This is a genomic window from Meiothermus ruber DSM 1279, from assembly GCF_000024425.1.
Taxonomy (GTDB): Bacteria; Deinococcota; Deinococci; order Deinococcales; family Thermaceae; genus Meiothermus; species Meiothermus ruber.
On sequence record NC_013946.1, the window covers coordinates 52,623 to 160,611 of the forward strand.

123 protein-coding genes, 1 tRNA gene and 1 pseudogene (2 of these 125 only partly in view) are annotated in these 107,989 nt (G+C 62.8%); 54 read left to right on the plus strand and 71 right to left on the minus strand.

Annotation, left to right across the window (positions count from 1 at the left end; genetic code table 11):
- From MRUB_RS00305 to MRUB_RS00330, 6 genes are all read left to right on the plus strand, one after another.
- Nucleotides 1-829, plus strand: the 3' portion of a protein-coding gene (locus MRUB_RS00305; RefSeq protein ID WP_013012361.1) for an HD domain-containing phosphohydrolase. 569 nt of this gene lie to the left of the window's left edge; only the last 829 of its 1,398 coding nucleotides appear in the window; its start codon lies beyond the left edge, outside the window; its stop codon occupies nt 827-829.
- Nucleotides 830-884: 55 nt separating this feature from the next.
- Entirely contained in the window at nt 885-1,604 is a 720-nt protein-coding gene (locus MRUB_RS00310; RefSeq protein WP_013012362.1) for an SDR family NAD(P)-dependent oxidoreductase, read from the plus strand.
- 37 nt (nt 1,605-1,641) lie between these two features.
- Complete coding sequence (nrdR, locus tag MRUB_RS00315) at nt 1,642-2,163, plus strand: transcriptional regulator NrdR (protein ID WP_013012363.1); 522 nt, start codon at nt 1,642-1,644, stop codon at nt 2,161-2,163.
- A 35-nt stretch (nt 2,164-2,198) separates the two neighbouring features.
- Nucleotides 2,199-2,936 (plus strand): zinc ribbon domain-containing protein, encoded by a 738-nt coding sequence (locus tag MRUB_RS00320; protein ID WP_013012364.1) that lies wholly within the window; start codon nt 2,199-2,201, stop codon nt 2,934-2,936.
- 16 nt (nt 2,937-2,952) lie between these two features.
- Nucleotides 2,953-3,444, plus strand: coding sequence for an NUDIX hydrolase (locus MRUB_RS00325; protein WP_013012365.1), 492 nt, complete (start codon nt 2,953-2,955; stop codon nt 3,442-3,444).
- Nucleotides 3,445-3,621: 177 nt separating this feature from the next.
- Nucleotides 3,622-3,900 (plus strand): DUF4160 domain-containing protein, encoded by a 279-nt coding sequence (locus MRUB_RS00330; protein ID WP_013012366.1) that lies wholly within the window; start codon nt 3,622-3,624, stop codon nt 3,898-3,900.
- 4 nt (nt 3,901-3,904) lie between these two features.
- On the opposite strand, the gene MRUB_RS00335 is transcribed toward MRUB_RS00330, so the two are convergent.
- On the minus strand, nt 3,905-4,675 hold the full coding sequence (locus tag MRUB_RS00335; protein ID WP_036198083.1) for an SDR family NAD(P)-dependent oxidoreductase: 771 nt from the start codon (nt 4,673-4,675) through the stop codon (nt 3,905-3,907).
- 85 nt (nt 4,676-4,760) lie between these two features.
- On the opposite strand from MRUB_RS00335, the gene MRUB_RS00340 reads away from it, so the two are divergent.
- From MRUB_RS00340 to MRUB_RS15690, 3 genes are read left to right on the plus strand one after another with little or no spacing between them, the layout of a single operon-like run.
- Nucleotides 4,761-5,015 carry an AbrB/MazE/SpoVT family DNA-binding domain-containing protein gene (locus MRUB_RS00340; protein ID WP_013012368.1) on the plus strand — a complete coding sequence of 85 codons (255 nt, stop codon included), beginning with the start codon at nt 4,761-4,763 and terminating at the stop codon, nt 5,013-5,015.
- Nucleotides 5,008-5,253: a PIN domain-containing protein gene (locus tag MRUB_RS00345; protein WP_013012369.1), complete on the plus strand. Its 246-nt coding sequence runs from the start codon at nt 5,008-5,010 to the stop codon at nt 5,251-5,253. The genes MRUB_RS00340 and MRUB_RS00345 overlap by 8 nt, the downstream gene beginning before the upstream one ends.
- Complete coding sequence (locus MRUB_RS15690) at nt 5,243-5,392, plus strand: PilT protein domain-containing protein (protein ID WP_015586584.1); 150 nt, start codon at nt 5,243-5,245, stop codon at nt 5,390-5,392. Before MRUB_RS00345 ends, MRUB_RS15690 begins: the two co-directional genes overlap by 11 nt.
- A 10-nt stretch (nt 5,393-5,402) precedes the next feature.
- On the opposite strand, the gene aguB is transcribed toward MRUB_RS15690, so the two are convergent.
- Genes aguB through MRUB_RS00360 form a run of 3 tightly spaced genes read right to left on the minus strand, consistent with a single transcriptional unit; the run spans nt 5,403 to nt 8,477 of the window.
- The gene (gene aguB, locus MRUB_RS00350; RefSeq protein ID WP_013012370.1) at nt 5,403-6,284 is read right to left on the minus strand and encodes an N-carbamoylputrescine amidase; all 882 of its coding nucleotides are present in this window, start codon (nt 6,282-6,284) and stop codon (nt 5,403-5,405) included.
- A gap of 10 nt (nt 6,285-6,294) precedes the next feature.
- Nucleotides 6,295-7,341 (minus strand): agmatine deiminase family protein, encoded by a 1,047-nt coding sequence (locus MRUB_RS00355; protein ID WP_013012371.1) that lies wholly within the window; start codon nt 7,339-7,341, stop codon nt 6,295-6,297.
- 29 nt (nt 7,342-7,370) lie between these two features.
- Nucleotides 7,371-8,477, minus strand: a complete 1,107-nt coding sequence (locus MRUB_RS00360) for a trans-sulfuration enzyme family protein (protein ID WP_013012372.1) — start codon at nt 8,475-8,477, stop codon at nt 7,371-7,373.
- Between the two features lie 34 nt (nt 8,478-8,511).
- On the opposite strand from MRUB_RS00360, the gene MRUB_RS00365 reads away from it, so the two are divergent.
- Nucleotides 8,512-8,745, plus strand: a complete 234-nt coding sequence (locus MRUB_RS00365; RefSeq protein ID WP_013012373.1) for a hypothetical protein — start codon at nt 8,512-8,514, stop codon at nt 8,743-8,745.
- Here the strand turns inward: MRUB_RS00365 and MRUB_RS00370 are convergent, their stop codons facing one another.
- From MRUB_RS00370 to gatB, 3 genes are read right to left on the minus strand one after another with little or no spacing between them, the layout of a single operon-like run.
- Entirely contained in the window at nt 8,746-9,378 is a 633-nt protein-coding gene (locus MRUB_RS00370; RefSeq protein ID WP_013012374.1) for a histidine phosphatase family protein, read from the minus strand.
- 15 nt (nt 9,379-9,393) lie between these two features.
- Complete coding sequence (gene purM / locus MRUB_RS00375) at nt 9,394-10,401, minus strand: phosphoribosylformylglycinamidine cyclo-ligase (protein WP_013012375.1); 1,008 nt, start codon at nt 10,399-10,401, stop codon at nt 9,394-9,396.
- Nucleotides 10,398-11,822, minus strand: a complete 1,425-nt coding sequence (gatB, locus tag MRUB_RS00380; RefSeq protein ID WP_013012376.1) for an Asp-tRNA(Asn)/Glu-tRNA(Gln) amidotransferase subunit GatB — start codon at nt 11,820-11,822, stop codon at nt 10,398-10,400. Before gatB ends, purM begins: the two co-directional genes overlap by 4 nt.
- A gap of 208 nt (nt 11,823-12,030) precedes the next feature.
- Between gatB and MRUB_RS00385 the strand changes: the two genes are divergently transcribed.
- Nucleotides 12,031-12,108, plus strand: a tRNA-Arg gene (locus MRUB_RS00385).
- 64 nt (nt 12,109-12,172) lie between these two features.
- Here the strand turns inward: MRUB_RS00385 and MRUB_RS00390 are convergent.
- The 22 genes from MRUB_RS00390 to MRUB_RS00490 form a co-directional block, all read right to left on the minus strand.
- Nucleotides 12,173-12,682, minus strand: coding sequence for a transglycosylase SLT domain-containing protein (locus MRUB_RS00390; protein WP_013012377.1), 510 nt, complete (start codon nt 12,680-12,682; stop codon nt 12,173-12,175).
- Nucleotides 12,683-12,990: 308 nt separating this feature from the next.
- Entirely contained in the window at nt 12,991-13,443 is a 453-nt protein-coding gene (locus MRUB_RS00395; protein ID WP_244403983.1) for a hypothetical protein, read from the minus strand.
- A complete protein-coding gene (locus tag MRUB_RS15445) occupies nt 13,440-13,637 on the minus strand; it encodes a hypothetical protein (protein WP_013012379.1) in 198 nt (65 codons plus the stop codon). Before MRUB_RS15445 ends, MRUB_RS00395 begins: the two co-directional genes overlap by 4 nt.
- Nucleotides 13,618-13,749, minus strand: coding sequence for a hypothetical protein (locus MRUB_RS16155; protein WP_280109456.1), 132 nt, complete (start codon nt 13,747-13,749; stop codon nt 13,618-13,620). The genes MRUB_RS15445 and MRUB_RS16155 overlap by 20 nt, the downstream gene beginning before the upstream one ends.
- A complete protein-coding gene (locus tag MRUB_RS00405) occupies nt 13,746-14,069 on the minus strand; it encodes a hypothetical protein (RefSeq protein ID WP_223299578.1) in 324 nt (107 codons plus the stop codon). The genes MRUB_RS16155 and MRUB_RS00405 overlap by 4 nt, the downstream gene beginning before the upstream one ends.
- 611 nt (nt 14,070-14,680) lie before the next feature.
- The gene (locus MRUB_RS00410; protein WP_013012381.1) at nt 14,681-14,959 is read right to left on the minus strand and encodes a hypothetical protein; all 279 of its coding nucleotides are present in this window, start codon (nt 14,957-14,959) and stop codon (nt 14,681-14,683) included.
- Nucleotides 14,949-15,140, minus strand: a complete 192-nt coding sequence (locus MRUB_RS00415) for a hypothetical protein (RefSeq protein ID WP_013012382.1) — start codon at nt 15,138-15,140, stop codon at nt 14,949-14,951. The genes MRUB_RS00410 and MRUB_RS00415 overlap by 11 nt, the downstream gene beginning before the upstream one ends.
- A complete protein-coding gene (locus tag MRUB_RS00420) occupies nt 15,140-15,781 on the minus strand; it encodes a coiled-coil domain-containing protein (protein ID WP_013012383.1) in 642 nt (213 codons plus the stop codon). Before MRUB_RS00420 ends, MRUB_RS00415 begins: the two co-directional genes overlap by 1 nt.
- On the minus strand, nt 15,768-16,109 hold the full coding sequence (locus MRUB_RS00425) for a hypothetical protein (RefSeq protein ID WP_013012384.1): 342 nt from the start codon (nt 16,107-16,109) through the stop codon (nt 15,768-15,770). The genes MRUB_RS00420 and MRUB_RS00425 overlap by 14 nt, the downstream gene beginning before the upstream one ends.
- A gap of 1 nt (nt 16,110) precedes the next feature.
- A complete protein-coding gene (locus MRUB_RS00430) occupies nt 16,111-16,449 on the minus strand; it encodes a hypothetical protein (RefSeq protein ID WP_013012385.1) in 339 nt (112 codons plus the stop codon).
- Nucleotides 16,450-16,463: 14 nt separating this feature from the next.
- Nucleotides 16,464-17,339 carry a hypothetical protein gene (locus MRUB_RS00435; RefSeq protein ID WP_013012386.1) on the minus strand — a complete coding sequence of 292 codons (876 nt, stop codon included), beginning with the start codon at nt 17,337-17,339 and terminating at the stop codon, nt 16,464-16,466.
- 12 nt (nt 17,340-17,351) lie between these two features.
- Entirely contained in the window at nt 17,352-17,861 is a 510-nt protein-coding gene (locus tag MRUB_RS00440; RefSeq protein ID WP_013012387.1) for a hypothetical protein, read from the minus strand.
- Nucleotides 17,862-17,876: 15 nt separating this feature from the next.
- Nucleotides 17,877-18,293, minus strand: coding sequence for a hypothetical protein (locus MRUB_RS00445; RefSeq protein ID WP_013012388.1), 417 nt, complete (start codon nt 18,291-18,293; stop codon nt 17,877-17,879).
- Between the two features lie 148 nt (nt 18,294-18,441).
- Entirely contained in the window at nt 18,442-19,116 is a 675-nt protein-coding gene (locus MRUB_RS00450; RefSeq protein ID WP_013012389.1) for an AAA family ATPase, read from the minus strand.
- Nucleotides 19,106-19,570 (minus strand): type II toxin-antitoxin system VapC family toxin, encoded by a 465-nt coding sequence (locus MRUB_RS15450; protein WP_081439931.1) that lies wholly within the window; start codon nt 19,568-19,570, stop codon nt 19,106-19,108. The genes MRUB_RS00450 and MRUB_RS15450 overlap by 11 nt, the downstream gene beginning before the upstream one ends.
- Nucleotides 19,548-19,727, minus strand: a complete 180-nt coding sequence (locus MRUB_RS15695) for a hypothetical protein (protein ID WP_157413552.1) — start codon at nt 19,725-19,727, stop codon at nt 19,548-19,550. Before MRUB_RS15695 ends, MRUB_RS15450 begins: the two co-directional genes overlap by 23 nt.
- A 12-nt stretch (nt 19,728-19,739) precedes the next feature.
- The gene (locus tag MRUB_RS00460; protein WP_013012390.1) at nt 19,740-19,934 is read right to left on the minus strand and encodes a hypothetical protein; all 195 of its coding nucleotides are present in this window, start codon (nt 19,932-19,934) and stop codon (nt 19,740-19,742) included.
- Nucleotides 19,931-20,467: an N-acetylmuramoyl-L-alanine amidase gene (locus MRUB_RS00465; protein WP_015586242.1), complete on the minus strand. Its 537-nt coding sequence runs from the start codon at nt 20,465-20,467 to the stop codon at nt 19,931-19,933. Before MRUB_RS00465 ends, MRUB_RS00460 begins: the two co-directional genes overlap by 4 nt.
- Nucleotides 20,448-20,981, minus strand: a complete 534-nt coding sequence (locus MRUB_RS00470; RefSeq protein ID WP_015586243.1) for a hypothetical protein — start codon at nt 20,979-20,981, stop codon at nt 20,448-20,450. Before MRUB_RS00470 ends, MRUB_RS00465 begins: the two co-directional genes overlap by 20 nt.
- A gap of 334 nt (nt 20,982-21,315) precedes the next feature.
- The gene (locus MRUB_RS00480) at nt 21,316-21,675 is read right to left on the minus strand and encodes a hypothetical protein (RefSeq protein ID WP_015586244.1); all 360 of its coding nucleotides are present in this window, start codon (nt 21,673-21,675) and stop codon (nt 21,316-21,318) included.
- A 258-nt stretch (nt 21,676-21,933) separates the two neighbouring features.
- On the minus strand, nt 21,934-22,227 hold the full coding sequence (locus tag MRUB_RS00485) for a hypothetical protein (RefSeq protein ID WP_013012395.1): 294 nt from the start codon (nt 22,225-22,227) through the stop codon (nt 21,934-21,936).
- A gap of 4 nt (nt 22,228-22,231) precedes the next feature.
- Nucleotides 22,232-22,603: a hypothetical protein gene (locus MRUB_RS00490; RefSeq protein ID WP_013012396.1), complete on the minus strand. Its 372-nt coding sequence runs from the start codon at nt 22,601-22,603 to the stop codon at nt 22,232-22,234.
- 81 nt (nt 22,604-22,684) lie between these two features.
- Here MRUB_RS00490 and MRUB_RS00495 point away from each other — a divergent pair, with 81 nt between their 5' ends.
- A complete protein-coding gene (locus MRUB_RS00495; protein ID WP_013012397.1) occupies nt 22,685-23,191 on the plus strand; it encodes a hypothetical protein in 507 nt (168 codons plus the stop codon).
- Nucleotides 23,192-23,197: 6 nt separating this feature from the next.
- On the opposite strand, the gene hrpB is transcribed toward MRUB_RS00495, so the two are convergent.
- Nucleotides 23,198-25,678 (minus strand): ATP-dependent helicase HrpB, encoded by a 2,481-nt coding sequence (gene hrpB, locus MRUB_RS00500; protein ID WP_013012398.1) that lies wholly within the window; start codon nt 25,676-25,678, stop codon nt 23,198-23,200.
- 66 nt (nt 25,679-25,744) lie between these two features.
- Here hrpB and MRUB_RS00505 point away from each other — a divergent pair, with 66 nt between their 5' ends.
- From MRUB_RS00505 to MRUB_RS00520, 4 genes are all read left to right on the plus strand, one after another.
- Nucleotides 25,745-25,966, plus strand: coding sequence for a hypothetical protein (locus MRUB_RS00505; protein WP_013012399.1), 222 nt, complete (start codon nt 25,745-25,747; stop codon nt 25,964-25,966).
- A 132-nt stretch (nt 25,967-26,098) separates the two neighbouring features.
- Entirely contained in the window at nt 26,099-26,302 is a 204-nt protein-coding gene (locus MRUB_RS00510; RefSeq protein WP_013012400.1) for a hypothetical protein, read from the plus strand.
- Nucleotides 26,303-26,549: 247 nt separating this feature from the next.
- The gene (locus MRUB_RS00515) at nt 26,550-27,740 is read left to right on the plus strand and encodes an anion transporter (protein ID WP_013012401.1); all 1,191 of its coding nucleotides are present in this window, start codon (nt 26,550-26,552) and stop codon (nt 27,738-27,740) included.
- Nucleotides 27,721-28,386 carry a tRNA (adenine(22)-N(1))-methyltransferase gene (locus MRUB_RS00520; RefSeq protein ID WP_013012402.1) on the plus strand — a complete coding sequence of 222 codons (666 nt, stop codon included), beginning with the start codon at nt 27,721-27,723 and terminating at the stop codon, nt 28,384-28,386. Before MRUB_RS00515 ends, MRUB_RS00520 begins: the two co-directional genes overlap by 20 nt.
- Here MRUB_RS00520 and MRUB_RS00525 read toward each other — a convergent pair.
- The 6 genes from MRUB_RS00525 to MRUB_RS00550 all read right to left on the minus strand — a co-directional run bounded on the left by MRUB_RS00525 (nt 28,383) and on the right by MRUB_RS00550 (nt 33,131).
- Complete coding sequence (locus tag MRUB_RS00525) at nt 28,383-28,865, minus strand: DUF6691 family protein (protein WP_013012403.1); 483 nt, start codon at nt 28,863-28,865, stop codon at nt 28,383-28,385. The genes MRUB_RS00520 and MRUB_RS00525 overlap by 4 nt on opposite strands.
- Nucleotides 28,866-28,868: 3 nt before the next feature.
- Entirely contained in the window at nt 28,869-29,432 is a 564-nt protein-coding gene (locus MRUB_RS00530; protein ID WP_013012404.1) for a YeeE/YedE family protein, read from the minus strand.
- 95 nt (nt 29,433-29,527) lie between these two features.
- The gene (locus tag MRUB_RS00535; RefSeq protein WP_013012405.1) at nt 29,528-30,808 is read right to left on the minus strand and encodes a PEGA domain-containing protein; all 1,281 of its coding nucleotides are present in this window, start codon (nt 30,806-30,808) and stop codon (nt 29,528-29,530) included.
- A gap of 11 nt (nt 30,809-30,819) precedes the next feature.
- A complete protein-coding gene (locus tag MRUB_RS00540) occupies nt 30,820-31,185 on the minus strand; it encodes a hypothetical protein (RefSeq protein ID WP_013012406.1) in 366 nt (121 codons plus the stop codon).
- Between the two features lie 15 nt (nt 31,186-31,200).
- Nucleotides 31,201-31,698: a hypothetical protein gene (locus MRUB_RS00545; protein ID WP_013012407.1), complete on the minus strand. Its 498-nt coding sequence runs from the start codon at nt 31,696-31,698 to the stop codon at nt 31,201-31,203.
- A 128-nt stretch (nt 31,699-31,826) separates the two neighbouring features.
- Nucleotides 31,827-33,131, minus strand: coding sequence for an E3 binding domain-containing protein (locus tag MRUB_RS00550; protein ID WP_013012408.1), 1,305 nt, complete (start codon nt 33,129-33,131; stop codon nt 31,827-31,829).
- 124 nt (nt 33,132-33,255) lie between these two features.
- Here MRUB_RS00550 and MRUB_RS00555 point away from each other — a divergent pair, with 124 nt between their 5' ends.
- The gene (locus tag MRUB_RS00555) at nt 33,256-34,329 is read left to right on the plus strand and encodes an aminopeptidase (RefSeq protein WP_013012409.1); all 1,074 of its coding nucleotides are present in this window, start codon (nt 33,256-33,258) and stop codon (nt 34,327-34,329) included.
- Between the two features lie 71 nt (nt 34,330-34,400).
- Here MRUB_RS00555 and MRUB_RS00560 read toward each other — a convergent pair whose 3' ends face one another.
- The 3 genes from MRUB_RS00560 to MRUB_RS00570 form a co-directional block, all read right to left on the minus strand.
- Entirely contained in the window at nt 34,401-36,077 is a 1,677-nt protein-coding gene (locus MRUB_RS00560; RefSeq protein WP_013012410.1) for a 30S ribosomal protein S1, read from the minus strand.
- Between the two features lie 265 nt (nt 36,078-36,342).
- Complete coding sequence (moaD, locus tag MRUB_RS00565) at nt 36,343-37,050, minus strand: molybdopterin converting factor subunit 1 (RefSeq protein WP_013012411.1); 708 nt, start codon at nt 37,048-37,050, stop codon at nt 36,343-36,345.
- Between the two features lie 63 nt (nt 37,051-37,113).
- Nucleotides 37,114-38,019: a DeoR family transcriptional regulator gene (locus MRUB_RS00570; protein WP_013012412.1), complete on the minus strand. Its 906-nt coding sequence runs from the start codon at nt 38,017-38,019 to the stop codon at nt 37,114-37,116.
- Nucleotides 38,020-38,275: 256 nt separating this feature from the next.
- Between MRUB_RS00570 and MRUB_RS00575 the strand changes: the two genes are divergently transcribed.
- Nucleotides 38,276-39,637 (plus strand): ammonium transporter, encoded by a 1,362-nt coding sequence (locus MRUB_RS00575; RefSeq protein WP_013012414.1) that lies wholly within the window; start codon nt 38,276-38,278, stop codon nt 39,635-39,637.
- An 11-nt stretch (nt 39,638-39,648) separates the two neighbouring features.
- Entirely contained in the window at nt 39,649-39,999 is a 351-nt protein-coding gene (locus tag MRUB_RS00580) for a P-II family nitrogen regulator (protein WP_013012415.1), read from the plus strand.
- An 82-nt stretch (nt 40,000-40,081) separates the two neighbouring features.
- On the opposite strand, the gene rlmB is transcribed toward MRUB_RS00580, so the two are convergent.
- Together rlmB and MRUB_RS00590 are read right to left on the minus strand one after the other, a co-directional pair.
- Nucleotides 40,082-40,798, minus strand: a complete 717-nt coding sequence (gene rlmB, locus MRUB_RS00585; protein ID WP_013012416.1) for a 23S rRNA (guanosine(2251)-2'-O)-methyltransferase RlmB — start codon at nt 40,796-40,798, stop codon at nt 40,082-40,084.
- A gap of 122 nt (nt 40,799-40,920) precedes the next feature.
- The gene (locus MRUB_RS00590; RefSeq protein WP_013012417.1) at nt 40,921-42,033 is read right to left on the minus strand and encodes a type IV pilus twitching motility protein PilT; all 1,113 of its coding nucleotides are present in this window, start codon (nt 42,031-42,033) and stop codon (nt 40,921-40,923) included.
- A 246-nt stretch (nt 42,034-42,279) separates the two neighbouring features.
- On the opposite strand from MRUB_RS00590, the gene MRUB_RS00595 reads away from it, so the two are divergent.
- Nucleotides 42,280-42,714 (plus strand): universal stress protein, encoded by a 435-nt coding sequence (locus MRUB_RS00595; protein ID WP_013012418.1) that lies wholly within the window; start codon nt 42,280-42,282, stop codon nt 42,712-42,714.
- A 52-nt stretch (nt 42,715-42,766) separates the two neighbouring features.
- Entirely contained in the window at nt 42,767-43,552 is a 786-nt protein-coding gene (locus MRUB_RS00600) for an ABC transporter permease (protein ID WP_013012419.1), read from the plus strand.
- 141 nt (nt 43,553-43,693) lie between these two features.
- Here the strand turns inward: MRUB_RS00600 and MRUB_RS00605 are convergent, their stop codons facing one another.
- Together MRUB_RS00605 and MRUB_RS00610 are read right to left on the minus strand one after the other, a co-directional pair.
- The gene (locus MRUB_RS00605; RefSeq protein WP_157413554.1) at nt 43,694-44,647 is read right to left on the minus strand and encodes a tetratricopeptide repeat protein; all 954 of its coding nucleotides are present in this window, start codon (nt 44,645-44,647) and stop codon (nt 43,694-43,696) included.
- Between the two features lie 12 nt (nt 44,648-44,659).
- Nucleotides 44,660-45,907 carry an ATP-binding protein gene (locus MRUB_RS00610; RefSeq protein WP_041654025.1) on the minus strand — a complete coding sequence of 416 codons (1,248 nt, stop codon included), beginning with the start codon at nt 45,905-45,907 and terminating at the stop codon, nt 44,660-44,662.
- Nucleotides 45,908-46,016: 109 nt separating this feature from the next.
- Here MRUB_RS00610 and MRUB_RS00615 point away from each other — a divergent pair, with 109 nt between their 5' ends.
- From MRUB_RS00615 to purD, 7 genes and pseudogenes are all read left to right on the plus strand, one after another.
- Complete coding sequence (locus MRUB_RS00615; RefSeq protein ID WP_013012420.1) at nt 46,017-46,916, plus strand: nuclear transport factor 2 family protein; 900 nt, start codon at nt 46,017-46,019, stop codon at nt 46,914-46,916.
- Nucleotides 46,917-46,931: 15 nt separating this feature from the next.
- Nucleotides 46,932-47,186 (plus strand): hypothetical protein, encoded by a 255-nt coding sequence (locus MRUB_RS00620; RefSeq protein ID WP_013012421.1) that lies wholly within the window; start codon nt 46,932-46,934, stop codon nt 47,184-47,186.
- Nucleotides 47,187-47,195: 9 nt separating this feature from the next.
- Entirely contained in the window at nt 47,196-47,861 is a 666-nt protein-coding gene (locus MRUB_RS00625; RefSeq protein ID WP_013012422.1) for a DUF4352 domain-containing protein, read from the plus strand.
- 977 nt (nt 47,862-48,838) lie between these two features.
- A complete protein-coding gene (locus MRUB_RS00635; protein ID WP_015586248.1) occupies nt 48,839-50,728 on the plus strand; it encodes a hypothetical protein in 1,890 nt (629 codons plus the stop codon).
- 132 nt (nt 50,729-50,860) lie between these two features.
- The gene (locus MRUB_RS00640) at nt 50,861-51,514 is read left to right on the plus strand and encodes an HAD family hydrolase (protein ID WP_013012424.1); all 654 of its coding nucleotides are present in this window, start codon (nt 50,861-50,863) and stop codon (nt 51,512-51,514) included.
- Nucleotides 51,511-52,098 (plus strand): annotated as a pseudogene (gene purN, locus MRUB_RS00645) (phosphoribosylglycinamide formyltransferase); the annotation flags it as partial. The gene MRUB_RS00640 and the pseudogene purN, both read left to right, overlap by 4 nt.
- Before the next feature lie 79 nt (nt 52,099-52,177).
- Nucleotides 52,178-53,419, plus strand: coding sequence for a phosphoribosylamine--glycine ligase (gene purD, locus MRUB_RS00650; RefSeq protein ID WP_013012426.1), 1,242 nt, complete (start codon nt 52,178-52,180; stop codon nt 53,417-53,419).
- A gap of 234 nt (nt 53,420-53,653) precedes the next feature.
- On the opposite strand, the gene MRUB_RS00655 is transcribed toward purD, so the two are convergent.
- From MRUB_RS00655 to rpmH, 7 genes are all read right to left on the minus strand, one after another.
- Nucleotides 53,654-54,430: an inositol monophosphatase family protein gene (locus tag MRUB_RS00655; protein WP_013012427.1), complete on the minus strand. Its 777-nt coding sequence runs from the start codon at nt 54,428-54,430 to the stop codon at nt 53,654-53,656.
- 3 nt (nt 54,431-54,433) lie between these two features.
- Entirely contained in the window at nt 54,434-55,357 is a 924-nt protein-coding gene (prmC, locus tag MRUB_RS00660; RefSeq protein ID WP_013012428.1) for a peptide chain release factor N(5)-glutamine methyltransferase, read from the minus strand.
- A complete protein-coding gene (locus tag MRUB_RS00665; RefSeq protein WP_013012429.1) occupies nt 55,344-55,958 on the minus strand; it encodes a Jag family protein in 615 nt (204 codons plus the stop codon). Before MRUB_RS00665 ends, prmC begins: the two co-directional genes overlap by 14 nt.
- Before the next feature lie 385 nt (nt 55,959-56,343).
- Entirely contained in the window at nt 56,344-57,723 is a 1,380-nt protein-coding gene (locus MRUB_RS00670; RefSeq protein WP_013012430.1) for a YidC/Oxa1 family membrane protein insertase, read from the minus strand.
- 13 nt (nt 57,724-57,736) lie between these two features.
- Complete coding sequence (yidD, locus tag MRUB_RS00675) at nt 57,737-57,994, minus strand: membrane protein insertion efficiency factor YidD (protein ID WP_013012431.1); 258 nt, start codon at nt 57,992-57,994, stop codon at nt 57,737-57,739.
- Between the two features lie 44 nt (nt 57,995-58,038).
- A complete protein-coding gene (gene rnpA, locus MRUB_RS00680) occupies nt 58,039-58,371 on the minus strand; it encodes a ribonuclease P protein component (protein ID WP_013012432.1) in 333 nt (110 codons plus the stop codon).
- Nucleotides 58,372-58,431: 60 nt separating this feature from the next.
- Nucleotides 58,432-58,590, minus strand: coding sequence for a 50S ribosomal protein L34 (gene rpmH / locus MRUB_RS00685; protein WP_013012433.1), 159 nt, complete (start codon nt 58,588-58,590; stop codon nt 58,432-58,434).
- Nucleotides 58,591-58,899: 309 nt separating this feature from the next.
- On the opposite strand from rpmH, the gene MRUB_RS00690 reads away from it, so the two are divergent.
- The 7 genes from MRUB_RS00690 to MRUB_RS00720 all read left to right on the plus strand — a co-directional run bounded on the left by MRUB_RS00690 (nt 58,900) and on the right by MRUB_RS00720 (nt 66,277).
- On the plus strand, nt 58,900-59,670 hold the full coding sequence (locus MRUB_RS00690) for an ABC transporter ATP-binding protein (RefSeq protein WP_015586250.1): 771 nt from the start codon (nt 58,900-58,902) through the stop codon (nt 59,668-59,670).
- 63 nt (nt 59,671-59,733) lie between these two features.
- Entirely contained in the window at nt 59,734-61,674 is a 1,941-nt protein-coding gene (locus MRUB_RS00695) for a long-chain fatty acid--CoA ligase (protein ID WP_013012435.1), read from the plus strand.
- 1 nt (nt 61,675) lies between these two features.
- Nucleotides 61,676-62,584, plus strand: coding sequence for a branched-chain amino acid ABC transporter permease (locus MRUB_RS00700; RefSeq protein ID WP_013012436.1), 909 nt, complete (start codon nt 61,676-61,678; stop codon nt 62,582-62,584).
- 39 nt (nt 62,585-62,623) lie between these two features.
- The gene (locus MRUB_RS00705; RefSeq protein WP_013012437.1) at nt 62,624-63,700 is read left to right on the plus strand and encodes a branched-chain amino acid ABC transporter permease; all 1,077 of its coding nucleotides are present in this window, start codon (nt 62,624-62,626) and stop codon (nt 63,698-63,700) included.
- Between the two features lie 65 nt (nt 63,701-63,765).
- Nucleotides 63,766-64,974: an ABC transporter substrate-binding protein gene (locus MRUB_RS00710; RefSeq protein ID WP_013012438.1), complete on the plus strand. Its 1,209-nt coding sequence runs from the start codon at nt 63,766-63,768 to the stop codon at nt 64,972-64,974.
- Nucleotides 64,975-65,045: 71 nt separating this feature from the next.
- Nucleotides 65,046-65,864 carry an ABC transporter ATP-binding protein gene (locus MRUB_RS00715; RefSeq protein ID WP_013012439.1) on the plus strand — a complete coding sequence of 273 codons (819 nt, stop codon included), beginning with the start codon at nt 65,046-65,048 and terminating at the stop codon, nt 65,862-65,864.
- An 83-nt stretch (nt 65,865-65,947) separates the two neighbouring features.
- The gene (locus MRUB_RS00720; protein WP_015586252.1) at nt 65,948-66,277 is read left to right on the plus strand and encodes a metal-sulfur cluster assembly factor; all 330 of its coding nucleotides are present in this window, start codon (nt 65,948-65,950) and stop codon (nt 66,275-66,277) included.
- A gap of 105 nt (nt 66,278-66,382) precedes the next feature.
- On the opposite strand, the gene MRUB_RS00725 is transcribed toward MRUB_RS00720, so the two are convergent.
- Nucleotides 66,383-66,793, minus strand: coding sequence for a DUF3197 domain-containing protein (locus MRUB_RS00725; protein ID WP_015586253.1), 411 nt, complete (start codon nt 66,791-66,793; stop codon nt 66,383-66,385).
- A gap of 110 nt (nt 66,794-66,903) precedes the next feature.
- Between MRUB_RS00725 and MRUB_RS00730 the strand changes: the two genes are divergently transcribed.
- Together MRUB_RS00730 and MRUB_RS16260 are read left to right on the plus strand one after the other, a co-directional pair.
- Nucleotides 66,904-67,326: a MarR family winged helix-turn-helix transcriptional regulator gene (locus MRUB_RS00730; RefSeq protein WP_013012442.1), complete on the plus strand. Its 423-nt coding sequence runs from the start codon at nt 66,904-66,906 to the stop codon at nt 67,324-67,326.
- A 6-nt stretch (nt 67,327-67,332) separates the two neighbouring features.
- Entirely contained in the window at nt 67,333-70,005 is a 2,673-nt protein-coding gene (locus MRUB_RS16260; RefSeq protein WP_013012443.1) for an MDR family MFS transporter, read from the plus strand.
- A gap of 61 nt (nt 70,006-70,066) precedes the next feature.
- Here the strand turns inward: MRUB_RS16260 and MRUB_RS00740 are convergent, their stop codons facing one another.
- Together MRUB_RS00740 and MRUB_RS00745 are read right to left on the minus strand one after the other, a co-directional pair.
- The gene (locus tag MRUB_RS00740) at nt 70,067-71,509 is read right to left on the minus strand and encodes an NAD-dependent succinate-semialdehyde dehydrogenase (protein WP_013012444.1); all 1,443 of its coding nucleotides are present in this window, start codon (nt 71,507-71,509) and stop codon (nt 70,067-70,069) included.
- 107 nt (nt 71,510-71,616) lie between these two features.
- Entirely contained in the window at nt 71,617-72,309 is a 693-nt protein-coding gene (locus MRUB_RS00745; RefSeq protein WP_013012445.1) for a M23 family metallopeptidase, read from the minus strand.
- A gap of 102 nt (nt 72,310-72,411) precedes the next feature.
- Here MRUB_RS00745 and MRUB_RS00750 point away from each other — a divergent pair, with 102 nt between their 5' ends.
- The 7 genes from MRUB_RS00750 (at nt 72,412) to MRUB_RS00780 (ending at nt 79,783) form a co-directional block, all read left to right on the plus strand.
- On the plus strand, nt 72,412-73,350 hold the full coding sequence (locus tag MRUB_RS00750) for a LysR family transcriptional regulator (protein ID WP_013012446.1): 939 nt from the start codon (nt 72,412-72,414) through the stop codon (nt 73,348-73,350).
- Between the two features lie 158 nt (nt 73,351-73,508).
- Nucleotides 73,509-74,678, plus strand: coding sequence for an ABC transporter substrate-binding protein (locus tag MRUB_RS00755; RefSeq protein ID WP_013012447.1), 1,170 nt, complete (start codon nt 73,509-73,511; stop codon nt 74,676-74,678).
- Nucleotides 74,679-74,841: 163 nt separating this feature from the next.
- A complete protein-coding gene (locus MRUB_RS00760; protein ID WP_015586254.1) occupies nt 74,842-75,864 on the plus strand; it encodes an ABC transporter ATP-binding protein in 1,023 nt (340 codons plus the stop codon).
- Complete coding sequence (locus MRUB_RS00765; RefSeq protein WP_013012449.1) at nt 75,861-76,784, plus strand: ABC transporter permease; 924 nt, start codon at nt 75,861-75,863, stop codon at nt 76,782-76,784. The genes MRUB_RS00760 and MRUB_RS00765 overlap by 4 nt, the downstream gene beginning before the upstream one ends.
- A gap of 32 nt (nt 76,785-76,816) precedes the next feature.
- Nucleotides 76,817-77,626: an ABC transporter permease gene (locus MRUB_RS00770; RefSeq protein WP_013012450.1), complete on the plus strand. Its 810-nt coding sequence runs from the start codon at nt 76,817-76,819 to the stop codon at nt 77,624-77,626.
- 49 nt (nt 77,627-77,675) lie between these two features.
- Nucleotides 77,676-79,118 (plus strand): gamma-aminobutyraldehyde dehydrogenase, encoded by a 1,443-nt coding sequence (locus tag MRUB_RS00775; protein WP_013012451.1) that lies wholly within the window; start codon nt 77,676-77,678, stop codon nt 79,116-79,118.
- A 59-nt stretch (nt 79,119-79,177) separates the two neighbouring features.
- Nucleotides 79,178-79,783 (plus strand): HD domain-containing protein, encoded by a 606-nt coding sequence (locus tag MRUB_RS00780; protein WP_013012452.1) that lies wholly within the window; start codon nt 79,178-79,180, stop codon nt 79,781-79,783.
- Between the two features lie 11 nt (nt 79,784-79,794).
- On the opposite strand, the gene MRUB_RS00785 is transcribed toward MRUB_RS00780, so the two are convergent.
- Nucleotides 79,795-81,153, minus strand: coding sequence for an NAD(P)/FAD-dependent oxidoreductase (locus tag MRUB_RS00785; protein WP_013012453.1), 1,359 nt, complete (start codon nt 81,151-81,153; stop codon nt 79,795-79,797).
- 248 nt (nt 81,154-81,401) lie between these two features.
- Here MRUB_RS00785 and MRUB_RS00790 point away from each other — a divergent pair, with 248 nt between their 5' ends.
- Nucleotides 81,402-83,105 (plus strand): hypothetical protein, encoded by a 1,704-nt coding sequence (locus MRUB_RS00790; RefSeq protein ID WP_152024859.1) that lies wholly within the window; start codon nt 81,402-81,404, stop codon nt 83,103-83,105.
- Between the two features lie 9 nt (nt 83,106-83,114).
- Nucleotides 83,115-83,561, plus strand: a complete 447-nt coding sequence (locus MRUB_RS15700; protein ID WP_013012455.1) for a hypothetical protein — start codon at nt 83,115-83,117, stop codon at nt 83,559-83,561.
- Nucleotides 83,562-83,631: 70 nt separating this feature from the next.
- Here MRUB_RS15700 and MRUB_RS00795 read toward each other — a convergent pair whose 3' ends face one another.
- The 7 genes from MRUB_RS00795 to nikB all read right to left on the minus strand — a co-directional run bounded on the left by MRUB_RS00795 (nt 83,632) and on the right by nikB (nt 91,381).
- Nucleotides 83,632-84,993 (minus strand): aspartate aminotransferase family protein, encoded by a 1,362-nt coding sequence (locus MRUB_RS00795; protein WP_013012456.1) that lies wholly within the window; start codon nt 84,991-84,993, stop codon nt 83,632-83,634.
- 12 nt (nt 84,994-85,005) lie between these two features.
- Nucleotides 85,006-85,437, minus strand: coding sequence for an aminoglycoside 6'-N-acetyltransferase (aac(6'), locus tag MRUB_RS00800; protein ID WP_013012457.1), 432 nt, complete (start codon nt 85,435-85,437; stop codon nt 85,006-85,008).
- A 6-nt stretch (nt 85,438-85,443) separates the two neighbouring features.
- Nucleotides 85,444-86,280, minus strand: coding sequence for a tetratricopeptide repeat protein (locus MRUB_RS00805; protein WP_013012458.1), 837 nt, complete (start codon nt 86,278-86,280; stop codon nt 85,444-85,446).
- Nucleotides 86,281-86,282: 2 nt separating this feature from the next.
- Nucleotides 86,283-87,821: an amidohydrolase gene (locus MRUB_RS00810; protein ID WP_013012459.1), complete on the minus strand. Its 1,539-nt coding sequence runs from the start codon at nt 87,819-87,821 to the stop codon at nt 86,283-86,285.
- 123 nt (nt 87,822-87,944) lie between these two features.
- Nucleotides 87,945-89,462 (minus strand): ABC transporter substrate-binding protein, encoded by a 1,518-nt coding sequence (locus MRUB_RS00815; protein WP_013012460.1) that lies wholly within the window; start codon nt 89,460-89,462, stop codon nt 87,945-87,947.
- A gap of 41 nt (nt 89,463-89,503) precedes the next feature.
- Nucleotides 89,504-90,364: an ABC transporter permease gene (locus tag MRUB_RS00820; protein ID WP_013012461.1), complete on the minus strand. Its 861-nt coding sequence runs from the start codon at nt 90,362-90,364 to the stop codon at nt 89,504-89,506.
- Nucleotides 90,365-90,430: 66 nt separating this feature from the next.
- Nucleotides 90,431-91,381 (minus strand): nickel ABC transporter permease, encoded by a 951-nt coding sequence (gene nikB, locus MRUB_RS00825; protein WP_013012462.1) that lies wholly within the window; start codon nt 91,379-91,381, stop codon nt 90,431-90,433.
- Nucleotides 91,382-91,518: 137 nt separating this feature from the next.
- Here nikB and MRUB_RS00830 point away from each other — a divergent pair, with 137 nt between their 5' ends.
- Together MRUB_RS00830 and MRUB_RS00835 are read left to right on the plus strand one after the other, a co-directional pair.
- Nucleotides 91,519-91,935, plus strand: a complete 417-nt coding sequence (locus tag MRUB_RS00830; RefSeq protein ID WP_013012463.1) for a PaaI family thioesterase — start codon at nt 91,519-91,521, stop codon at nt 91,933-91,935.
- Between the two features lie 10 nt (nt 91,936-91,945).
- Nucleotides 91,946-92,866, plus strand: coding sequence for an ADP-ribosylglycohydrolase family protein (locus tag MRUB_RS00835; RefSeq protein WP_013012464.1), 921 nt, complete (start codon nt 91,946-91,948; stop codon nt 92,864-92,866).
- A gap of 125 nt (nt 92,867-92,991) precedes the next feature.
- Here the strand turns inward: MRUB_RS00835 and MRUB_RS00840 are convergent, their stop codons facing one another.
- From MRUB_RS00840 to MRUB_RS00870, 7 genes are all read right to left on the minus strand, one after another.
- Nucleotides 92,992-93,804, minus strand: coding sequence for a carbohydrate ABC transporter permease (locus MRUB_RS00840; protein WP_013012465.1), 813 nt, complete (start codon nt 93,802-93,804; stop codon nt 92,992-92,994).
- Nucleotides 93,801-94,925, minus strand: coding sequence for a carbohydrate ABC transporter permease (locus tag MRUB_RS00845; protein ID WP_013012466.1), 1,125 nt, complete (start codon nt 94,923-94,925; stop codon nt 93,801-93,803). The genes MRUB_RS00840 and MRUB_RS00845 overlap by 4 nt, the downstream gene beginning before the upstream one ends.
- Before the next feature lie 152 nt (nt 94,926-95,077).
- Nucleotides 95,078-96,316, minus strand: a complete 1,239-nt coding sequence (locus tag MRUB_RS00850; protein ID WP_013012467.1) for an ABC transporter substrate-binding protein — start codon at nt 96,314-96,316, stop codon at nt 95,078-95,080.
- 20 nt (nt 96,317-96,336) lie between these two features.
- Nucleotides 96,337-97,530, minus strand: coding sequence for an ROK family transcriptional regulator (locus MRUB_RS00855; protein ID WP_013012468.1), 1,194 nt, complete (start codon nt 97,528-97,530; stop codon nt 96,337-96,339).
- Nucleotides 97,531-97,613: 83 nt separating this feature from the next.
- Nucleotides 97,614-98,078, minus strand: a complete 465-nt coding sequence (gene dtd, locus MRUB_RS00860; protein ID WP_013012469.1) for a D-aminoacyl-tRNA deacylase — start codon at nt 98,076-98,078, stop codon at nt 97,614-97,616.
- 71 nt (nt 98,079-98,149) lie between these two features.
- Nucleotides 98,150-98,980: a DegV family protein gene (locus MRUB_RS00865; RefSeq protein ID WP_013012470.1), complete on the minus strand. Its 831-nt coding sequence runs from the start codon at nt 98,978-98,980 to the stop codon at nt 98,150-98,152.
- 80 nt (nt 98,981-99,060) lie between these two features.
- Nucleotides 99,061-99,900 (minus strand): DegV family protein, encoded by an 840-nt coding sequence (locus MRUB_RS00870; RefSeq protein ID WP_013012471.1) that lies wholly within the window; start codon nt 99,898-99,900, stop codon nt 99,061-99,063.
- A gap of 259 nt (nt 99,901-100,159) precedes the next feature.
- On the opposite strand from MRUB_RS00870, the gene serA reads away from it, so the two are divergent.
- The 3 genes from serA to MRUB_RS00885 are packed head-to-tail and all read left to right on the plus strand — an operon-like array spanning nt 100,160 to nt 103,666.
- Nucleotides 100,160-101,725 (plus strand): phosphoglycerate dehydrogenase, encoded by a 1,566-nt coding sequence (gene serA, locus MRUB_RS00875; RefSeq protein ID WP_013012472.1) that lies wholly within the window; start codon nt 100,160-100,162, stop codon nt 101,723-101,725.
- Between the two features lie 27 nt (nt 101,726-101,752).
- Complete coding sequence (locus tag MRUB_RS00880) at nt 101,753-102,811, plus strand: pyridoxal-phosphate-dependent aminotransferase family protein (protein WP_015586260.1); 1,059 nt, start codon at nt 101,753-101,755, stop codon at nt 102,809-102,811.
- A 51-nt stretch (nt 102,812-102,862) separates the two neighbouring features.
- On the plus strand, nt 102,863-103,666 hold the full coding sequence (locus MRUB_RS00885) for an SDR family NAD(P)-dependent oxidoreductase (protein ID WP_013012474.1): 804 nt from the start codon (nt 102,863-102,865) through the stop codon (nt 103,664-103,666).
- A gap of 149 nt (nt 103,667-103,815) precedes the next feature.
- On the opposite strand, the gene mqnP is transcribed toward MRUB_RS00885, so the two are convergent.
- Nucleotides 103,816-104,676: a menaquinone biosynthesis prenyltransferase MqnP gene (gene mqnP / locus MRUB_RS00890; protein ID WP_013012475.1), complete on the minus strand. Its 861-nt coding sequence runs from the start codon at nt 104,674-104,676 to the stop codon at nt 103,816-103,818.
- A gap of 33 nt (nt 104,677-104,709) precedes the next feature.
- Nucleotides 104,710-105,546 (minus strand): sulfurtransferase, encoded by an 837-nt coding sequence (locus tag MRUB_RS00895; protein ID WP_013012476.1) that lies wholly within the window; start codon nt 105,544-105,546, stop codon nt 104,710-104,712.
- Between the two features lie 69 nt (nt 105,547-105,615).
- On the opposite strand from MRUB_RS00895, the gene acuI reads away from it, so the two are divergent.
- From acuI to MRUB_RS00910, 3 genes are all read left to right on the plus strand, one after another.
- On the plus strand, nt 105,616-106,596 hold the full coding sequence (gene acuI, locus MRUB_RS00900) for an acrylyl-CoA reductase (NADPH) (RefSeq protein WP_013012477.1): 981 nt from the start codon (nt 105,616-105,618) through the stop codon (nt 106,594-106,596).
- A 62-nt stretch (nt 106,597-106,658) separates the two neighbouring features.
- Nucleotides 106,659-107,300: a lysophospholipid acyltransferase family protein gene (locus tag MRUB_RS00905; RefSeq protein WP_013012478.1), complete on the plus strand. Its 642-nt coding sequence runs from the start codon at nt 106,659-106,661 to the stop codon at nt 107,298-107,300.
- 107 nt (nt 107,301-107,407) lie between these two features.
- The gene (locus MRUB_RS00910) at nt 107,408-107,710 is read left to right on the plus strand and encodes an HU family DNA-binding protein (RefSeq protein WP_013012479.1); all 303 of its coding nucleotides are present in this window, start codon (nt 107,408-107,410) and stop codon (nt 107,708-107,710) included.
- Nucleotides 107,711-107,949: 239 nt separating this feature from the next.
- On the opposite strand, the gene MRUB_RS00915 is transcribed toward MRUB_RS00910, so the two are convergent.
- A protein-coding gene (locus MRUB_RS00915) for a hypothetical protein (protein WP_013012480.1) crosses the window boundary here: on the minus strand, nt 107,950-107,989 show its final stretch. The gene runs 404 nt beyond the window's last position; the window shows 40 of its 444 coding nt (coding positions 405-444); the start codon falls outside the window, past its right edge; the stop codon is at nt 107,950-107,952.

A 107,989-nucleotide genomic window follows, 5' to 3' on the forward strand; every position in this document is an offset into this window, starting at 1 on the left:
AAAGGCATTTCGGGTTGGCGATACCGCCGCACACCCTTTGCTGAAGCCGTATGCCAGGGTGGGTATACGCGGCCTGTACCTGCGCACGGTGGTTCATGAACCCGAGCTGAAGGTGGTCCTGGCCCTGATGCGGCTGGAGCCCAGCCCGGGCTGGGGCCCGGCGGAGGATCGGCTGCTGGAGGGGGCTGCCCAGATTTTGGGGGCCTTGCTCCTGCGCCTGGAGCGCACCCGGCAGCTCGAGACCGCCTACGAAGGGGCTTTGCGAGCCATCGGCCTGGCCCTGGAGGCGCGGGATCGCGAGACCGCCGGGCACACCGACCGGGTTGCGGCCCTGGTCGAGCAGCTAGGCCGGGCGCTGGGCCTGAGTGAGGCCGAGCTGCGCGACCTGCGCTGGGGGGCCTACCTGCACGATGTGGGCAAGCTTGCTCTCTCCGATGCCATCCTGCTCAAGCCCGATAAGCTAACCCCTGAGGAGTTTTGCACCATGCGAACCCATACCCATCTGGGGGACGACCTGGTGCGCAACCTGCCCTTTGTACCCCTGGCGGCGCGCCAGATTGTGCGGCACCACCACGAGCGCTGGGACGGGCGGGGCTACCCCGATGGCCTGGCCGGGGAAGATATCCCCTTGGCAGCCCGCATTTTTGCTGTCTGCGATGTTTTCGACGCCCTTTGCTCCCACCGGCCTTACAAAACCGCCCTATCGCCGGAGCAAGCCGCCCAGGAGCTTTGGCGCAGCGCCCAGAGCGGGCACCTCGACCAAAATTTGGTGAAGGTATTCCTCGAAACACAGGGCCTCGAGGCTGCCACCTCGCAGGCTGCCGACTGAGACATGGGTAGGTTCGTTACGCGCCACACGGCTTTTTGCGCTATGATGAAAACCAATGGTCGAATTTTCACGAGATTTACTAGGCTTGGAGCAGCGCATCGTCATGGTCACCGGAGCGGGGCGGGGCTTTGGGCGTTCAATTGCCCGTTCTTACGCCCGCAATGGGGCCACGGTTATCACGGTAGACCCCGACGTGGAGATGGCGACCGCCATCGCCTCCGAGGTTGAGCAGCTTGGCGCCCCGGCCATTCCCATCCGGGGGGATATGTCGGTGGTGCTGGATGTGATCAACACCTTCGAGAAAATCGAGGAGCTCTTTGGGATGCTGGATGGGATAGTCCACGTGACCAGCGCTGAGAGCAAAACCCCCTTTGTAGAGCTGCTGGAGGCCGAGTGGTACGATCTGCTCAACGCCGATGTAAAGTCGAGCCTGTACGTGTTGCAGCAGGGCCTGCGCTACTTGAGCGGGGGGGGGTTCGTCACCCTGGTACTCCCCCCCCTGCAGCGCGAACAGCCCCACGTGGCCGCCATTCGCGGTGCGGTGACCGGCCTGATTGAAGGGGCCACCCGGGTCTTCCCCACCAACGTGCGGGTCAACGGGGTCATCCCCAGCCGCGACCCGGTGGGTGAGGAGCACGACCGATCCCTGGTGCGGGTGGCTGTTGCGCTGGGCTCGATGGTTTCAGAAGGGGTGCGGGGCCAGCTCCTGGAGGTTCTGCTGCCCGATCCCCCCCACCAACCAGAGATCTACGATCTGCTGAGGGAGCTGCCATGAGGCCACCGACGACCTCACTGGCTGGATTGCAAGGCCTATGAACTGTCCTTTTTGTGGGAACCCCGATAGCCGCGTGCTGGACTCGCGTCCTTCCGACGAGGGCTCGGTGATTCGCCGCCGCCGGGAGTGCCCGGTCTGCAAGCGCCGCTTCACCACCTATGAGCGGGCCCAGGTGGAGCCGCTGCTGGTCATCAAGCGCTCGGGGCGTAAAGAGACCTTCGACCCCAACAAACTTTTGCGCGGCCTGAGCCTGGCCGCCCGTAAACGGCCCATCGATCCGGAGGTGTTGCAGGAGTTTGCCTTCGGCTTCGAAGATACCGTCAAGGAGATGGAAATTACCTCCGAGGAGATCGGGCTGCGTTCGCTGGCCTTCCTGAAGGAGCTCGATCCGGTGGCCTACATTCGTTTCGCCTCGGTTTACCGCGAGTTTGACAGCCTGGAGAACTTTATTGAAGAGGTGCGCAAGCTGGATCGCAAGCCAGGCAAGGGTAAAAAAGCCCAGAAGGCAGAAGAAGAAACACCTGACCTGGCCGATGAGGCCAAGCTGGGAACAGTCTGACCCCATGGCCCGCTGGGCGGTGTTAGACTATAGGTGTGAGTGACCCGCTGGCCGAGTTGAACCGTTTACAGGAACGCGACCTCGAGCTTGACCAGATTCGCGAAGATCAGTCCCGCGTTCCCGATGAGCTGGCCCAGGCCCGTGAGCACTTCAGGAAACTGGAAATTTCTCTGGGCGATTTGCAAGAGCAGCTGCGCGAGGTGCGCCTGGCCTATAACAAGCTCGACCTCGAGCTGCAAGACCTCAAAAGCAAGCGCGAAAAAGCCAAGGCAGCCCAGGCCCAGGCCACCGGGGCTAAAGAGCAGACCCAGTACGGCGAGCAGATTCGCCAGTTGTCGGGCCTGATTGAAGACCTCGAGGGCAACAACAAGGATATCGTCGGTCAGATTATGCCGCTGCTCGAGCAGATCGAGAAGCTGGAGGCGGAACTGGCCCAGGTCAAGGCCCAGATGGAAGAGGCCCGGCCTAAGCTCGAGGCTTTGGAGACAGCCAACCAGGCGCGGGTGGATGCCCTCGAGGCCGAATACCAGTCCAAAAAGGTCAGCCGCGACCAGTTAGCGGCCACCATCCCCACTGCCATTGTTAAGGAGTACGAGTCCATCCGCCGGGCTCGCAAAGGCACCGGCCTGACCAAAATGGCCAAGGCCGGCAACGGCTACCGCTGCACCGCCTGCAATGTGCAGCTTCCCATGCACGTGGCCCAGCAGGTTCACCAGGCCAGCAAGGTGGTGCGCTGCCCCTCCTGCGGGCGCATTCTTTGGAAAGGCGCGTAGTCGCGGTCGCCTCCCCATGCCCTATACCCCCATCCTGGCTACCCTGGGCTTCGTGCTGTCGCCGGACAGGCAGGAGGTGCTGCTGGTGTACCGCAACGCCCGGTCTCAGGATCCGGCCTATGGCCTATACAACGGCCTGGGCGGCAAGCTCGAGCCCCACGAAGACGTGGTGGCGGGCATGCGGCGGGAAATCCTGGAAGAATCCGGCCTCACTGCACTGCAACTCCACCTGCGCGGCACCATCTCCTGGCCGGGGTTTGGCCGGCAGGGCGAGGACTGGTTCGGCTTCATTTTTCTGATTACAGAATGGACAGGCAGCCCCCATGCAGCCAATGGCGAAGGCGAGCTGCACTGGGTACCCATCCAAAAAATTCTGCGCCAGGAGCTGCCCATGTGGCCGGGCGACCGGTACTTCTTGCCGCTGGTCTTCGATGCCGATCCACGGCCTTTTCATGGAGTGATGCCCTACCGCGGGGGCCAGGTGCTCTCCTGGTCGTTTAGCCGCTAGTCGGCCTGTCCTCCGCACTGAGGCCGTCCGAAACCGTTCCGTTTACCTCGGAAGCAACAGGCCCCGACGGAGATTAACACCATCTCATGCCAGCGGGGTTTCTTTCTGTTACCATGACGTTACGTCGTCCCTGCTATTTACGGTTATTTATCACATTAAGGGAGGAGCCAGGCCTGTATGATAACCATTCACCGTTCGGGACAGTATCGCTTTTACGTCAACTCGGGCTATAACCTCGAGCCCCCCTACATCTGCGTCAAGCATGAGGGGCACGTCGCCAAGTTTTCGCTCCAGCCGCTGGCCTTGCAGTCCAACAACGGTTTTTCCCGCACCGAGCTGAGCCGCATCCAGCAGGCCGTTCTGGATGCCCGCGACCAATTGCTCAAACACTGGGCCAACGTCCGGGGCACCGAGGGCGAGAAGCCCAGCGGGGAGCTGCTCCTGCACCAGGAGTGAGGCTTTAGACGGGCCGGCCCGCCATCATAAAGCTGGCGGTCATGCCGCCGTCCACCGGCAGGATCGCCCCGGTGATAAAGCTGGCTTTTTCGGAGGCCAAAAACACCACAGCCTGGGCCACCTCCTCGGGCCGGCCTAAGCGGCGCAGGGCGTGCAGGTCTTCCCAGTCCTGCCGGGTGAGTTCGGGGTGCGGGGACATCTGGATGGCCTCCAGCACGTTTTCGGTAGCGATGGCTCCAGGGGCCACCGCATTGACCCGGATCTTCATGGGGGCCAGGTCGAGCGCCAAGGAGCGGGTCAGGTTGACCAGACCCCCTTTGGAGGCATTGTAGGCCGCGTTGTTCTGTTCGGCGAACAGGCCCTGCACGCTGGCTACGTTTACAATCGCACCCCCGCCCTCTTTGACCATCTCCCGCGCGGCCAGCGCCGAGAGGTGCATGGGGGCGGTCAGGTTGACCTCCAGGGCCTGCCGCCAGTCGGCCAGCCCCACCTTGAGCGCCGAACCGGGGGGTGCGATGGCCGCATTGTTGACCAGGACGTGCACCCCACCCCACTGCTTGACCGCCTGCTCGACCAAACGCTCGCGGTGCTCGGGCTGGGCCAGGTCGGCGTAGACGAACAGGCCCCCCAGGCGCTTGGCTACCTCGAGGCCCTCGGGCCGCACGTCGCACAGAACCAGAAGAGCCTGCTCCTCCGCAAAAGCCTCGGCGATGGCCCGTCCAATGCCCCGGGCTGCGCCGGTGACCAGTACCACTTTGCCGTGAAACATGCCCAAAGTTTATCCAAAGCCAGCTTGTTGTGGGGCCGCTGGAAGCCTGAGAGGAGCCCACCCCTCGATTGCTTTCTGTTACGGTAAGTTTATGGCGCAAGGATTGGTAAGTGGAAAATATCAACTTACTTTACCGGTAGAAGTCCGCAAGGCGCTGGGCATCAAGCCGGGCGACCGCGTGGAGTATGTGGTCAAGGAGGGGCGTCTGGAGATCTGGGTGATCCGCCCTGACCTGTCCAAGGTGCTCGACGAGGTGCTTGCCGAGCACGACTTCGCCGCGCTACGCGCCGAGACCCACGATGATGCCGTGCGGTACGTGCGGGAGATGCGGAGCCTGGATGATTAGCCTGGACACCAACGTGATATTTTCGGCGCTCAACAAGGCGGGTGTCCACCACGACCGCGCCCGGCAGCTCCTGAAAAAGTATGGGGCGCTGGTTCTCTCGCCGGTGGTACACGCCGAGCTGATGGCCTCGAGCGATGCGCCGGGCATCCAACTTTTCCTGCAGAAAGCCCAGATATCTACCCTCTGGGAGGTGCCGCCCGCGGTGTGGGAAGCGGCGGGTAGGGGCTTTGGACAGTAGGCGCAAGGGCGGGCTCCCGCGAAGAACCCTGGCCGACTTCCTGATTGCCGCCCATGCCGAGTATCACGGGCTCGGGGTGATGAGCTTCGACGACACGGTTTTCACCGCGGTCTTCCCCAGCCTGCGGTTAATCCGCTAGGTGCCAAGCGTTAAGACCGGGGGGCGCGGGTTTTGCCGTCCAGGGTCAGGAGGGGGCCGTACAGCTCGGGCCGACGGTCGCGGAAGAAACCAAAACCGGCCCGGAAAGCGCGGGCTTCCTCCAGGTTGAGTTCGGCCAGCAGGATGGTCTCTTCGCTGCGGCCGGCCTCGGCCAGCTTGTTGCCCATGTAGTCGGCGATGAAGGAGGAGCCGTAGTAGGTCTGGGTGTGGCCCTCCACCACCTCGGTGCCCACCCGGTTGGCCGCCGCCAGGTAGCAGAGATTCGCGACCGCATGGCCGATCATGGCCCGCTGCCACATGTCTTTGGTATCCACCCCGCCCGCCTCGGCCGGCTCGGAGCCGATGGCCGTGGGGTAGAGCAGAATCTCGGCCCCCAGCAGGGCCATGCTGCGGGCGCACTCGGGGAACCACTGGTCCCAGCAGATGCCGGCCCCCACGTGGCCGAAGCGGGTAGGGAAGGCCTTGAAGCCGGTATCGCCGGGGTTGAAGTAGTATTTCTCCTCGTAGCCGGGGCCGTCGGGGATGTGCGACTTGCGGTAAACCCCCAGCACCTCCCCCGAGGCGTCAATCAGGGCCAGGCTGTTGAAGTAAGCCTGCCCCGCTTTTTCGAAAAACGAGATGGGGAGCACCACCTGTAGCTCCCGGGCTAGCTGCTGGAAGTGCGGCAGAAAAGGGTGATGCTCGACCGGGTGGGCCAGGGCAAAGAACCTTTCCCGCTCGACCTGGCAGAAGTAGAGGCTCTCGAAAAGCTCGGGCAGCAGCACGATCTGCGCGCCCTGGGCGGCGGCCTCGCGCACCATCTGGGTGGCCTTGGCCACGTTCTGCTCGCGGTCGGCGGTCATGGACATCTGAACAACGGCTAGCTTGGTCATGGCGGCTCCTCTAGCGTGTTTGGCCCGGCCATATGGCGCCGGCGGGCTGCTGCTGGGTGACGCAGTGGAAGCTGCCCCCGCCGGTGATCAGGTAGCGGCTTTGGAGGCCGATCACCTCGCGGCCGGGGAAGAGCGGGCGCAGGATTTCCAGGGCCTGTTCGTCGTGGGGGTCGCCGTAGATGGGCACCAGCACGGCGCCGTTGGCGATGTAGAAGTTGGCGTAGGTGAGGGGGAGGCGGGTCTCGCTATCCAGCCAGAGCGGGTTTTTGGGGAGGGGCAGCTCCACGATGCGAAAACCCCCCAGGCTTCGCAGGATTTCCAGGTTCTCCTGCAGGGGGCGGTGGTTGGGGTCGTCGGGGTCTGGGCAGACCGCCGTCACAATGGTATAGGGCGAGGCAAAGCGGGTCAGGGTGTCGATGTGTCCGTCGGTGTGGTCGCCCTCGAGGCCGTTGCCCAGCCAGATCAGGTGCTCGATGCCCAGAAACTGTTGCAGGTAGCCCTCGAGCGCCTCCTCGTCGAGGCCGGGGTTGCGCGCCGGTGAGAGCAGGCACTGCCGGGTGGTGAGGCCCACCCCCTGACCGTTGACCTCGAGGCTCCCCCCCTCCATCACGATGCCCGCCTCGAACAGCCCCATGCCCAGGATGCGGGCCATCTGCAAGGGCATCTGGTTGTCCTGCTGGGCTGGGTACTTCCCGCCCCAACCGTTGAACTCCCAGTTGACGGCGGCCACCTCAACTGGCCCCGACGGGGGGGTACGGGTTACAAAAATCGCCCCGGAGTCGCGCAGCCACAGGTCGTCGTGGGGGATGCGGTGAAAGGTGATGGGGCCCGCCAGCCTTTGCCGGGCGTCCCGCTCGGATTCTTCGTCGTGCAGCACCAGGTGCACCGGCTCGAAGCGGGCCAGGGTGTTCACGAAGGCCGCGAACTCCTGCCGCACGGGCTCCAGGTAGCCCAGCCATTTTTCCTCGTCGTAGGGCCAGGCCGTCCAGGTGGCGGCGTGCGGGGCCCATTCGGCGGGCATACGAAAGCCCAGGGCGCGGGGGGTGAGGTTCTCCACAAAGCCAAAAGTATAGCAGGTTGACCGGGTTATTGCAGGGCGGCCTCGAGGTCGGCCCAGAGATCCTCGACATCCTCGATGCCCACGCTCAGCCGCAGCAGGGAAGGGGGTAGGTGCTCCTGCCCCGGAATGGCCGCCCGGCGCTCCATGGTAGACTCCACCCCCCCCAGGCTGGTGGCGTGGCGGATCAGCCGGACGCGCCGACAGACCGCGTCGGCCTCGGCGGCCCCGCCGTGCAGCTCGAAGGAGATGATGCTGCCAAAGCCCTTCAGCACGCGCCTGGCGGTGGCGTGGGTGGGGTGGGAGGGGAGGCCTGGGTAGCGCACACGGGCCACCCGGGGGTGCTGCTCGAGGCGAAGGGCCAGCGTCTGGGCGTTCTCCTGGGCTTTTTGCAGGCGGAGGGCCAGGGTGCGCGCCCCCCGCACGGCCAGGAAGGCCTCGAGGGTGCCGGGGGTGGCGCCGCTGAGTTCCCTGGACTTTCGCAGGGCCTGCCACAAAGCCTCGTCGCGGGTGGTGGCCACCCCCCCGAGCAGGTCGGAGTGGCCCCCGATAAACTTGGTGGCCGACTGAATGGAGACCGTGGCCCCAAACGCCAGGGGCTGCTGGTTGAGGGGGGTGGCAAAGGTGTTGTCCACCGCCAGAATGGCGCCGGGCTTGCGCGGGGCCTGTCCGATGGCGGCCAGATCCACCACCGTGAGCAGCGGGTTGGAGGGGGACTCGAGCCAGATCAGGTCGGCCTCGCCACAGGCCCGCACCCAGCCCTCGGTGTCCTCCAGGGCCAGCCGACGCACCGACCAGCGCTTCTTCTCGGCTCCGGCCAGGGCCAGCCCCACCACCCCCTGGTAGCAGTCGTCCGGCAGCACCACCAGCGCCCCCACCGGAAGCTGATCAAAAACCGCCGCCACCGCGGCCATACCCGAGGCAAAGGCCACGGCCTTCCCATCCTCGAGCCCCCCCACCAGGGCCTCGAGGGCCTCCCAGGTGGGCGTGCCGCCGTCGCGGGCGTAGGCCCGTTCCTGCCCCAGGATGAAGTTGGAGGCCGGAACCAGCGGGGTATTGAGGGGTTCGCCGGGCGCGGTTGGGCGGCCAGCGGCCACCAGCCAGGAGGCCGGTCTGAGTCGGGAAGGCTTGTCCATGCCCGCAAGTATACCCACCTGCTACACTATTGTCATGGTGCAACTGTTCAACGCCGATACCGGCGCGCCCATCGGCCAGATTAGCGAGGCCCAGCTTTCGTTCCTGGTCGCCCAGATGGAAGAGGAACACGCCCAGGATCAGGACTACTACCTGAATGCGGATTTACTGGAGACCTGGCGTGAGCAGGGCGCCGACCCGGCCCTCATCGAGCTGCTGGCTAAAGCCATGGGGGATGGGGAAGAACTGAGCATCCGCTGGTCGAGGTAGCTACGAGAGTGTGGCCTCGTCCATCAGCCCCTCGGCCCAGGCCTCGAGGTGGCCCACATCCCCAATCGAGAGGGCGGTGCCTTCGGGGTAGAGCAGACGGGTGATGGAGGTGTTCTGGATTTGAAACTTGCGCCAGGAACCATTCTCCAGCTCGAGCACAATCTTGAGCGCGGCCCGGATCACCCCCCCGTGGGTCACCACGATAAACCGGCCTTCCGGTAGCTCCTCGATAAATTCCTGTACCCGCGCGGCCAGGTCGGCCATGCTCTCGCCGCCGGGGCGCTTGGTGTTCCAGGGGTCGCGCTGGATGGCCTCGTGGAACTCGGGGTAGAGCACCTGCATCTCGCTGCGCAACAGCCCCTGCAACTCGCCGGCGTAAATCTCGCGCAGGCGGGGGTCGAAGGTAGGTGTAAGGCGCAGGGCCTCGGCGATGGGCTTGGCGGTGAGGGCCGCCCTTTGCAGATCGGAGCTGTACAGGCCATCGAAGCCCTGGCGGCAGGCGGCCAGGCGCTCGGCCACCCGGAAGGCCTGGTGCAGGCCCTGCGGGGAGAGATTGATGTCGTAATGCCCCTGAAAACGCCCCTCCGCGTTCCAGGGGGTCTCGCCGTGGCGTACCAGCCAGAGTTCTTTCATAGGAAGGTGCCGGGCTTAGACAACTCTAATCCCTGACCCTTCCATGATATACCCTACGGGGTAACTTTGCGGTAGCCGTTGCCGGGCCTTGGACGCCACGTCTGGACTCAAGACCAAAATGTAACCAAGCCCCATGTTGAAGACCCGGTACATCTCCTGCTCGGGAACCTGTCCGGCCCGCTGAATCAGCTCAAAAATGGGAGGGATGGGGAAACTGCCCCGCCGAATCTCGGCCCCCAGGCCTTCCGGCAGCACCCGGGGCAGGTTCTCGAACACCCCCCCACCGGTGATGTGGGCCATGGCGCGGATCTCGAGGCCCTCGCGCTGCAAGATTTCTACCTCGTTCAGGTAGCAGCGGTGGGGTTCCAGCAGGGCCTCGGCCAGCGACTGCCCGCCCAGCTCGGGCCGGGGTTCCTCGAGGTTCCACCCCGCGAACACCTTGCGGGCCAGGCTGTAGCCGTTGGTGTGCAGCCCCGAGGAGGGCAGGGCCAGCAGCACGTCGCCGGGCTGTACCCTGGAGCCGTCCACCACCTGGGCCTTATCCACCACGCCCACAATGGTGCCCACCAGATCCAGGCCGCCCTCCTGGTAGACCCCCGGCATCTCGGCGGTCTCGCCCCCCAGCAGGGGGATGCCCACCGCCTTGCAGGCCTCGGCCAGCGATGCCAGGATCTGGGCCAGCACCTCGGCTTCCAGCCGGGCGCTGGCGATGTAGTCCATGAAGAAGAGCGGCCGGGCCCCCTGCACCAGCAGGTCGTTGACCGAGTGGTTCACGATGTCGAAGCCCAGCCCCCCATAGCGCCCGGTCTGGGCGGCCAGAAGGGTCTTGGTGCCTACCCCGTCGGTGGAGGCCACCAGCACCGGCTCGGCCATCGCTTTGAGCCAGGCGACCTCGAGCATCCCCCCAAAGGCCCCCAGGCCCCGCAGCACCTCGGGGGTGTAGGTTTCCTTGATTTTGCTGGCGGCGGCCTTCAGAGCGCCCGCCTTGCGCTCAATGTCCACCCCCGCTTCCCGGTAGTTCATAGCTCGACCCCCAGCATCTCGCCCAGCATCTTTTTGACCACGTCGGCCTTGGCGGTGCCCTTGGTCTCCTTCATGATGGGGCCCAGCAGGGCGTTGGCGGCCTTGAGGTTGCCACCCTTGACCTGCTCCACCACCTTGGGGTTGGCAGCCACCACCCGCTCCACCAGGGGCCGCAGCGCGCCCTCGTCCGCGACCGCCCGCAGGCCGCGTTCCTCCACCAGCTTCAAGGGGTCGGCCCCTTCCATCACCTCGGGGAGTAGCTGGCTCAAGACCCGGTTGGTGATCTCGCGTCGCTCGAACAGCCCTGCCAGCGCGGCCAGGTGCTGGGGGGTGAGGGCAGTCTCCTGCACTTCCACCAGCCGCTCGTTCAGATAACCGGCCACCTCGGCGTTGAGCAGGTTGGCGACGGTCTGGGGGTTGCCCTGGTGGTGGGCCAGGGTTTGGTCGAAGAAGCGGGCCAGCGAGGGGTTGTAGGCCAGGATTTCGGCGTCGTAGGGGCGCACCCCGGCCTCCACGTAGCGGGCGTATTTCTGGGCGGGCAGCTCGGGCATGGCCGCGCGGAGCCGCTCAAGCCAGGCCTCGTCCACCACGATGGGGGGCAGGTCGGGGTCGGGGAAGTAGCGGTAGTCGGCCTCACCTTCCTTCAGGCGCATCACGTAGGTTTTGCCGGCGGCCTCGTCGAAGCCTAAAGTGGCCTGCTCGACCCTGCGCCCGCTGCGCAGGATTTCCTGCTGCCGCCGTATCTCGTACTCGAGGGCCCGCGCCACGCTGCGGAAGGAGTTCAGGTTCTTGATCTCGACCTTGGTTCCGAGCGGCTCTCCCACCCGCCGCACCGAGACGTTCACGTCGGCCCGCATCTTGCCCTCCTCGGGGTTGGCGTCGGATACCCCCAGGGTCTGGGCGATCGAGCGAATGTGGGAGAGAAAAACCCGGGCCTGCTCGGGGGTGCGGATGTCCGGTTCGGTGACCATCTCGATCAGGGGGGAGCCGGCCCGGTTGAGGTCAATCAGGGAATAGGAGGCCCCCTCGGGGTGGGTGGACTTGGCCGCGTCCTCCTCGAGGTGCACCCGCTTGATGCGCACCCGCTGCCCCTCCACCTCCAGGTAGCCGTGGGCCGCGATGGGCAGGTCGTACTGGGAGATCTGGTAGTTTTTGGGCATGTCGGGGTAGTAGTAGCTCTTGCGGTGGAACTGCGTCCAGGGGGCAATCTGGCAGTTCAGGGCCAGCCCGAACAGGATGCCGTACTCCACGGCCTGGGCGTTGACCACCGGCAGTACCCCCGGCAGGCCCAGGCAGACCGGGCAGGTGTGGGTGTTGGGCGGGTCGCCAAAATAGCTGGCATCGCAGCCGCAGAACATCTTGCTTTTGGTTTTGAGGTGCAGGTGGACTTCCAGCCCTACCACGGCTTCGAAATCGGGCATACCGGAAACATTATAGGCTGCTTCATTCCGGGGACTACAGGTGGCCTCGAGCCCCTGAACAACACGCCTGCAAACCAATTTTTATTTATGGTGAGGCAGTAGCTGTTGCAACCTGCTTTGATGAGAGCTGGTTGCTATCGTTTTGGGCCTATGGATGCCCTGGAGGGTAGATGTTACAATCTGGATTGCTTGCCTGGGCAAGCCCCGTGCGCTCGTAGCTCAGTATGGATAGAGCAAAGGTTTCCTAAACCTTAGGTCGCAGGTTCGAGTCCTGCCGGGCGCACCAGTCCAGGACGCTAAAACCCCAGCTTGCTAAAGGCTGGGGTTATCGCTTGACACCTTATTGACACCTAAACCCTCAACTCCGAATACTCCCCCACCTTACCCAGAATGGCCTGCACATAGCTTGCATTCCGCTGCCCCGCCAGGAAGGCCCCCGGCCCCACGTTGTAGGCGTGCAGCACCTCACACCAGGATGCACCGGGCAGGCGAATGTTTTTCAGCCAGCGCAGGTACAAAATGCCGGCAGACACCGCGTACTGAATCCGCACCGGCGTGGGCATGTTGAGCAGGAGCGTTGGATCAAGTCGCACAGTCCTGAACGCGCACGGCTTGACCTGCATGGGGCCAATTTCCGTACCCGAAGCGCAGTTGGCCCCGTTGTTGCTTATTCGCAGGGCCTCCGCCACCCGGTCTACATGCGGGTTGAAGGTGCTCTCGTGCCAGGCCACTGCCACCACCAGATCGGGGGGCACCTCCAGCCCCTCGGCCTGGGCCAGGGCCCCGGCCACCACCGCCGCCAGCGAGCGGCCCCCGCACTCACTGCACGAGGTATTTTTCAGGCGCGGGTTAGCTTCCACGACACGGGCATAGATGCGATCTATGAGATCCCAGCGGCTCTTATCCAGGGGCGGAGGGCCTGGGGGCGGGTAGGGGCAGGTAGGGGATGGCGGCGCACCAACGGTTCCCCCACCACGAGGAGCCGAAGCCGCCCGTCCCCCGGCCAGGGCCAGAAGGGCCGCGCCGCCTAAAACGGCCCAGGCTATGTAATGATGATTTCGCTTCGACACTCTATTCTTACCCTTTTGACATGTCCCGTAAATCGCACACTGCGGCTAATGCGTTTGCGTCCACGGTTGAGAGTTACACACACTTTCATTAGTTCCTTTCATTGAAAGAGCACCTGGATCTTGCTATAGCCCCCTTCAAGATCCACCTCAAACTCCACTTTTTCTACAAGGAAAGAGATCTCCAGAGCTGCTGATGGCGGTAGAATATATGGCCCCACTTTGGAGGAACCATAAGAGAACCAGATTTGAACGTTACTGTATCCCATGTTAACTAAGTGGCCTCTTGTGGCGGGCTTTCCTAATACACCCGCTACGTCTAGGTGGGAGCGGTTGTAACCAAAGACTTCGCCAGTAGGAATGCCATATACGTCAATCTGGGAGATCAGGGGCAGCCGGGCCGGGTCGTGCCCGGCCACGTCCCGCCGGGGCCGCCCGTACTCGTACTCCAGGGTGCGCTGGATGGCCGCCAGCCTGTCCTCCAGGCAGGCCAGCCTTTCTTCCAGGGCCTTCACCGCGCCCTGGGCCTGGGTGATGATTTCTTCCGGTTTCATGCCCAAGAGGTTGAACATTTAGTAGGGCCTCCTTCCTGCGGGGGCTGGGTGGGCAAATTGCCTATGCTTTGCCGAACTAGCAGGGCCAGGATGAGCAGGGCCAGGGCGTAGACCGTGAGGAGCCCCAGGCCCACCCCCACCCCCTGCTTGTAGGCCTGCCAGAGGTTTGTTCCGCTATTGGTTGCTGCTGCCATCTCGTCCAATGAGGGCCCCCAGAATCGCCAAGATCAGGATAATCCCCAACCAGACCAGCGCTGCGCCTACCACAAAGCCAGCGCCCACCTGCACGCCGTCCTGAAAGTTCACTTTGCACCTCCTGCTTTCTGCTCCATCCCGGTAGCCCGAATGCGCGATAGCGCGGCCTCTACCTGCCGCTGGGCGATATCGCGGCCCAGGCCTGGGGCCATCTGCTGCAAGGCAGAAATGGCCTCCTCCAGCTTGGTCTGGGCCCGTTCTTCAAAGGAAAGGTTACTTTTGCGATACCGTTCCTCAACGCTGAGCACCACCTGCTCGGCCAGTTTGGGAACGCGCTCCGACAGCCAGCGCTCGTAGTTCCCGGCGATGATGCGCACGATCCCCGCCAGGATTGGCCCCACTATGGGAATCTTCCCAAGGAGCGCTATCAAACCGCCAGCAAACAAGGTTATTACGCCTACGGCTAAGCTGGCCTGGAGCAGCCAGACGATCCATAGGTTTCCAGATGGTATAAAGTCAGTCCAGTTCACCCTATCCCCCTAGATGCGATCCCAAATCGGGGTTTGTTCTGTTTGGTTCCAAGCAAGGTCGCTATCGTAGGCAATGGCTATTCTGCCCGCCGTAGCCGGCCCCCCGTGGTTGGCGCAGGCCGCCTGTGCGCTGCAGCCGGACTGGGTAGAACCATCCGCACAGGGCCAGGCTGCCATGCAGGTGATATAGCCTGTATCACTAATCGGGGTTTGTTCTGTTTGGTTCCAAGCAAGATCGCTTTTTCTTTCAACGATGGCTATTCTGCCCGCCGTAGCCGGCCCCCCGTGGTTGGCGCAGGCTGCCTGTGCGCTGCAGCCGGATTGGGTAGAACCATCCGCACAGGGCCAGGCTGCCATGCAGGTGATATAGCCTGTATCACCAGCAGGGGTTGGGGGCGAAGTAGTTTGAGGCGGTTGTTGAGCTTGAGGTGGTGGTTGCGTCCCAGCCTGGGAAGCGACATATAGCCCCACACCGGCCACGCCCAGACCGCCCACCAGCCACCAGACCCAGTTCATATCTCATACCCTCCAAGCGGCGTCGAAGGGCGGCAGAGGCTTGGGAAGATCGCGCAGGGGTTGCTGAACGAGCCGTAGCCAAAGCCCGGTGCACCCCCGCCGGGGTTCTGATAGTCGGGGTTCCATCCGTCGTTCCAGCCGGAGCCGGGCTGCTCTTGCTGCTGGTTGTCTGGTTCGGCCGGGTCGGTCTGCGCCTGGGGCTGGCCCAGGGCCTTCCAGCCGAAGTACACCAGCACACCTCCCACCGCAAGCAAAACAAGGGTTTTAGCGTCCATTTCGCACCTCTTCTTTTTTCCTGGCCCTGGCCTGGGCCGATAGTTCAACCTGGATCGCCAGGTGTTTTTCTATCTGCCTCATGGCCGCTTTTATCTCCTGCAGATCGCTGAAGACCAGCTTCAGAAAAGCCAGAAAGGCCACCACCCCCAGGCCCTTGTCCACGGCGTCCAGGAATTCCATCAGCAAAACACCCCCTGGGCTTCCAGATCAGCAATCCGGCGGCGCAGGTTGTTGATCTGCTGCCGCGCTTCTTCCGCCTGGCGCTGGGCCTCCTGGTACTGGTTGCGCAGATTCTGCACCTGGTTATAGGCGGCCCCGATCTGGCTGTTGATGCGGTCAATGTCCGCCCAGGTATCGTCCCAGGAGCTGCCTTCTTTTTTGGGGTGTTTGCGCTGCTCGAGGCCACCCCCGGCCTGCAGGAAGGTCATGCAGGCGTTGTAGGCGTCCTGGTTGGTCTGGGTGCCGCTTACTGTCCACCATTCGTTGATACCGCATATTGGAAAGCCGTTGCAGTGGTACTGGAAGGTGGGATCCTGGGCGTAACTGCGGCAGTTGCCCTGGGCCAGGCTTTCCAGGTCGCGCATCTTTTTTTCGGCATCGGCCCGCAGGTCTTCGTACTCTTTCAATTTGGAGCGGTATCCGGTGAGCACCTGGCACAAACTGGTGCGCTCCTGCCCTGAAACACCGGGGTGGGTGGGCACCTGGGGCGGGATGCCGGGCACCGTCTCTTCCGCTTTGGGCCGGCTCCTGGCGTAGGTGTACAGCCCAAAGGCGGCCAGGCCTCCGGCGCCCACAACAGCGAATACCTCAATCGGCTTCACGCCCCAACCTCCACAGAATCACGCCGAGCAGGCCCGCGCCGGTAACCAATAACAGCGCGGCCTGGCCTGAACGAGCGGCCTGGTAGTTGTAGTAGATGCGGGTGCGCTGGGTGTCCTCCTGCCAGTAGCCCAGGTCACGCTGGGCTGCGGCTTTGGCTTCCTCCGCCCGGCGCAGCTCGGCCCACTGGGCAATGGCCCCGTCCACCAGGTTCCGCGAGGTCTGAACCTGGGCTCGAGCGGCCTCTTCAATAGCCCTGGCTTTGCGATCTTCGCCAAGAAACCCAAAGAGACCCCCCAGCGCACTTCCGAGAAACCCAAGCAACTCCATCTCAATCCCGCAGCATCAAGACCAACACCAGTACCAGCGCGGCGGCCCCCACCACCCAGACCCAGGCTGGCACCGCGGGCTGGGGTTGCACCGCGATGCCGGCAGCCCTGGCTTTCTCGGCCTCGGCCAGGGCCCTGGCCTTTTCGGCTTCGGCCTGTGCTTTCAGCAGGTCGTACCGGGCCTTTTCCTGGTCGGTGTAGATGTAGGGGTCTAACAGGGAACTCACATCTCCCAGGCCGCCAAGGATCTGCTTCCACAGCGGCGGCTCTGCCGGGCCGCTGGTTGCCAGGTTGTTGTCGTTGAAGGTGATCTGGTAGGCGTTGCCGGTGCTGAAGCTCATACGCTACGCCCTCCTTACAGCCCCGCCCGGTTCTCCAGCTCGGCCAGGCGGTTGATCTGGCCCTTATCCAGCACCTGCACCCGGCGGGCCAGGGCCGCGATGTGGACGTAGTGGCCCGCCCGGTCGTTCCAGACCATGGGCACCTGGGTGGTGCGTACCTCGAGCACCAGCCGGGTGCCCGGCACCAGCTCCACCTGCTGCGGCCAGGCCAGCATGGTTTCCAGGTTGTTCTGGTCAACCGAGTGCATGGTGCCGAAGGACTGGTTGAACACCGTCGCTACACTATCGTCAATCCCGCCCGCGTCCCGGGCCACCCGGAAGCGGAACTGGCCGTCGGCATGGGTGTAGTAAATCTCGATGTTGCTGGTGGTGGGCACCCCCGCCGGCTCGGTGAATGTTACCTGGCCGCCGGCGTAGTTCACGCTGGTAATAACGAGTTTTTGCCACACCCCACCCACCTGGGCCCATACCGCCACGTCGGGGTGGTAGGCAGAGGGCAGGGTGGGGGCCCCCTGGGCGCTCTGGATCAGGTAGGGCAGGTTGACGGTGCGGGCCTGGGGTGCGCCCAGGTTCTGCCCGGCCACGGTCTGCTGCCCCTTCAGGTAGACGCGCAAGCGTTTCTCCCCCGCCATAACGCGGAAGTGGGCGGTCTCGGGGGTGCGCATCTGGGCCAGCGGAAACCACTCGTTGGCCCGGTAGGGGAAGCCAGTACTTTCGATGTCCTCCCCGTCAATCCAGGCGAAGGCCCAGTCGCTCATCTGCACCGCTGCGGGTGCCGGGCGAACTGGTGCAGCCGCCTGCTGGGAGTTCGAGGTTTCCAGGCGGGGCAAATCACGAAAGGTGTCCAGGCCACGCCGAAGCAGGTTGCCAAGGTTATCCAGGATAGCCATTGTTCCTCCTGCCTAGATAGTGGAGTTGTCCACGCCCACCGGCAGTTCGATCCGGGTACGGGCGTCGGCCAGGGCAGGCGTCGCGCTGGATTCCACGTAAACTTCCAGAATGTCCCCCTCCCGGAAGGCAAAGCCCTGGGGGGTTACCCCGCCCTTGGCCGGGCTCAGGGTGGCGAGGATGTTCTGGTAGTACTTCGCATCGCGCTGTTGCGCCTCGCTCAGGTCGTAGTACCCGGCGTACTGGATTTTGCCCAGGAACTCCGGCGCATCGAAGCCACGGGTCTTGCGGGCCAGGAAAACGTCGGTGTCGTGGGGGAGCTGGTTGCCACCCGTATCGTAGAGCTTCAGCACCACGGGCAGGGGGTTGGCGATAACCCACGAAGCCCCCTGGGGCACCACGAACTCCGCCACCTTCACCCGCTGCCTGCCGGTGTAGTCGCGGTAATCCGGGCCGCCCTTGATCAGGGTGATGGGGCGGGCGCTGGGCCGAATGGTTTTGATGCGGTTAAAAGCCTCCTGCATGTTTCCTCCTAATCACTAGTCAATGGCCAGCAGGGTCATGACCAAATTTGCAAACGACCCTGCCGCGACTCCCAGACCGATGTAGTCCACCATGGGGTCATCGGTCAGCTTGTTGTTGATGAGCAGGGTTCCGAGTAGAACGCCGCCCAGGTTCAGCAGCAGCCGATTGGTGTAGGCGTTGGGCACTTCCGTGGTGGTGGGCTTTCCGTCGCTGCCCACCTTGTAGTAGCGCACCTTGCCGTCCGGGCCCTTAGCGGCCCAGCCAAACAGGTCACGCCGACTGGTGTAGATGGTTTTGCGGGCCATATAGGCCCCCAACACGCCCAGGGAGGTGGCGACCACAATTGGGTTCTGCACCACCTCCAGGGGGTTGGAGGTGCTGGCTAGCTTTTGCATGTCCCGGCCCGCTTGAATCGCCGCCTGTTCCGCCATTACTCCTCCTTACCGATACCAGCGTGGGCAGCCGCTGGCCTGAAAAGCAAGCGCAAGGGGAAGGTGCAAAGCGGCAGGTCAAAGCGGCCCTAAAGTACACCCCGGCAGGCTGCTTTGACCTGCCGGGGTGTACTTGTTGCGTCTGGCTCTACAAACGCACCCACATCCTGCGCCGGGGGTTTTGGGGGTTGCGCAGCACCAGGCCCCCCTCTTCCCGATCCAGGTTCTTTACACCGTACTCCGGGGGCAGGCCGTCGTCCGGGCGGGCCAGGGTGCGCACCCGCTCGCCCAGCTCGGGGAAGTGCTCGGAAACTGCCCGCACGTCGTTGGGCTCGGTGACCCGGAAGGTGACCAGGTGGGAGGCCTGCTTGCGCACGCCGGGGTCTATCCCCCCGGTGAGGCCCTGGAGCATCTGGGTCACGAAGATGGCGTTGTGCCCGGCCTCGCGCCCCCCGGTGAGCACCTCAAACAGTCCCTTGGGCACCGCCCCCCGGGGGAAGAAGTGGTAGGCCTCGTCCACCAGCAACAAAACATCCCGCTGGCGCATGATCTCCGCTCCCAGGGCATCCAGGAAAGCGCGCGGGTCGTAGCCCGTGACGTGGAAGAAGACCCTGCTGTGACGCCGCAGGGCCCGGCTTGGATCGCCTTCTTCCTTTACCCGGAAGCGGGCCTCGCAAAGGTCGGAGAACTCCGTTTTGCGGTTGACGATGACCAGCTTTCGGAAGCGCCCCACCATGCGAAGCAGGATTTGACGGGCCAGGGTGGACTTCCCCGACCCCGACTTGCCCACGATGAGGATGCGGAAGGTCTGTCTACCGGCCACGCTCAAACTCCGGAATGGCTACAACCTGGACTTTTTCTTTTTTTGCGGCTTGATAAAGGGTTTTGTCCAAAGTAAAAAACCGCAGCTTGCGGAAAGTTTGCATAGCTAAGGTGGCGGCCAGGTGTACGGCATCTGCCCCTTTGAGGGGGTGATTTTGGCATAGGTCAAAAGCTTTTTTACAAACCGTTCTCGAGACTGGAAGTACTAGCCAGTTTTCCAGGTTATCTAGCAAGAAAGATTGTATTTTTTTTCTATCAAGCTTACTCAGGCTTTTGTTTCGAACCATGGCTCCTGTTGCACCAGCTATCTCAGGCACAACCAGATTACAAATTCCAATGTATTTGGCTTCTTGGTAAAGCGATAAAGCCAAGTGACTGAAGCGTTCCTGAGTGTGTATTTGGATTAGCGCACCTGTATCGAAGACAACAAGCTCAACGTCGTTGTTCTTTGACATACTCAAGCGAGCCTTTTTTGCCTTTCAGTTTGACTTGAGGGGGCAGAGGCCTTTTTTGTGGGTTAGCAGGTTCAACGACAACAAAATCATTTGCCCAAGAATCTGGGTTAGGGCCAATTGTTTTTGGTTTGGGCGTTTTGAGGGTTGAACGCTTCATACTCCCAGCCTATCACACCTGGTATTGCTGCCACAGTTCCCACCCTGCCCAGGCGGCCAGGGCGAAGGCGACCACGGCCTGGGCGGTCTCGCACTTGGGGCAGCCCTGCCCTTCGCGCAGGTTCTTTAGGCGGCCCAGGCCCAGGTAGAGGCTACCGGCCAGCACGGCGATGGGGAAGGCGTTGTTTTTGATGGCATCAAAATTCACACCACTACCTCCTGCACGTAGGACGCTATAGGAGACGCGACGGCTTGAGCCCGTGCAATCCGCTCTTCCCGCGAAACAGGGCGCGTGGGGCCAAACTCCACCAGCACCGCCGGGCCTGGAAAGTCGTCAATGTAGAGCCGGCCAAACCGACTGGCAGATGAAGGGCGAACCCATGCCCCTCTCAGAACTGCGGCAATCCGTTCAGCCAGGCTCCGGGATAGCGGATGCGCGGAATAGTACACCCCAGGGCCCGGAGCGGTGGGGGTGTCGTGGTGCACACTGACAAAAACCCGGGCTCCCTGCGCCTGGGCCATGCGGGTTCTCTCGGCCAGCGGCACAAACACGTCTGTGGTGCGGGTGAAGCCCACCGTGTAGCCCAGGGCCACCAGGTACTCCTTGAGGGTGAGGGCCTGCGCCAGGTTGAGATCGCTTTCGCGGGTTCCCGAATTGGGATCCACCGCCCCAGGGTCGCGCCCACCGTGCCCAGGGTCTAAAACCAGATATGCACTTTTTCTAGGCCTGGGCTGGTTCATCAGCACTACCCCCAGCAGGAGGATTAGGAGCACTCCGAGCCCGTATTTCCTGAACTGCACGCATACCTCCGTAGACGCTCATGGCCATCACCCCCGCCCCCAGCAGGATGCGCAGCCAGGGGGGCAGATGCTCCACGCCCCCTTGCAGCGGCAGGCGGTTCTTGCCGATGCCGTAGGCGGCCAGGGCCTCCCCCACCTTGAGCGCGTCCAGCACTGGTGCGGGAGGGAGCATGGGGAGTACGCCCCCCTGAAAAGCCCGGGTGAAGGCTTCCACTTCTTCCTGGGTTTGCAGCCTCAGCCCCAGGATTAGCATCCAGGTAGCCCCCTGAACCAGATCGGCCCCGGTAAAGGGTTCGATGGATGGGGGTTCGGGGGGAAGGTCGGAAAAAGAGGCCTCCCCCTGGTTGTCTTCTATGTTCTGGAAGCCTTCGTCAGTAGATGATGGGGCCGGATCCGGAAACCGCAGAACCGCCGGTTCTGTTTCCGCCGCAGTTCCCACAGGGGGTTGTTGCACCGGTGCCTCCTTTCATACCCAGGACTGCCGCAGCCACTACCAGCACCGCACCCAGAACGGCCACGGCGTACCCCTGAACAGATTTGGGAGTAGGTTTGGGGTTGGCAGGCTCGGCTTTTTCTTTGGAAACCTTTTCCGAAGGGTTTTCGTTTTCAACCGCCGCTGTTTTTGGCATGGATACCTCGGGCTGTGATTCCACTGCCTGGGTCACAACGGGATCGAGTTCGTCTGGCCCCAGGGGAACGGCCTCCACCTGGCGGGGCGCTTCGGGTTGCAAAGCTGGCATCTCCACCGGTTCTGCCAACAGTGGTTCTGGCAGCCTTAGGGTCATGGTTTACCTCCTGCCTCTGGGCCAAACCGCCAGGGCCAGAACGCCTATGCCCAGGGCGGCTAGGCCCACGCCGGAGCCAGTGACCGCTACCGAGCGGGCCGGCTCGGGCACGAGCTGCACGGTCTCTTTGATGGTGGCTACGATGCGCCAGGTTAGATACAGAATCGCTATGACCGCTGCTGCGGTGAAAATGGCTGGCAGCGCGGGAAGGAAGGCGGGCTGGATCAGGTCATCCGGGGTATACCAGCTTAAGGCCGGGGTTATGGCCCACGGATCCTGGGCCCCCGAGGTGGAGGCGGTGGGGGTGGCGGTTACCTGGAGCCGGATCACCAGGTCGCTGCCTTTTTTACCCCAGTCCAACACTTTTATACTCGAGCCGTATTTTGCTTGCAGCGCTCGTTCTAGGTCGGATCGGGTTACCCGCGAAATATCGCCACTTTGGTGGGCTAATACGATCTCATAGGTGCCCGGCCCAAGTGGCTTGTCTGAATTTACAGGCACGCGTTGAAAAGCCATGCTTTCAGGCTTGCCCGGTTGCGCTGCAGAATCAAGCGCAGAGCGGAGGTGCAAAACGACGGTGCAGGTGGGCTTGCCCACCTGCCGGTGCAAAGCGGCCCAGGCTTAGGTCGCTTTCTTTTGGTGTAGCCGACGTACTATTTCCACCAGCGCTGCCAGCTTGCCAATAACCCCCCTACCCACGCCGGGTAGGGATTCCAGGTCGCGGATGTCCCAGCCGTGGATGTTGCGGATGTCGCCCCCAAGAGCCTGGCCGATGGAACGGGCGGCCTGGAGATTCCCGAAAAGGGCGTAGAGCAGCATTTCTAGGGGTTGGCTTTCTAGCGGAACGGGCTCGCGCTTGCGAGAGGCCAGGTCGAGCAGGCGGCGTGAAGGGCGTCCTTTGCGTATGTCTTCCATGCGCTTACCTCAGGTTGAGCACCGGGCAGTCGTCGAGCTGCACGGCGGTGGCTGGGCCAGGGGTGCGGATGCGGTACTCACCACCGCTGCCCACCTCCGGGGTGGCGGCGGTGATGTTGCCCTGGTCGGTGTAGACCAGGATGCGTTCTGCCGAGCCGGTGATGGTCAGGCGAATTTCGTTGGCGCCCTGCGCTACCTGGGTGATCTGGCCCAGGCAGTTGGTAGGGGTGGCGGTGGGTGCTGGGGTGGTGGCGGGTGCAGGCGCTTGGGTCACCAGGGGTTCTTCGGGTTGGGGCCGGGTGAAGAGGAAGGCGAAGTACCCGATTAGCACGGTCAGCAGCACCAGGCGCAGCGGGTTGAGTTTCTTATCGTTCATGCTTCTAGTCTAGGGTAGCAAATTTTTGAGGCGGCCCACGTTCGGGACAAAAGTCCAGACAACCCATGGCATCTTAGGGTCATGGAGAGGCTGCAGCGAACACCCCGCCTGTTCGACCGCCTTGACCGCAGAATTACCTTCTTTTTAGCCCGCAACAGCCTGGGTGTGCTGCGGGTGAGCCTGGGGTTGGTTTTCCTTTGGTTTGGCCTGCTGAAATTTTTCCCGGGGCTCAGCCCGGCTCAAGATCTTGCGGGGCGCACCATCGAGGTGCTCTCTTTCGGGTTGGTTCCACCTGCCTGGGGGCTTCTGATACTGGCTGCGTGGGAAAGCCTGATCGGTCTTGGACTGATCTTTGCGCAACCGCACAGTTTTGTGATGCGAGCTACCCTGCTGCTTATGGCTTTGCAGATGCTGGGCACGCTCTTGCCGATTTTCTTCTTTCCGGCGGAAGTGTTTACCCGTTTTCCCTACGCGCCCACTTTAGAGGGGCAGTACATCATCAAAAACCTGGTGCTGGTGGCGGCCGCCATGGTGGTTGGAGCGACGGTGCGTGGGGGGTATTTGAAGCCAGAGCCCGCTGAGTCGTAGGCGTTTTCACCGCGGCTTGGTTTTCCGGGTGGGTTCGGCATTCCAGGGGTCTTCGGGCCAGGGGTGCTTGCTGTAGCGCCCGCGCAACTCCTTGCGCACCTCGGGGTAGGTGTTGTTCCAGAAGCTCTTGAGATCCTGGGTTACCTGGATGGGCCGCCCGGCGGGGGAGAGCAGGTGCAGCAAAACCGGGGTGCGGCCCTCGTTGACGGTGGGGGTATCGGCCAGGCCAAAGAGCTCCTGCAGCTTGACCGCCAGTACCGGCGGGCTGCCATCGGGGCTGTAGGTGAGCTTGATTTTGGAGCCGCTGGGCACCTCGAGCCGCGTGGGAGCCAGGGCCTCCAGGCGGGCTGGGAGCGGCCAGGGTAAAAGCCCGCCCAGCAGGCTTTGGAGCTCGAGCCGGCCAAAGTCCTCGCGGCGCGAGACCCCGTCCAGCCAGGGGGCCAACCAGTCCTCGAGGGTCTCCAGCAGGTGGGCATCGGAGACGTCGGGCCAGCCTTCCTGGGGCCGCCAACTGCGCAGGCTCAGCACGCGGGCCTGCCACTGGCGCAGCGCTTCCGTCCAGGGCAGAAGCCCCAAACCCTCGCTGCGAACTGCCCGGCACAGCACCTCGCGGCGCCTGGCGGGCTCGAGGCGGGCCAGGGGCTCTTTGGATAGCACCACCTCCCCAATCCGCAGCTCTCGCTGGGCCAGCAGAACCCCGTTGCGGGCATCCCAGGCGATATGCTCCACGGGACGGGCCCGGGGGGCCAGGTGCTCGGGTTCGACCGGCGCTGCCAGAAAGATGCGCCCTTCCTCCTGACCGGCGTCCAGATGGGCTACGGCCAGCCAGGGGGTGCCGGCCAGGGGGTCGTCCTCGCCCAGCCGCACCCCGCGCCCCCCCGAGAGCCGGTAGCGCAGGCGGTCGCCTTCGCGCAGGTGGGCCAGGCGGTCGGGGTAGGCCTGGGCCACCAGCAGGCCCACCATGTGCGGCTCGGGGGGGCGGTTGTCGGCCGTCACCCCCAGCCGTTTGCGCCACTCCTGGCTGAGGCGCTCCACCCGGGACAGCACACCGGTCTCGGCGCTGTGCAAAGCCTGCCGGGTCTGGCGCCAGTGCCGCAGGGCTTCGATGCGCAGGCCCAGGTCGGCCCCAGTTTCGCGGGGCAGGGGGTCGCGCTCCTCCAGCAGCGCCGCCAGGTCAGTGGCGAGGGCGCCCTGCCCCAAAGCCAGGCCTTCCAGCAGCAAATGGGCCAGCCGGGGGTGGGTGGGCCACTCGAGCAGGGCCTTGCCCCGCTCGGTCAGGGTGGGGCCTTCCAGCGCCCCCAGGGCCTCGAGCAGATCGCGGGCCTGCCGGAGGGCCCCGGCGGGGGGTGGTGTGACCCAGTCCAGGGCGAAAGGATCCTGCACCCCCCAGCGGGCCAGCTCGAGCACCAGCGAGGCCAGATCGGCTTCCAGAATCTCCGGCCGGCGCTGGGGCAGGAGCTGTGCATCGGTGGCCGGGCTCCACAGGCGGTAGCAGACCCCCGGCCCCAGGCGCCCGGCCCGCCCGGCCCGCTGCTGGGCGGCGTCGCGGGTGACCCGCACGGTGACCAGACGGGTGAGGCCGCTTCGGGCCTCGAAGCGGGGCAGCCTCGAGTACCCCGAGTCCACCACCACCCGGATGCCCTCGATGGTCAGGCTGGTCTCGGCAATGGAGGTCGCCAGCACCACCTTGCGGCGCGCCGGGTCGGGCAGGATGGCGGCCTGCTGGGCGGCCAGCGGCAGGTCGCCGTAGAGCGGGGTGATTTTAATTTCGGGATGCCGTTCCGTCAGCAGCCGCTCCACCCGGGTAATCTCGCCCACCCCCGGCAGAAAGACCAGCACATCGCCCGCCTGCTCGGCCAAAGCCCGCGAGACCGCACCGGCCACCACCCCCGGCAGGGGGCCCTCGGGGTCTTTGGGCAGGTAGCGAATCTCTACCGGGTACTGCCGCCCTTCCGCCGTCAGGACGGGGGCTTGCAAAAACGCGCCCAGCCCCTCTGCGTCCAGGGTGGCCGACATCAGCAAGAGGCGCAGATCCGGGCGCAGGGCCTGCTGCACCTCGCGGCACAGCACCAGCCCCAGATCGGCCTGGAGGCTGCGCTCGTGGAACTCGTCGAAGAGGATCAGCCCCACCCCTTCCAGGCCGGGGTCTTGCTGTAGCCGGCGGGTCAGGATGCCCTCGGTGAGCACCTCGATGCGGGTGGCGGGCCCCACCCGGCGCTCGAAGCGCACCTGGTAGCCCACGGTCTGGCCCACCGGCTCCCCCAGCAGGTCGGCCATGCGCGCCGCCACGTTGCGGGCGGCCAGGCGGCGGGGCTGTAGCATCCAGATCTTCTGGCCCTCGAGCCAGGGCTCCTTCAGCAGTTCCAGCGGCAGCAGCGTGCTCTTGCCCGCGCCGGGCGGGGCTTGCAGGACGACCGTGCGGTGCGTGCCCAGGGCTTTTCGCAAGGCAGGCAGAACGGTATAGATGGGCAGACTAGCGTCCTTCATGGCCCCAACTTCCCCTGGTATTTTTGCACAGGCCCGGGCGGGCCGGGGTGCTAACCTGGGCGTAATATGTTCGGTTTTATTTGGTTCCTATTCACGGTATTTGCAGCTTTTGTGGCTGCTCAACTGGTACGAAAGCCCCGTTTCTGGCGCACCGATTCGCCCGCTTTGGGTGAGGTGATCTCGGTCTGGCTGATTTTGACGCTGGTGATGGCCGGTAGCCTGGTGGGCCTGCGGAAGCTGCTGGCGCAGCTCTGGCCTCAAAGCCCGGTCTGGCTGAGCGCCCGGTAGCGCGCCGCCCCCAAGCCCTGCGCTGACAAACCAATAAGGTCTTAGACTGAGAAGTCTAAGAAACGCTCGAGGCCATTTTTTTGTCGAATTTCGACATGGTCTTCGGTTTTTCTTGGTTATTTTTGGTTGAGTATGAGCAGAGTTGAAGAATACCTTCCCTGGGCCGAGATTTTCATCCAGACCCGGCGGGTGGTGGCGGTGCGGGTGGACGCTGAGCGCGGTGAGTACGAAGCCCTGAGTGAGACCGGCTCGAGCTACTTCATTGAGCGGCTAGAGCAGGCCCAGGCCCTGCTACAGGTGTTGCAGGCGGCTGAGCAGTGTATCGAAAAGGTTTGATACCGTTTCCGCTTGAATCCTTCACCGTCATGCGCAGTCAGAGGTGAAGGATTCAAGCCGACCGAAGGGAGTAGAAAAGCCTTTCGGTAGTATCGTTTAGGCTTGTCAAAGTGACCGATACTACCGAAATGCGCATGACACGGCTTTGGGTGTGGGGGGCCTCTGACCAGGGGCTCCCTGTACCCTTGCAGCCTGCCCCCAGCGCCCAGGCCTATGAGAAAATCGGATGGGGGTTTGAGTGAACGCGGTGGAGTTGCTCGCCTATCTGGTGCTGGGTCTGACCTACCTGGGCCTGGGCCTGGGCTACTGGCCCGGCTACCGCATGAACCGGGCGGCCATCGCCCTTACCGGGGCGGCTTTTCTGATTGTGCTGGGCGTGCTCAACTTCGAGGAGGCCTGGCGGGCCCTCGAGCCCCATACCCTGGGGTTTTTGTTTGGGGTGATGGTGCTCAATGCCCACCTGGCCTATGCGGGTTTTTTCCAGCTTACGCTGAATGGGCTGGTGCACCTGGCCCGCTCGCCGCTGGGCCTTTTGGTCTGGCTCACCTTTGGTACCGGCCTGCTGTCGGCGCTGTTCCTCAACGACACCATCGCCATTCTCTTCACCCCGCTGGTGCTGGCCCTCACCCGCACCCTGGGGCTGCCGCCCGTACCCTACCTGCTGGCCCTGGCCGGGGCCACCAACCTGGGCAGCGTGGCCACCCTCACTGGCAACCCCCAGAACATCGTGGTGGGAAGCCTGTCCAGGATTACCTACCTGGACTTTGCCGCAGCCCTGACCCCGGTGGCCCTGGTGGGGCTGGCGGTGCAGGTGGGGCTTTTGTACGCGCTGTATCCGGCGGTGCGCTCGAGGGCCCCCCTGCCACCCTTGCCGCCCTTGCGCTTCCGCTTCAACCGGGCGCTTTTGTTCAAAGGGGCCTGGATTACCCTGGCCCTGCTGGCCGCCTTTGTGCTGGGCTACCCGCTGGCCCAGGCCGCCCTGATCGCCGCGGGGCTGTTGCTGTGGAGCCGCCGCATCCGCTCCGAGCGCTTTTTTATGCGGGTGGACTGGGAGCTTTTGGTGATGTTCTCCGGGTTGTTCATGGTCACGGCTGCGGTCAAGAAGCTGGGCATCCTTACCCTGCTGGAACCCCTGGCTGCCACCGCCCCTGGCCTGGCGGGGGTGACGGTGCTGCTCTCCAACCTGATCTCCAACGTGCCGGCGGTGCTGCTGCTGTACCCCTTGATTCCGGCGGGGGATACCCAGGGCTGGCTGCTGCTGGCGGCGGCCTCCACCCTGGCGGGCAACCTGACCCTGTTGGGTTCGGTGGCCAACCTGATTGTGGCCGAGGCGGCCCGGCGCGAGGGCTACCGCTTGAGTTTTGGGGAGCACCTGCGCTTTGGCCTGCCGCTCACGCTGATAACGTTGCTGGTGGCCTATGCCTGGATTTACCGCTAAACTCGAGCCCCGCCTGGAGGCTGTCGCCCAGGAAATAAGCGCCCCCACCCACGCCGACATCGGGGCCGACCACGCCCTGCTGCCGCGCCACCTGCTCCTGAGCGGGCGGGTGCAGCGGGTGATAGTGGTGGAGAAGCACAGGGGGCCCTGGGAGAACTCGAGGCGGGCCCTGGAGGGCCTCTGCGCGGAGGTGCGGCTGGGCGATGGACTGGGGCCTCTGGCACCGGGTGAGGCCGACTCACTGAGCCTGTGCGGGATGGGGGCCCGGCTGATGGTCAAAATCCTCTCGGCCCACCCCGAGCGGCTGCCGCCCCGCCTGGTGCTCCAGCCCAACGACAGCGCCCTGCCCCTGCGCCGCTGGGCGCTGGAGGCCGGCTACGCCCTGGTCAACGAACAGATGGTGCAGGGCTTCTGGCGCTACAGCATCCTCACCCTGGTGCGGGGGCCCTGCACGGCCTACCGGGGGCTGCCGCTCGAGGCCGCCCTGCGCTATGGGCCGCTGCTGCTCAAGGCCCGGCATCCCCTGCTATGGGCCGAACTCCAGGAGAAGCAGCAGCATCTAGCCAGCCTGCCCCCGGTAAAGCAGGTGCAGCAGGAACGGGTTTACCTCGAGCAAGCCCTGGCGCTTTGGGAGCAGCGCCTTTAGTGCGGCAGGTGGCGCTGCACCAGGCCATACACATAGGTGCCCAGCAACGCCCCCAGCAGAATTACCAGCGCCCCGGCATAGCCGCTGCCCAACAGCGCGTAGATGGGGCCGGGGCAGGCCCCCACCAGCCCCCAGCCCAGCCCAAACACCACCCCGCCCAGCAGGTAGCGGTAGCGCCCCGGATCGGCGGGCCGCACGCGCAGGGGCTCGCCGTCCGGCGCTTTCACCCCCAGTTTCCGCAGAAGCCAGAGCGAAAGGGCCGCGGTAACCACCGCGCTGCCGATCACCCCGTACATGTGAAACGACTCGAAGCGGAACATCTCGTAGATGCGGTACCACGAGGCGATCTCGCTCCGGATCGCCACAAAACCAAAGAAAGCCCCAGCCAGCAGGTAGGGCAGATACGCCAGCAAGCCCGCCACGCCAGGGGTGCGGGCTTTGTTGTGCAGCTCGAACTCGTCACGAATCGGGAGCGCCATATTTCACCTCAGGAGGCCCAGGGCCCAGGGCAGGATGAAGTGGGCCGCGACCAGGCCACCGGCAAAAAAGCCCAGGGTGGCCAGCAGCGAGGGCAGTTGCAGCGCGGCCAGCCCCGTAATGGAGTGGCCCGAGGTGCACCCCGCCGCCCAGCGGGCCCCAAAGCCAATCAAAAAGCCGCCCAGGAGCAAAAACAAGAATCCCACCGGACTCAGTACCGCCTGCCAGGAGAACAATTCTTTGGGCAGAAAGCCCGAATCCGCCGAGACCCCCATCTGCTGAAGCGCCCCCGCGGTCTGGGGATTAAGCTGCACCGGGTTGGGGTTGGTCAGGAGCACCCCTGCCACAAACCCCCCCAGCACGATGCCCAGCACGAAGGCCAGGTTCCAGCTTTCGGCCCGCCAGTCGTACCGGAAGAAGGGCAGCCGGCTGCCCAGCGCCGCGCACACGTGCCGCAGCGAGGAGGAGATGCCAAAGCGCCGGTTGCCGATGATGAGCAGCAGGGGCACGGTCAGGCCAATTAGGGGGCCGGCCACGTACCAGGGCCAGGGTTGTGTGAGCCAGTCCATAGCTCTTTATCATGAGATAAAAGATGATAAAGATTGTAAACTAACCCGCAAAGAAGAAGGCCTCGAGCCCTTTGGCAGCTCGAGGCGTCGAAAAACTAAATACGGCAGTTGGAGAGCACCACCTGCCCCCGCACGATCAGGCGGCCCACCTGCCCAATCTCCCAGGTGTAGATGTTGTTGGAATAGACCAGCTCCGCACCGCCGCGCACCAGGGGCAGGGTCTGGAAGGCCCCGTCGTAGAACAGACGCACCTGGTTGCTGCTGATGTAGTTGACCACCAGTGTACCGCCCTGGCAGGTGTAGGTGAAGGAGCCCGAGGGCGGGCGCACCGGCTGTACCGGCTGGACGGGTTGCACGGGTTGCACCGGCTGGACGGGCGGAGGGGGCGGCGCAATGCTGACCAGGTTGACGGTTAGGCGCGTGGTGCGGCCCGCCTGAATGGTAACCAGCGTGCGGAAGGGGCTGAACCCGCCGCGGCGCAGCTCCACCGTGTAGCTACCGGGGTTGAGGGTGAGGTTGAGGGGGGTGTTGCCCACCACCCGGCCGTCCACCAGCACCTGGGCCCCCCTGGGGTTGCTGTCCACGGCCAGCACGCCGGTGGGCGGTGGGGTGGCCACAAGCGTCAGGTTGAGCCGGGTGACCTGTCCGGCCTGGATGGTAAAGGCCGTGCGCAGGGGGTTGTAGCCGCCGCGACGGAGCTCGAGGTTGTACGTACCCGGCAGCAGCTCGAGGTTGAGGGGGGTATTGCCCACCAAGCGCCCGTTGATGAGCGCCTGGGCCCCGCTGGGGTTGCTGCTCAGCGATAGGGTGCCGGTGCGGGGTGGGGGCGGGGGCAGTTGCCCGGCGATGTAATAGGCCTCGTCGGTCACCCAGTCGTTAGCGGGAATGGGTGTGACCACAATCGAGAGTGCGCGGGCCAGGTTGCCCTCGCCCTGAATGCGGGCCCGCCCGGTCTGGATGTCCACAATCTCCGAGACATCCAGCGGGCGGCGGCTGGCTACGGCCAGCACCCTGTCCTGCCCCGCCGGGCCTTCGACTGTAAAGGTGTAGGGGGCCCCAATGCCGGGGAAGGTGCGCACCTCGCCGGCCTGCAAGAAGTTCTCCTGCTCGAAGGCGTTGGGCAGAATCCCGCTGATCTCGCCGGTGGCTCGCACGCTGAAAAGGTACACAAAAGCGGGCTGGGTCACCTGCACCGAGATCTGGATGTTCTCGCCAAACTGATAAACCGGGTTGCCGGTTTTGTTGGGGTCTTTGTCTACCCAGACCCGCACCTGCAGGTCGGAGGGCGGGGTGGGGTTCACAATGATGCTCTTGGGTGTAAGGGCCTGGCCCAGCGCCAGCCCCAATAAAGCTAGAATTCCAAGCAGGTATCGCATATTTGACCCCCTTATAGGGCGCAGTTGCTCAGCACCACCTGGCCCCGCACCGTAAGGGTGCCACGACTGCCCGTCCACTCCCAGGTGTAGGCCCCGCCGCTAAACAGCAGGGTCGGGCTGCGCCGCACCAGGCTCAGGCTCTGAAAAGCGCCGTCGTAGAAAAGCCGCAGGTTGTTGCTGTCGAGATAGTTCACCACCAGCGTGCCCCCACTGCAACGGTAGGTAAAGCTGCCGGGGCCGGGCGTCACAATGCTGGGCTGTACCGGGGTGACCGGCGTAACAGGCTGTACCGGTCGCCGGGGCTCGTCCTCTTCCACCAGAAGGATGCACGAGGAGAGGGCAAAAGCCAGCAAAAGAAGCAAAAGCGGGCGAAGCATGGTCAAACTTCCTTTCTAAGGGCAGTTGGAGTAGACATCATAGGTGTAGGAGCCGGAGTACGGCCTGCCGCTGGTGGTCGTGACCGTGACCGTGACCGTGGTTTTACCGGTGATGGAGGGGGGAGGTGTGATGGGGGTAACGGTGATGGATTGCTGGCTGACGCCTGCGGGCAGGCTCTGTGGTACTTGACCTTGGCCAAAATTCACGATGCCAACAAAAACCAGGTCGTTGCCATCACGGGTCAGGTCGGTAATGGGGCGGTTGAGGGTGAGGGTATTGCCTGATGCATAGCCTTGATAAACCTCTTGGATGCTGGAGATTACCGAAGAGTCTGGTGCACGGAACTTATAGCGCATATAGGTGGTTTTGTTGGTACAGAAAACGTACCGAAGATCGGTATTGCGCTGCCAGTTGCTGTCGAAGCGGAAGTTAGATACCGGTAAATCGACCACTAAAATGCAGCTCGAGAGCACCAGCGGCAGCAAAAGCAGAAGCCAGGGTATTTTTCTCATACCTCGAGCCTAGCACAAGCCCCCCCCCGTGCCTAGTTGCGGACGGGTTATCTTAAAGCGAGCTTAATCGAGCTATCTGCCGGGTGTTTTTATTGCAAGTTTTGCCAAGCACTGACTGGCCTGGGGGTTTAGGCCAGCAGGATGGGGCGCTCGAGGTAGTAGGCCACGCGCGCCAAAAGCTGGCCGGCCAGCTCAGAGCTCATATCACCGCTGAGTGTGAGCAAAGCATGGCCGCCGCTGGCCCGGCCCAGGGTGAGGGTGGAGAGGCCAGGAAAGATGACCTGGTCGAAGGCGCTGTTTGCCAGGGAGAGCACCACCAGCCCTTCGGCGGGATCGGAGGCCATGCGCAGCGAGTCCAGGGTGCCCCGCAGCGACTGGGCGGGGGCCACCCGCAGGCTTTTGAGCTCGTTGCCCTCGAGGTGACCCTTGGTGGGGCGCAGGGGGGTCTGGGTGTCGGATAGGGCTTTGTCGGCGGCCCGGTACAGCAGGGCATCCAGCCCCACCTCCATACGCCAGGCCTCGCTTAGGGTTTGGGCGGCCTCTTGCGCGGGGCCAATCGCCACCAGGCGCTGCCAGGCCTGAACCCGCAGCATCTGGGTGCTGGGTGCGGGGCCCACGCCTAGACCGGTGTTAGCGAAAGGGGTGGGTATGGAAGCCGCGGGGGGTGTCAGGGGCGCTGCGGCTGCCTCGACCGGGGCCTGGTGCTCAGGTGCAGGTGGAACCGCTGGCTCAGCCGAAGGAGCTTCGGGGGTGTTGGTGAAGCTCATTCCGGGCGCCAAGGGTTCGGGCGCAGGGGCAGGAACCTCGGGGGCGGTCAGGACTTCCTGGGTTTCCCAGATCAGCTTGTTGGCGCTGCTGGGGGGCTCGAGGTCGGGCTCACTGGGCAGGGGGGGTAGGCTGGCTAGCTCGGGGTTGACCTCGGGGAGCGGGCTCAGGGGCTCGGGCTCCTCCCACTGGAGGGTGGAAAGAGGCCCGGTGCTTGTAAGCGGCTCAGGCTCTTCGAAATTGGGTACGATCTCGGGCTCGGGGGCCAGGGTGGGGGCTTCCTCGAAGGCCGCGCTGGCCGGGGGTACCGGGGGGGGAGGGGCGGGCTCGAGGTCGAGGTCGAACTCGATGTCTTCCAGGGTGGGCAGGGCCGATTCCGGTGGTGGGGGGGCGCTGGGGCTCGAGGGCACCAGGTCGTCGAGCTGAACCCCTTCCTTCTGCAGAACCGCCTGGGCCTGGGCCATATCCGGAATGGCGCCAGTCGGAGGGGCCACCTCCTCGGGGGTGGGTGGCAGGTTGACCTCGCCGGCCATAACCTTGGCCAAAAAGGCCAGAATATCCCGCTCTACCACCGTGCCATCGGGGCCGGTGCCCTTAATTTGACGCCAGTCTATGCTGTTTTCTTCCGCCAGACGACGGGCCAGCGGTGTGATTTTGACTTCGCTCATGCTTTTTACATCATAGCGCAGAAGTGGTGATTTTCACGTGCATATGCGCCCGAGGATTCCGAATGGGCAATTTGCTCGATGCGCTGGGCCAAATTGAAACACGCTCCGGTATAACTTTGAGAATATGGAAAGCCGCTTTGCCTGGTTACTGGCGCGCTACTGCCTGGACTTACAGCCGGGCCAGACCGTGCTGATTGAAGCCGAACCGGCCGCCCTCCCCCTGCTCGAGGCCCTGCATGAGGTGGTTTTACAGTGTGGTGCCTATCCCATTGTGCAGCTATTTCCCGCGGCGGTCTCGAGGCCCTTCTTTATGCTGGGCGAGGCCTGGCTGGATCGGCCCCCAAAACCCCAGATGCAGCTTATGGAGCAGGTGGATGCCAGCCTGCGCATTGAGAGCGCCCAGAATCCGCTCGAGCTTAGCGAGGTGCCCCCAGCCCGCATAGCCCAGTTTGAGGCGGGCTGGCGGCCCTACAAGCGGATGCGGGCCCGCAAGCGCTGGTGCCTGACCCTGTACCCCACCGCCGGCTACGCCCAGCAGGCCGGGATGTCCACAACAGGCTTCCGGGCCTTTGTGGAGCGAGCCCTGTACCTCGACCGACCCGATCCCATCGCGGCCTGGCACGAACTCTCGGCATTCCAGGCAGCCCTTATCGAGCGGTTGCATAAGGTGAAGGAAATTCGCATCCAGGCCGACGAAACCGACCTGCGCTTATCGGTGGAAGGGCGCACCTGGATTAACTCCGATGGCAAGCGCAATATGCCCAGCGGGGAGGTGTTTACCAGCCCGCTCGAGGCCTCGGTTGAGGGCCCGGTGCGCTTCAACCTGCCGGTGGTGGTGGCAGGCCAGCGGGTGGAAGGGGTGCGCCTGGTCTTTCGGGCGGGGCGGGTGGTGGAGGCCAGCGCCCAGACCGGCGAGGAATACCTGCTGAAGATGCTCGAGGCCGACCCAGGGGCCCGCTGCTTGGGCGAGGTGGGCATCGGCACCAACTTCGGTATCACTCACCCCACCGGCCTTATCCTCTACGACGAAAAAATTGGTGGTACAGTGCACCTGGCCTTGGGCCAGAGCTACCCCGAAACCGGCGGAACCAACACCTCCTCGATCCACTGGGATCTGATTCTGGATCTGCGCCGCGGGGGGCGTCTTCTGGCCGACGGAGAGGTTTTGCAGGAAGATGGACGGTTTGTGGGGCTTTAGGCCCTGCTGACCGAACCGGCCCCTCAAAAAAATAGCCGCCCACCTGGGCGGCTACCGGCCGGCAGAGAAGGTTAGGCCTTTTCTTTGTCTTTGTCCTCTTCCAAGGCAATCTGGCTTAGGAGATCGCCGAACACATCGCCAAGCTTAACGTTGGTGTTGGAGGTAGCAACCACGCTGGGGTCGTAGTTGGTATAGGAGGCAGCCCCGCCACCCATGCCGTAGTCGTAGTCGTGGTCGCGGCCGCGCCCTTCGCGGGCCCCACCTTTGCCCTTCGAACGCTTGGGGCGCTCGCCTTCCTTGCCCTCGCGGCGGCCCTTGCGACCCTCGCCTTCCTCCCCGCCAGGGATGCTAACTGCATGGGCCGGGGGAGGTAGCAGGCGTTTGCGCGAGAGGCTGATGCGCTGCTCCACCGGGTCAATCTGGAGGATGGCCGCCTCCACCTCGTCGCCCTTCTTGAAGATCTCGGAAGGCTTCTCGACGCGCTCGTAGGCCAGCTCGGAGACGTGAATCAGGCCCTCGATGCCCGGCTCGATCTCCACAAACACCCCGAAGTCGGTGAGGCCAGTGACCTTGCCCTTGACCGGCGTACCCGGGGGGTAGCGGTCGGGCAGGCTCTTCCAGGGGTCGGGCTGGGTCTGCTTTAGGCCCAGCGAGAGCCGGCGCTCCTCCGGGTCGATGCGCAGAACCTGGGCCTCTACTTCCTGGCCCTCCTTCAGGATCTCGCCAGGGTGCTTGGGGCGCTTGGTCCAGGACAGCTCGGAGATGTGAATGAGACCCTCGAGGCCGGGTTCCACCTCCACGAAGGCCCCGAACTGGGTTAGACCGACCACCTTGCCGGTGAGCCTGGAGCCCACAGGGTATTTTTCGGAGACGGTCAGCCAGGGATCCTGGGTGAGGGCCTTCATCGAGAGGTTGACCCGTTCACGCTCGGTATCCACCGAAAGCACCTTGGCTTTGACGGTCTGGCCCTTCTGCACCACATCCCTGGGATGATTGAAGCGGCCCCAGGTAATTTCGCTGCGGTGCACCAGGCCATCCACGCCGCCCAAAGCCACAAACACGCCAAAATCGGTGACCTCAACCACCTGGCCTTCGACCACCTCGCCTTCTTTCAGGCTGGCCAGCACCTGGCTCCGGGCCGCTTTTTGCTCGGCTTCCAGCACCGTACGGCGCGACAGGATGATCCGGCCTTTTTTGCGGTTAAGCTCGATGATTTTGACCAAAAAGCTCTGGCCTACGTACTCGTCGAGATCGGGGGTGCGCTTCAGATCTACCTGGCTGGCCGGCAGGAAAGCGCGAAGGCCTTCAATGGTCGCTACCAGACCCCCTTTGACCTTTTCCTTAACCTGCACCATTACCGGCTCGCCCTGCTCGTAGAGGGCCTGGATCTTGACCCAGCTCTGATCGGCCTCGGCCCGCTTTTTGGAGAGCACCACCTGGCCGTTCTCGAGGTCGGCCCGAACCACGTAAGCAGTCACGGTGTCGCCTGGCTTGAGGAGATTCTTGAGCTCCTCTTCCGACAGGTTCTCCTCGGTGAGCTGGTTGAACGGAATAACGGCTTCGGTGCGCGCCCCGATGTCTACCATCACACCGTCGTTGGTGACGAGCACCACGGTGCCGGTGACAATCTGGCCGCGCTGGACGGTCTTCTCGAGCCTTGCCTCTGCATCTTGCAGGGCCTGCTCCATGCTAAAAGCTTGGGGTTCTTTTCCAGTTTCCACTGGAGTCTGGGTAGCTTGGTCTTCCATTCGCCTGTTTCCTCTCTGCCTTTGCCGTTTGTCGCGCTAAAACCCCGCCCAGATTGCTCTGGGACTGGGCTGTTGATGGTCTGCGCGACGGGTTGTCTCCCCAGGGACTCTAGACCCTATGCTGAGACATACCTGTCATTTATAGCATAGGCGCTCGCGTTTGTCCAACACGACAGGGCAATTGGGGTGGCTGTAGATACCCAGTCCAGGGCGGGTTTTCTCATGCTTTGCTTTGAAGCTGCCAGATCGAGGGCCGTAAAGAGTCTTAAAGGCGGTGTTCCTCCGGTGCATGCCCCTCTACCCAGTGGGAGCCGTCGGGCAGGAATTCCTTTTTCCAAACCGGAAGGATTTGTTTGACCCGCTCAATGGCATAGCGGCAGGCTTCGAAAGCCTCGGGGCGGTGGGGGGCCGAAACCACTATTAAGATGGAGCCCTCGCCGGGCAGCACCCGGCCCAGGCGGTGCCACAAGGCCACCCGGCCCAGCACCCAGCGCGCGCGCATCTCGGCGATAATCTGCTGCATTACCTTCTCGGCCATGCCGGGGTAGGCCTCGTACTCCAGATAGCTCACCAACAGGCCTTTGTTGGGGCTACGGGTGGTGCCCAAAAAGCTAACCACCGCGCCGTAGGGGTGGTCTGAAGCCCAGTCTACCCAGGGTTGCAGGGCCAGGGCTTCGTAGGTCAGGCCAAAGCTTTCGTTTCCAGTGGCCAGGGCTGGGTCAGCGGCGGGTGTAGTGGATCCGCCCGATACCGGCGGTAAGAAAGCCAGCTCATCACCGTCCTTGAGTGGCTGGTGGGGCTGGGCGAGCTGTTCGTTGATGGCGGCCAGCCCGCCGCTGAGCCGCAGGGGATACTGGGCTTCCAGCAGGGCTTTGACATCGGCCACGGTGGAACCTTCTGGCAGCTCGAGCTGCAACCGGGCCTGTCCGGCCTGCTCGCGGAAAAGGGCAAACAACAACACCTGTACGCGCATATTTATAAGAATAGTCCAGGGTTATGGCTGGGATGCATTAAGAACACCTCCAATACTGGCTGGTCACTTTCCCATATACACCTGGCTCATGGTAAAAGCCACCGATAAGGCCCTTTCGTAGCGCATGCGAACCGGGCCCAGAAGGGTTAGCTCGCCGATCTGGTCGTTGACTTTAATGCCGGCTTGCACCAGCGAAAGCCCTTCATTTTCGCCGACCCGAACATTCACGCCGCCGGGCGGGGTAAAGGTGGAGTCGCTGGGGGCCTCGAACACCGCAATGGCCTGGCGCAAAAACAGAGGGTTTTGAGCCTCGGGTTCGCTGAGCAAGAGACCCATTCCCTCGCGGTACTCCTCCTGGCTGCCCTGGGCGAAGGCCCTTCCGATGGACTCGTACAGTTCCATCATGGCGGGTGTGCTGGCCTTAACTGGCTCGCTGGCTTTGTACAGGCGTTGCTCAGCCTCATTGAGCTGGGCTTCGGTGGGTGTGAAGGATAGCTCGATGCGGGCTTCGCGAACCCGCCCACCTTCCAGTACCGCCACCGCCAGAACTTTGCCAGATGTCAGGTTGGAAAGGTGCACCTGCAACAGTTTGGGTGCACGCTGGGGCCGTAGCCGCAGGGTGGCGGGGTAACCGGCTAGCTTGGAGGCTACCTGCACCAGCAGCGCCTCTCGTCTTGGGCCGGCATCCTCCAGTACCTGGGCTAGCTTTTCTAGCATGGCCTGAGGTAAGGGGTTGGGGGGTAGTTTGGAGAGCGCGTAGTGATGGAATCCGGCGCGGGTGGGTACACGACCCGCCGAAGTGTGGGGTTTGCCGATTAAGCCTTGCTGCTCGAGCTCAATCAGATCGTACCGCACGGTGGCCGGCGAAAGCGACAACTGCTGGGCCAGTACCCCCGAAGGCACGGGGGCTTGGGTCTGGATGTAGATGTCTACCAGAAGATGCAGTATGCGCCGCTGCCGCTCGGTCATGTTCGAATTCTAGTTTAGAGCCAGATGGGTTGTAGGGGGTATGGTGGGTTGCATTGTAGGACAGCTTGCGGTTGCCCGGCGCGTGGGTTTGTTTGTGACAAAGTTTGTTGGACATCTGGTATTTATTGACCCCAATCAGGCAATTTATTTCATGCGAATGTGCAAAGTGTAAATAAAAAGATTAACAATTGTCAAAAAAAGCATTGACAACTTGCACAATCTGCCGGTAGCCTTATGCTCAGGAGGTGAGAGGTTGATGAAAAACCTTCGACTACCGTTTGGCTTGGCGGCATTGCTGGGTGGCCTGGCTTTTGCCCAAGACCCTGAGTTCAGCGCTGCCGACACCGCCTGGATGCTGGTGGCTACCGGCCTGGTTCTGCTAATGACGCCGGCGCTGGCTTTCTTTTATGGGGGGATGGTTCGCTCAAAAAACGCCCTTAACACCATGATGATGAGCTTCTCGGCGCTGGGCTTTGTGGCTGTGGCCTGGGCCTTGTTGGGCTACACCCTGGCCCTCTCCGGGGATGGCAACTTTATCGGTGACCTGCGCTACTTGTTCTTGAACAACGTGGGTATGGAGAACAAGGGGGCGATTGTTTCCATCACCATTCCCCACATGCTTTGGATGATCTTTCAGGGAACCTTTGCCATTATCACCGCGGCCCTGATCTCCGGTGCGGTGGTAGAACGGATGCGCTTCCCGGCCTTTTTGCTGTTCATCACCCTCTGGAGCCTTCTGGTTTACGCGCCCATTGCCAAATGGGTCTGGGGGGGTGGCTTCCTGGCTGACCTGGGGGCCTGGGACTTCGCCGGCGGTACGGTGGTACACATCAACTCCGGGATTGCCGCGGTGGTAGCAGCCCTGGTGCTGGGGGCCCGCAAAGATTTTGGACGGCAGGCCGTTCTACCGCACAACGTGCCTTTTGTCTTGCTGGGGGCGGCGTTGTTGTGGTTTGGCTGGTTTGGCTTTAATGCGGGCAGCGCCTGGGCGGCCAGCGCCACGGCCGGGCTGGCCCTGACCAACACCATCCTGGCCCCCGCTGCCACCATTGTGGCCTGGTCGCTCATCGATCTGATGCGGACGGGGCGGGTGACCGCTGTGGGGCTGGCTACCGCGATTGTGGTGGGCCTGGTGGTGATTACCCCTGCGGCTGCTTTTGTCTCTCCCTTCTACGCACTGGTGATGGGAGCGATAGGGGCCTTCCCCAGCTATTTTGTGCTCTTATGGCGGGCCAGGAGTGGGATGGATGACTCGCTGGATGTGTTTGCAGCCCATGGGGTTGGCGGAATTACGGGTGCGATCCTGACCGGGGTGTTTGCCCAGAAGTCGGTTAACGGTTTGTTTGATGGTCTGATTGCAGGTAATCCGGCCCAGGTGCTGATCCAGGCCTTTGCCGTGCTTATAGCGGTGGTATACAGCGGGGCCATTACCTTTGTGCTGCTCAAGCTGGTGGGTGCCATTACCCCCCTCAAGGCGACTATCAAGGAAGAAGGGGTGGGTATGGATGTAAGCCAGCACGGCGAAGAGGCCTACACCAGCGGTGAAGGGGCCATCCTGGTCAAGAGCGAGACCGCTATGCCGATGGCCCGGCCTAAGCCGGCGGGTGGCACCGACTAAAGGAGGGTGTGATGAAGCTGATCGTTGCCATCATCCGGAGCGAAAAACTCAACGATGTGCTGGAGGCCCTCTTTAAGGCCGAGGTGCGGGGTTTATCAATCAGCCGCATACAGGGGCACGGCGGCGAGACCGAGCGGGTCGAGACCTACCGGGGTACTACCGTAAAGATGGAGCTTTCCGAGAAGGTGCGGCTGGAAATTGGCGTTTCGGATCATTTTGTTGAACCAACGGTGCGGGCTATTCTGGCCGGGGCTCGCACGGGCGAGGTGGGGGACGGCAAAATTTTTGTGCTCCCGGTAGAGAAGGTTTACCGCATTCGCACTGGCGAGCAGGATACCGCTGCGGTGACGCCGGTTTCGTAGCTCGAGCAGCGCCGGGGCCGTCAGGACTGATCCAGTCGTGGCGGCCTGGGCTTTGCCTTTCGGTGTTACTACGGTGGAGGCTTCATTTTGGTCTACGGTTGATTCCTGCTTGGTACAACACCACCCCCAGCGCAACCGCCGCGTTCAGGCTCTCAGCCCCCTCAGAGAGGGGGATTCTGGCTAGTTCGTCGCAGTGTTCGGCCACCAGCCGGCGCATACCCTCGCCCTCGGAGCCGATTACAAGGGCCAAGGGGCGCTGGTAGTCGAGTTCGGCAATGGTTTTGCTAGCTTTGCCGCTGGTGCCATAGACCCAGATCCCTTGCTGTTTGAGCTGCTCGAGGTAGCGCGGAATGTTTTTGACCTGCACCAAAGGTATCTTACTGGCTGTGCCCGCTGAAGCCTTCATTACCAGGGCAGACAGCGGCGCACTCCGGCGTTCTTCGGTCACCACCCCATGCGCCCCCAGGGCAAAAGCACTGCGGATGATGGCCCCGTAGTTGCGAGGGTCGGTGATGCCGTCCAGCACCACCAACAAGACCCGCTCGCCGCGCTCTTTGGCCAGCCGAAAAGGGGCCTCGAGGTCGGCGTAGGCAAGTTCTGTAATCTCGGCCACCAGCCCTTGGTGCTGGGTGGTGCGCACCATCTGATCGAGTTGGATGCGCGGTACTGTTTGGTACGAAGCCCCCAGTTTGTCCAGCTCTTTCAAAAGCCAGGCTTCCACACCCCTGGCTACCCAGACCTGCTCCACCCGGCCTTCGCGCAAGGCCTCCAAGACCGGATTGCGCCCATAGATCAACATGGGAACAGTCTAAACCGACCCTGGCTGATGGCGGCCAGAAAATTAGATAACCCACCACCCAGGGTGGGTTGACACCGCGGCTCACTCTATTTTGCCGAAAACGAGTACGGCGGGTTTTAGTTTTAGTTGCTCTGCTGCACCACCGACTCGTCAATAAGAGTCTGGCGGGCTGCGTTGATCTGCAGGGCTTTGACCTTGACATACTGGGCGCTGGTGGCGTGGGCCAGGGCGGTTTCCAGGTCGATTTGGTCGCGGGCGTAGAGCTCGGCCAGGTGGTCGTCGAAGGTCTGCATTCCATCCAGTGAGGAGTCTTTGAGGGCCTCGTAGATTTCGTTGGTGCGATCGGGGTCTCGAATGAGGTCGCGAATGCGTAGGTTGCCCTTGAGGATTTCCATGGCGCACACCCGCCCCCCTTGCTTACTGGGCAGAAGGCGCTGAGAGACAATCCCCACCAGCGACTCAGCAAAGAGGATGCGGGCCACCTCCCGTTCGTGGGGTGGAAACAGGTCGAGCACCCGGTTGACGGTGCGCACGGTATCGAGGGTGTGCAGGGTAGAGAAGACCAGGTGGCCGGTCTGGGCTGCTTCCAGGGCGGCAGCGGCGGTGGCGTGATCCCGAATCTCGCCGATCATGATGACATCAGGATCCTGGCGCATGGCTGCGACCAGCCCGTCTTTAAAGCTGGGGGCATCCTGTCCAATCTCCCGCTGCACAACAATAGACTTCTTGCTGCGGTGCAGGTACTCGATGGGATCCTCCAGGGTGACGATCATCTTGGAGTGGTGCTGGTTGATCTCATCGATGATGCGGGCCAGGGTGGTGGATTTTCCCGAGCCGGTGGGGCCGGTGACCAGCACCAAACCCTTTTCTTTGTCGCGGAAGTAGTTGATGGTGTCCTGGGGCAGTGAGACGATTTTGAGCTTGCTCTCGTCGGAGTTAACCACCCGCATCACGCAGCTTACCGAGCCGCGCTGCTTGAACAGGTTAACCCTGAAGCGGGCCACGCCCGGCACGCCATAGGCCAGGTCTACCTGGCTGCGTTCGGCGAAGAGGGCTTTCTGCCGTTCGTTGCACATCAAGTCTACCAGCGCCTCGGTGTACTGCGGGGTAAGCGGGCTTTGGGTAATGGGGATAAGCCGACCATGCAGGCGGGCCATGATGGGCAGGCCCACGTGCAAATGGATGTCTGAAACTCCTTTGGCAACCAGGCTGGCGAGTAGCTCAGGAAAGGTCATAAGCAATTGCGATTGTAGGGGGGTTTTGCAAAACGACCCGGCCCCCTGCACACCCGGCTGTTACGTTAATTTTGTTTATTTGCGCTTGACAGGGATGGAGCAAAGATATCCGATTACAATCGCTTTTTTCTGTGTAATGGGGGGGCGTTACGTGACTGGGTTGGGGCGTTACGAGCCTCGAGCGCAGGGGCTTTCGTCCTGGGTGCAGGGTATTAGACTAGGGACAGCCGAGACAGGGAGGGTGCCATGTACAAAAGAATCCTAATGCCCACCGATGGTAGTAACTGCAGCCAGCAGGCCATTCGCGAAGGCCTGGAAGTAGCGAAAAACATGGGGGCCCGGGTGACGTTTTTGTACGCCCTGGAGAACATCAGCTCGAGCTTCTGGATCAGCCCGGAGAGCGTGCCCTATGGCCTCGAGCTGCTCGAAGACCTCAAGCGGGTAGGGAACGAAGCCCTGAGCAAAGCCAGCGAACTGGCCCAGGCGGCTGGGGTGGAGGCCGAGACCAAGCTGGTGGAGGCCCGGCCGGTGGAGGCCATCTTAGATGAGGCCAAAAACCACGACCTGGTCGTGATGGGAACCCACGGACGCAGCGGGCTGGATCGCTTCATGCTGGGCTCGGTGACCGAGGCGGTGCTGCACCGTTCGGAAAGACCGGTGTTGGTGCTGCGCTGCAAGTGAGCGCTGGGCGAGGGTGGGCCGTGGTACCAGGTGGCTGGCCTAAACTAAAGGGGTGCTACGCAAGCTCCGCGCCCTTTTAACTACCTGGTACGCCTACTTCCTGGAATACCGCGCCGAGGTGCTTTTGTGGGCCCTTTCGGCCATGCTGCCCCTTATTCTGATGGGGGTCTGGACGCAGGCCGCCGAAGGGGGCGGCTTTGCGCTTTCGGCCCCGGAGTTTGCCCGCTACTTTTTGTGCGTTTTTCTGGTGCGCCAGCTCACCATCGTCTGGGTGATCTGGGAGTTCCAGGACGATGTGGTGCAGGGGCGCCTGTCATTCAAGCTCTTGAAGCCCATCGACCCCGGCTGGGATCACCTGATGCAGCACCTGGCCGAGCGCCTGACCCGGCTGCCCTTTGGCCTGCTGATTGTGGCAGTTTTTCTGCTGGTGTATCCGCAGGCCCGCTTTGTGCCCGATGTGGAGGGGGTGCTGCTGGGCGTGGCGGCCTCGGTGGCGGCTTTTTTGCTGCGCTTCCTGATGCAGTACACCTTCGCCATGCTGTGCTTCTGGACCGAGCGCGGGGCCGCGGTGGAGGAGCTGTGGTTCGTGGCCTACCTGTTTTTGTCGGGCCTGATTGCCCCCCTTTCGGTGTTTCCCGAGGCGGTGCGCAGTTTGGCTCTGCTCACCCCTTTCCCCTACCTGGTCTACTTCCCGGCGGCGCTGTTTGCCGGGCTGCCGGTACCCGGTGGGGTGGGGCAGGGCTTTTTGGTGCTGGGGGTCTGGTTTGCGGTCTTCTGGGTGATCAACCGCTGGCTATGGCGCAAAGGGCTCCAGCAGTTCTCCGGTATGGGGGCCTAATGGGGAAGCCACTGGCGCTGCCCCGGTAAGGTTCAACGCTCACACCGTCCGAAGCAGTTTACCGGCGAAGGCCACGGCCTGCTCATTTGACATGGTGTAACCGCGGTACCACATCTCTTGCCACTCGAGGTCGGTGAAGCGTTATTGCACGCTTTCACGCCGCTTTTCCTGCAAGGTGCGATACAGTGCCGACAAAGGTGCACCGGTTCGCTTGGTTAATCCGGCCACCACACCCAGCGATACCGCAGCGCACCGGGCATCTTCCAGGAGTACGCGCTCGCGGGTGGCGCACCAGCCGGCCAGGGTGGTGAAAAAGCAGAGCGCCCGCCGAACATGGCTGTGAATGTGGGGCAGCGCAAGCTGCAGGTGTGCTTGTGCCGTCGCGCCGTCGCCGCGCAGCAGGGCTATTTCGGCCAGGTTGGTGTGGGCCAGCGCCAAAAACCGGGGGACGCGCTTATCCAGGTGCTCGAGCCCTTGCTCGGATCGCTTTTGTGCCTCATCGAGCTTTCCTAGGGCCAAGGCCAGTTCGCCAAGCTGGGTGAGCGCAAGCCCCAGGGCGTGTTCATCATGCGTCTTTTTTGCGATCTGCAGGCATTCGCGCAGGGTTTGTTCTGCACGCGCATAGTCCCCTTGTTCGATGAAAATTCGCCCGCGCGTGTTGAGCGCCCAGGCCAGGCCCAACCGGTGGGCTTTAGCCAGCGCAATGCTCTGATCGGAGAACTCCAGCGCTGCTGCAAAGTCGTGACGGTTCCAGGCCAGATGGCAGGCGCCGTTCAAAAAACTCAGGCGCAATCCAGGCTCGGCGTTCTCCGAGACCCGCAGCACCGCACGCGCCCTTTCCAGGCCCTCGAGCAAATATCCCCGCGTCTCCCAAAAATCGGCCAGCGGTCTACCCAGGGTCAGGGCCAGCGCGGCATCGCCTTGGCGACAGGCCCATTCCAGGGCTGCAAGAAAATTGGCATGGTCGGGTTCGATAAATGAAGCCTCGAGCGGCGCAGGTGCGTTCAAACGCGCGGCAAAATAGCGTGCGTGGCGCTCTTCTGCCAGGGCGAGTTCAGCCGGTGCCATCTGTTCCTGGGCAAATTCGCGGATCATCTCCAGCATGTGCTAGCGCGTGCCGTCGTGCGCGAGCAAGTGCTGGTCAGTCAGCTCTGCCAGGGCGTTGCCAACCAGGTGTTCATCCAACCCGCAAACCGCGCTCGCCGCCGATAAATCGAAACCCCCTCGCAATACCCCGAGCGGGCGAAACACCTGCTGCGTGCCTGTGTCGAGCAAGCCGTAACTCCATGCCAGTGCGTTATACAGGGTCTGCTGGCGCGGCGGCAGATCGCGCGCTGCTGTGCGCAAAGCCGAGAGCCAGTGGGGTTCGCCGCTCAACGCTCGCACGAGCTGCTCGAGGGTCATACGGCGCAAAGAGGCGGCGGCCAGTTCCAGCGCAAGCGGTACACCCTCGAGCCGCACGCACACCTCGGCAATCAGCGGTGCGTTGGCCGCAGTAATTGCGAACCGGGGCTGGTGTTCCTTCACCCGGGCCAGAAAAAGCTGTGCGGACTCGGCCTGAACAAGCTGGCTGGGGGTTTGCTCACGCTCTGGCAACGACATGGGCGGCAAAACATACGCATGCTCGCCGTAAAGGTGTAGAGGCACGCGGCTCGTCACCAAAACTTTCAATCCCCTGCAGGCTCTCAGCAACTCGGCCACCTCAGCGGCAGCATCCAGCACCTGCTCGAAGTTGTCGAGCACCAGCAACACGCGCTTGTCTTGCAATGCCGAGGTCAGTTGCCTGAGCGGGATTTGTGGGCCCGACTCGGCGATCTCGAGTACCCGCATGATCGCAGGCAAGACAAGGGCTGGCTCGGTAACTGCGGCCAGCTCGACAAACCACACGCCATCCGGAAAATGCTCGAGCAGGTTTTCGGCAGCGTGAATGCCCAAACGCGTTTTGCCGATGCCCGGCAGGCCGGTCAGGGTGAGCAAACGGACATCCTCGCGCGTCAGCAGGGCCACAACTGCGGCGTTATCCTGCACCCGGTTGATGAAGGAGGTCAGCGGTGCGGGCAAATTGTTGGGCGCTGATCGAACGATCTGCGCGAAATCGCCCTGCATCAGCCGCTCAACCGCGCGCACATCGTGCACGGCCTGGAAAAAAGTACTGCGTTCCTGCGGTGAAATTTCTAGCGCATTGGCCAGCAAGCCAGCCAGCTCGGGGGACGGCTTGCGTTCATCGGCTTCAATCTTGCGTATGGTGGCGGTGGCACATCTGGCGCGCCGCGCCAGCTCGGTCTGCGTCAAATCCAACGCCTTGCGGCGGCGCTTCAGCCAGTAGCCAAAGGAACCCGTTTCCAGAAAACCCACCCTGTCACGGTAATTGTAGCACTTTGCGTTACCCAAAGCCGCAGCCCGTTGGCTAGGTTCTAGGTGTATCTCTCTGCAGAGGAGGATACGAAAAAGAAGGAGGGTAGAGATGAAAACCAGTTCTATTCAAAACAGTATTCTCGGCCTGCTCGTCATTGGAATGATCGGTTGTGTGCCCACCCAAACCACCGCACAGCAGCCCGCCGCGCCCGATCCCATCGCCGTGGCCCAACAGTACATCCAGGTGTTGAACGCTGGCAACCTGGATCGGGCCCTGGCTTTTTACGCCGACGACGCGATTGTGCACACCCCGGTTGGGCTTTTCATCGGCAAAGCGCAGATCGCCCGGTGGCTGGCCTCCGAGAACCAAGCCACCCGCGTGACCCCGCGCGACTGGAAGATGCAGGGTGCGCTGGTGGTCAGCACCGGCACGGTGTTGCTCGAGCGGTTCGTCAAAGCCGGGGTGGGGGCGGTGGAGTTTCGCAGCGAGTATCTGGTGGACAGGAGCGGCAAGATTCGCTTCTTTGGGCCGGTGCTGACCCTAACCCCCGAGCAACAACAGAAAATGCGCGAGGCCCAGGCCGGTGCACCGCCCGCCCCTGCCCCCAGCGTAAACCCAATCGAGGTGGTGAAGGCCTACCACGAGACGGCCAACACCGGCGACTTCGAAAAAACCTTCGCCTTTTTCGCCGACGACAGCGGGGCCTTCGTGATGAATGGAACCCTGCTGCTCTCCGGCAAGAAGCAGATTGCCGACTTGTGGTTGCGCGAGGATGTCAAGACCACGCGGGTCATGCCCAGGGAGTACCAGGCCAACGGCAACCTGGTGATTTCTATGGGAAAGGTCTCGCTCGAGCGCTTCCGCAGAATTGGGGTGGATCCCATCGCCTATCGCGCGCAGTTTGTGGTCGAGAACGATAAGATTCGCTTCTTCTATCCCACCCTGCAGTTCACACCCGAACAGCTCGAGAAGATACAGGCCGCGCAACGAACCCCCGCGAACCGCTGAGGTGGATCTGCCCAGTTGCAGTACTTCAAAAGCAGCGCTCAAGGGGCCAAGCACTGGCTCGAGATGATCCGTGACAAAGCCCCGAGCTGGACAGGCCTTCCGGTTGGGGACGAAGGGGGTCTGATGCGGCCCGACCAAAGCGCCTCCTACAACCTGGTTTTCCGCTACCGCGAGTATGCCTTCCTGCTCTCCAACCACCCCGACGACAGCCCGGCGTTCTATCGCAAATGGGCCCAGGCCATCATCCAGCGGATACAGCGGTTCAAATAGGAGGAACCCATGAAGTTTTGGCAAGTTGTGATGGCCGTTGGGCTGGCCCTGGCCCAGAGTACCCAGCGCTTGATTCTGAACGGGCAGGTGGCCTCCACGCGGGTTATCACCGTGCAGGGCACCGCCTACGTGCCGGTGGCCGACCTGGCCAAGGCCCTGGGTCAGAGCGTGGTGAAGGTACAGGGTGGCTACGAGATTCGCGCGGCGGGTGGAGCCAACCAGCTCATGGGCCAATTTCAGGGCAAGGTGGGGGATCAGATCTTAACCGGGCTCTTCCGGGTGCAGGTGCAAAAGGTGGAGCGGATGGAAAGCTATACCACCCGCTTCGACAAAAGCAGCCTCACCGTGCAACCCCGCAACCCCGACGAGGAGCTGGTGGTGGTGACGGGTAGCCTGCGCAACGCCAAACAGTCGGGCGCGGTGGCCCCCTCGCTGGGCATCAACAACCCCGGCAACACCGCCCTGGCCGGGGCCGACGGGCGCTCCTTTCCGCCCATCGCCTACGATAGCCCCTCTGGCAGCAATACCGGTGGCGGCTTCACCCTGCTGCCCGGCGCAGCCATGAGCTTTGCAGTGGTCTTCTCGGTGCCCAAAGGAACCGAGGTCAAGGCCCTGGTGCTGCGGGTGGGCGAGTACGGCGATACCGGTAGCAAGGATGTGCGGGTGGGCCTCTAAGTACCCCACAGAAGCTCCGCCCCTGGGCCCGTCGCGCTGCAAACAGTGGAGGGAAAATTAGGGGTGGGCACTTAGATAAGGACGACTCAAAGATAACACTCCCATGTGCTCGCAGAGGAGTGTTGTGGATGAGTAACGCGGATATAACGCTGTTTTGGCTAACCTGGAATCCGGGCCATGGTAAGACTGGATTCTACGGATGGCCGGATGGGGCTCACAACCCTAATACATCCCCGCCTCAAAAGCGTGGCGCTCGAGCGGGTCGGGCTGGCGCTAGCCTTTTGGGACGAGCCGGGGGTGGGCAAGCTCGAGCTACTGGATGCTCTCTACTCTAGCGAGGACGAGAGGAAAGCGACGGCTGCCCTTAAGGAGCTGAAAAGCTCGTTCACACGGTGCGCTCGAGCCTGGGGGCCTGGGTTGTGGAAGACCGTCCGGGGATTTTTTATCGCATCTGTCCATGCTGCGCCATCGCAGGAGTACTTGTGCCTCAACGGTGGTAAACGGCTAAGGCCTGCTCCTGCTTCGCCTCGCCTTATGCGCGGTTTTGTGGAACCTGTGGCCTCGAGCTGGCCGAGATTTTGGAAGAAAGTAAGAAATAGCGAAAACCAAGAGCTGTTTTGGTGGACGGAAACGAGATCTTACCAGGAGGTAATATGGGCTGGCAGAATTTCGCAAGTACCCTGTGGCTTCGGTGGATAATCGTCGTTTTAATCTTAGGCTTACCAGCCTGCAGCGGCACCCCACCAGATCCTCGCGCACGCGAAGCGATTATTCCAGCAACCACCAAAGTTTCTGATCCTTCCACGCGAGACGCGCTCACGCTGTATGACCCCGAGACCGGAATCCTGCGTTTTTCAACCTCCACACCACTGCTCGATAGCTTAAAGATAGACAACGTACTGGTCAGCGAACCTTCGTCCGCCGCTCCCTACGGTTACCTGCGAAAGATCAAGGCGATTCGGCGCGAAGGTGCTCAGGTGGTGCTCGAGACCGTTCAAGCCAATCTCACCGACGCAATTCACCAGGGCTGGCTCGAGGCTGCAGACGACCTCGAGGCTTCCGATCTGGCCTCCGCGATGGCTTTGGTGGAAGGGCTTTCGGTAGGGGTTGTTCAACCCACCGCTAACGTAGGCGATGGTTTCCGCTTTGAAGCTAGGTTTGACGAAACTGTACTCGATATCAACGAAGGGGACGTCAGGGTCAAAGTGCGCGTTAATGGCGTGTTCTACTTTAATGCGGGCTACAACATCGCTGTCGGCATCAAGCCCCGTTTTGGTATTCCACCCGCGTACGTTGACCACTTCGAGGCCTGGATAGGCTTCGAGCAGCGGGCGCAGCTCCAGGTCTCGGGGGAAGCGAATGCCCAAGTCAACAAGGAAAAGAAAGTGGCGGAATACCGCTTCAAACCCTTGTGCTTTGCGATTGGGCCAGTGCCGGTGTGCGTTGTCCCGACTGTCTACATTTTTGTGGGCGCAACCGGTGAGGTTAACCTAAGATTTAGCTACAATGCCGTGCAAACCGCTCAGGCAAAGATGGGCGCGAGATGGACAGATAGCAGGGGCTGGGAAGAAATTGAGCCCACACCGGCATTCAACACCTCGTTTGACCAAAACTTTGATATCAACGCCGGGCTCAAGACAAGGGCGTACACCAAAGCCGAAGGAGCCCTCATGCTCTACGGCATTGCAGGGCCGACCATTGGCGCACAAATGTCCATCGAACTCGACGTCGCTGTACCGCGCGACCCCTTCTGGATTTTGCGCGGGAGCCTCAGGGCCTACTACAGCTTCATCGTTGATATACCCGTTATCGGAAGGGTAGCAGAACATAGCGGCACCCTTTATGAAATTGGCAGGGAGTTTGGGCGCTCCCCGGCCCCCCCACCCACGATCACCATCAGAACCAGCCCTGCTACCGTACAGCTCCGGGTCGAGACCGACCTGGCTCAGTTCTTCAGGGTTGCCCACCCCCTCGGGAACGTCGACCTGACCGTAACCTCCAATCTGGACGGCACCCTCTACAGCGGGAGCTGGAGCACCAACCCCAATAGCCTGTTTGGCCCCGAACTCAAGCGCACCTTCAACACGGTGGGCAGCCGAACGCTGACGCTCATTGCCAGGTATGTCAACAGCCAGACCAGCAGCAGCCTGGTGCTCGACGTGGTGAACACCCCGCCCACCCTGAACCTGCAATACGGGGGAGACCCCCGCCAGGGCCAGATATATCCCATCACCGTGCTTATCACCGACCCCAACGAACCCGACACCACCCGGCTATGCGGCAGTACTCAGTGGTCGGTGGAGGCACCCGACACGCTATCGGCCACTACCGGTTGCTCGGTCTCGGTTACCTTTGGCACTACCGGTGCCCGCCAGATCCGGGTGACCGCCCGAGATAGCGAGGGAGCTACCACCACCAGAACCCTCACCCTGGATGTGCTGCCCCCACCTGTAAACCCTTATCCCAAAATCACCGGTTATGGGGTGTACTCGGATGAATACACCGGAGGGCCGATCCGCTGTGGCTCGGTGAGGGTGGCGGATGGCCGTACCATTGACTTGAACAATAGAGGTTGTGTTACCCCCCACCGCTACTATGGCGGTATAACCGTGGAAAACCCCAGCAACGAGGCCCTGACCTACGACTGGAAGCTCTACGTGAGCCCTCCAGGGTTTGATAACCTTCTCCTCTCCGAAACCGCCTCCACCAGCTACATCTTTGAGCTCTATAACGTCCACAACAGCGGGCTCACAACGAACGATTGCCGCGTGACTGTGAAGGTCAACGCCCCCGACCCCAGCCGCAGCAAGGGGCCCATCACGGTCTGGACTGGCAGGTGTACCTATTACTCATTTACGCTACGCTAGAAAAGATACCCTCTATGAGCCCAGGGGCCAAGAACCCAAGGTATTGCTCTTGCCCTGAATTCCGGAGAATTCCGGAAGAACCCCGCCTGGTCTGCTCGCGGCTGGCGTAAATGGTATTTTGAACAAAGAGCTATGAGCACCATTGCAGCAGACCTCGAGGGCACCCTTACCACCGGCGAGACCTGGCGGGGTATGGCCGCCTGGATGCAGGCGCACGGGCGGGCTGCGCAATACCAGTGGTTTTTCTACCGGAACCTACCGGGGGCCGTGGCCGCACGGCTGGGCTTGCAGGATAAGCGGGCCTTTCAGGATCGCTTTATGGAAGGAGCGGCGGGCTTGCTGGCGGGGTTGGAGCAGGCCGAGCTGGCCGCGATGAGCGAGTGGGTGGTGACCAACGAACTCTGGCCCAAGCGGCGCCAGGACGTGCTGGACGAACTCCTCAGGCTGCGGCAGGACGGGCGGCGGCTGGTGCTGTGTTCGGCCACCTACCAGCCCATTCTGGAGGCGTTCGCGCGGCGGATGGGGGCCGGGGTGGTGGCCCTGGGTACACCCCTCGAGGTCGAGGGCGGGGTTTTTAGCGGTCGGCTGCGGGGGCCGGTGCGCTCGGGGGCGCATAAAGCCGAGCACCTTCGCAAGTTCCTGGATGGCGAGGTGCTTTATAGAGCCTATGGCGACAGCCTGCCCGACGTACCGATGCTCGAGCTGGCCGAAGAGCCGGTGGCGGTATACCCCGAACCGAAGCTGCGTGCACTGGCCGTAGAGCGTAACTGGAGGGTGATCGGATGAGCTACTTTCCTTTGGGACGGCCGGCCCGCATGGCCGTGATGGCCTCGGGGCGCGGGAGCAACCTCGAGGCCCTGCTCAAGGCCTTTCCCCACGACAACCCCCTGGGCCACATCGTGCTGGTGATCTCCGATAGGCGGGAGGCCCTGGCCTTGCAAAAAGCCGTCGAGGCGCAGATAGAAGCCGAGTATGTGCCCTGGCCTAAAGAACGTGGACGCGAACAGTTCGAGCGGGTAGCGGGCCAGCTTTTACGCGACCACCGCATCGACCTGGTGTTGCTGGCGGGCTTTATGCGCTTGCTATCGCCGGGATTTGTGCAGGCCTGGGAGGGGCGCATCCTCAACATTCACCCCTCGCTTTTACCGCAGTTTCCGGGCCTACACGCCCAGCGCCAGGCCCTCGAGGCCGGAGTAAGCGAGACGGGTTGCACGGTGCACTTTGTGGACGCTGGGATGGACACCGGCCCCATCGTGCTGCAGCGCCGGGTGCCGGTTTTACCGGGTGATACCGAAGAGACCCTGGCCGCCCGCATTCTGGAACAGGAGCACCTGGCCTACCCCGAGGCTGTGCGGCGGGTGTTGAAGGGGGAGATTTAAGGAGCGGGAAGCTCTATTGCTCCTTCACCCCCTATCCCTTTAGACCCCGTCCCCTGTTATTCTTAGCTCCGTGAAAGTTTTGGTTGTGGGTTCGGGTGGGCGGGAACATGCGATTTGCTGGAAGGTGGCGCAGTCGCCCTTGGTGTCGCAGCTCTACGCTGCGCCGGGCAACCCCGGCATGGCCGAGCTGGCCGAGTGCGTTCCCTGGGATGGCAATGTGCGCGGGCTGGCCGAATGGGCTCTTCAGGAGGGTATTGAGCTGACCCTGGTGGGGCCGGAGGGGCCCTTGGTGGAGGGCATCGCCGATGCGTTTTTGGAGAAGGGCCTGAAGATTTTTGGGCCCACCCAGCAAGCTGCCATGATCGAAGGCTCCAAGGCCTTTGCCAAGGGGCTGATGACGCGTTTTGGTATCCCCACTGCCAAGCACCGAAGTTTTAGCGACGTACTCGATGCCCTGGCCTACCTCGAGGCGGTAGGGGCGCCCATCGTGGTCAAGGACTCGGGCCTGGCCGCCGGTAAAGGGGTCACGGTAGCAACCAGCCTGCAACAGGCCAAGCAGGCCGTGACCAACATCCTCTCGGGGCCCGAGCGGGCCGAGATTGTCATCGAGGAGTTTTTGAGCGGCTCCGAGGTCACCGTGCTGGCCGTGACCGACGGCGTGACCATCAAGCCCCTGCTGCCCTCCCAGGATCACAAGCGTCTGCTGGACGGCGATACCGGCCCCATGACCGGGGGTATGGGGGCCATCTGTCCCTACCCCCTGGCGCCGGGCCTGATGACCGAGATCGTCGAACGGGTGCTCAAGCCCCTGGTAGACGGCCTGCGGGCCGAAGGGATTGTCTACAAAGGGGTCATCTATGCCGGCCTGATGCTCACCGACGACGGGCCCAAGGTGCTGGAGTTCAATGCCCGCTTTGGCGATCCGGAGTGCCAGGCCATCCTGCCGCTTTTGGAGACCGACCTGGTGGAGCTGGCCCTGGCCGTGGTGGAGGGCCGCCTGCACGAGCTGGAAATCCGCTGGCGGGCCCAGGCCTCGGCCTGTGTGGTGATGGCCGCGCCCGGTTACCCCGACGACCCCCACAAGGGCCTGCCGCTGTCGCTGCCCCAGCTACCCCCGGAGCAGGTGCTTTACTTCCAGGCCGGAACCCGCCGGGGCCCCCAGGGGCTGGTTACCAACGGGGGGCGGGTGTTGAGCGTGGTGGGCTTGGGGCGCGATTTGCGCGAGGCCCTCGAGCGGGCCTACGCCGGGGTGGGGGCGGTTCGCTTTGAGCACGCCCTGTATCGGCGGGATATTGGTCGGAAGGTAATTTGAACGGCTGGCCGGTATCAATCCGCGCAGTCGCCCAGCGGGTATTTGTGCGCACAGTAGGGGCAGCGCCGCTGTAAACCACAAGCGGCCACAAAATCCTTGGGCAGTTCCATCCCGCAGGCCAGGCAGACCTGCCGGTTTGGGTCGAGGAACACCTCTGCATCGGCAGCGGGTACTGTGTACCCTCGAGCTTCCCCATCTTTGTGAGGATTTCACCAGCCGATCCCCTGCTTCTGCCTATCGCCCGTGGATGGTGTCCAGCAGCGGCCCGTGGATCAGGCCGTTGGAGGCCACTAGGTAGCGGTTGCCCAGCCGGTAATCCTCCCCTTGAAGGCCGGTTATCCGCCCTCCGGCCTCGCTAACGATGAGCCAGCCCGCGGCCACATCCCAGGGGTTGAGCTTCACTTCCCAGAAGCCGTCCAGGCGCCCAGCGGCCACATAAGCCAGGTCGAGGGCTGCCGCGCCCGGTCGCCGCACCATGAGCCCCTTGGTCAGGGCCCGCTGAAAGTAGACCAGGTTTTCGGTGTCCTTGCTCACATCGTAGGGGAATCCGGTGGCTAGAAGGCTGCCCACCAGGGTTGAACGGGTGGATACCCGAATGGGACGACCATTCAGGTAGGCCCCGCCCCCCTTGGTAGCGGTAAATAGCTCGCCCCGGGCGGTATCCAGAACCACCCCCAGCACCACCTCGCCGTGGGCTTCCAGGCCGATGCTCACCGCATAAAAAGGGAAGCCATGGGCGTAGTTTACGGTGCCGTCCAGGGGGTCTACAATCCAGCGGAAGGCCCCCTCTTTGTCCTGGCCTTGTTCCTCGCCCAGCACCACGTGGTCGGGGTGGCGCGAAGCAATGAGTTCTCGGATGGCCGCCTCCGACTCGTGGTCGGCCTGGGTGACTAGATCGGTGGGGGTGGACTTGGTGCTCTGGGTAAAGCCTTTTTCCTGGTAGTACTGGTGGATGCCTTTGGCTAAATAGGCGGCGTCGAGGGCGGTTTGCAGATAGGCACGCAAGTCCATGGGTCAGATTCTATCGCGGTTTTTGTTGGTGCTGCTGATGTCCCAGACCGGCAAGCTGTTTTTCTCATCTTTGGGCGCGACAGTGGCCAGGCCAGGCTTCTGAGCACCCAGGTAGCGGGGTCGCTGGGCCAGATCGCGGAACACCCTGGCTTCGCGCCAGCCCTGCGCGATGGCCTCCTCGAGCAGCGTGTAAACGTTCTCGGGGGCCAGCTCCAGCCACAACCAGCCGCCGGGTTGGAGGGCGTCCCAGGCCTGGGGCAGGAGCGCTCGAGCCACGTCGAGCCCCTCCGGGCCGGCATAGAGGGCACGCTCATCCTCGTAGGCCAGCTCGGGCGGGGCCTCCTCGCGGTAGCTTTCGGGTAGGTAGGGCGGGTTGGAGATTACCAGGTCGAGCCCCGTCAGGTTGGCGGTAAAGGGGGCCTCGAGGAAGCTGACCTCGAGGCCCAGGTGCAGGGCATTTTCCTTGGCGAGCTCGAGGGCCTTGGGGTTAATATCGGTGGCCCAGACTGTGGCCTGGGGCCGCATGGCCTTGATGGCCAGCGCGATGGCCCCACTGCCCGTGCCAACATCCAGAACCCACGCCGGCGCATCCAGTGGCAGATGAGTCAGGGCCCGCTCGACCAGCCCTTCGGTCTCGGGTCTGGGGATCAGAACCCCCCGCGCCACTTTGAGCCGGAGCCCATAAAACTCGCTCTCGCCCAGCAGCAGTTGCAGGGGGTGGCCGCTCAGGCGCAAATCAAGCATGGCCCAGGCCGCCTCTTCTACGTCCGGTGGAACCGGCTGTGTCAGACGGGCAGCCAATTGCGCATCGTTCAGCCGGGCAGCATGGGTTAGAATCCAGCGAGACTCGACAGCGGGTTTTCCGGCGGCCACCAGCTTTTGCTGCAAGGCTTGTAAAAGCGCCAGGTGGCTTTTACTCGAGGTCATTCTCAGGGGAGGCAGGAGGGGTGGCTGTGCGGGGCAGAACCACCACGTGGCGTGCCTCTCCCTCGCCTACCGAGGTGGTGGTCACTTTGGGGTGCTGCTTGAGCATCACGTGAATCAAGCGCCGTTCGCTGGGGCGCATGGGGGGGAGTTCGATGGGCTGGCCGCTCACCTCCACCTGCAACACCGCGTCCGCGGCCATCCGCCGGATGCGCTCCTCGTTGCGGCGGCGGTAACCGGCCGCGTCCAGCACCACCCGGTAGGCCGAGCCGAAGTGTTTAGCCATGGCTACGTTGGCGATAAACTCGAGGCTTTGCAGGGTTTTGCCCTCGCGCCCGATCACCCGCCCCGAGTCGCCCCCCAGAATCTCGACGCGAAACAGGTTCTCCTCCTGAACAATATCCACCGAGTAGGCCGGGTCGAGGCGCAACAAGAGCCCCACCATGAAGTGCTCGAGGACACTCTTGGGGTCTTGTGCTGGGGTGGGCTGGGTCACGATGGGGGCTGCCTCCTCCTCCTTAAGCACGACCTCGGGGGCGGTTTCGTTTTCCCCAATCCCCAGGTCGGATAACAGATCGTCGAGTCCGCGCTTTTTGTCATCCATAACTAATCGTCCGATTATAGCTTACCAGGCATAAGAAGTACCGTAACCTGACGGGTGTCAAGGGCTTCCCAAAAAACGCACCGGTACAGCGGGTTTGCTGTACCGGTGACCGCCGAACAGGCCCTAGCTTTTAGCTGGGTGCATGGGCAGGCCTAGAGCAGTAATAGTTCAGGCTTTATCTCTTAGGTGGTGTATCTTGCAAAGATTTGGATGCTGATAGACCTACCAAGTTATTACTCCATTGGCTCTTAAGGTTATAAAGAAACCAAACAAATCAAGCAGCCACTCCATGAATGAGCTCACCTCCTTTCAATGAAAAAGATACCTTGATGGGCCAGCCGATTGACATCGGCTGGCCCACGCATTTTCTAAGGTCAAGTGCGAATTATTTGGCGAGCATGGATGGCTTGCTGATGCCAAGCTGTTTATTGATATAAAACTGTTGACCAATACCTAATATAGTAAAAAAAGTGTAGTACAGGTTTACTCCTGCAGGAAAGCTAAAGAGGATGAAAGCAAATACTAGATTGAAGATGATACCTTGCCTAATAGCGTCTTTGTTTCCAGCAGATGTCAGCAAGGTTGAGATGAAGATAACCGCTATGTAAATTAGCGGCAAAACATAAATCGGATCGGGTAGGGCCAAGTCAGGAATCCACAAAAAGCCCTGCCCGAACTCGTAGCCCACCATAATCTTGTACATCAGGAACAAAATGGGCATCTGGAGCAGCAAGGGAAAGCAGCCGCCCAGGGGGTTTATCTTGTGCTCCTGGTAGAGCTTCATCATCTCTTCCTGCTGCTTTTCTTTGTTGTCTTTGTACTTTTCCTGAATTTTCTTGAGCAGGGGCTGGATTTTTTGCATTTCGGCCATGCTCTTGTACTGCTGGTGCATCAGGGGCCACATCAAGAGCCGGATCAGGATGGTCACCAACACAATGGCCAGCACCCAGCTACCCCCTACCAGGCGGTGGGCTTCCTCCAGCAGCCACAGCAGGCCCAGCGAAATTTGGCCCCAGATGTTGGGCTGGAAAACCCCCGGCAGCTCGTAGAAGTTCTCCACGCTCAGGCGCACCAGCTCGTTGGCCCCGCCGTACACCTTAAGGTTGAGGCTGCCTGCTGGAACGCTAATTTCGGCAATCCCAGCCCCGTTGAGTTGGGTGAGGGTGATGGGGGTGGGGGTTTGCGGGCGAATAAACATGGCGAAGCCCGAAGCCTTATGGGTCTGCCAGCCCACATACACCGCCGGGCCCTGCCCCGCATTGAGGGGCTGGTTGTTGCCCTGCCCCAGCCACTTGGTGATGGGGGTGTCGGTGCCGCCGATGCCCGTCCAGACCAGCTTGCGCGGGGTGGGGCTTTGCACGTCTACGTCTATGGTCAGGAAGCGGGGGTGGATGGTGTAGGTCAGGGTGGTGCTGCCGTCGCTAAAGCGGGCGATGAAGTCGGCGTCGGGGTTGCCCTGCTCCCGGCGGGTAAACTCGCGGCTGGTGGGGGTGAAGCCCTCGAGGGTTCCGGGCGGGGTCTGTCCGGCCCGTACCAGGTTGGGGGCGCGCTCGTAGTTGCCCTTAAAGTCGGTGGCGCGCACGGTTTTGATGTACCAGCCCACAATCTGCCCCTGTTCGTTAAAGGCGATGTCGGCCAGGTTGGTGACGGCCACCTTTTCGGGCTTGCCGTCTTTGTTTACGTCCACATCGCGCCATTCGGGGGATAGGGCCAGGGCGGGGGCCAGGGCAAACACAGCCAAACTTATCCAGAACCAACGTTTCATCCAGTTGCTCCTTCTATTTCAGCGAGTCCAGGGGGTTCCAGCGGACTCGAGGCCTTTCTGTGGGTACATAGTCCAGCCCACCCGGATGCAGGGGGTGGCACTTGAGAATGCGCTTGACGCTCAGGTACAGGCCCCAAAAAGGCCCGTGACGCTCGAGCGCCTCCAGCGCGTAATGGCTACAGGTGGGGTAAAAGCGGCAGGTGGGCGGCTTCAAAGGGGATATAAAGCGCCGATAGAAACGCACGCTCCCTTTTAGAAACAGATTGATCATCACCCGATGCTCCAAGCTCCTACGATAGAGCAAACCAACCTGTGTCATTGTACCAGCCCGCTCTTTTTTAGGGCATGGGTTAAATCCTTGAGCAAGTCCCAGTACGACGCCTCTACCGCCTCGGGCTGGGCCACGACCACCATCTCACACGGCGGAAGATGCATTTTTCGCAGAATTTCTCGCAGGCGACGCCGAATTTTGTTCCGCACGGTGGCCTTTTTAGAGACCTTATTCGAGACCACAATACCCACCCGCACCGGGTTGAAGGCGGTGGGCCGCAGCGGAAACCAGCGCACCGTCAGATACTTCCCACGCCCCACACGCCCCCCCCGAAGGCGCTGGAAGGCTTTTTCACCCTTGAGGGAAGAGAACGGCATGGACAGATTAGACAGGAAAAAAACTCCCCGGCAGAGGGGAGCTGGGCCAATGGGCTGGGCCTAGCGGCGGAGCTGGGGCTCGCTGCTGACGGTAAGCTTCACACGGCCTTTGGCACGCCGGCGGGCCAGCACCTTGCGGCCATTGGCGGTCTTCATGCGGGCGCGAAAACCGTGGGTTTTGGCCCGTTTGCGCTTGTTGGGTTGCCAAGTGCGTTTCATCGCTTCCTCCAGAGAACTGACCTAAGGGGCCAGATAAATATCCTGCCGGGTCGAGCCAGGCAACCCTAAGAGTTTAGCACATTTGCCCAAAGGCGGGAAGCGGGGGTGGGTGGGGGCGAGCAGGGGCCTCTCACATGACAAAAAATCTGTGTTTTTTGCAATACCTGCAACATAACGCTTTTTTGCATAATGAACCGTAAAACGTTGACATACCGTAGGGGCCATCGGTATACTCAGCCCCAACCAAACGCTCGTTTGTTAGCTATCAGCGACGCGCCTTTGCGGTGTTCGTAGAAAGTTTTAGGAGGCTTGGTGCAGCTCAAGGTAGAACGTGTTTCTCTAAACTTCGGCGGGGTCAAGGCGCTGAGCGAGGTTTCCCTCGAGGTCGCCCAGGGTGAGCTGGTCTCGGTGATCGGCCCCAACGGGGCGGGCAAGACCAGCCTGCTTAACTGCATCTCCGGCTTCTACCACCCCAGCGCGGGCAAGATTACCTTCGAGGGCCACGATCTGACCCACGCCTCGCCCCACCAGGTCACTAAATTTGGTATCGCCCGGGCTTTCCAAAATATCGAATTGTTCACCGGCATGTCGGTGCTGGAGAACCTCCTGATGGCCCGCCACACCTTTGGTCATTACAACCTGCTGGACAACATCCTGATCTATGGCCGGGCCATGCGGGTGGGCGTGGAGAACCGCCGCTTTTGCGAGGAGATCATAGACTTCATGGAGCTCGAGCCCTACCGCAAAGCCCTGGTAGGCGACCTGCCCTACGGGGTGCGCAAGCGGGTGGAGGTGGCCCGCGCGCTGGCCCTCTCGCCCAAGCTCTTGCTGCTGGACGAGCCCATGGCCGGCATGACCCTGGAAGAAAAAGAAGACATGGTGCGCTTCATCCTGGATATCCGGGCCGAACGGGGCACCACCATCATCCTCATCGAGCACGATCTGGGCGTGGTCATGGACATCTCCGACCGGGTCTATGTGCTGGACTTCGGCCAGGTCATCGCTTCCGGCCTGCCCGAGGAAGTCAGCCAGAACCCGCGGGTACAGGAGGCCTATGTGGGGGTGGATCATGCGGTGTGAATTGTCAGAGGCCGGTGGCCCAGGCCTTCGGCTTTTGGATTGCAAGCCTGCGGGAGGCCGCCCATGATGCCTTCGGGCTACGAACTCAAGAAATACACCCTCCCGCAGGTGCTGCAAATGCGGGCTAAAGCGATGCCCAAGCAGGTGGCCATCCGCGAGAAGGATCTGGGCATCTGGAACGAGATCACCTTTGCTGACTACTACCGCCACGTGACCCGTTTCGCTGCGGGTCTTTTGGCCCTGGGCTTCGAAAAAGGGGAGCGGCTGGCGGTAATCGCCGACAACATCCCCGAGTGGCTCTACGCCGAACTGGCCACACAGGCTCTAGGGGGCATCTCGGTTGGTGTGTACCAGTCCTCGTTGCCCCCCGAGATCGCCTATGTGCTCTCCTACACCGGGGCGGCCTTCGTGGTGGCCGAAGACCAGGAGCAAGTAGACAAACTCCTGGAAATCCGCAGCGAAATTCCCAGCGTGCGCAAGGTCATCTACGAAGATCCCAAAGGGATGCGGGCCTACCGCGACGACCCCTGGATTATCGGCTTCGACGAGGTGGAGCGGCTGGGCGAGGAATACCTGCAGAAGCATCCCCAGGCCGTTGAGGAGCGCATCGCCCAGGGCCATCCCGAGGACGTTTGCCACCTCTCGCTCACCTCCGGCACCACGGGCCGCCCCAAGGCCGCCATGCTGCGGCACCGCAACCTGCTGCACATGGGGGTGGCCCTGCAGGAGATTGATCCCCTAAAGCCCACCGACGACTACCTGTCGTTCTTGCCCTTCGCCTGGATTGGCGAGCAGATGATGTCGGTGGGGATGGCCCTGGCCGGTGGGTTTGCCGTTAACATGCCCGAGTCGGTGGAGACCGCCATGAGCGACCTCAAGGAGATCGGGCCGCACGTGATGTTCAGCCCGCCCAGGGTCTGGGAGGGTACACAGAGCCAGATCTGGGTGCGCATCTCCGAGACCTACGCCTTCAACCGCTGGGTCTACCAGCAGATGCTCAAAATTGGCTACCGCGCCGCCGACTATCGCATGCGCGGCAGACCCATGCCTCTAGGATTGCGCCTGGCCTACTGGTTCGCCGATCAGATTATGTTCAAGCCCTTGCGCGACCAGCTCGGCTTTTTGCGGTTGCGTCGGGCCTATACCGGGGGGGCGGCGCTGGGCCCGGATGTCTTCCGCTTTTACCATGCCATTGGGGTCAACCTCAAGCAAATCTACGGCCAGACCGAGATTATCGGGATTGCCTTCGTGCACCGCGACGGCGATGTGCGGGCCGACACGGTGGGGCTTCCGATCCCCGGCGGTGAGGTCAAAATCAGCGAGCGCGGCGAAATTCTATGCCGATCGGACGCGGTGGTGGCGGGCTACTGGCAGAACCCCGAGGCCACCGCCGAGACCTTCGCCGATGGCTGGTTGCACACCGGCGACGCCGGCTACCTCACGCCCGAGGGGCACCTGGTGGTGATCGACCGGGTATCGGACGTGATGCATACCAGCGCCCAGCAGATGTTCAGTCCGCAGTTTATCGAGAACAAACTCAAGTTTAGCCCCTACATCAAAGAAGCGGTGGTCTTTGGCGACCAGAAGCCCTTCCTGACCGCCTTCATCAACGTAGACCCCCAGACCGTGGGCAAATGGGCCGAGGATCGCCGGATTGCCTATACCACCTACATCGATCTATCGCAAAAACCGCAGGTGGCCGAGCTTATTCGCAAAGAAGTCCAGCGCGTCAACGAGGGGCTGCCCGAGCACCTGCGCATTCAGCGCTTCGTGCTGCTTTACAAGCTGCTCGATGCCGACGACGACGAGCTAACCCGCACCGGCAAGGTACGCCGGAAGTTCATCATGCAGCGCTACCAGCCCATTGTGGATGCTTTGTATAGCGGCACCGACAAGGTACAGGTGGATACCGAGTTCAAATACCAAGACGGCACGGTGCAAAAAGTCTCGGTGGAGGTACGGGTGCTCGAGGCCGACGGAAAGCCTGAAATAGTGGGGGTGTAGTGTGGTTGACTTTGTGCAAAACCTCATTTCCGGCGTGGCCGTGGGCTGCATCTACGCCCTGGCGGCGCTGGGATTTGTGTTGATTTACAAATCCAGCCGGGTTATCAACTTTGCCAACGGCCAGTTTATTGCCATCGGGGCTTTTATGGCCTATGCCCTGGCGGTGTGGGGCAAGCTGCCGGTTCTACTGGCTGCGTTGCTGGCTATGCTGCTTACCGCAGGGCTGGGCTTTTTGGTCGAGCGGGTTTTTCTGCGCAGGCTGGTAGGCCAGCCGATTATCTCGGTCATCATGGTGACCATCGGGCTGGCCAGCGTGCTGGACGGGCTGATGTACCTGACCCCTTTTGGCTCGGGCAACTTCACCTTTCCGCAATTCCTGCCACAGGGTGGCCTTAGCCTGGGCGGCGTTAGTGTTTCGTATCCGCAGCTTTTAGCGATTGGCTTTACCGCTATTTTCTTGGTGCTGTTTGGCTGGTTCTTCCAGCGCTCGGTGCTGGGGGTCTCCATGCGGGCTGTGGCCGACGATCAGATGGCCGCGATGAGTGTGGGGGTCTCGGTGCAGCGGGTGTTTGCGCTGGCCTGGGCCGTGGCCGGGCTTACTGCCGCCGCTGCGGGCATTGTGGTGGGGATGGTCTCGGGCCTGAACCAGGATGGTCTGATCGCCATCGGCCTGGCGGTGTTTCCGGCGGTGATTCTGGGTGGACTGGACTCGGTGCCAGGGGCGGTGGTGGGAGGAATTATCATCGGTGTTCTGCAGTCTTTTTCCACCGCCTACCTGGACGGGCTTTTCAGCCAGATTGGCCTGGTGGGGGGTGGTTCGCAGTACGTGATGCCCTTTGTGGTGCTGCTGGTTATGCTGTGGTTCAAGCCGCACGGGCTGTTTGGTACCGAGGAGATCGAGCGGGTATGAGCACACCCATTCAGCTTGACTGTTGCAGGGAGGGTGTCCATGCGTAACCCCTGGGCCCAGACCGGCAACTACCGCACCTCCTACGTGCAGGACACCACCATCTTTGCCAATTACCGCGAGATTGTCTCGGTGGTGCTGCTTTTGGTGGGGCTGTGCATTCTGCCGCTGTTTCTCGAGCGCTCGCAGGTGTTGGTGCTCAACTTTATCCTGATTTATGCCATTGCAGTGCTGGGGCTTAACATCACCACCGGATACGCGGGCCTGATCAGCGTGGGGCAGGCGGCCTTTATGGGGGTGGGGGCTTATACGGTGGCCTTAAGCGCACCCAGCCTACCCTTCTGGCTGACCATTCCCCTGGGGGGCTTTACGGCGGCCATCATCGGGTTCATTGTGGGGATTCCCAGCCTCCGGGTCAAACACCTCTATCTGGTGCTGGCTACGCTGGCTTTTCAGGAGATTTTCGTCTGGGTGGTGGGGCGCAGCCCGGCCCTGGCCCAGGGGGCGGCCATTCCAGTGGAGATGCGCAACTTTTTGGGCCTGGAAATCGGTTTCCGCAACCACAACTACTTCTGGTATTACGTCATCCTGTTTGTGCTGGTGCTGATGGTGATGGCCTGGCGCAACCTCTTGCGGGGCAAGTATGGCCGCGCCCTTATCGCCGTGCGCGACAACGACCGCGCGGCGGATGCCATGGGCATGGATCCGGGCCGTACCAAGCTGATGGCCTTTGCCCTGGGGGCCTTTTATGGCGGGGTGGCCGGGGGCTTGCTGGCCTATATGCAGCGGGCGGTGGTGGTGGAGGAGTTTACCCTAAGCCGCTCGGTGGCGCTCCTGGCTATGGCCATCGTGGGCGGCCTGGGCACGGTGGTGGGCAGCCTACTGGGCCCGGCCTTTATCGAGTTCCTGCGGCTTTACGTGGAGCGCCTCTCCGAATGGATGAAGTCCAACGCCTTCATCCAGAGCATCACCCCGGCTGGTGTGGATGTGGCCTCGGCCCTGCTACCCCTTTCCTTCGGTTTGGTGATTGTGCTGTTTTTGATCTTTGAGCCGAGGGGCCTCTACAACTGGTGGCGGCTTTTACGAAGTTATTTCCGAACGTGGCCGTTCAGATACTAGCGGGGCACGCAAGCTGGGCAACACCGCGAAAAGCGCGTTGCAATAGGCGAGATAGAGGAGGCACCATGAAGCGAGCGATGATTTTGGCGACAATGGCCTTCCTGGGGCTGGCTATGGCCCAGGGGCGCACGGTAAACCTGCTGTGGTCGGGGGCCGTGACCGGCCCGACCTCAGATGTGGGAGGGCCTTACGGGGCGGGTGTGGAGGACTACTGCAGGTACGCCAACGAGCAAAAGCTGATCCCCAACGTAACCCTGAACTGCACGGTGCGCGACGACCAGTACCAGAACCCCAACACCCAGCGCATCTTTGAGGAAGCCCTGGATCGGGCCAAGCCAGCTATTTACCTGGGCTACTCCACCGGGGCCATGCTGCAACTCAAGCCCCTCATCAACGAGGTGAAGATGCCCACCATTCCGGCCTCGGCCCACATCGGGCTGATTGACCCACCCAACAACCAGTACATGTTCCTGCCGGTGAGCAGCTACTCCGAGCAGGTGGTGGCTTTGATGGAGTACATCAACCGCACCACCAAGAACGCCAAGATTGCCCTGGTGATTAACCCCAGCCCCTTTGGGCGGGCGGTGGTGGATCATGCCCGCCGGGCTGCTCAGCGGCTGGGGCAGACCATCGTGGATGTGCGGGAAGTGGGGAGTGGCAACCTGGACAACACCGCGCTGCTGCGGGCCCTGGATGCGGCAGGGGCGCAGTTTATCATCCACCAGAACGTAGCCGGGCCGGTGGCCAATATCCTCAAAGACGCCCAGCGCCTGGGTTTGAACCGCAAGATTCGTCAGATGGGGGCGGTGTACACCGGTGGCTCGGATCTGATCCGCCTGGCGGGGGAGGCCGCTGAGGGTTTCTTGTGGGCCAGCAGCTACTATACCCTGGACGAGAACGCCCCGGGCATCAACCTGCAAAAACAACTGGCCCAGAAATACAACCGCAGCGCCGACATCCTCAACTCCACCAACTACACCGCCGGGATGCTGGCGGCGGCCATCGCGGTGGAGGCCATGCGCCGGGCCGGGCAGCGTTTTAATGGGCGCATTGACAACGAGACCGTCTATCAGGCCCTGATTGGTATGAACGGCCCCAACGCCTTTAAGCCTGGTTTTGCAGTTTCCACCAAGGCCGGTATCGAGATTGACTTTACCCGCAGCGAGCAAACCGGCGCCGAGGGCCTGCGGGTGCTGGAGGCCAGGGGCGGTAAATTTGTGCCGGTAACCGAGCCCTTCACTTCAGCGCTCTTCCGGCAGGTGCGGAACCCCTAAAGGAGGCAGAAAGCTGCAGGCCAAAAGACCCATGCCGAATGCTTTTGGCCTGCAATTTCCTGTGAGGTGATATGCGCCCCGAAGACCTTGGGAACATCCTGCTGGAAGTCAACAACATTGAGGTGGTGTACAAGGACATCATCCAGGTGCTGCGCGGGGTATCGCTGAAGGTGCCCGAAGGGCAGATCACCGCCTTGCTGGGCCCCAACGGAGCTGGGAAAACCACCACCTTGCGGGCCATCTCGGGGTTGCTGGTGCCCGAGGACGGCAAGGTGGTCTCGGGCTCCATTCTGTACCGGGGTGAAAACATCGCCAACAAGCCGCCCGAGCAGATTGTGCTGAAGGGCATTGTGCAGGTGCCGGAGGGGCGGCGGGTGTTCAAGCACCTCACCGTTGAGGAGAACCTGCGGGTGGGTGCGGTGACCCGGCGGGATGGGGCCAAGGTAAGAGAGGATCTCGAGCGCATCTACCACTACTTCCCCAAGCTGGCGCTGATCAGAACCCGCCTGGCTGGCTACTGCTCGGGGGGGGAGCAGCAGATGCTGGCCATTGGGCGGGCCCTGCTGGCCAACCCCAAGCTCTTGCTGCTGGACGAGCCAAGTTTGGGTCTGGCCCCCCTGCTGGTACGGGAAATTTTTGACATTGTGGCCCAGATCAACGCCGAGGAGGGCGTGACGGTGTTGGTGGTGGAACAAAACGCTCGAGTAGCCCTTTCGGTGGCCCATTATGGCTACATCATGGAGTCGGGCCGGATTGCCCTCGAGGGCACCAGGGAATACCTGGAAACCAACCCTGATGTAAAGGAGTTCTACTTGGGTGTAGCCAAGTCGGGCGGGCGCAAGAGCTTCAAGGACGTCAAAAGCTACCGCCGGCGCAAGCGCTTTATGTGAGGGGAAGGGGCGAGCGCAAGCTCGCTCTTTTTTTTGGAATGCAGCTCAGCTTGTGTGGCTCCGGTCTAAAGTACCATGGGGCCATGAGCGAGACCACGCTGCCCACCAAAGAACAGGTTCTGGAGGCCCTCAAGGTAGTGCGCGACCCGGAGATTCCGGTGAACGTGGTGGATCTGGGGCTGGTCTACGAGGTCGAAGTCAAGGAAGGGGGCATTGTGGACATCACCATGACCCTTACCTCTATCGGCTGCCCCGCGCAGGATATCGTCAAAGCCGATGCCGAGATAGCGGTTATGCGCCTGGCGGGGGTTAATGCCGTGAATGTGGAGTTTGTCTGGACACCGCCCTGGACGCCGGCCCGTATGACTGAAGACGGCAAGCGTCAGATGCGGATGTTTGGCTTTAACGTTTGATAACGGCTCTGGGTGGGCGATCGCTCACCCAACCGAGGCGCATTCCTAACTGCCTTGGAACCAACGACCCGGCCACCGTGCACCTGTGGGGTGGCCGGGCGGTGATTACATCCGGCTGGTGAATTCCCGTTTGATGTAGAGCATGGGGTCGGTGGGGTTGGCGCTGGCCATAATCAGCTTCTGGGCTTCTTCCGCCTCGAGCTCAAACAACGCCGCGAACTCCGAGGGGGCTACCACGGCTTCTTTGAAATCGGTCACGCCCCGTTCGATCAGCCAGAGGGTGAGGTCTTTGAGCGCTGCGTCGCCCTCGAGGCCAAACCGCGGGCCGAAGGCATCCCGGCTCAAGACGCGGTGCTTGCCCTGCCGCACAAAGAGGGCAAAGCGGGCCTGGGCTCGCTGATCCTGCCAGTCGGTGATATAGATCGCCAGGGCCTCGGGGAAACTAACGCCCTTCAGGGCTTCCTTGAGGGCTCGAAGGGTTTCTTGGGGCGCGCCGCGAAGGCCAACAATTTCCATAGCCACCATTTTATAGCCCTCTTTGTGGCCCCGGTGTTTTGTGTGTGAAAAGTGGCTTCACAAATATTTCATTTGACAATACTTTATTTTGAAAGTATATTGACAGAAGTATGGCCTGGGGCTTACTTACCAACCTATGGCGACTTTCCCGTGGTTTGCGAGAGGAGGTGGTGCCCCACCTCGAGCACCTCGGCCTGGCCCCAACCGACCCCTGGCTTCTGGCCGAAATTGAGCGCCACCACTACCCCACCGAGGCGGTGCGGGCCATGCAGATGCCGGCCCCTACCATCAGCCAGATGCTGAAGCGGCTCGAGCAGGCCGGACTGGTGGTGCGCTCGCTCGACCCAGCCGACCTGCGCCGCTACCGCTTTGAGCTGACCGAGGCTGGCCGGGCAGTGCTGGAGGAAAGCCGCCAGCACATCCTAAAGGCCCTGGAGCGTCGCCTGGAACGGCTGAACCCCCAGCAGCGCCGGCAGTTTGCCGAATGGTTGGAGATTCTGGCGCGAGAAGAAGCCCCCGTTTCAAAGGAGTAATTCACTGTGAACCCCTCAACCCAAACCCCCTCCCAGAGCACTTCCCGGGAAACCCAGCTCACCTTCATTGGGATTCTGCTGGGGCTTTTCCTGGCCGCGCTCGACCAGACCATTGTCTCGACGGCGTTGCCTAAAATTATCGCCGACCTTAACGGTGCCGAGCTGTACGCCTGGGTGACCACTGCTTACCTGCTGGCCTCCACCGTCTCGGCCCCCATCTTTGGCCGCCTGACCGAGCTTTTCAGCCGTAAGACCATTTTGCTGGTGGCGATTAGCATCTTCCTGCTGGGCTCGGCGCTCGCGGGTTTGTCGCAGAACATGCCCGAATTAATCGCCTTCCGTGGGCTTCAGGGGATTGGCGGTGGGGCCCTGTTCGCTCTTGCCCTGACCACCATTGCGGTGCTCTTTCCCCCGCGCGAGCGTGGACGGGTAGGCGGATTCTTTGGGGCCATCTTTGGGGTGAGCAGTGCGGTGGGGCCGTGGCTGGGGGGTCTCCTGACCGACCACTTCTCCTGGCACTGGGTTTTTTACATCAACATGCCCGTGGGAGCGGTGGCCTTATGGTTCATCCTGCGCTATATGCCCCGCCTGAGCCCGGAACACCGCGAGCGCTTCGACTACCTGGGGGCCGTCTTGCTGGTGGCCTGGACGGTGCCGCTGATGCTGGCCTTCTCCTGGGGGGGCAGCACCTACCCCTGGCTGAGCGCTCAGATCCTGGGCCTTTTGGGGTTGAGCGCGCTGGCCCTGGTGTTGTGGGTCTGGTCACAGAACCGTGTGCAGCACCCGCTTTTTGACCTCTCGATTCTGCGCGTGCGCAGCTTTAGCCTGGCCTCGGCGGCGACCTTCTTCTATGGCCCTGCTTTTCTGGGGGCGGTGGCCTTCTTGCCCCTGTACTTGCAGGTGGTTAAGGGGGTCTCGGCCTCGGCTTCGGGGGTGACGGTGCTGCCCCTTACGCTGGGGGTGGTCTTGGGGGCCACCGGCAGCGGGCTGCTCTCGGGGCGGCTGGGCCGCTTTAAGCCCCTTTTGTTGCTGGGAACCGGCTGGCTGCTGGCGATCTTCCTTACCCTGCACTTCCTGATTAAGGTAGATACCCCCCTCTGGCTGGCGGTGCTGTTTTTCTTCCTGCTGGGCCTGGGGCTGGGGCCTGCCCAGTCGCTCCTACAGATTGCTGCCCAGAACAATGTACCGCCCCAGCGGTTGGGCTCGGCCACGGCTTTTACTCAGTTGATGCGGCAGATTGGCTCGACCGTGGGCATCGCCCTGATGGGCACGCTTTTAGCTAAGAACCTTACTGCCGAGACCTGCAAGGTGTTTCCCGACAATGCGGCCTGCCGTCCGGGCGCCTTGGTGCAACGGAGCAACGAGGCGGGGGTGGGTTTTAACCTCGATGAACAGTTTGCCAAGCTCGAGGCCCAGATCGTGGCCGCGCTTAAGGGAGACACCCAGGCCTACGCAACCCTGCTGCAGGATGCCCAGGTGCCCACCCAGGTTAAGGAAGGCCTGATCAAAGGCGGCATCCCGGCGCAGTTCCAGCAGCTTGAGGGCCGGGTGGTGGCAGCCCTCAGAGGCGATGCCCAGGCCTACGAGGCCCTGATGCAAGACCCCAACCTGCCGGCGGAGTTCAAATCGAAGCTGACCAGAGGGGGTATTCCGGCGCAGTTTGAGCGGATGGAAGGTCTGATGGTGTCGGCGCTCGAGGGGGATACCAAAGCCTACGAGGCCCTGATGCAAGACCCCAACCTGCCGGCGGAGTTCAAAGCCAAGCTGGTGAAAGGCGGTATCCCGGCCCAGTTTGCCCAGTTGCAGGATCTGGTGATTGCGGCCCTCGAGGGGGATGTGGCTGCCTACAACCAGCTCATCCACAACCCGCAGGTTCCAGCCGACCTGAAGGCCCGGCTGGTGAAAGGCGGCATCCCGGCCCAGTTTGCCCAGCTAGAGAAGCTGCTTTTGGCGGCCCTGAACGGGGATGCTCAGGCCTATCAAGCGGTGCAGCAGAACCCGCAGATCCCCCCTGCCTTCAAAAGCCAGATTCCGCAGGGCGGCCTGGCTGCCCAGGTCGAGGCCCAGCTACAAGCAACCGCGCGCCTGCTCGAGGCGGCCTGGCAGGGAGATGAAAGCGCACAACAAGCCTTGCGCCAGAACCCCAGGCTCGACCCCCGCCTGCGGAGCCTGCTCGACAACCCGCCGCCCGTGGAGGCCCGAGCAGGGGTGCTGGCCCAGGTGCGGGCCCAGGCGCCTCAGCTCAAAGCAGCCGCTTTGCAGCAGGCGACAGCCCAGCTCCAAGCGGGGCTAGAGCAAGCCCAGGCCCAGGCGCTTGCCCAGGCCATTGCCGGGGTCAAGGCGGGTCTGGCCCAGGCCCAGGCCAAAGCCCAGGCAGCGGCCATCGCGGCAGTCCGGGAAAACCTGCGCAAAGCCCAGGCCCAGGCGCTGGAGCAGGCCGTGCAGGCCACCCACGAGAACCTGGTCAAAGCCGAGCAGCAGGCCCTCGAGGAGGTGCCCCATAAGGTAGTAGCGCAGCTCGAGGAAACCAAACTCAAGCTGCACCAGGCCCTCAGCAACGGCATCACCAACGCGGAGAAAAACATTTTCCTCTACGCGGCCCTGTTCGTCCTGCTTTCAATGGCCTTTATCCTGCCCTTGCCCAACGAAGAACTGCGCGGCCGGGGGGCTCGAGCCTGAATCGCCCTATCAAAAAAACCCAGCACAGTCCAAGTCACTGTGCTGGGTTTTTGTGGCCGCACTAGGGCAGCAGGAACGAGATAAGCTTGGTCTCGAGGAACTCCTCCATGCCCCAGTGCCCGCCCTCGCGGCCCAGCCCCGAGTTTTTGTAACCACCAAAGGGCAGGTTGGAGCCCATGGCGCTGGGGACGGGGTCGTTTACGCCCACGATGCCATACTCCAGGGCCTCGGCCACCCGGAAGGCGCGGGAGAGGTCTTTGGTCCAGATGTAGGCGGCCAGCCCGTAGTCGGTGTTGTTGGCCCAGGCGATGGCTTGCTCCTCGTCCTCGAAGGGCATCAGGGGGGCGACCGGCCCAAAGGTCTCCTCCTCGAGGATGCGCATCCCGGGCTGGATGCCGGTGAGCACCGTGGGAGCGTACAAAAGCCCGCCCAGGGCCTTGCCACCGGTAACCACCTTGGCCCCTTTGGCGAGGGCATCTTCCACGTGCGAGACCACCTTATCCAGGCCCTGCTGCTCCACCAGGGGCCCCACGTTGGTGCTGGGATCCAGGGGGTCGCCCACCTTCAGCTTGCCAACGGCCTCGGCCAGGGCGCTGGCGTAGTCGGCCTCGAGCTTCCTGTGCACATAGATGCGGTTGGTGGTTACGCAGGTCTGGCCGCTGTTGCGGTACTTGGAGAGCAGGGTAAACTGCACGGCCTTTTCAATGTCGGCGTCCTCGAAGACGATAAACGGGGCGTTGCCGCCGAGCTCCAACGAGACCCGCTTGAGGGTATCGGCCCCCTGGCGGTAGAGGATTTTGCCCACCGGGGTGGAGCCGGTGAAGGTGATCTTGCGGATGCGCATGTCCTCCATCAGAACCCTGGAGACCGGCACCGGGTCGGAGGCCGGTAGCACCTGCAGGGTTCCGGCGGGCCCCCCGGCCTCTTCCCAGAGCCTGGCCAGATAAAGCGCACATAAGGGGGTCTGTTCGGCCGGCTTGATGATGATGGTGCAGCCCGCAGCCAGCGCCGGGGCGGCCTTGCGGGTGATCATGCTAGTAGGGAAGTTCCAGGGGGTAACGGCGTACACCGGCCCCACCGGCTCGTACACGGCCATCTGGCGCTTGTTGGGGAAGCGCGAGTGGATGAGTTCCCCATTTACTCGAGGGGCTTCCTCGGCGCACCACTCCACAAAGCTGGCGGCATACAGCACCTCCCCTTTGGCCTCGGTGATGGGCTTTCCCATCTCCAGCGCGGTCAGCCGCCCCAGCTCTTCCTGATGGGCGATGAGCAGGTCGTTCCACTTGCGTAGAATCTTGCCCCGCTCAAAGCCGGTCAGCTTTTTCCACTCCTTGAAGGCCGCCACCGCAGCATCGGCGGCCAGGCGGGCCTCGGCCTCGCCGCAGTCGGCCACCTCGGCCACCAGTTCGCCGCTGTAGGGGCTCTTGACCGCAAAGGTTTTGGAGGTTGGCTGCCACCGGCCGCCCACATAGGCGAGGCTTGGAAAATCGAAGTCTTTGACCATAGCAAGGCCTAGCATACGCCCGGCCTGTGCGTGGTTGGTAGGGGGGCGGCTTGCAATTGCACCCCGCGGGAAAGGGTTCCAGAAAACCAGCGTGGCCCTCAGGCCTGCTAGCGGTTGCGCGCCGGATTGAGCATGTTGCGCCAGTCGCGATCCACCAGCAGGGGCAAGGGGTCAATTACCTGATAGTCGCAGGTGCGCCGGCTGCCGGCATACACCCCAAAGTGCAGATGGGGTGGGGTGGTGCGGGCGTTGCCGGTGTTGCCCACGTACCCCAGCAGAGTCTGGGGGGTTACCCGCTGGCCCTCCCGGAGGCCTGGAGCGTAGCGGTCGAGATGGGCGTAGTAGTAGCGCCGCCCACCCGGCCCAACCACAAACACGTACAGCCCACCCAACTGCCCCTGACCAATGCGCCAGACAAACCCGCTGGTAGCTGAGTAGACAGGGGTTCCCCTGGGGGCGAAGATGTCCTGCCCTTCGTGGGTGCGCCAGCCGCCGCGGGGGGCGCCGAAGGTGTTGGCTACCTGGCGCACCCGTACCCCCTGTACTGGCATGGCCAGTCGGCGGTCGGGCTCTTTGGGCAGCAGGGCCAGATAGCTCTGTAGCTTTTCCCGGTAGGCCGCCCAGCGTTCCCGCTCACGTCGCTCGGCTTCGGTGCGAGGCTCGGGCCGGCTCGAGCTGGCCGGGGTGCACACCCGCCCGGGCTCGCTATCGGGTTCGCCGCTCCGGTTTTGGGCCAGGCTCTCGCTGCCCCACAGGAGCACACACAGCAGCGCAGAAAAACCCACCTGTCGAGCCAACATAGGTTTAGTTTGCGACCACAAGATTAGTTTTAAAAGAGAGCTGGTCAGGGCAGGCCGGGACAGCTAGACTCTATTTATCGGTTCTACCGATGGGAGGCCTCGGTGCAGATATCGCTCAAACAGTTGGTGTACTTCATCGCGGTGGCCGAGTCGGGCTCGATTTCCAAAGCCCTCACCTCGCTCAACGTGACCCAGTCGGTGGTCACGGAGGCCATCAAAAAGCTGGAAGAGACCCTGGGGGCAGAGCTTTTTACCCGGCACGCTCGAGGCATGATTCTGACCCACGCCGGGCACCAGTTTTTGCGCCACGCTCACGAGGTGCTGGCCGCGCTGCGCAACGCCGAGCAGGCCATCCGCGAGCGCCCCGATGCCACCACGGGGCAGCTCAACCTGGGCGTGACCAGCCTGGTAACGGCTTACTATCTGCCCTACCTGCTCGACCGCTTCGAGCGGGTGTTTCCGGGTGTTCAGGTGGCCGTGGTGGAAGACCGGCGGGGCTACATCGAGCACCTGCTGATTAATGGTGAGCTGGATGTGGCGGTGATGAACGTTTCGATGGTGGATAAGCAGGCCTTGGAGACCCGCACCCTGCTGCGCGCGCCCTGGCGGGTCTGGCTGCCCACCAACCACCCCTTGGTACAGCAGGAGGCGGTCTCACTGGAGAATTTGCGGGAGGAGCGGTTCTTGTACCTGAAAAACGACGAGCTCGAGGAGGTCACCCAGCAGATATACCGCCTGAGCGGGTTTCCTCGAGTGGCCGTGCGCACCGATTCCATCGAGGCTATGCGCAGCCTGGTGGCCCTGGGCATTGGCGTGGCGGTTCTGCCCAACCTGATGTACCGGCCTTGGAGCCTGGAGGGTGACCGCCTGGAGTCGCGGCCCTTGCTCGAGAACCTGCCCCGCCTGGAGATTGGGGTGGCCTGGCGGCGGGGTAGTGCGCTGAGCGAGGCCGCCCGGCAGTTTTTGGTGGTGGTGGGGGAGCACAGCCGGGTGCAGACCTACGGGATCAGCTACAGCGACTTGCTGAGCCCGGCGGAGTAGGCCCGGCTATCAATCTATTTTCCCGATACCTCCTATATCCCCAGGTTTCTTGTTGGAGGGCCTGGGGGGCTTTATCGTAGGGGGCAGTTCGACAGCTCGAGTCGTCTCGTTGGCATGGCTAGGCCTTTGGGGCTGTCGTATTTGATTGAGGAGGGGGTATGAGAACGCAGTGGTTCTTGGCCGTGGTGGGTTTAGCAGCAGTGGCGGGCTTGGCGGTGGCGCAGCTCCCGGCCAGCCGGGCCAAGCAGTCGTTGGGGCCCAGCGAGGGCCAGCTCAACATCCTGGCCTGGCCGGGCTATGTGGAAAACGGCTCTACCGATAAGAGCGCCGACTGGGTTACGGGCTTCGAAAAAGAGACCGGCTGCAAGGTGACGGTCAAGGTGTTTGGCAGCTCCGACGAAGCGGTGCGCCTGATGAACCAGGGGGGCTACGACCTGGTGACCGCCTCCGGCGATGCCACCCAGCGCCTGATTGCCGGTAATGTGGTGGCCCCCATCAACTGGAACCTGATCCCCAACACCCGCAACATTGATCGTCGCCTGCTCAACGCCCCCTGGTACGTGGTGAACGGGGTGCGCTACGGGGTGCCCTACCAGTTTGGCGTGAACGTGCTGGCCTACAACACCAACGTCTTCAAGACCCCGCCGGATAGCTGGAAAGTGGTGTTCGAGGAGATGATTCTGCCCGATGGCAAGAGCAACAAAGGCCGTATTCAGGCCTACTATGGGCCCATCTACGTAGCCGACGCCGCACTCTATCTGATGCGTACCCGGCCCGAACTGGGCATCAAGGATCCCTACGAACTCAACGAGCGGCAGTACCAGGAGGTGCTCAAGCTGCTGCGCCAGCAGCGGGCCTTGCTCCAGCGCTACTGGAACGATGCCAACGCCCAGGTGCAGGACTTCACCAACGAGGGGGTGGTGGCCTCGACCTCCTGGATTTTCCAGGTAAACACCCTCAAGGCCAACAAGCGCCCCATCGATTGGGTGGTTCCCAAGGAGGGCGCCACCGGCTGGGCCGATACCACCATGCTGGCGGCCAACTCCAAGAACTCCAACTGCGCCTACCGCTGGCTTAACTGGCAGCTCACCAACAAGGTGCAGGCCGATATCGCGGGCTGGTTTGGTTCCAACCCGGTGGTGCCGGCGGCCTGCAACACCCCCGGTTCCCTGCTGCCTGCCGATGGCTGCAAGAACCAAGGCTTCAACGACTTCGACAAGATTTTCTTCTGGCGCACCCCCACCACCCAGTGCCGCACCCAGAACAACCAGTGCGTGCCCTATAGCCGCTGGGTGAGCGATTACATCGCCATCCAGGGAGGCCGCTAAAACGATGCTCGGTGTCTCGGCACAAAGGGTAAGACTATAGCCAGGAATCGCACCACCTAAAAGAGCGAAGCACTTCGTGGGTAGGGTTGGGTGCGGCAGAGTCTGGCATAGCGCCCAGCCCCCACCCACGGCAACAGACGACAACCTCGCTACGATGGTACAGATGTATAAAGAACCCGAAACCCAATCCGTTCAGGCTGCCGTGGAGCTACGCGGGGTGTCGTGTTACTTCGGCCCGGTGAAGGCGGTGGACGGGGTGGACTTGGAAATCTTGCCCGGCGAGTTCTTCTCCATGCTGGGGCCCTCGGGCTCGGGCAAAACCACCTGCCTGCGCCTGATCGGCGGCTTCGAGCAACCCACCGCGGGGCAGATTGTGCTGTTTGGGCAGGACGCTTCCAAGCTGCCGCCCTATGCCCGCGACGTCAACACGGTCTTTCAGGACTACGCGCTCTTTCCCCATATGAACGTGCGCGACAACGTGGCCTATGCGCTGATGGTGCGAGGGGTTCCCAAACCTGAGCGTCACCGGCGGGCCGAGGAGATGCTGGAACTAGTGAAGCTCTCGGGGCTGGGGGATCGGCGGCCTGGGCAGCTTTCGGGTGGGCAGCGGCAGCGGGTGGCGCTGGCTCGAGCCCTCATCAACCGGCCCAGGCTCCTGCTCCTGGACGAGCCCCTGGGGGCCCTGGACCTGAAGCTGCGCGAGGAGATGCAGATCGAACTCAAGGCCCTGCAGCGCCAGCTCGGTATCACCTTCATCTACGTGACCCACGACCAGGGCGAAGCCCTCTCGATGTCGGATCGGGTCGCGGTGTTTAATCACGGCAAAATCGAGCAGCTCGACAACCCCAAGACCCTCTACGAGTACCCCAAAACCGAGTTTGTGGCCCGCTTTGTGGGGAGTGCCAACGTGCTCGAGGGCCGCCTGCTGGGGCTTGGAACCGGCAAATACGCCCTGCGCCCGGAGCGCATCGCCATCCAGGCGGGAAGCCACAATGGGCCCAACAGCCTCTGCGGCACCTTGCTGGACATTCACTACCTGGGCGCACAGACCCGGTACGAGGTTCAGGTTGGCAACGAGCGGCTCACGGTGCTCACCTCATCGGAAGAGCAGGGCTTGCAGGTGGGCGGTGCCGTTACCCTGCGCTGGGAGCACAGTGCACTGCGGCCCCTGCAGGAGGTCTCATGAGCGGTATGACCCTGCGCCGTCGCCTTTCCGATGCGCTCTATGTGCGCCCGCTGCTGCTGTTGTTGCTGCTGCTGATACCACCTTTGCTATGGCTGGGCATCATCTACCTGGGTTCGCTTTTTAACCTGATGCTCTACAGCTTTTACTCCCTCAACGACTTTACCGGGCAGGTGGAATATAAGTTTTCACTCTCGGCTTTTCAACAATTGTTTAGCTCCCCGGCCAACGTAGACATCGTGCTACGCACCACCCTGATGGCCCTGGCGGTCACGCTGGCCTGCGCGGCCATTGGCTTTCCCATTGCCTACTACATCGCCTTTTATACCCAGGGCACGGCCCGAACCTTCTGGTATCTGATGGTGTTGCTGCCGCTGTGGTCGAGCTACCTGGTCAAGGTGTATGCCTGGCGCCTGATTCTGGCGGGCGAGGGGGTGGTGAGCTGGTTTTTCAACCTGTTGGGGCTGGGCTGGCTTTTGCAAGGCATCCTGGGCCTGCCGGTGATCGGTGGCCCCAGCCTGTCCAACAGTTACCTGGGTATGTTTCTGGTCTTTACCTACATCTGGCTTCCCTACATGATTCTGCCCATCATCGCGGCCCTCGAGCGCGTCCCCCGCTCGCTCATCCAGGCCTCGGCCGACCTGGGGGCCCGGCCCGGCCAGACCTTTCGCAAGGTGATCTGGCCGTTGGTGATACCGGGGGTGGCGGCAGGCTCCATCTTCACCTTCTCACTAACCCTGGGCGATTACATCATTCCGCAGGTGGTGGGGCAGCCGGGCTTTTTTATCGGACAGATGGTCTATGTGCAGCAGGGCACCGCGGGCAATTTGCCGCTGGCGGCGGCCTTCTCGGTGGTGCCGGTGGTGATCATCGCCATCTACCTGCTCATCGTGCGGCGGCTGGGGGCTTTCAATGCGCTGTAAACGCTCCACGCCGGTAGCCAGGAGGGACGGGTATGCCGGGTAAGCCATCCCTGGGCCTGCGGCTGGCCTTTTACCTGGGGATGCTTTTTTTGCACTTCCCCATCCTGATCATCGTTCTGTATGCCCTGACCACCGAAGACCGCACCTACCAGTTCCCGCCCCCCGGCCTGACCCTGCGTTGGTTCGGCGAGGCTTTCCAGCGGCAGGATATGTGGGCGGCCTTGTGGTTATCGCTGAAGGTGGCGGCCATGGCGACCGCCATCGCGCTGGTGCTGGGAACCATGGTGGCGGCGGCCATGTACCGCTTTCAGTTCTGGGGCAAGGACTTTATCACCGTGCTGCTCATTCTGCCCATCGCCCTGCCGGGCATCCTGACCGGTATCGCCCTCCTCACCACCTTCAAGCGGCTGGCCCTCGAGCCCGGCTTCTGGACGATTGTGATAGGCCACGCCACTTTTTGTATCGTCACGGTTTACAACAACGTGGTGGCCCGCTTCCGCCGCACCGGCTACTCCCAGATCGAGGCCTCGATGGACCTGGGGGCCGACTGGTTTACCACCTGGCGGATGGTGGTGCTGCCCAGCATCGCCACGGCTTTGCTGGCCGGCGGGATGCTCTCGTTTGCGCTGTCCTTTGACGAGGTGATCGTCACCACCTTTACCGCTGCCGACCAGAAGACCCTGCCCATCTGGTTCCTGAACGAGCTCTTCAGGCCCCGCGAGCGCCCCATCACCAACGTGGTGGCGGTCTTCGTGATGCTCATAACCTTTCTGCCCATCGTGCTGGCCCAGTGGCTGACCCGCGACACCGACGACCTGCACGGCGGCGGTAAAACGGGCTGAGGCAGCAAAACCATTCCCACATCTTCGGACGAAAGAGAGGAAATCCCATATGCTAAAAACCCGCATAACACAGGACAAGATGCTGATTGGTGGCGAGTTTGTAGCCGGGGAGAGCACCCCGCTGGAGATCCTTAACCCGGCCACCGGCGAGGTGCTCTTGAAGCTGCCGGAGGCCTCGGTGGAGCAGGTTAAGCAAGCCGTAGCCGCTGCAGAAAAGGCCTTTGAGGCCTGGTCACAGACCACCCCCAAAGACCGCTCCATGATGCTGCTCAAGCTGGCCGACAAAATTGATGAGCACGCCGAGGAGCTGGCCCGGCTGGAATCGCTCAACTGCGGCAAACCCTACCTGGCGGCGCTGAACGACGAAATCCCGGCCATCTCGGACTGCTTCCGCTTTTTTGCCGGGGCGGTGCGCTCGATGACTGGGGCGCTGGCGGGCGAGTACCTGGCCGGCCACACCAGCATGATCCGCCGCGACCCCATTGGGGTGGTGGCGAGCATTGCCCCCTGGAACTACCCCCTGATGATGGCGGCCTGGAAGCTGGCCCCGGCCCTGGCGGCGGGCAACACGGTGGTGCTCAAACCCAGCGAGCAGACCCCCCTGACCACCCTCAAGCTGGCCGAGTTTATGGCGGAAATTTTCCCGCCGGGGGTGGTTAATGTGATCACCGGGGTTGGGGAGAGTGTGGGTTCTACGCTCATCCACCAACCGGCGGTGCGGATGATCTCGCTGACCGGCGATGTGGCCACCGGTAAGCGGGTGCTCGAGGCCGCCGCCGGTAGCCTCAAGCGCACCCACCTCGAGCTCGGCGGCAAGGCCCCGGTGATCGTGATGGACGACGCCGACCTCGAGGCCGCCGTGCAGGGCATCAAAATCTTTGGCTACTACAACGCCGGCCAGGACTGCACCGCGGCCTGCCGGGTGTACGCCGGCAAGAAAATCTACGACAAATTCGTGGCCGAGCTGTCCGATGCGGTCAAGTCCATCAAGGTGGGGGCCCAGACCGACGAAGGGGTGGAGATGGGCCCCCTGATTACCGAGCGGCAGCGGGCGCGGGTGGCCAGCTTCGTGGAGCGGGCCAAGATGCAGAAGCACATCGAGATTACCGCCGGTGGACACCCCGTGGAGGGCCGGGGCTTCTTCTACGAGCCCACGGTGGTGGCCGGGGCCTTGCAGTCCGACGAAATTGTGCGGCGCGAGGTGTTTGGGCCGGTGGTCTCGGTCACCCGCTTCTCCGACCCCGAGGAGGCCATCGCCTGGGCCAACGACTCCGACTACGGCCTGGCCAGCTCGGTCTGGACGCAGGATGTGGGCAAGGCCATGCGCATTGCCAGCCGCTTGCAGTACGGCTGCACCTGGATCAACACCCACTTCATGCTGGTCAACGAGATGCCCCACGGGGGGCTCAAGCAGTCGGGCTACGGCAAGGATATGAGCCTGTACGCGCTCGAGGACTACACCGTGGCGCGGCATATTATGGTCAAGCACTGAAGCGTCCGACGGCACACCAAGAACCGGTTGTAGAGCAGCCAACGGGTGGTGTAGAGACCATGGAACTCACAAACCGCTACGCAGAGGCCCTCGAGCTCGCCTACGAGCTGCACAAGCACCAGTACCGCAAGGGCACCGAGATTCCCTATCTCTCCCACCTGTTGGCGGTGAGCGCCCTGGTGATGGAACATGGGGGTGGTGAGGACGAGGCCATCGCGGCGCTGCTGCACGATGCGGTGGAGGACGCCGGTAAGGTGCTGCAGAGCGAAGCGGGGGTACGGGTGCTCGAGCACATCCGGCAGCGCTTCGGCGAGGCGGTGGCGCAGATTGTCCGGGAGTGCAGCGATACCGAGACGGAACCCAAGCCGCCCTACCTGGAACGCAAGCAGGCCTACCTGCGCCACCTCACCGAGGCGTCACCTCCTGCCCGACTGGTCTCGGCAGCCGATAAGCTGCACAACCTGCGGGCCATTGTGGCCGACTACCGCACCCATGGCGAGGCGCTGTGGCAGCGCTTTGTGAGCGAGGCGGAGACCATCGAGGAAAAACGCCGCCTGACCCTGTGGTATTACCGCGAGCTGGCTAAGGAGTTCTCGAGTGATGGCGGCTCCAGGCTGATTGGCGCCGAGCTCGAGCGGCTTTTATCCGGTTTCGACGGCATGTAAAGAGCTCGAGGTCAAAGCTGGCCGGTATCGCCCCAGCCCTTCAGCCGTTGCTGGTAGACCGGGTCTTGGTAGCGCGACAGCAAAAAGGCCGGGGCATAGCTGGGCAGGGCCGCGCCGGTCAGATGGGCGGCCAGCAGCTCCCCCGCCGCGCAGGCGGCCATAACCCCAAAGCCCGACAAAGCCCCCACCAGATAGGCCCCCTTGACCGGCAGCGGGCCAATCAGGGGGCGGTTTTCCTGGGTCTTGAGGTAGTAGCCGCCGTCTATCCAGGGCCGGGGGGCTTTGTCGAAGTACTGCCGCAGGCCGGGTAGCATCACCGAGAAGCCGCGCAGGGCCACATCGGCGTAGTGGGGCTCCGGGGGGATGGGGAAGGTGGGTGTAAGGGGCTCGGTGTGGTAGTTGTACAGCACGATTAAGGTGGTGCTTTCCCCGTGGCCGTCGGGCCGGCCATGCACCCCCGAAGGCAGCCGCTCCAGCAGCCACCGGGTGGAGGCGTCCTCGGCCAGCAGGGCGCGCTCCTGGGGGCTCCAGGGCAGTTCCACTTCGTCCAGCCAGATCAGCATGGGGGCCTCGCGGGGCACCACGCCCAGGTGCTCGCTGAAGCTCATCTTGCGGTGTAGCTCGGCAAACACCGGCAGCTCGAGCCCCAGCAAGGCCGCCACTTCTTTCTGCATGGGCCCGGCGGCATTGACGAAGACCGGCGCCTGAATGAAGCGCAGCGCACCGTCTTTCTGCCGCACCTGCACACCCTGCACCGCGCCCCCCGCCGTCTCGACCCCCACCACCTGGCCCGATAGAAGCCGCACCCCGTGGCCTCGAGCCTCCTCCAGCAGGTACATACCCAACTGCTGGGCCGAGAGCCAGCCCGCCCGCCGCACGTGCAGCACGGCCTGGGTGTCGGGGGACAGGTAGGGGAAGTGCTGGCGAATCAGGCTTTGCGAGGTGAGCAGGTCGGCCCCGTCCTGGGGGCCACCGGGGTAGGCCGCAGAAGGGTGGCTGTGCACCCGCAGGGCCCCCGCGCCCTGCTGGGCGGCCTGCTCGGCGGCCTGGGCCAGCCGGTCAATTTTGCTGGCCTCGGCGGTGGCGTACAGATAGCCGCGCCGGTTGAGCTGGATGCGGTTGGCCGACTGCTGAGCAATCTCCTCCAGCAGCTCGATGCTGCGGTTCATAAAGGCCACCATGGCCCCATCGGGGCCGGGCCACCAGTTGCGGTAGGCCTCGGTGGACTTGTCCGAGGTGAGCGAGAGCGGGTCGCCCTGCTCAACGATCACCACCTCCTTCAAGCCCCGCTTCACCGCCAGGTGGTAGGCCGCCGCCACCCCGGCAATGCCGGCCCCACAGATCACGACCTCGGCTGTTTGCTCTGGCATATACTGTATACAGTATACATCTAGCTTCAAACCAGAGAACAGCACAGCTACATAAAACCGGGTCTAGCATTGGTGTTTAAGAAGGAAAAACTGAATTGTACCAAGTTTATATAGTGATTATCTGATTGACTATACTCGCGCACCCAGTCTAAACTGAGCCAGGCTGCCCAAAATGTAGCCTGGACTATGGAGGTGCATTCAGCTATGCGTGTTTCATCTTTTGGTCGTTGGTCGTTGGGCTAGTTCTGTTGCTGGCGGCGTGCGGGACGCAGCAGATTAAAACAGCACATGATGCACAGCCCTGGGATGGTGAACCCGTGCCGCTTGCTTTGGCCCAAGCCCTAACCCTGGGCATGAAGGTTTCTGCTGGCGGGGTCAGCTTGCAGGAAGCTAAGACCTACAAATTTGCCAGTGAAATCGTTTATGACCTATCCCTCAAACCTTTGCATCACCTGTTGTTGGTGGGGCCAGAAACCACCGATTTTTGGGGCACCATAGCCAACCCCGGAGATAAAAACTACGCGCTCTATGCGGTTGGCGCGACAGATAAGCGTAGCTTCTTCTCGTTCATCATTCCTGCGGGCAGCTTCAAGAGCCTGGCCGAAACACGGGCCAAAGCAGGCTCGTTCAGGCGCTTCTTGAGTCCTTCGGTTGGGGTGCTGTACCTGGAAGACAACACAGGGCGGGTTTGGGATGTTAACACCGCAACAGAAGTGGGCGCCGAGCAAATGAAGGTGTGGCGTCAAGCCCAGCGTGTGCTGTTTGAGCAGCGGCAAAAGGACGGTATCTTGGACAAAATCAAGGAAGACTGGGACAGACTGCGCACTGAGGCCAGCCAGAAGGGCCTGGCTCAAAGCGGGGGGCTCCCCACTCTAGACGAAGTGACCCTGCCCAACGGCCACCTGGATGTACCTAAACTGATCACTGCACTGGAAGCCCAGAAAGCTGCCAAAGGGGTTAGCGCCAACTACACCAACGAGCGGGCCTGGTGCATGGGCTGGTTCTGTGCGGGTATGGGTTATGCCAGCGTGGTGCGCAAGAACCGCTACAACGGTGACTTGGCGAATAACAACCTCTACAATCCGGATAACCCCCAAGACTACAGTGACTGCAACATCAGCGGGCAAAAATGCCGTATTGCCAACGACATACATAATGCCGATCCGCTTGGGAACCTACAATGGATCAACTATTACCGGTATGCTCCCGCCGACGGTTACTGGGGAGCATGGGATGCTGGTCTCAGCGGACTAGGACGTCTAAACAACATTGGTTGTGGGCCGCTTGCAATAACCCGGTTGTTTGCCTGGTACGCTACTGAGCGTCAGAACTACGGTTCATATAACGTAAACTTTATTAACTCCGGCACCGCGCCCAGTACCGCCTATGTCATTGCGCAGGAAATGTTTGAACCCGTCTACCTTGGTACACGAGACGGTCAAAATGTCTATCAGCCACGGATTGCTCGCTACACCGATACCTGGTGGTTTCAGAACTCAGATCAAGGTCTTACCCGAGACACCAACATGATCCCAGGTGCAAACAACTGGATTCGGGATAGGGCGAGTGCGGAAGGGAAAAACTGGGAGATGCGGGGGAGCCACAAAGCCTGGGTGAATATAGTCTACGCGGCCACGGGATGGACTGTTGTGGCAATTCCCATCGCATGGATAGACTTCAGTCAACACACCTGGCGCGTGCGCGATATAGCGCGTGGCAAGATTGGGCGAGACAATGAGCCGGTGATTGCGATGTACGGGCAGGGCACTTTAGGCCACTTTGCTATGTCCCAGGCTTATATTGTGCACGAGGGCTGGTTCTCGGCCAATCTGTTTCTTTGGATTAGGAGGGAAGCAAACTCCTGGGCGCAAGATTTGTTGCAAGGTGGTTTCGTCAACGTTACCGACATGGCCAGCTACTACAGTGGGGCATTTGGCATGTATAGGAGATAGGTGGTTGCGATGAAGTTCTACAGGTTGTTTCCCCTCCTAGCGATTGCTCTAGTAGGATGTCAGTTGAGTTACTATGTATCAGTCACCGAAGTGGAATACACATCAAAAGGGGTATGTTCGGGGGTTGAACTGACGACCAACAACCAAAAAATAACGGGTATTGGCTACCTGTACAGAACAGAGGGTAGAGCCGACTCGGTACGCCTGACACCAGGCCAGCCTGTGCGTATTCCAGACCCGAACCCTGAGCCCAGGCGAACCAGCTATATTCTTGGTTTTGATGGTCCCGTGCGTAATTCCGCAGAGGTCGACCTAACTTGGAGGTGTCTGCCCGATAAACAGCCGCTAGGGGTGCAGTTTACCTACTATGGTGGCCAGTCGACCATAAAAGGGCTGCGTATTACTGAAAACCCTGCCTCACCTCACGGATTTGACATTGAGGTAGTGGATTTCTGACCGCAAGAGCCGAGTTGGGAACACTCAACCGAATCGCTTGATTGCACATCTGCGGGTGCGCTGATTGAGACTATCCGATAAGCGCCCTAACCGCCTCCTCGAACACCTCGGTATGCCGCCGCACCTGGGCCGCGGTGGTCTCGGGCGAGATCAGGGTCATGTTGTGGAAGGGGGTGAGCAGGATGCCACGGTTCAGCATGAAGAGGTGGATGAAGGGGTCGAGGTCGGGGTCCTGGCCGGCCAGGGCCTCGCTGCCGTTTTGGGCGGGGTTGGGGCGGAAGAGGTACTCGACCCGGCAGCCTACGCGGGTGACGTGCCAGGGCAGGCGGTAGCGCGTCATCACCTCCTGCACCTCGGCCTCGAGCTGCCTTCCCAGGGCGATCATGTGCTGGTAAGCGGCCTCGGTCAGGACGTGCTCGAGGGTGGCCCGCATGGCCGCCAGCGAGAGGGCGTTGGCCGCCAGGGTGCCGCCAATCCCGCCGGTGTCGGCGTAGGGGGGCTGGATGACCGCCTGGGCCCGCCGGCCTACTTCCTCGGTAAAGCCGTAGGCGGCGCTGGGAATGCCGCTGCCCAGGGGCTTGCCCACCGTAAGCATGTCGGGCTCGAGGCCGTGGGCGCGGGTATAGCCGCCTGGCCCCGCCGAGAGGGTGTGGGTCTCGTCCAGAATCAAAAGCGTGCCGTAGCGGCGGGTGAGCTCGCGCAGGGCCTGATGAAAACCGGGGGCAGGCTGCACGATGCCCACGTTGGTCATCACCGGCTCGGCCAATACTGCCGCCACGTCGCCGGGGCGCAGGGCTTCTTCCAGGGCCTCCGGGTCGTTCCATTCCACCACCTTGGTGGTGAGGGTGGGGTCTACTTGCGGCCCGATGTTGCCGGGGCGGCTAGCGGGTTTGCCCTCTACCAGCCAGGCATAAGCCTCGTCCACGGTGCCGTGGTAGCAGCCGTGGAAGACCAGCACCCGGGGCCGGGCGGTGATGGCCCGCGCCAGCCGGAGGGCAAAGCGGTTGGCGTCGGTGGCCGAGAGGGCAAACTGCCAGTACTTCAGGCCAAAGCGGCGCTGCAACTCCTCGGCCACCCAGAAGGCGTTTTCGCTGGGCAGCATGGTGGTGATGCCCTTGTGGAGCTGTTCGGTAATGGCCGGTAGCGCGGCGGCGGGGGCGTGGCCGGTCATGGCCCCGGTGTCGCCCAGGCAGAGGTCAATGTATTCGTGCCCATCCACATCGCGGAACGTAGCACCCCTGGCCTCGGCCACAAAGATGGGGAAGCCCCCCGGCCAGCGGGTCATCCAGTGCATGGGCACGCCCGCAAGGAGGGAGTGCTGGGCACGGCGGTAGAGCTCTAGCGAACGCGGGTGCTGCTCGGCGAAGCGCTGCTGCTCGGCTTGCATCAGGGCCCTGACTTTGTTGCGATCTATGGTTGCGGTGTGGGGCATGGCACCTCTCCTTTACAGCGATTTGCGAAAACAGACCGTGCGCTCTACTTCCTGGTAGCCCAGGCGCGCGTGGGCCTGGTGGCTTGGGGTGTTGGATAGCTCGCTGTCGGAGGCCATCTCGCTACAGCCTTTTGCCCTGGCCCAGTCTTCGGCGGCCTGCACCAGCCGGCGCCCAATGCCGGTTTTGCGGTGCTTTGGCGCGACGTACCAGCCTTCCAGATAGCCCACCGGGCTGCTGTCGCAACCCTCGGCATACTCGCGGAGCGAAACCTCCACAAAGCCAGCAAGCCGCCCCTTTTGCTCGGCCACAAAGCTGGCGAGGTGAGGGTGGTTCAGGATTTTGCTTACCTCGAGCTCGAAGTCGGCTGCGCTGTCGGGCCACAGGGCCGTGCGGAGGACAAAGTAGGCGGGCAGGTCTTGGGGTTGTAATGGGCGGATGGTCATGGGGTCTCAGTGCTGTTCCAGCCAGCGCTGTGCATGGGGGTTCTTGACCCAGGCGGCGCCCAGCTCGACAAAACAGTAAATGGCCTCGGAATCCTGTCCAGGTGAGTAAAAACCGGGTAGCTCCTTGGGTAGGGGCTTCCAACCGCCCAGGTAGGATTCGGCGTGGGGGTTGATTTTACGTGCAACCCCCAAGGCTTCCTGGGCCGCCTCGAGGTTCCCCGCAAGAAACTCGAGCAACACTTTACCCCAGGCCCAGAAGGCGCTGTGCTCCTGATCGTACCGATTCCATAGCTTACGGGCGTCACCAAGCTTGTTGAGCGCCAGGTAATGCCCCAGCAGCGCGTAGCGCACCCCCTGGTTGTCGTTGGGGTTGAGCTTCAGCATCTGCTCGTAGATTTGCACGGCCTTGGGTAGCTGCCCCGCTTTTTCGTAGAGCCGGGCCAGCGTATGCAGGGCCCGCATATAGGGCCGGGTCTCCACGAAGCCCCAGAAATGCCCTTTGAATATCTCGATGTTTTTCTTACCTAAGTCGCGTTCGCCGGCCAGCACGATGCGTTCGTGCAGGGCAATCTGCTCGTCCGGGCTGCCGCCTACAAACCGAGCGAGCAACAGCATGGGATCGGGGTTGTTGGGATTGATGCGCAGGGCCTTGATGCAACGCTTGATCACAGCGTCTTCGCGGCTTAGTTGCATGGCCCCATAGAAGAGCTCTTGAGAGCGGTAGGCGGCCTCTGGGGTGGCTTGCTCGGCCTCGAGGTCGAGCGCCGCGTGGAGCACGCGCCGGGCCTCGAGGCGCAGTTCGGCCAGCCTGTCGGGTTTGGGGGTTTTTGCTGTGCGAGGCATGGTTACGATTCTATTCCGCTCACCAGGGTGCGATGTACTGAGAGGCTGTAGGGGTCGCGCAGGTCACCCTCGAGCACCACCAGATCGGCCCACTGGCCCACTTCTAAAGTCCCCCGGTTGGCCTCGTCGCCCTGGGCTACGGCCCCGCCCACGGTGTAGGCCCAGAGGGCTTGCTCGAGGGTCACCTGGTTGCCCTCCACCAAAGGCTCCCGCAGGGCGGCCTGCAGGCCCTTGAGCGGCTCCACCTGCTGCACCACCGGCCCATCCGAACTGAAGGCCACCGTGAGGCCCGCCTCGAACATGGCCCGCAGGTTGAAGCAGCGCGCCAGCCAGGCGTCGGGCACGTAGCGCAGGTAGTTGGCCCGCAGCTCGCGCAGGAAGATGGGCTGGGGCACGGCGATAACCCCCAGTTGGCGGGCTTTTTGCAGGTGCTCGGGGCCGGCCAGCCCGAAATGCTCGATGCGGTGGCGCGGGCCGGGCGCTTCCTGGTACAGCCGCTCGTAGACCCGCAAAACCTGATCCAGCGCCCGGTCGCCAATGGCATGGGTGCCAATGCGAAAACCCGCGCGGTGGGCTTCCAGGGCCAGCTCGAGCAGCTCCTCTTCCGCAAAGCGCAGGAGGCCGTACTGGGGGGGCTCGAGGGTTTTATACGGCTGTGAGATGGCCGCCGTGGCCCCCGAGAGGCCCCCATCGGCAAAAAACTTGACCGAGTCGCAGCGCAGCCAGTCCGAACGGTGCTTCTCGGGCAGCGGGAAGGTCTCGCTGCCCCCGTCCGGGCGGCGGATGTAGAGCAGATTAACCCGGATGGGCAGCTCGCCGCGGGCCTCCAGGGCTCGGTAGGCCGCGTAGAGCGGGGGATCTACGGCCGGGTCGGTGGCGCTGGTGATGCCCAGGCTACGCAGGTATTCCAGGCCGGCCCGGATCCAGTGCTCGTACTGGGCCTGGCTGGGCTCGCCCATGGCCCTGAACACCAGCCCGTAGGCGGTCTCGTACAGGAGGCCCTGCTCGAAATTAATCTCGCCGCCCGGCACCTGGGTCTCGAGGGTGATGCCCGCGAGCTGTAGGGCCTGTGAGTTAACCGCGTGAATGTGGGCGCAGGTGCGGGTGAGCAGCACCGGGTTGTGGGGGGCCAGCCGATCCAGCGCGGCCTTATCGGGCATGGCCCTCTCGGCCAGCAGGGCCTCGTTCCAGCCGCGCCCCCACAGCCACTCGCCGGGCTTTAGCGTTTTGGCCCGCGCCCCCACAAGGCAGTAGAGTTCCTCCAGGCTTTTGACCCCCCGCAGGTCGAGCAGGGTGGTGCGGAGCTGCCCCACCTTCCAGACGTGAATATGCGCGTCGTTGAAGCCCGGCAGCACAGTGCGGCCTTCCAGGTGGATGCGCTGGGTATCGGGGGTGGCCAGGGGCTCCACCTCCGAGAGCCTGCCCGCCGCGGCGATTTTTCCATCGCGGATGAGGAGGGCCTCGAGGGGCTTTAGAACGTAGCCTGACCCTTCAAGGGTAGGGGAGAGGATGTTACCGCCAAACAGGAGGTGCTGGGGCATGGGGCTATTGTATGGCTTTGGGGGCTCGAGTTTCGCCAACAGGCTCCCCTCGAGCCGCTACGCCCAAACGAGGGGGCGGCTCGCAAACAGTGCGGGCCGCCCGGTGAGGGGTTTGCTGAGGGCCTACTGCAGCCAGGTGTAGCGGAAGGCCAGGTAGCTGGTGTTGGGGAAGTGCAAGAAGCCCTGCACCCGGCGGTTCATGGCCTCGTACTGCGCCGAGTGGAACAGGAAGACCATGGGGCTGTCCTGCAAAACCAGCTCCTGCACCTGGGTGTAGATGCGCTGGCGCTCGCTCTGGCTCGAGACCCGCCGCCCCTGCTCCAGGAGCTGGGTGACCCGGTCGTTTTTGTACTTGGAGAGGTTCAGCGCCGAGGAGGGGTGGAAGGTGTTGAAGAGGTAGTCGTCGGGGTCGGCCTGGCCCGAGGTGCCCAGCAAGGTCACGTCGAACTCACTCCGGAGGGCCTTGGGCAGGTACACGTTCCAGTCCTCGGCCTGGATGTTCACCCGGATGCCCACCTCGGCCAGGTTGTCGCGGATTACGTCGGCGGGGGTGCGCAGGAAGTCGTAGGTGGAGGTGACGTAGAGGTTCATGGTGAAGCCGTTGGGCAGGCCGGCCTCGGCCAGGAGCTGCTTGGCTTTGGCTACATCGCGGGTGTTGTAGGGGCTGTTGGTGTAGGCATAGGCCCCCGAGGGGATGGTGGTGCCACGGGCCACAATGCCGCCGGTGCCGAAGAGGGCCAGATCCACGATGGCTTTTTTATCAATGGCGTAGGCGATGGCCTGGCGCACCTTGGGGTTGTTGTAGGGCTCACGGGTGGTGTTGAAGTACAGCGCCCGGAAGTTGGCCGAGGGCCCGCCCACCACCACCAGGTTGCGGTCGGCTTTGAGCGGCCGCACATCGGCGGCGGTAACGTACTCAATCCAGTCCACGGCCCCGGCCCGGAGGGCGGTGGAACGGGCGGCGGGGTCGGGGTAGAAGGTGTAGGTGATGCCGTCCAGGTAGGGCAGGGGGCGGCCCTGGTTGTCTTTTTGCCAGTACTTATCCCACTTGCGCACCACCAGGCGGGTCTGGGGGATGTACTCCACAAAGCGGAAGGGCCCGGTGCCGATTACGGCCTTGTTGAGGTCGTTGTTGTGTTCCTTAGCTACCTTCTCTGAAACGATGGCGTTGGTGCTGAAGGCCAGCTTGGCCAGCAGGGGGGAGAAGGGCTGGGAGAGGGTGATGACCACGGTGTTGTTGTTGGGGGCTGTGACCGAGCGCACCAGGGCGAAGTCGTTGGCGCGGGGGCTCTTGGTGGCCGGGTCTTTGATGCGGTTGATGGAGAAGACCACATCGGAGGCCTTGAGGGGGTCGCCGTTGTGGAAGGTGACCCCCGGGCGCAGGCGGAAGGTCCAGGTCAGGCCGTCCGCCGAGACGCTCCAGGACTGGGCCAGCCCCGGCACGATGCGGCCTTTGCTGTCGAGCATGACCAGGGTGTCGTAGATGTTTTCCAGCACGTTGCGGCTGGCGGTGGCGTTGGTGGTGTGGGGGTCGAGGCCCACCGGGTCGGTCTGCATCCCGGCCCGCAGGATGCCCCCCGCCTTTTGCGCCAGTGATACCGTAGCCAGAACCAGCACGAGCAGAACCAACAGTTTTTTCATTGCGCCTCCTTGCCGGTGATTATACCGGTATACAACCAAAGCTAAGCCTTTTGCAGCCGGGGGTCGAGGGCGTCGCGCAGGCCATCGCCCAGCAGGTTGAAGCCCAGCACCATCAGCACGATGGCGCACCCCGGCACCAGCGAGCCCCAGGGCGAAAGCGAGAGGAAGGCCCGCCCCTCCGAGACCATGGAGCCCAGGGCCGGGAAGGGGGGCTGGATGCCCAGGCCCAGGAACGACAGAGCCGCCTCGGCCAGCACCGCATAGGCAAAGCGCAGCGTGACCTCCACGATGAGCGGGGCGGCGGCGTTGGGCAGGATGGTACGAAAGATCATGCGGGCATCCGAAGCGCCCATGGCCCGCCCGGCCTCCACGTAAAGTTCCTCGCGCACGGTTAGAACGGCGGCCCGGGCTACCCGGATAAAGGGCCCCACAAACACCACCGAGATGGCCAGCACCAGGTTGATGAAGCCGCCCCCTAAAAAAGCCAGAAAAGCGATGGCCAGCAGGATGGCCGGATAGGCGATCAGGATGTCGGCCAGGCGGGAGATGACCAGATCGAGCCAGCCCCTGAAGTAGCCGGCCAGCAGGCCCAGGGTGCCGCCCACCAGCAACCCCGCCAGCACCGAGACCGCCGCCACCGAGAGGGAAAAGCGCGCGCCATAGAGCACCCTCGAGAGCAGGTCGCGCCCGTACTGGTCGGTGCCCAGCCAGTGCTCGGAGGAGGGGCCGCTGAGGCGGTTGGGGGGGTCGAACTTGAGGGGATCCCAGGGGGCTAGGATGGGGGCCAGGAGCGCGCCCAGCAGCACCACCAGGGTGATGAGGCCGCCAATGACGGCAGAGCGGTTGCGCAGCAGGGCCCGGATGACCAGGGCCAGATGGGAGTTGGGGGAAGCAGTGGTCATGATGGTAGGGAAAAGAAAAGGCTCGAGCGCCCGGTTTCAGCGCTTCTGAGGGGTGCCCCGAGTGGGTTACTCATACCGAATCCTAGGGTCTATGAGCGAGTAGAGCAAGTCCACCAAAAGGTTGACCAGCACCGCTGCGCTGGCTACAAACAGTACCGTGCCCTGCACCACCGGGTAGTCGCGCAGGTTGATGCCCTCGAGGGCAAAGCGCCCCACCCCGGGCAGGCTGAAGACCTGCTCGATGATCACGGCCCCGCCCAGCAACGAGCCAAACTGGATGCCAATTACCGTGACTACCGGAATCAGGGCGTTGCGCAGGGCATGGCGGAAGATCACCACCCGCTCGGCCAGCCCTTTGGCCCGCGCGGTGCGGATGTAGTCGCGCGAGAGCACCTCGAGCATCGAGCTACGCAGAATCCGGGTCACCGCCCCGGCCAGAATCAGGCCCAACGAGAGGGCCGGCAGCAGCATGTGCCGGAGGTTTTCCAGGGGGTTTTCGGTCAGGGGCACAAACCCGGCGGGGGGCAGCCAGCCCAAAGCCAGGGCAAAGAGCAAAATGAGCAGCAAAGCCAGAAAGAACCCCGGCACCGAGAGGCCCAGAATGGCAAAGAGCGAGGCGAAATAATCCACAAACCCGCCCCGTCGGATGGCCGCCAGCACGCCCAGCGGCACGGCAATCAGCAGGGCGGTGAAAAGGCCCATCAGGGTGAGCTGGAGGGTGACCGGAAAGCGCAGGGCTAGGTCTTGGGCCACCTCGCGCCCGGTGCGCAGGCTGCTGCCAAGATCGCCCTGGAGCACGGCCCCCAGCCACTGCCCAAACTGCACGTGCAGCGGCAGGTCGAGCCCGAACAGGCGGCGCAGCTCGGCCATGCGCTCGGGGCTGACGTTGGCCTCGAGGCCCACCAACTGCGTTACCACATCGCCCGGCACGGCCCGCATGAGCAAGAAGGTGATGATGGCCACGCCCAGCAGGGTGGGGATGGCGGCAAGCAGACGATTCACGACATAGCCGACCATAACGAGTAGCCAGAGTATATCGTCCCGCTGCGTTCTTGGGTCAATGCCAAATAATCTTCAAGCGACCAAGCCGGGGGTTTTGTTCTGCCGTGGCCTTCAGCATATAATGAGAGCGTCAAAAGACCTGCTGTAAGCCTATGGAACCCACACTCGAAGCCGCCCAGGCTGTACTCCGCTCACAACCATTTAGCCTACTACTTAACGCGCAGATCACATCGTTTGGGCCAGACGCTGTTGAGCTACGCATACCAATAACCGACCAGTTACAGCAGCAACACGGCTTTGTTCATGGTGGGGTGATCTCGTACGCGGCCGACAACGCCCTCACCTTTGTCGGAGGTGCGGCGCTGGGCCCCGCGGTGGTCACCTCCGAGTACAAAATCAACTACATCCGTCCGGCCAAGGGTCAGGCCCTGGTGGCCCGCGCCAACCTGGTGCACGCCGGCAAAAGCCAGGCGGTTTGCCAGTGCCAGGTGTTTGTGGTTGCGGATGATAGAGAAATTCTGTGTGCGCTGGCCCAGGGAACCATCGTTTCTATGAACCAGCCAAAGTAGGGCTTGGATTGTGAACCTAAAGGATCGCTTCCGGGGCTGCCTCCTGGGTCTTGCGGTTGGCGATGCGGTGGGGGCGGCGGTGGAGTTTTGCCCTCGAGGTAGCTTCGAGCCGCTCACCGATATGGTGGGCGGGGGCCCCCATCATCTTCTTCCCGGCCAGTGGACCGACGATACCTCAATGGCGCTGTGCCTGGCTACCAGCCTGAAGGAGTGCGGCGGGTTCGATGCCCTCGACCAGATGAACCGGTACTGCCTGTGGCAGGAAACCGGCTACCTGAGCAGCACCGGAAGCTGCTTTGGCATCGGTACAACGATCCGTACCGCCCTGGACAGGTTTCGACAAACCAAAGACCCCTATGCGGGCTCGAGCCACCCACGCACCGCGGGCAACGGCTGCATCATGCGGCTGGCCCCGGTGCCCATGTTCTATTTCCCGAACCTACAGGCAGCAGAGCACTACGCGGCCGAGAGCGCCCGAACCACCCACGGGGCCGCCGAGTGCCTCGATGCCTGCCGGTTGCTGGCCCGCATCATCTGCCGGGCGCTTTTGGGCAGGCCCAAGGATGAGGTGGTGCTGGCCGACAGCAACACCTTTACCGGAGCGGAGAAGATTGTGGCTATTGCCCAGGGGGCCTACCTCGAGAAACCCAGGGAGGCGCTTCGCGGCAGTGGGTATGTGGTCGAGAGCCTCGAGGCAGCCTTGTGGTGCTTTGTGCATACCGACAGCTTTGCCGAGGCAGTCTTGGCGGCGGCCAACCTGGGCGAGGATGCCGATACCACCGCCGCGGTATGCGGGCAGGTGGCAGGGGCCTACTACGGCGTGCAGGGAATCCCGGCTGCATGGCTGGAACGCCTGGCGCTGGGCTCGGAAATCACCGCGCTGGCCGATGGGCTGTACGGCTCGAGCCAGGAAAAAGCGGGCTGGTTTTAGCCCAGCCGTACTTTCAGCAAATCAAGCGCATTGTTTCGGAGATCGGCTGGAGAGCAACCTAAGCAGCCATCTATTGGCGGCTCGGCTTATTGTCACCTTGGTTGAAACGTTGCAATACCAAACCCCTACCCCTTCACCGACCCCGCCAAAAGCCCCCGGATGAAGTAGCGGCCCAGGAAGATGTACACCAATAGCGTTGGTAGCGCTGCTAGCAAGGCGCCAGCCATGGGGAGGTTCCACTTGACCGCCTCGCCCCCCGCAAGCTGGGCCAGCGCCACCGTGATGGGCTGGTTGGCGGGGCTGCTCACCAGGGTTACGGCGAACAAAAACTCGTTCCAGATCTGCGTAAACTGCCAGATGATCACCACCACAAACCCCGGCACCGAGAGCGGAAACACGATGCGGCTGTAGATACCAAAGAACCCCGCGCCGTCGATGCGCCCGGCCTCGATCATCTCGTCGGGGATTTCGGCGTAGTAGTTGCGGAAGATCAGGGTGGTGATGGGCAGGCCGTACACCACGTGCACCAGAATCAGGCCCCACAGGCTGCCGCCCAGCCCAATCTCGCGCACAAACTGGAACAGGGGAATCAGCACCGCCTGATAGGGAATAAACATCCCAAAGAGCATCAGCGGGAAGACGATGTTGGCCCCGGGGAACTTCCATTTGGCCAGCACGTAGCCGTTCAAGGAACCCAGCAGGGCCGAGAGGATGGTGGCGGTGATGGTGAGGAAGAAGCTGTTCTGTAGCTTGGGTGCAAAGGCCGTCCAGGCCTGGGCAAAGCTCTCCCAGTACCAGACCTGCGGTAGCTGCCAGGTGCTGCTCAGGGTGATGGCCGAGGGCTCCTTGAACGCGGTGACGATGACCAAATACACCGGCAGCAGGAAAAACAGCGTAGCGATAAAGAGAATTGTGTATTGCAGGATGCGCCCAATCATCGCCGCACCTCGCTTTTGAGCTGGCTGTACAGGTAGGGCACAATCACGGCGGCTACCAGCAATAGCAGAATCATGCCGATGGCCGCGCCTTTAGCTATCTGGTTGGCCCGGAAGGTGGTCAGGTACATGAGCAGGGCTGGCACGTCGGTGGGGGCGTTGTCGGCCCCAGCCATGGCAAAGATCAGGTCGAAGATTTTGAGCGAGATATGGCCCAGGATAATCATGGCCGAGAGGGTGATGGGGGCCAGCAGCGGGAAGATCACGCGCTGGTAGAGCTGCCACTCCGAGGCCCCGTCCACCCGCGCGGCCTCGCGCAGCTCCTCGGGGATGCCGCGCAGCCCGGCCAGGTAGAGGGCCATGGTGTAGCCCGACATCTGCCAGACCGCGGCCAGAATGATGCCGATAAAGGCCAGGTTGAAGCCGTGGGGTTCGTCGTAGGGGAGGGGTTGCAGGCTACGGCCCAGGGTGAAGGCCCACAAGAGCAGCAGGGCTGCCGAGCCGGAGGCGATGTAACCCCGCCGCCGCTCACCCCCTCTAAAGGCTGTAATGGCGATAAAAATCAGCACGGCGCTCACCACCAGGGCGGTGATGAAGGGCAGGTCGTTCCAGCTCACCTGCCAGATTTGCTCGCGGCTGGTCAGCCAGGCAAACTCGCCCTTGGGCAGCCCCACCAGGGTGGGGAGCTGGTTAACGCCGCCTTCGGGCTGTAGCATCCAGCGCCAGATGGTGCCGGTTACGATGAACGAGAGCGACATGGGAAACAAAAAAATGGTGCGGAAAAACCCCTCGCCCCGGGGGCTTCGGTCGAGCACGATGGCCAGCCCCAGGCCCACGCTCAGGCAGCCCAGGATAAAAAACACCGTGAAGAAAAAGGTGTTGACCAAGTCCTGGCGGAAGCGGGAATCCACCAGACCCGTAAAGAGTTCGCGGTAGTTTTCAAAGCCGATGAAGCGAATCTGCGGGTTGGCCGAGAGGGCCTGGGCTGGGTCTTTGCCCCAGTCGGTGAGGGAGGTATAGAAGGTTTGAAAAATAAAACCGTACACGAAAATGCCCAGCAGCAGCAGCGAGGGCAGGATGACCAGGAAGCCGTACAGGGTATCTTTGTTGTTGAACCAGCGCATCTTCACCTCTGGGGCGGGTACTGCGGTTGAAGTAAAGTCCGCAATCTTAATTTGTTTGCCTAAAAAGGGGGCCCGCTGGGCCGCTTGTCTGGGGATTATACAAACAGAAAAGGAAAAGAGGGGCAGGCCCAAAGGGCCTGCCCCGGTGAAGCTTACTGACCCAGACGCACCTGGGTGGCGATGGCCTGGGCGGCGTTGGCCGCGGCCTGGGCGTTGCGGCTCGAGAGGTAGATTTCCATTACGGTGCCAAACTGGCTCATGAAGGACTCGGGGGCCACCGCGCCGTGCACCAGCGAGCCTACGATGCGGTTGGACTTCCAGTCGCGCATGGCCGACTGCAGGTAGGCGTTGTATTTGCTGGGGTCGGAGTCGGTGCGGGCGGCAATGGAGCCCTTGAGCGGGTTGAAGGTGTCCTGGCCTTCTTTAGAGCCCAAAAGCCGCAGCCAGTTGAGCACGTTGGTGCGGTTCTTTACGCCTTTGGGCAGGCCGAAGGAGTCGGAGAGCATCATAAACACGCCAGCGGTGCCGGGGGCGGGGGCCCAGCCGAAACCTTCACCGGGTTTGAGGCCCTTGGTGGTGGTCATGTAGCCGGCGGCCCAGTCGCCCATGATGTTGAAGGCGGCCCGGCCCTCGAGCACCCGGTCTATGGCTTGCTGCCAGCTCAGGCCCGAGGCGTCCTTGTTGGCGCAGTCCAGCACCCGGCCAAAGGTGTTCCACACCGCCACTGCTTTGGGGTCGTTGAAGCGCAGCTTACCGGTCCAGAGGTTGGCGTAGTCGGTGGCGCCCAGCACGCCCAGGGCCACCGACTCCCACAGGTGTTGTTGCGTCCAGTTCTCGCCCAGGGCCAGGGGGGCCTCGAGGCCCTTGCTCTTCAGGGTCTGGCAGACGGTCAGGAACTCGGCCCAGGTTTTGGGCGGCTGCACCCCCCATTCGCGCAGCTTGGCCGGAACGTACCACATCACGTTGGAGCGGTGGATGTTGACCGGCACGCTGTAGATCTTGCCCTTGTAGGAGAGCAGGTCAATGAGCCCCTTGGGGAACTTGGTCATCCAGCCCTCCTGGTTGAACAGGGGGGTCAGGTCTTCCATGCGGTCGGCCACCACCCAGGTGCCGATCAGCTCCTGCCCGGCATGCACCTGGAAGCTATCGGGGGGGTCGCCGCCCAGCATACGGGTCTTGAGCACGGCCCGGGCATTCACGCCGGAGCCGCCGGTGACGGTGGCGTTGATGACCTCTACGTTGGGGTAGCGCTTCTTGTACAGGTCAATCAGGGCTTGCAGGGCGGGGCCTTCGTCGCCGGCCCACCAGGAAAAGATCTCCAGCTTTCCCGATTGGGCCAGCCCCGCGGTGCCGAGGGCCAGGGCTGCCAGGGTTAGGAACAGCTTCTTCATGTATGTCCTCCTATCAGGTGCTATACGCCAATGGTTGACCGGGTTCCCAGGGGGGAGATTGGCGGGCTCCACTCCCCGGTTCCACCATTTGCTAAAAAGCGCTGCAGCACCAGGGCCGCAGCGCCCATAGCCGGAGCCAGATGTCCGAACGCGCTGGGCTTTACGGGTATTTCGGCGTGTTCGGGGATAAAAGCCAGGTTGTGAATGGTCTGGCGCAGGGGGGCCTCGAGCCACTTCCAGGCCTCGGCCCCGGCCCCGCCCAGCACCACCACCGCTGGGTCGAAGGCGACGCACAGGTTGACCACAAAGCGCCCCAGTTCGTAGGCCAGGTTTTGCAGGGCCTGCAGGGCGTAGGGGTCTTGGTGCTCGGCCCGCTGCAGGATACCCCAGAAGCCTTCTTTGCGGTTGCTGGCGGCCTGGTAGCGCTCCACCATGGCCCGCAGCGATAGGGTTCCCTCCACGTCCCCAGCCCGGCTGCGGCTGTGGGGCTGGCCGGTGAGCCAGTGGCCCAGCTCACCGGCGGCCCCCAGCCGGCCCCGGTAGACCTGGCCGTCCACCACCAGGCCGGTGCCCAGGCCGGTGGTCATGAGCACGTAGACCAGGGGGCTTTGCTGCTCGCCCCAGAAGGTTTCGCCCAGGGCGGCGGCGTTGGCATCGTTGTCTACCAGGGTGGGTACTTTGAGCAGGGCCTCGAGCATCTCTGCGGGCTGCTCGTTGTGCCAGCCGGGGCCTGGTGCATAAAGCAGTCTGCGACCGTTAACCACCCCTGGGACGGCCAGCCCGATCCCCAGCAGCCGGGTGGGGTCGGAAAGCCGGCTTTGCACCTGTTCGGCCAGCTTGGTTAGCCGCTCGGCCAGCGGGGTGTGGGGGCTTTCAACCCAGTCCCATTTGTCGTGGATGGTGTTGTTCAGGTCGAGCAGCACAAGCTGCGTGTTTTCCACGCCCAGCTCGACCCCCAGGGCCAGGGTGTGCCGGGGAGAGAACTCGAGCGCGGTGCCTGGGCGGCCCAGGCCCGGCTTGTGGCGGCTGCCTTCGTCCAGCAAGCCCTCCTCCAGCATCTCCTGCACCAGCGTGGAGACCGTGCTCTTGGTAAGACCCACCGCCCGGGCCAGCGCGGCCCGGCTTTGTGGGCCATGGCGGCGCAGGGCCTCCAGGATCAGGCGGCGGTTGAGCCGCTTGATGGCTTGCTGGTCAAGGGGGGTGGTGCGGGCCATGGCACGTTTTCAACAAACTGGGTTACTTAGTAAGTTTAGCGAACGAACTATATCCCAGCCCGCCCGGCACTGTCAATCGTTGGTCAAGTCCGCCGGGGTGAAAGCCGCTCGGCAGAGTCGAGCCACAGGGTGACCGGGCCGTCGTTGATCAGGTGCACCTGCATATGGGCCTGGAAGACCCCGGTTTCAACCGGCAAGCCCTGCCCAGCTAGTAAATCGCAAAACTGCTCGTACAGGCGCCGGCCCACCGCTGGCGGTGCTGCTTCTACAAAGCTGGGCCGGTTGCCCCTGCGGGTATCGCCATAGAGGGTGAACTGCGAGACCACCAGCACCCCGCCCCCCACATCGGCCAGCGCCAGGTTCATCTTGCCTTCGGCATCGGCAAAGACTCGCAAACCAGCAATTTTGCGGGCCAGGTAGGCGGCATCCTCGAGGGTGTCGTGCTGACCGACCCCCAGCAGCACCAACAGCCCCCGCCCAATCTGCCCGACGATATGGCCGTCTACCTCTACACTGGCCTGGGAAACCCGCTGAACCACCGCACGCACGGCTCAACAATAACAAGGGGGCAGGGAAAAGGCGAGGGGCTTTACCCTTGCAATAAACTGCGTGCTAGGGCTTAGCGGGGGGCTGCAAACAACGCCACCGTGCCGGGGCCGGTATGAGCCGCCACCGCCGGGCCGCACGCGCGCACGTCCTCGACGATCACGCCTTCCTGGCTGATTAGCCTGCGCAACTCCTCGGCCCCCTGGGGGTTGTAGGCGTGGGCCAGCACCACCCGGGCTCCTTCGGGGAAGGCTTTGTGGAAGGCCTCGGCAAGCTGCTGCAAACCCCTGTGCCAGCCCCGGGCCCGCTCAAGGGGCCGCACCAGCCCGTCCCGAACCTCCAGCACCGGCAGCAGCTTCAAAAGCGAGCCGATGAAATGCTGCAGTCCGCCGATGCGCCCGCCCCGGTGCAGGTACTCCAGCGTGGCCGGCAGCACGAAGCCGCGTATGCGCTGCACCAGCGGCGCGATGGCCTCTTCCAGCCGATCCCAGGGCACCCCCGCGGCCAGCTTGCGCCGCACTTCCTCGATCACAAAAGAAAGCCCGCCGTTCAGGGTCAGGCCGTCAATCACCTTGACGCGGTTGCCAAATTGTTCGGCCACCTTGCGGGCGGTCGAATAGGTGCCCGAGAGCTTGCTGGAGACGTGCACCGAGACGATGCGGTCGAATTTCTCGAGCAAAGCTTTATACAAAGCTTCCAGATCGGCTGCCGAAACCTGGCTGGTGCTTACCTTCTTGCCCGCGAGCTGGGCCTGGATTACCTGGTCGGGGGTCATCTCGAGGTAGTCGCGGTAGCTCTGGCCCTCGAGGATGACCTGCTGGGGAACCAGGTAGATGCCTCGCTCGAGGGCTTCTTGCGGTGAAAGGCCCAGGGTCGAGTCGGCCACGAAGGCGGTGCGTTCCATGGTTACCTCCTGGCTGGCGGATTTAATCCAGCATACCAGAAGTCCTCCCCCAGCCAGATTGGCCGCAAAGCGGGGCTGGCCTAGAGGCTGTAGGCATAGAACCCGTACACCCCCGGCCCGGTATGGGTCGAGATCACCCCGCCGATGCTGGTAGTGAGGCGTTCCTCCAGGGGCAGCCCGGCGGCCTGCACGGCGGCCTTGAAGGCGGCCAGGTCGCTTTCTTCGGCGTTGTAGAGGTAGTAGATGCGGATTTTCTGGCGGCCTGCAGCCCAGCTTTTGAGGGCTTCGACCATCTCGGCCAGGGCTTTCTTCTCACCCCGGGCCCGGCCTGCGGCCTCTACCCGCCCATCTTTCAGAGTCAGGATCGGCTTGATGCCCAATAGGCTGCCCAGCAGGGCCTGGGCCCCGCCGATGCGCCCGTTTTTCTTGAGGTAGTCCAGGGTAGCCAGGGTAAAGCGCACCGTGTGGTCGGCGCGGATGCGCTCGAGCTCCACCAAGACCTGCCCCAGGTCGGCCCCCTGGTCGAGCAGCTCCTTGGCCCGCTCGACCATCATCCCAATGCCCATGCTGGCGGCCTGGGTATCGAAGATGGTCACCTTGCCCGGAAACTCCTGGCTGGCGAGCTGGGCCGACTGCACGGTGCCGGAAAGTTTGGAGGAGATGTGAATCGAGAGCACGTGATCGGCTTTCTGCAAGGCCCGCTCGTAGGCCAGCTTGAAGTCGGTGGGGGAGGGCTGGCTGGTGCTGGGCATTCCGGCCCCGGCCTTAACCCCTTCGAAGATATCGCTGGGGGTAATCTCAACCCAGTCCTTGTGGATTTTGCCCTTGAAGTTGACGTATAGAGGCACTATTTCGACGCCCATCTCGGCGGCGCGGCTCTGTAGGTCGGAGGTCGAGTCGGTTACGATGGCTATTTTCATCTTGGCTCCTGTTTCTGATCGTGCGCCCATCCGGGCCACCAGCGCCCTTGCGGGTCTGGTTGGGGAGTGGGCGAGGTGAAAAGCAGCACTTCTTCGTGGTGTAAGTCTAGCACAGGCTTTTATCCTTGCAAAAGCAAGGCTTTGAGCCATTGCTGGGCTTTTATATTGTGCCAAACCACACAAAATGATAAGGTTTGAGGCGTGCTGCTTGGGGGCAAGCGTCCCCAACCCATCCCAAAAACAACCGAGGGCCAGAGCTATGTGGAAAGTGCTAGTGACCGACGAGATGCGGCTGGGGGAGGTTAAGCACCCCCAGGTACGCCTGGACTACAAGCCCGGCATGGCGCGGGAGGAGCTGCTTCAGGTGATTGGCGCCTACGATGCCCTGATTACCCGCAGCCGCACCCAGGTGGACGCCAGGGTGCTGGAGGCCGGGGTCAACCTGAAGGTGGTGGGCCGGGGTGGGGTGGGGGTGGACAATGTAGACCTGGAAGCCGCCTCCCGCCGGGGCATCCTGGTGGTGAATGTGCCCGAGGCCAACACCCGCTCCGCCGCCGAGCTGGCCTGGGCTCTGTTGCTGGCTACGGCGCGGGGCCTGGTGGAGTCCGATCAGAAAATCCGGCAGGGCCAGTGGGATCGCAAGTACCTGGGCCTCGAGCTCAACCACAAGACCCTGGGCATCGTGGGCCTGGGGCGCATTGGGGGGCAGGTGGCCAAGTTCGCCAAGGGCTTCGATATGCGGGTGCTGGCCTACGACCCCTACATCCCGCGCAGCCGCGCCCAGACCCTGGGGGTCGAGCTTTTCGACGACCTGGCCGATATGCTGCGCCAGTGCCACTTCCTGACCGTGCACACCCCCCTCACCGAGGAGACCCGCGGCCTGATTGGCCGCCGCGAGCTCTACCTGCTGCCCAAAGGGGCGGTGGTGGTGAATGCCGCGCGGGGCGGCATTGTGGATGAAAAGGCCCTGGTGGAGGTTTTGAACGACGGACACCTGTGGGGGGCCGGGCTGGACGTGTTTGTGGAGGAGCCCCCCAACGCCGAACACCCCCTGGTACACCACCCCAAGGTGGTGCACACCGCCCACCTGGGGGCCAACACCATAGAGGCCCAGGAGCGGGTGGGGGAGGCGGTGCTCGAGCGGGTCATCGAGACCCTGCAGGGCAACCTGGCCCATGCCCTCAACACCGGCTTCGACGCCGAGGGCCTGCAACTCTTCTCGGCCTGGTTGCCGCTGGGTGAGGCTCTGGGCAAGCTGCTGGCCCAGATCACCCAGGGCCGTCCCCAGGCGGTGGAGGTCTCGTACTACGGCGATTTCGAGAAAAACCCCGATCCCATCGCCTCGGCGGTGGCCAAGGGCCTGCTGGAGCAGGTGCTGGAGGCTGGGGCTATCAACCTGGTCTCGGCCCGGCCGCTGCTGCGCGACCGGGGCATTGCGCTGGTGACCCGGCAGGTGCAGGAGCCGCTCGATTACCGCCAGGTGCTGGAGGTGCGCCTCGAGACCGACAAAGAGACCCGCAAGGTGCGGGGCGCGGTGCTGGGCGGCAAGCCCCGCATCGTGGGCATTGACGACCACACGGTGGAGGCGGTGCCCAGGGGCTTTATGCTGGTCTGCATCAACCGCGACCGGCCTGGGGTGGTGGGCAAGGTGGGCACCCTGCTGGGCGAGAACAACATCAACATCGCGGGTATGCAGCTCGGTCGCGACAACCCCGGCGGCAAAGCCCTGTTTGTGCTGGCTATTGACGAACGGCCCGGCGAGGCGGTGCTCTCGGCCCTGCGCGGGCTGGATGTGCTGGAGCGGGTGGATTTGGCCGAGCTGTAGCGTATGCCCAGCGATAAAATACCTGGCATGTACCGCCCCCGCCTGCTCACCCCCGGCCCGGTGGAACTCCACCCCAGGGCCCTCGAGGCCCTCGCCCGCCCACAGCTTCACCACCGCAGCGACGCGGCCCGACAGGTTTTCCTCCAGGCCAAGACCGGCCTCGAGGCCGCCTTCAAAACCCAGGGCCAGGTCTTGCTGCTCACCGGCTCCGGCACCGCCGCCATGGACGCCCTGGTGCAGAACCTCTTTGCACCGGGGGCGCGGGTGCTGGTGCCGGTGCACGGCAACTTCTCCGAGCGCTGGGCCAAAATTGCCCAGCAGGCCGGGCTAGAGGTAGTGCGCCTGGAGCTCGAGTGGGGCCGGGTGGTGCGCCCGGAGCACCTGGAAAGCGCCCAGGGCCCCTTCGACGGCCTGCTCCTGACCCACTCCGAGTCCTCGACCGGGGCCCTCAACGACGTGCGCACCCTGGCCCAGGCCTTCAAGGCCCGCTTCCCCGAGGGGCTGGTGGTGGTGGACGCTATCACCAGCCTGTTTGTAAGCGAGTTCGAGCTGGAGGGCTGGGGCCTGGACGCTGCCGCCTGTGGCTCGCAAAAAGGCATCATGTGCCCCCCAGGGCTGGGCTATGCGGCCCTCTCGCCCCGTGCGATCGAGCACCTCAAGCCTCGAGGCTTCTACCTGAACCTGGCCTCCGAGCTCAAGGTGCAGAGCACGGGCGAGTCGGCCTGGACGCCGGCCATCAACCTGGTGGCTGCCACCGCCGCGGTGCTGGCGGAACTGCTGCCCCGGCTGCCCGAGCACATCGCCCTCAAACAGCAGCAGAACGAGATCCTCTACGCCACCGGCCAGGAGCTTGGGCTAAAACCCGTGCCCGAGGTAAAAAGCCCCGCCACCACCTGCTTTTACCTGCCCGAGGGGGTGAGCTACGCCCAGGTCAAAGAGGCCTTCGCCGCGCGGGGTGCGACCATTATCGGCGGGCAGGGCCAGCTCAAGGGCAGGGTCTTTCGCCTCTCGCTGATGGGTTACTCCGACCTGTACGATGCGTATGCGGTGGCCCATATGATGCGCGAGGCCCTGCGCTTCGATTAGACGAAGGGTGGGCTTGGGCCGTAAAAATTCGAGACCCACAAAGGAGGTGGCATGAAAGTTCAAGGCAAAGTGGTGGTGGTCACGGGCGGTGGCAGCGGCATGGGGCGGGCGCTGGTCTTGCGGCTGCTTAGCAAAGGGGCCCGGGTGGCGGCGGTGGATCTCAACGCGGCCAGCCTGCAAGAAACCGCCCAACTGGCCCAGGCCGCCGAGCGGCTCTCAACCCACGTGCTCAACATCACCCAGCGCGAGGCGGTGGAGGCCCTGCCTGCCGAGGTGATGGCCCGGCATGGGGCGGTGGACGGCCTGATCAACAACGCCGGCATTATCCAGCCCTTTGTGCGGGTCAACGACCTGGATTACGGTGCCATCGAGCGGGTCATGAACGTCAACTTTTACGGCACCCTGTACATGACCAAGGCCTTTTTGCCGCACCTTTTGCAGCGCCCCGAGGCGCATATTGTGAACATCTCGAGCATGGGTGGCTTCCTGCCGGTGCCGGGGCAGAGCGTGTACGGGGCCTCCAAGGCAGCGGTCAAGCTGCTGAGCGAGGGCCTGTTCGCCGAGCTGCTCGACACCCCGGTGCGGGTGACGGTGGTTTTTCCGGGGGCGGTGTCCACCAACATCACCGTCAACTCGGGGGTGGCGATCCGGGCCGCCGAGGGCCGCCAGCCGGCAGCCAGGCCCCTCGAGCCCGAGCGGGCTGCCCAGATTATCGTGGAGGGCATGGAACAGAACCGCTTCCGGGTGCTGGTGGGCTCGGATGCCCGGCTGATGGACTTCCTCTACCGCCTGTCCCCCGAGCGGGCCGCCCGCTTTATCTACCGGCAGATGCGCTCACTCTTGGGGGCTTCCTGAGGCTGGAGGGCTTATACGCATTTCGGTAGTATCGTTCAATGTGGCAAGCCTAAACGATACTACCGAAAGGCTTTTCTACTCCCTTCGGTCGGCTTGAATCCTTCACCTCTGCCTACGCAGGGCGGTGAAGGATTCAAGCAAAAACGGTATTAGAACCAGGTGTCCAGCAGAATTACCGCCAGCATCCCCAGGCTCACCACCACATTAGCCTGGAAGAAGGCCTGGTCTACCTTGCTCAGGTCATTGGGCCTCACCAGCTGATGCTCGTACCACAGCACCCCGCCCACCGCCAGCACCCCCACAAAGTAGGGCCAGCCCGCGCCGCAGAGCAGGCCGGTTAGCAGAAAAAAACCGAAGGTGAGGGCGTGGCAGGCCTGGGCGATGCGCAGGGCAGCAGGGAGGCCGAAGCGGGCCGGCACGCTGTGGATGCCGTTCTCGCGGTCGAACTGGTAGTCCTGGGTGGCGTAGAGGATGTCGAAACCGGCCAGCCAGAAGGCCGTACCGGCCCAGAGGGCGAACAAAGCGGGTTCAAAAGCCCCGGTAACGGCAATCCAGCCCCCGGCGGCGGCGGCCCCGATGGTCAGGCCCAGCCAGAAGTGGCACAGCCAGGTGAAGCGCTTGGTGTAGCTGTAGCCCACCAGAAAAAACACCGCCACCGGCAGCAGCTGGGCGGTGAGGGGGTTGAGGTTGAAGGCGGCCAGGGCCAGTAGCAGCAGGCCCACCACCGCCAGGGCCAGCACCTCGGCGGGTTTGACCAGCCCCCGGGGGAGGTGGCGTCCGGCGGTGCGGGGGTTGGCGGCGTCAATGGCCCGGTCAATCAGGCGGTTGAGGGCCATGGCCCCGGTGCGGGCCCCCACCATGGCCACCGTAACCCAGGCGAACACCTCCCAGCCCGGCCAGCCCCGGGCGGCCAGCAGCATGCCGCCGTAGGCAAAGGGGAGGGCGAAGAGGGTGTGCTCGAAGCGGACGAGCTCGAGGTAGGTTTTGAACCGGTGCGAGATAACCTGCATATCCTGAAGGCCAGTTTACCCTGGGCCGGGGGTTTATTCTGGGCCCCTGGCTACCGGACGGCTGGGGTCGGAGACCCAGTCGCTCCAGGAACCGGCGTAGAGCCGGGCCTGTTTGCCCGCTAGCTCCAGCGCCAGCACATTGGCCGTGGCCGAGACACCCGAGCCGCAGTAGACGATAATCTCGCCCTCGAGACCCTCGAAACGTTTTCGCTGTTCTTCGGCGGGTTTGAACCTGCCCGAGGCCTCCAGGCTGTCCAGCCAGTTGCGGTTGATGGCCCCCGGAATGTGGCCGGCCACCGGGTCTATGGGCTCCACCTCGCCCCGGTAGCGCTCGGGGGCCCTGGAATCTATCAGCACCGTACCTGCCGGGCGATGGGCTACAAAATTGGCGTCCACCACCATCTCGGGCTGGGGGTGGGGCTTGAAGGTGGTGGGGGCATACTCAACCGCCGCGGTAGAAACCTCGTAACCCGCTGCTCGCCAGGCCCCGATGCCGCCGTCCAGCACGGCCACCTGCCCGTGGCCCAGCCAGCGCAGGAGCCACCACAGGCGCGGGGCATACATGCCGCCCACGGGGGGGTCGTCGTAGGCCACCACAAAATGCTCGTTGCCGATGCCGGCCCTGCCCAGGGTCTGGGCCAGGGCCTCCGGGGTGGGCAGGGGATGGCGGCCCCCCCGGCGGTCGGGCCGCACCGGCGCCGAGAGGTCTTGCTCCAGGTCGAGAAACAGAGCGCCAGGGAGGTGCCCGGCTGTGTAGGCCTGCCGACCGGCTGAGGGGTCTTGCAGGGAAAAACGACAGTCCACAATCCGGAGCCGCTCGTCGCCTAGGTGTTCGTGCAGCCATTGGGCGCTGACCAGTGGAGAAGGCATGCCAACAGCCTAACACTGCCAGCGGAGACGGATTGTGCTTGCCCAGCGCCCATCGGGTAATCTAGGGCCATGCAAACCTTCAAGGCACTGGTGGTGGAATCGGGCGACCCCTACACCGCCCAGATCCGGCAGGCCCGCCTGGACGAGCTGCCGCCGGGTGAGGTGCTGGTGCGGGTGGCCTACAGCAGCCTCAATTACAAGGACGGCCTGGCCATTACCGGCGCGGGCAAGGTGATCCGCAATTTCCCCATGGTTCCGGGCATTGACCTGGCCGGCACGGTGCTGGAGTCGGCCTCGCCGGAGTACAAACCCGGCGACCCGGTGATCCTGACCGGCTGGGGGGTGGGGGAGCGGCACTGGGGCGGGCTCTCGGAGCTGGCTCGAGTGCGCGGGGAGTGGCTGGTGCCCCTGCCCGAAGGGCTCACCCTAAAGCAGGCCATGGGCATTGGCACCGCGGGTTTTACCGCCATGCTGGCGGTGATGGCCCTCGAGGCCCATTCCATAGACCCCGCCAGAGAAGTGTTGGTCACCGGTGCAGCCGGGGGGGTGGGCAGCCTGGCCGTGGCGTTGCTGGCCCAGCGGGGTTACCGGGTGGTGGCCTCCACGGGCCGCCTGAGCGAAGAAACCTATCTGAAGTCGTTGGGCGCCAGCGAGATTCTGGATCGCGCGGTGCTCAGCGCGCCTGGCAAACCCCTCGAGTCCGAACGCTTTGGCGGGGCGGTGGACACCGTGGGCGGGGCGGTGCTGGCCGGGGTGCTGCCGCGCATGGCCTACGGCGGCAGCGTGGCGGCCTGCGGCAACGCCGGTGGGGCGAAGCTCGAGACCACCGTCTTCCCCTTTATTCTGCGCGGGGTTAACCTGCTGGGCATTGACTCGGTGATGTGCCCCAAAGAGAAGCGCCTCCTGGCCTGGCAGCGCCTGGCCCGCGAACTGCCCAAGCCCTTGCTGGAAGCCACCCTGCAAACCGTAAGCCTGGAGGAAGTACCGGTGCTGGCCCAGGCCATCCTGCAGGGTCGGGTGCGGGGGCGGGTGGTGGTAAAGCTGGACTGAACTCCCTTCTCTCGTGTTTGCGCGGTGCTCAAACCGGGCTTTGTGCTTATGATGGTTGGGCCATGTACGAGTACGGCTTGGGCGTGTACAAGGTCTGTAAGGTGATTGCGCGCTTCTTGCTTCAGGTCTTGTTTGGCCTGAAGGTGGAAGGGGCCGAGAAAATTCCCAAGGAAGGCCCGGTGATACTGGCCTCCAATCACATGTCCTTTCTCGATCCGGTGGTAATGGGGGTGGCCTGCCCTCGGGTGGTGAGCTACATGTCGCGCGACGATGTGTTCAACTATCCCATCCTGCGCTGGCTTTTGCCGCGCCTGTACGTGATTCCGGTCTCGAGGGGTTCGGGGGACTTGGGGGCGATTAAAGCCGCTATCCGCGTGCTCAAAAACGGCATGGCCTTTGGCATCTTCCCCGAGGGGCGCCGCAGCCGTACCGGTTTTATCGAGCCCTTCAAGACCGGCGCGGCGGCCATTGCCCTGCGCACGGGCGCGGTGATTGTTCCAGCCGCCATCATCGGCAGCGATAAAGCCTGGCCGGTGGGCAAAGGGCCGCGCCTGCGCCGCGGGGTTCGGGTGGTCTTCGGGGATCCCCTCGTGCTACCTCCTGGCAAGCCCGATCACCAGACTTTGGAGGAGGTCACTCATCGGCTCGAGGCCGCTGTGACCGCACTTTTGCCCCCCGAGTACCACAGAAAACCCACGGTTTAGGCATTCTGTCTGAAACGAAATTGCCTCGAACACTGCTCTGGTGCTTGCAATTTGTAGATTAGCTGTGATACACTCCGTGCTGAAGGGAAAACATAGGAGGTAACAATATGGCACGAGCCGCAGCAAAGAAAACCAAGACCAAAGCCGATCTGATTGACCAGGTAGCCGCTACCGCCGGTTTGAAGAAGAAGGATGCCAAGGCCGCTGTAGACGCTTTCCTGAGCAAGGTCGAAGAAGCCCTCAAGGCCGGTAATAAAGTGCAGTTGACCGGCTTCGGTACCTTCGAGGTGCGCAGCCGTAAAGCCCGCACCGGCGTGAAGCCTGGCACCACCCAAAAAATCAAGATTCCTGCTTCTAAGTACCCTGCCTTCAAACCTGGCAAAGCCCTGAAGGAAACCGTCAAGAAATAAACTGGCAGTCCCTTCCAATAGAGGAGGCTAAGGCCTCCTCTATTGATTTCTATATCGACGCGCACTTCGGCAGTATCGTTTACTTCAGCAAGCCTGAAAGATACTGCCGAAGTGCTTTTCTACTCCCTTCGGTTAGCTTGAATCCTTCACCCCTGACTGCGTGTGGCGGCGAATGATTCAAGCGGAAACGGTATGAGTGGATCGATTGAGCAGCCTTTGGTTTTTCTATCAGTAAAAGTTCACCCGAGGCGCAGTAGAGGCCGCCACCAGGGGACGGCC

What these genes read in the sequence shown, in the direction of transcription:
- MRUB_RS00710 (WP_013012438.1), top strand. Translation starts at nt 63,766, where the DNA reads ATGAAGCGAGCGATGATTTTGGCGACAATGGCCTTCCTGGGGCTGGCT.
- MRUB_RS00615 (WP_013012420.1), top strand. Translation starts at nt 46,017, where the DNA reads ATGAAAACCAGTTCTATTCAAAACAGTATTCTCGGCCTGCTCGTCATT.
- MRUB_RS00745 (WP_013012445.1), bottom strand. Translation starts at nt 72,309, where the DNA reads ATGTTGGCTCGACAGGTGGGTTTTTCTGCGCTGCTGTGTGTGCTCCTG.
- MRUB_RS00905 (WP_013012478.1), top strand. Translation starts at nt 106,659, where the DNA reads ATGTACGAGTACGGCTTGGGCGTGTACAAGGTCTGTAAGGTGATTGCG.
- MRUB_RS00340 (WP_013012368.1), top strand. Translation starts at nt 4,761, where the DNA reads ATGGCGCAAGGATTGGTAAGTGGAAAATATCAACTTACTTTACCGGTA.
- MRUB_RS00795 (WP_013012456.1), bottom strand. Translation starts at nt 84,993, where the DNA reads ATGCCCCACACCGCAACCATAGATCGCAACAAAGTCAGGGCCCTGATG.
- MRUB_RS00655 (WP_013012427.1), bottom strand. Translation starts at nt 54,430, where the DNA reads ATGGACTTGCGTGCCTATCTGCAAACCGCCCTCGACGCCGCCTATTTA.
- rpmH (WP_013012433.1), bottom strand. Translation starts at nt 58,590, where the DNA reads ATGAAACGCACTTGGCAACCCAACAAGCGCAAACGGGCCAAAACCCAC.
- MRUB_RS00760 (WP_015586254.1), top strand. Translation starts at nt 74,842, where the DNA reads ATGTATAAAGAACCCGAAACCCAATCCGTTCAGGCTGCCGTGGAGCTA.
- MRUB_RS00590 (WP_013012417.1), bottom strand. Translation starts at nt 42,033, where the DNA reads ATGACCTTTCCTGAGCTACTCGCCAGCCTGGTTGCCAAAGGAGTTTCA.
- MRUB_RS00880 (WP_015586260.1), top strand. Translation starts at nt 101,753, where the DNA reads ATGTACCGCCCCCGCCTGCTCACCCCCGGCCCGGTGGAACTCCACCCC.
- MRUB_RS00550 (WP_013012408.1), bottom strand. Translation starts at nt 33,131, where the DNA reads ATGAGCGAAGTCAAAATCACACCGCTGGCCCGTCGTCTGGCGGAAGAA.
- MRUB_RS00325 (WP_013012365.1), top strand. Translation starts at nt 2,953, where the DNA reads ATGCCCTATACCCCCATCCTGGCTACCCTGGGCTTCGTGCTGTCGCCG.
- MRUB_RS00870 (WP_013012471.1), bottom strand. Translation starts at nt 99,900, where the DNA reads ATGAAAATAGCCATCGTAACCGACTCGACCTCCGACCTACAGAGCCGC.
- MRUB_RS00720 (WP_015586252.1), top strand. Translation starts at nt 65,948, where the DNA reads ATGAGCGAGACCACGCTGCCCACCAAAGAACAGGTTCTGGAGGCCCTC.
- MRUB_RS00440 (WP_013012387.1), bottom strand. Translation starts at nt 17,861, where the DNA reads ATGCAGGAGGCTTTTAACCGCATCAAAACCATTCGGCCCAGCGCCCGC.
- MRUB_RS00755 (WP_013012447.1), top strand. Translation starts at nt 73,509, where the DNA reads ATGAGAACGCAGTGGTTCTTGGCCGTGGTGGGTTTAGCAGCAGTGGCG.
- MRUB_RS00545 (WP_013012407.1), bottom strand. Translation starts at nt 31,698, where the DNA reads ATGAGAAAAATACCCTGGCTTCTGCTTTTGCTGCCGCTGGTGCTCTCG.
- purM (WP_013012375.1), bottom strand. Translation starts at nt 10,401, where the DNA reads ATGAACTACCGGGAAGCGGGGGTGGACATTGAGCGCAAGGCGGGCGCT.
- MRUB_RS00575 (WP_013012414.1), top strand. Translation starts at nt 38,276, where the DNA reads ATGAAAAACCTTCGACTACCGTTTGGCTTGGCGGCATTGCTGGGTGGC.
- aguB (WP_013012370.1), bottom strand. Translation starts at nt 6,284, where the DNA reads ATGACCAAGCTAGCCGTTGTTCAGATGTCCATGACCGCCGACCGCGAG.
- MRUB_RS00715 (WP_013012439.1), top strand. Translation starts at nt 65,046, where the DNA reads ATGCGCCCCGAAGACCTTGGGAACATCCTGCTGGAAGTCAACAACATT.
- nrdR (WP_013012363.1), top strand. Translation starts at nt 1,642, where the DNA reads ATGAACTGTCCTTTTTGTGGGAACCCCGATAGCCGCGTGCTGGACTCG.
- MRUB_RS00605 (WP_157413554.1), bottom strand. Translation starts at nt 44,647, where the DNA reads ATGATCCGCGAATTTGCCCAGGAACAGATGGCACCGGCTGAACTCGCC.
- acuI (WP_013012477.1), top strand. Translation starts at nt 105,616, where the DNA reads ATGCAAACCTTCAAGGCACTGGTGGTGGAATCGGGCGACCCCTACACC.
- MRUB_RS00740 (WP_013012444.1), bottom strand. Translation starts at nt 71,509, where the DNA reads ATGGTCAAAGACTTCGATTTTCCAAGCCTCGCCTATGTGGGCGGCCGG.
- MRUB_RS00425 (WP_013012384.1), bottom strand. Translation starts at nt 16,109, where the DNA reads ATGGAGTTGCTTGGGTTTCTCGGAAGTGCGCTGGGGGGTCTCTTTGGG.
- MRUB_RS00865 (WP_013012470.1), bottom strand. Translation starts at nt 98,980, where the DNA reads ATGGAACGCACCGCCTTCGTGGCCGACTCGACCCTGGGCCTTTCACCG.
- MRUB_RS00885 (WP_013012474.1), top strand. Translation starts at nt 102,863, where the DNA reads ATGAAAGTTCAAGGCAAAGTGGTGGTGGTCACGGGCGGTGGCAGCGGC.
- rnpA (WP_013012432.1), bottom strand. Translation starts at nt 58,371, where the DNA reads ATGCCGTTCTCTTCCCTCAAGGGTGAAAAAGCCTTCCAGCGCCTTCGG.
- gatB (WP_013012376.1), bottom strand. Translation starts at nt 11,822, where the DNA reads ATGCCCGATTTCGAAGCCGTGGTAGGGCTGGAAGTCCACCTGCACCTC.
- MRUB_RS00850 (WP_013012467.1), bottom strand. Translation starts at nt 96,316, where the DNA reads ATGAAGAAGCTGTTCCTAACCCTGGCAGCCCTGGCCCTCGGCACCGCG.
- MRUB_RS00555 (WP_013012409.1), top strand. Translation starts at nt 33,256, where the DNA reads ATGGAAAGCCGCTTTGCCTGGTTACTGGCGCGCTACTGCCTGGACTTA.
- MRUB_RS00435 (WP_013012386.1), bottom strand. Translation starts at nt 17,339, where the DNA reads ATGGCTATCCTGGATAACCTTGGCAACCTGCTTCGGCGTGGCCTGGAC.
- serA (WP_013012472.1), top strand. Translation starts at nt 100,160, where the DNA reads ATGTGGAAAGTGCTAGTGACCGACGAGATGCGGCTGGGGGAGGTTAAG.
- MRUB_RS15445 (WP_013012379.1), bottom strand. Translation starts at nt 13,637, where the DNA reads ATGGCAGCAGCAACCAATAGCGGAACAAACCTCTGGCAGGCCTACAAG.
- MRUB_RS00640 (WP_013012424.1), top strand. Translation starts at nt 50,861, where the DNA reads ATGAGCACCATTGCAGCAGACCTCGAGGGCACCCTTACCACCGGCGAG.
- MRUB_RS15700 (WP_013012455.1), top strand. Translation starts at nt 83,115, where the DNA reads ATGAAGTTCTACAGGTTGTTTCCCCTCCTAGCGATTGCTCTAGTAGGA.
- MRUB_RS00815 (WP_013012460.1), bottom strand. Translation starts at nt 89,462, where the DNA reads ATGAAAAAACTGTTGGTTCTGCTCGTGCTGGTTCTGGCTACGGTATCA.
- MRUB_RS00730 (WP_013012442.1), top strand. Translation starts at nt 66,904, where the DNA reads ATGGCCTGGGGCTTACTTACCAACCTATGGCGACTTTCCCGTGGTTTG.
- MRUB_RS00670 (WP_013012430.1), bottom strand. Translation starts at nt 57,723, where the DNA reads ATGAAACGTTGGTTCTGGATAAGTTTGGCTGTGTTTGCCCTGGCCCCC.
- MRUB_RS00445 (WP_013012388.1), bottom strand. Translation starts at nt 18,293, where the DNA reads ATGGCGGAACAGGCGGCGATTCAAGCGGGCCGGGACATGCAAAAGCTA.
- MRUB_RS00410 (WP_013012381.1), bottom strand. Translation starts at nt 14,959, where the DNA reads ATGGACGCTAAAACCCTTGTTTTGCTTGCGGTGGGAGGTGTGCTGGTG.
- MRUB_RS00465 (WP_015586242.1), bottom strand. Translation starts at nt 20,467, where the DNA reads ATGAACCAGCCCAGGCCTAGAAAAAGTGCATATCTGGTTTTAGACCCT.
- MRUB_RS00910 (WP_013012479.1), top strand. Translation starts at nt 107,408, where the DNA reads ATGGCACGAGCCGCAGCAAAGAAAACCAAGACCAAAGCCGATCTGATT.
- MRUB_RS00345 (WP_013012369.1), top strand. Translation starts at nt 5,008, where the DNA reads ATGATTAGCCTGGACACCAACGTGATATTTTCGGCGCTCAACAAGGCG.
- MRUB_RS00520 (WP_013012402.1), top strand. Translation starts at nt 27,721, where the DNA reads ATGCCTGGATTTACCGCTAAACTCGAGCCCCGCCTGGAGGCTGTCGCC.
- MRUB_RS00570 (WP_013012412.1), bottom strand. Translation starts at nt 38,019, where the DNA reads ATGACCGAGCGGCAGCGGCGCATACTGCATCTTCTGGTAGACATCTAC.
- MRUB_RS00540 (WP_013012406.1), bottom strand. Translation starts at nt 31,185, where the DNA reads ATGCTTCGCCCGCTTTTGCTTCTTTTGCTGGCTTTTGCCCTCTCCTCG.
- MRUB_RS15450 (WP_081439931.1), bottom strand. Translation starts at nt 19,570, where the DNA reads ATGTCAAAGAACAACGACGTTGAGCTTGTTGTCTTCGATACAGGTGCG.
- MRUB_RS00560 (WP_013012410.1), bottom strand. Translation starts at nt 36,077, where the DNA reads ATGGAAGACCAAGCTACCCAGACTCCAGTGGAAACTGGAAAAGAACCC.
- MRUB_RS00810 (WP_013012459.1), bottom strand. Translation starts at nt 87,821, where the DNA reads ATGCCCCAGCACCTCCTGTTTGGCGGTAACATCCTCTCCCCTACCCTT.
- MRUB_RS00765 (WP_013012449.1), top strand. Translation starts at nt 75,861, where the DNA reads ATGAGCGGTATGACCCTGCGCCGTCGCCTTTCCGATGCGCTCTATGTG.
- moaD (WP_013012411.1), bottom strand. Translation starts at nt 37,050, where the DNA reads ATGCGCGTACAGGTGTTGTTGTTTGCCCTTTTCCGCGAGCAGGCCGGA.
- MRUB_RS00820 (WP_013012461.1), bottom strand. Translation starts at nt 90,364, where the DNA reads ATGACCACTGCTTCCCCCAACTCCCATCTGGCCCTGGTCATCCGGGCC.
- MRUB_RS00695 (WP_013012435.1), top strand. Translation starts at nt 59,734, where the DNA reads ATGATGCCTTCGGGCTACGAACTCAAGAAATACACCCTCCCGCAGGTG.
- MRUB_RS00365 (WP_013012373.1), top strand. Translation starts at nt 8,512, where the DNA reads ATGGTGCAACTGTTCAACGCCGATACCGGCGCGCCCATCGGCCAGATT.
- MRUB_RS00535 (WP_013012405.1), bottom strand. Translation starts at nt 30,808, where the DNA reads ATGCGATACCTGCTTGGAATTCTAGCTTTATTGGGGCTGGCGCTGGGC.
- MRUB_RS00415 (WP_013012382.1), bottom strand. Translation starts at nt 15,140, where the DNA reads ATGGAATTCCTGGACGCCGTGGACAAGGGCCTGGGGGTGGTGGCCTTT.
- yidD (WP_013012431.1), bottom strand. Translation starts at nt 57,994, where the DNA reads ATGATCAATCTGTTTCTAAAAGGGAGCGTGCGTTTCTATCGGCGCTTT.
- MRUB_RS00845 (WP_013012466.1), bottom strand. Translation starts at nt 94,925, where the DNA reads ATGCGCTGGTTCAACAACAAAGATACCCTGTACGGCTTCCTGGTCATC.
- MRUB_RS00780 (WP_013012452.1), top strand. Translation starts at nt 79,178, where the DNA reads ATGGAACTCACAAACCGCTACGCAGAGGCCCTCGAGCTCGCCTACGAG.
- MRUB_RS00665 (WP_013012429.1), bottom strand. Translation starts at nt 55,958, where the DNA reads ATGGATGACAAAAAGCGCGGACTCGACGATCTGTTATCCGACCTGGGG.
- MRUB_RS00490 (WP_013012396.1), bottom strand. Translation starts at nt 22,603, where the DNA reads ATGAACGATAAGAAACTCAACCCGCTGCGCCTGGTGCTGCTGACCGTG.
- MRUB_RS00895 (WP_013012476.1), bottom strand. Translation starts at nt 105,546, where the DNA reads ATGCCTTCTCCACTGGTCAGCGCCCAATGGCTGCACGAACACCTAGGC.
- hrpB (WP_013012398.1), bottom strand. Translation starts at nt 25,678, where the DNA reads ATGAAGGACGCTAGTCTGCCCATCTATACCGTTCTGCCTGCCTTGCGA.
- MRUB_RS00395 (WP_244403983.1), bottom strand. Translation starts at nt 13,443, where the DNA reads ATGAAACCGGAAGAAATCATCACCCAGGCCCAGGGCGCGGTGAAGGCC.
- MRUB_RS00770 (WP_013012450.1), top strand. Translation starts at nt 76,817, where the DNA reads ATGCCGGGTAAGCCATCCCTGGGCCTGCGGCTGGCCTTTTACCTGGGG.
- MRUB_RS15695 (WP_157413552.1), bottom strand. Translation starts at nt 19,727, where the DNA reads ATGAAGCGTTCAACCCTCAAAACGCCCAAACCAAAAACAATTGGCCCT.
- MRUB_RS00840 (WP_013012465.1), bottom strand. Translation starts at nt 93,804, where the DNA reads ATGATTGGGCGCATCCTGCAATACACAATTCTCTTTATCGCTACGCTG.
- MRUB_RS00725 (WP_015586253.1), bottom strand. Translation starts at nt 66,793, where the DNA reads ATGGAAATTGTTGGCCTTCGCGGCGCGCCCCAAGAAACCCTTCGAGCC.
- MRUB_RS00495 (WP_013012397.1), top strand. Translation starts at nt 22,685, where the DNA reads ATGGAGAGGCTGCAGCGAACACCCCGCCTGTTCGACCGCCTTGACCGC.
- mqnP (WP_013012475.1), bottom strand. Translation starts at nt 104,676, where the DNA reads ATGCAGGTTATCTCGCACCGGTTCAAAACCTACCTCGAGCTCGTCCGC.
- MRUB_RS00485 (WP_013012395.1), bottom strand. Translation starts at nt 22,227, where the DNA reads ATGGAAGACATACGCAAAGGACGCCCTTCACGCCGCCTGCTCGACCTG.
- MRUB_RS00330 (WP_013012366.1), top strand. Translation starts at nt 3,622, where the DNA reads ATGATAACCATTCACCGTTCGGGACAGTATCGCTTTTACGTCAACTCG.
- rlmB (WP_013012416.1), bottom strand. Translation starts at nt 40,798, where the DNA reads ATGTTGATCTATGGGCGCAATCCGGTCTTGGAGGCCTTGCGCGAAGGC.
- MRUB_RS00310 (WP_013012362.1), top strand. Translation starts at nt 885, where the DNA reads ATGGTCGAATTTTCACGAGATTTACTAGGCTTGGAGCAGCGCATCGTC.
- MRUB_RS00595 (WP_013012418.1), top strand. Translation starts at nt 42,280, where the DNA reads ATGTACAAAAGAATCCTAATGCCCACCGATGGTAGTAACTGCAGCCAG.
- MRUB_RS00705 (WP_013012437.1), top strand. Translation starts at nt 62,624, where the DNA reads ATGCGTAACCCCTGGGCCCAGACCGGCAACTACCGCACCTCCTACGTG.
- nikB (WP_013012462.1), bottom strand. Translation starts at nt 91,381, where the DNA reads ATGGTCGGCTATGTCGTGAATCGTCTGCTTGCCGCCATCCCCACCCTG.
- MRUB_RS00580 (WP_013012415.1), top strand. Translation starts at nt 39,649, where the DNA reads ATGAAGCTGATCGTTGCCATCATCCGGAGCGAAAAACTCAACGATGTG.
- MRUB_RS00505 (WP_013012399.1), top strand. Translation starts at nt 25,745, where the DNA reads ATGTTCGGTTTTATTTGGTTCCTATTCACGGTATTTGCAGCTTTTGTG.
- prmC (WP_013012428.1), bottom strand. Translation starts at nt 55,357, where the DNA reads ATGACCTCGAGTAAAAGCCACCTGGCGCTTTTACAAGCCTTGCAGCAA.
- MRUB_RS00510 (WP_013012400.1), top strand. Translation starts at nt 26,099, where the DNA reads ATGAGCAGAGTTGAAGAATACCTTCCCTGGGCCGAGATTTTCATCCAG.
- MRUB_RS00775 (WP_013012451.1), top strand. Translation starts at nt 77,676, where the DNA reads ATGCTAAAAACCCGCATAACACAGGACAAGATGCTGATTGGTGGCGAG.
- MRUB_RS00360 (WP_013012372.1), bottom strand. Translation starts at nt 8,477, where the DNA reads ATGGACAAGCCTTCCCGACTCAGACCGGCCTCCTGGCTGGTGGCCGCT.
- MRUB_RS00785 (WP_013012453.1), bottom strand. Translation starts at nt 81,153, where the DNA reads ATGCCAGAGCAAACAGCCGAGGTCGTGATCTGTGGGGCCGGCATTGCC.
- MRUB_RS00625 (WP_013012422.1), top strand. Translation starts at nt 47,196, where the DNA reads ATGAAGTTTTGGCAAGTTGTGATGGCCGTTGGGCTGGCCCTGGCCCAG.
- MRUB_RS00830 (WP_013012463.1), top strand. Translation starts at nt 91,519, where the DNA reads ATGGAACCCACACTCGAAGCCGCCCAGGCTGTACTCCGCTCACAACCA.
- MRUB_RS00805 (WP_013012458.1), bottom strand. Translation starts at nt 86,280, where the DNA reads ATGCCTCGCACAGCAAAAACCCCCAAACCCGACAGGCTGGCCGAACTG.
- MRUB_RS00430 (WP_013012385.1), bottom strand. Translation starts at nt 16,449, where the DNA reads ATGAGCTTCAGCACCGGCAACGCCTACCAGATCACCTTCAACGACAAC.
- MRUB_RS00370 (WP_013012374.1), bottom strand. Translation starts at nt 9,378, where the DNA reads ATGAAAGAACTCTGGCTGGTACGCCACGGCGAGACCCCCTGGAACGCG.
- MRUB_RS00525 (WP_013012403.1), bottom strand. Translation starts at nt 28,865, where the DNA reads ATGGCGCTCCCGATTCGTGACGAGTTCGAGCTGCACAACAAAGCCCGC.
- MRUB_RS00855 (WP_013012468.1), bottom strand. Translation starts at nt 97,530, where the DNA reads ATGGCCCGCACCACCCCCCTTGACCAGCAAGCCATCAAGCGGCTCAAC.
- MRUB_RS00530 (WP_013012404.1), bottom strand. Translation starts at nt 29,432, where the DNA reads ATGGACTGGCTCACACAACCCTGGCCCTGGTACGTGGCCGGCCCCCTA.